This is a genomic window from Levilactobacillus sp. FUA 3915 (assembly GCF_044053135.1).
GTDB classification, from domain to species: domain Bacteria; phylum Bacillota; class Bacilli; order Lactobacillales; family Lactobacillaceae; genus Levilactobacillus; species Levilactobacillus lanxiensis.
In genome coordinates, this window is sequence record NZ_CP168704.1 from 2,249,188 (window position 1) to 2,364,530 (window position 115,343).

General features: G+C 50.6%; 86 protein-coding genes, 15 tRNA genes, 3 rRNA genes, 1 pseudogene and 1 riboswitch (2 of these 106 only partly in view). Of the genes and pseudogenes, 77 read left to right on the top strand and 28 right to left on the bottom strand.

What is annotated here, in order from left to right; all coding sequences use genetic code 11:
* The 6 genes from deoC to ACEPST_RS10475 all read left to right on the top strand — a co-directional run.
* Positions 1–207, top strand: partial view of a deoxyribose-phosphate aldolase gene (gene deoC, locus ACEPST_RS10450; RefSeq protein WP_204121027.1) — the final stretch only. The gene continues 480 nt to the left of window position 1, outside the view; only the last 207 of its 687 coding nucleotides appear in the window; its start codon lies off the left edge, out of view; it ends in the stop codon at positions 205–207.
* A 31-nt stretch (positions 208–238) separates the two neighbouring features.
* Positions 239–1,426 (top strand): phosphopentomutase, encoded by a 1,188-nt coding sequence (locus ACEPST_RS10455; RefSeq protein WP_203646315.1) that lies wholly within the window; start codon positions 239–241, stop codon positions 1,424–1,426.
* 31 nt (positions 1,427–1,457) lie between these two features.
* Positions 1,458–2,165, top strand: coding sequence for a purine-nucleoside phosphorylase (deoD, locus tag ACEPST_RS10460; RefSeq protein WP_203637417.1), 708 nt, complete (start codon positions 1,458–1,460; stop codon positions 2,163–2,165).
* A gap of 440 nt (positions 2,166–2,605) precedes the next feature.
* The gene (locus ACEPST_RS10465) at positions 2,606–3,562 is read left to right on the top strand and encodes a sugar-binding transcriptional regulator (RefSeq protein ID WP_203646317.1); all 957 of its coding nucleotides are present in this window, start codon (positions 2,606–2,608) and stop codon (positions 3,560–3,562) included.
* Between the two features lie 37 nt (positions 3,563–3,599).
* Positions 3,600–4,898, top strand: a complete 1,299-nt coding sequence (locus ACEPST_RS10470) for a pyrimidine-nucleoside phosphorylase (RefSeq protein WP_204121026.1) — start codon at positions 3,600–3,602, stop codon at positions 4,896–4,898.
* A gap of 649 nt (positions 4,899–5,547) precedes the next feature.
* Positions 5,548–7,071: a gamma-glutamylcysteine synthetase gene (locus ACEPST_RS10475; protein WP_204121025.1), complete on the top strand. Its 1,524-nt coding sequence runs from the start codon at positions 5,548–5,550 to the stop codon at positions 7,069–7,071.
* 46 nt (positions 7,072–7,117) lie between these two features.
* Here ACEPST_RS10475 and ACEPST_RS10480 read toward each other — a convergent pair whose 3' ends face one another.
* From ACEPST_RS10480 to gnd, 4 genes are all read right to left on the bottom strand, one after another.
* Positions 7,118–8,440, bottom strand: a complete 1,323-nt coding sequence (locus tag ACEPST_RS10480; RefSeq protein WP_204121024.1) for an APC family permease — start codon at positions 8,438–8,440, stop codon at positions 7,118–7,120.
* A gap of 844 nt (positions 8,441–9,284) precedes the next feature.
* Positions 9,285–10,643 carry a gluconate:H+ symporter gene (locus tag ACEPST_RS10485; RefSeq protein WP_203646322.1) on the bottom strand — a complete coding sequence of 453 codons (1,359 nt, stop codon included), beginning with the start codon at positions 10,641–10,643 and terminating at the stop codon, positions 9,285–9,287.
* A gap of 165 nt (positions 10,644–10,808) precedes the next feature.
* Positions 10,809–12,365, bottom strand: a complete 1,557-nt coding sequence (gntK, locus tag ACEPST_RS10490; RefSeq protein WP_125765101.1) for a gluconokinase — start codon at positions 12,363–12,365, stop codon at positions 10,809–10,811.
* Positions 12,366–12,397: 32 nt separating this feature from the next.
* Positions 12,398–13,303: a phosphogluconate dehydrogenase (NAD(+)-dependent, decarboxylating) gene (gene gnd / locus ACEPST_RS10495; RefSeq protein ID WP_204121023.1), complete on the bottom strand. Its 906-nt coding sequence runs from the start codon at positions 13,301–13,303 to the stop codon at positions 12,398–12,400.
* An 88-nt stretch (positions 13,304–13,391) separates the two neighbouring features.
* On the opposite strand from gnd, the gene ACEPST_RS10500 reads away from it, so the two are divergent.
* The 3 genes from ACEPST_RS10500 to ACEPST_RS10510 all read left to right on the top strand — a co-directional run bounded on the left by ACEPST_RS10500 (position 13,392) and on the right by ACEPST_RS10510 (position 15,773).
* Positions 13,392–13,529 (top strand): hypothetical protein, encoded by a 138-nt coding sequence (locus tag ACEPST_RS10500; protein WP_395425071.1) that lies wholly within the window; start codon positions 13,392–13,394, stop codon positions 13,527–13,529.
* Positions 13,530–13,788: 259 nt separating this feature from the next.
* Positions 13,789–14,613 (top strand): MurR/RpiR family transcriptional regulator, encoded by an 825-nt coding sequence (locus ACEPST_RS10505; RefSeq protein ID WP_203637413.1) that lies wholly within the window; start codon positions 13,789–13,791, stop codon positions 14,611–14,613.
* 404 nt (positions 14,614–15,017) lie between these two features.
* The gene (locus tag ACEPST_RS10510) at positions 15,018–15,773 is read left to right on the top strand and encodes a GH25 family lysozyme (protein WP_204121022.1); all 756 of its coding nucleotides are present in this window, start codon (positions 15,018–15,020) and stop codon (positions 15,771–15,773) included.
* Positions 15,774–15,971: 198 nt separating this feature from the next.
* Here ACEPST_RS10510 and ACEPST_RS10515 read toward each other — a convergent pair whose 3' ends face one another.
* Entirely contained in the window at positions 15,972–16,349 is a 378-nt protein-coding gene (locus ACEPST_RS10515) for a DUF4828 domain-containing protein (RefSeq protein ID WP_203646330.1), read from the bottom strand.
* Between the two features lie 667 nt (positions 16,350–17,016).
* Here ACEPST_RS10515 and ACEPST_RS10520 point away from each other — a divergent pair.
* The 7 genes and pseudogenes from ACEPST_RS10520 to ACEPST_RS10550 form a co-directional block, all read left to right on the top strand.
* Positions 17,017–18,021: a Gfo/Idh/MocA family oxidoreductase gene (locus tag ACEPST_RS10520; RefSeq protein WP_204121021.1), complete on the top strand. Its 1,005-nt coding sequence runs from the start codon at positions 17,017–17,019 to the stop codon at positions 18,019–18,021.
* A 12-nt stretch (positions 18,022–18,033) separates the two neighbouring features.
* Positions 18,034–19,383 carry a DEAD/DEAH box helicase gene (locus ACEPST_RS10525; protein WP_204121020.1) on the top strand — a complete coding sequence of 450 codons (1,350 nt, stop codon included), beginning with the start codon at positions 18,034–18,036 and terminating at the stop codon, positions 19,381–19,383.
* 53 nt (positions 19,384–19,436) lie between these two features.
* Positions 19,437–19,509, top strand: a tRNA-Arg gene (locus tag ACEPST_RS10530).
* A 155-nt stretch (positions 19,510–19,664) separates the two neighbouring features.
* Positions 19,665–19,937, top strand: a complete 273-nt coding sequence (locus ACEPST_RS10535; protein ID WP_204121019.1) for a hypothetical protein — start codon at positions 19,665–19,667, stop codon at positions 19,935–19,937.
* A gap of 409 nt (positions 19,938–20,346) precedes the next feature.
* The gene (locus tag ACEPST_RS10540; RefSeq protein ID WP_203646338.1) at positions 20,347–20,799 is read left to right on the top strand and encodes a universal stress protein; all 453 of its coding nucleotides are present in this window, start codon (positions 20,347–20,349) and stop codon (positions 20,797–20,799) included.
* 160 nt (positions 20,800–20,959) lie between these two features.
* Entirely contained in the window at positions 20,960–22,315 is a 1,356-nt protein-coding gene (locus tag ACEPST_RS10545) for a gluconate:H+ symporter (RefSeq protein WP_125765092.1), read from the top strand.
* Positions 22,316–22,486: 171 nt separating this feature from the next.
* A pseudogene (locus ACEPST_RS10550) lies at positions 22,487–24,029 on the top strand (IS1182 family transposase); the annotation flags it as partial.
* Positions 24,030–24,150: 121 nt separating this feature from the next.
* Here the strand turns inward: ACEPST_RS10550 and ACEPST_RS10555 are convergent.
* Positions 24,151–24,615, bottom strand: coding sequence for a GNAT family N-acetyltransferase (locus ACEPST_RS10555; RefSeq protein ID WP_204122228.1), 465 nt, complete (start codon positions 24,613–24,615; stop codon positions 24,151–24,153).
* A 63-nt stretch (positions 24,616–24,678) separates the two neighbouring features.
* Positions 24,679–25,620, bottom strand: coding sequence for a glycosyltransferase family 2 protein (locus ACEPST_RS10560; protein ID WP_204122227.1), 942 nt, complete (start codon positions 25,618–25,620; stop codon positions 24,679–24,681).
* An 813-nt stretch (positions 25,621–26,433) separates the two neighbouring features.
* On the opposite strand from ACEPST_RS10560, the gene wecB reads away from it, so the two are divergent.
* From wecB to ACEPST_RS10575, 3 genes are all read left to right on the top strand, one after another.
* A complete protein-coding gene (wecB, locus tag ACEPST_RS10565; RefSeq protein ID WP_125765089.1) occupies positions 26,434–27,567 on the top strand; it encodes a non-hydrolyzing UDP-N-acetylglucosamine 2-epimerase in 1,134 nt (377 codons plus the stop codon).
* Positions 27,560–28,417 carry a nuclease-related domain-containing protein gene (locus ACEPST_RS10570; protein ID WP_395390790.1) on the top strand — a complete coding sequence of 286 codons (858 nt, stop codon included), beginning with the start codon at positions 27,560–27,562 and terminating at the stop codon, positions 28,415–28,417. The genes wecB and ACEPST_RS10570 overlap by 8 nt, the downstream gene beginning before the upstream one ends.
* Before the next feature lie 434 nt (positions 28,418–28,851).
* A complete protein-coding gene (locus tag ACEPST_RS10575; RefSeq protein WP_125765087.1) occupies positions 28,852–29,772 on the top strand; it encodes a YihY/virulence factor BrkB family protein in 921 nt (306 codons plus the stop codon).
* A gap of 340 nt (positions 29,773–30,112) precedes the next feature.
* Here ACEPST_RS10575 and ACEPST_RS10580 read toward each other — a convergent pair whose 3' ends face one another.
* Positions 30,113–30,571 carry a flavodoxin gene (locus tag ACEPST_RS10580; RefSeq protein ID WP_204122226.1) on the bottom strand — a complete coding sequence of 153 codons (459 nt, stop codon included), beginning with the start codon at positions 30,569–30,571 and terminating at the stop codon, positions 30,113–30,115.
* A gap of 243 nt (positions 30,572–30,814) precedes the next feature.
* Here ACEPST_RS10580 and recX point away from each other — a divergent pair, with 243 nt between their 5' ends.
* Both recX and ACEPST_RS10590 read left to right on the top strand, forming a co-directional pair.
* On the top strand, positions 30,815–31,615 hold the full coding sequence (gene recX, locus ACEPST_RS10585; RefSeq protein ID WP_204122225.1) for a recombination regulator RecX: 801 nt from the start codon (positions 30,815–30,817) through the stop codon (positions 31,613–31,615).
* Positions 31,616–31,658: 43 nt separating this feature from the next.
* Positions 31,659–32,840, top strand: coding sequence for a serine hydrolase domain-containing protein (locus ACEPST_RS10590; protein ID WP_204122224.1), 1,182 nt, complete (start codon positions 31,659–31,661; stop codon positions 32,838–32,840).
* A 197-nt stretch (positions 32,841–33,037) separates the two neighbouring features.
* Here ACEPST_RS10590 and ACEPST_RS10595 read toward each other — a convergent pair whose 3' ends face one another.
* Positions 33,038–33,160, bottom strand: a complete 123-nt coding sequence (locus ACEPST_RS10595) for a hypothetical protein (protein WP_374706475.1) — start codon at positions 33,158–33,160, stop codon at positions 33,038–33,040.
* Positions 33,161–33,795: 635 nt separating this feature from the next.
* On the opposite strand from ACEPST_RS10595, the gene ACEPST_RS10600 reads away from it, so the two are divergent.
* From ACEPST_RS10600 to ACEPST_RS10620, 5 genes are all read left to right on the top strand, one after another.
* Positions 33,796–34,350 carry a DUF402 domain-containing protein gene (locus ACEPST_RS10600; RefSeq protein ID WP_125765082.1) on the top strand — a complete coding sequence of 185 codons (555 nt, stop codon included), beginning with the start codon at positions 33,796–33,798 and terminating at the stop codon, positions 34,348–34,350.
* Positions 34,351–35,179: 829 nt separating this feature from the next.
* A complete protein-coding gene (locus ACEPST_RS10605) occupies positions 35,180–36,292 on the top strand; it encodes an AI-2E family transporter (RefSeq protein ID WP_204122223.1) in 1,113 nt (370 codons plus the stop codon).
* Positions 36,293–36,445: 153 nt separating this feature from the next.
* Positions 36,446–36,862 carry a glycerol-3-phosphate cytidylyltransferase gene (tagD, locus tag ACEPST_RS10610; protein ID WP_204122222.1) on the top strand — a complete coding sequence of 139 codons (417 nt, stop codon included), beginning with the start codon at positions 36,446–36,448 and terminating at the stop codon, positions 36,860–36,862.
* Between the two features lie 67 nt (positions 36,863–36,929).
* Entirely contained in the window at positions 36,930–37,814 is an 885-nt protein-coding gene (locus ACEPST_RS10615) for a hypothetical protein (protein WP_204122221.1), read from the top strand.
* Positions 37,815–37,828: 14 nt separating this feature from the next.
* Positions 37,829–39,853, top strand: a complete 2,025-nt coding sequence (locus ACEPST_RS10620; RefSeq protein WP_204122220.1) for a CDP-glycerol glycerophosphotransferase family protein — start codon at positions 37,829–37,831, stop codon at positions 39,851–39,853.
* Between the two features lie 507 nt (positions 39,854–40,360).
* Here ACEPST_RS10620 and ACEPST_RS10625 read toward each other — a convergent pair.
* Positions 40,361–41,197 carry an alpha/beta fold hydrolase gene (locus ACEPST_RS10625; RefSeq protein WP_239064556.1) on the bottom strand — a complete coding sequence of 279 codons (837 nt, stop codon included), beginning with the start codon at positions 41,195–41,197 and terminating at the stop codon, positions 40,361–40,363.
* A 429-nt stretch (positions 41,198–41,626) separates the two neighbouring features.
* On the bottom strand, positions 41,627–42,160 hold the full coding sequence (locus ACEPST_RS10630; protein ID WP_239064555.1) for a hypothetical protein: 534 nt from the start codon (positions 42,158–42,160) through the stop codon (positions 41,627–41,629).
* Positions 42,161–42,767: 607 nt separating this feature from the next.
* On the opposite strand from ACEPST_RS10630, the gene ACEPST_RS10635 reads away from it, so the two are divergent.
* The 3 genes from ACEPST_RS10635 (at position 42,768) to ACEPST_RS10645 (ending at position 48,522) form a co-directional block, all read left to right on the top strand.
* The gene (locus ACEPST_RS10635) at positions 42,768–44,345 is read left to right on the top strand and encodes a peptide chain release factor 3 (protein WP_204122218.1); all 1,578 of its coding nucleotides are present in this window, start codon (positions 42,768–42,770) and stop codon (positions 44,343–44,345) included.
* A 755-nt stretch (positions 44,346–45,100) separates the two neighbouring features.
* A complete protein-coding gene (locus ACEPST_RS10640) occupies positions 45,101–47,230 on the top strand; it encodes a lectin-like domain-containing protein (RefSeq protein WP_204122217.1) in 2,130 nt (709 codons plus the stop codon).
* Between the two features lie 176 nt (positions 47,231–47,406).
* Entirely contained in the window at positions 47,407–48,522 is a 1,116-nt protein-coding gene (locus ACEPST_RS10645) for a zinc-ribbon domain-containing protein (RefSeq protein ID WP_204122216.1), read from the top strand.
* 96 nt (positions 48,523–48,618) lie between these two features.
* Here ACEPST_RS10645 and ACEPST_RS10650 read toward each other — a convergent pair whose 3' ends face one another.
* From ACEPST_RS10650 to ACEPST_RS10660, 3 genes are all read right to left on the bottom strand, one after another.
* Positions 48,619–49,515 (bottom strand): IS3 family transposase, encoded by an 897-nt coding sequence (locus tag ACEPST_RS10650; protein WP_395390462.1) that lies wholly within the window; start codon positions 49,513–49,515, stop codon positions 48,619–48,621.
* On the bottom strand, positions 49,512–50,171 hold the full coding sequence (locus ACEPST_RS10655; protein WP_395390461.1) for a helix-turn-helix domain-containing protein: 660 nt from the start codon (positions 50,169–50,171) through the stop codon (positions 49,512–49,514). The genes ACEPST_RS10650 and ACEPST_RS10655 overlap by 4 nt, the downstream gene beginning before the upstream one ends.
* 148 nt (positions 50,172–50,319) lie before the next feature.
* Positions 50,320–51,675, bottom strand: a complete 1,356-nt coding sequence (locus tag ACEPST_RS10660) for an FAD-dependent oxidoreductase (protein ID WP_204122287.1) — start codon at positions 51,673–51,675, stop codon at positions 50,320–50,322.
* 299 nt (positions 51,676–51,974) lie between these two features.
* On the opposite strand from ACEPST_RS10660, the gene ACEPST_RS10665 reads away from it, so the two are divergent.
* On the top strand, positions 51,975–53,411 hold the full coding sequence (locus ACEPST_RS10665) for a C69 family dipeptidase (protein ID WP_204122288.1): 1,437 nt from the start codon (positions 51,975–51,977) through the stop codon (positions 53,409–53,411).
* 536 nt (positions 53,412–53,947) lie between these two features.
* A complete protein-coding gene (locus ACEPST_RS10670) occupies positions 53,948–56,554 on the top strand; it encodes a cation-translocating P-type ATPase (protein WP_395391006.1) in 2,607 nt (868 codons plus the stop codon).
* Positions 56,555–57,069: 515 nt separating this feature from the next.
* On the opposite strand, the gene ACEPST_RS10675 is transcribed toward ACEPST_RS10670, so the two are convergent.
* Positions 57,070–58,170 carry a MucBP domain-containing protein gene (locus ACEPST_RS10675; protein WP_204122268.1) on the bottom strand — a complete coding sequence of 367 codons (1,101 nt, stop codon included), beginning with the start codon at positions 58,168–58,170 and terminating at the stop codon, positions 57,070–57,072.
* Positions 58,171–58,333: 163 nt separating this feature from the next.
* The gene (locus ACEPST_RS10680; protein ID WP_203646381.1) at positions 58,334–60,571 is read right to left on the bottom strand and encodes an ATP-dependent Clp protease ATP-binding subunit; all 2,238 of its coding nucleotides are present in this window, start codon (positions 60,569–60,571) and stop codon (positions 58,334–58,336) included.
* Between the two features lie 1,403 nt (positions 60,572–61,974).
* On the opposite strand from ACEPST_RS10680, the gene ACEPST_RS10685 reads away from it, so the two are divergent.
* The 4 genes from ACEPST_RS10685 (at position 61,975) to ptsP (ending at position 64,560) form a co-directional block, all read left to right on the top strand.
* Positions 61,975–62,166 carry a hypothetical protein gene (locus tag ACEPST_RS10685; RefSeq protein WP_204122269.1) on the top strand — a complete coding sequence of 64 codons (192 nt, stop codon included), beginning with the start codon at positions 61,975–61,977 and terminating at the stop codon, positions 62,164–62,166.
* A 29-nt stretch (positions 62,167–62,195) separates the two neighbouring features.
* Positions 62,196–62,396: a hypothetical protein gene (locus ACEPST_RS10690; protein WP_125765068.1), complete on the top strand. Its 201-nt coding sequence runs from the start codon at positions 62,196–62,198 to the stop codon at positions 62,394–62,396.
* A gap of 167 nt (positions 62,397–62,563) precedes the next feature.
* Positions 62,564–62,830 carry a phosphocarrier protein HPr gene (locus ACEPST_RS10695; RefSeq protein WP_125583687.1) on the top strand — a complete coding sequence of 89 codons (267 nt, stop codon included), beginning with the start codon at positions 62,564–62,566 and terminating at the stop codon, positions 62,828–62,830.
* Complete coding sequence (gene ptsP, locus ACEPST_RS10700) at positions 62,830–64,560, top strand: phosphoenolpyruvate--protein phosphotransferase (RefSeq protein WP_204122270.1); 1,731 nt, start codon at positions 62,830–62,832, stop codon at positions 64,558–64,560. The genes ACEPST_RS10695 and ptsP overlap by 1 nt, the downstream gene beginning before the upstream one ends.
* Here the strand turns inward: ptsP and ACEPST_RS10705 are convergent.
* On the bottom strand, positions 64,557–64,712 hold the full coding sequence (locus tag ACEPST_RS10705) for a hypothetical protein (RefSeq protein WP_395425072.1): 156 nt from the start codon (positions 64,710–64,712) through the stop codon (positions 64,557–64,559). The genes ptsP and ACEPST_RS10705 overlap by 4 nt on opposite strands.
* Before the next feature lie 160 nt (positions 64,713–64,872).
* Here ACEPST_RS10705 and ACEPST_RS10710 point away from each other — a divergent pair, with 160 nt between their 5' ends.
* The 22 genes from ACEPST_RS10710 to ACEPST_RS10815 all read left to right on the top strand — a co-directional run bounded on the left by ACEPST_RS10710 (position 64,873) and on the right by ACEPST_RS10815 (position 78,589).
* Positions 64,873–66,051: a glycosyltransferase family 4 protein gene (locus ACEPST_RS10710; protein ID WP_204122271.1), complete on the top strand. Its 1,179-nt coding sequence runs from the start codon at positions 64,873–64,875 to the stop codon at positions 66,049–66,051.
* A 12-nt stretch (positions 66,052–66,063) separates the two neighbouring features.
* A complete protein-coding gene (locus tag ACEPST_RS10715) occupies positions 66,064–67,086 on the top strand; it encodes a glycosyltransferase family 4 protein (protein ID WP_204122272.1) in 1,023 nt (340 codons plus the stop codon).
* 4 nt (positions 67,087–67,090) lie between these two features.
* Positions 67,091–68,110, top strand: a complete 1,020-nt coding sequence (locus ACEPST_RS10720; protein WP_203646394.1) for a lysylphosphatidylglycerol synthase transmembrane domain-containing protein — start codon at positions 67,091–67,093, stop codon at positions 68,108–68,110.
* A 92-nt stretch (positions 68,111–68,202) separates the two neighbouring features.
* Positions 68,203–68,439 (top strand): YkuJ family protein, encoded by a 237-nt coding sequence (locus ACEPST_RS10725; RefSeq protein ID WP_125574787.1) that lies wholly within the window; start codon positions 68,203–68,205, stop codon positions 68,437–68,439.
* A gap of 228 nt (positions 68,440–68,667) precedes the next feature.
* Complete coding sequence (locus tag ACEPST_RS10730; protein WP_395390801.1) at positions 68,668–70,725, top strand: LTA synthase family protein; 2,058 nt, start codon at positions 68,668–68,670, stop codon at positions 70,723–70,725.
* A 615-nt stretch (positions 70,726–71,340) separates the two neighbouring features.
* A 16S ribosomal RNA gene (locus ACEPST_RS10735) occupies positions 71,341–72,906 on the top strand.
* 82 nt (positions 72,907–72,988) lie between these two features.
* Positions 72,989–73,063: transfer RNA gene (locus ACEPST_RS10740), tRNA-Ile, on the top strand.
* A 22-nt stretch (positions 73,064–73,085) separates the two neighbouring features.
* Positions 73,086–73,158: transfer RNA gene (locus ACEPST_RS10745), tRNA-Ala, on the top strand.
* Positions 73,159–73,329: 171 nt separating this feature from the next.
* Positions 73,330–76,248, top strand: a 23S ribosomal RNA gene (locus tag ACEPST_RS10750).
* Positions 76,249–76,322: 74 nt separating this feature from the next.
* Positions 76,323–76,439: ribosomal RNA gene (gene rrf, locus ACEPST_RS10755) — 5S ribosomal RNA — on the top strand.
* Together the 16S, 23S and 5S rRNA genes with 13 tRNA genes alongside form the textbook arrangement of a ribosomal RNA operon.
* A gap of 6 nt (positions 76,440–76,445) precedes the next feature.
* Positions 76,446–76,518: transfer RNA gene (locus ACEPST_RS10760), tRNA-Asn, on the top strand.
* Positions 76,519–76,527: 9 nt separating this feature from the next.
* A tRNA-Ser gene (locus ACEPST_RS10765) sits at positions 76,528–76,618 on the top strand.
* A 12-nt stretch (positions 76,619–76,630) separates the two neighbouring features.
* Positions 76,631–76,703 (top strand) — tRNA-Glu (locus ACEPST_RS10770).
* Positions 76,704–76,708: 5 nt separating this feature from the next.
* Positions 76,709–76,781: transfer RNA gene (locus tag ACEPST_RS10775), tRNA-Val, on the top strand.
* Positions 76,782–76,806: 25 nt separating this feature from the next.
* A tRNA-Asp gene (locus ACEPST_RS10780) sits at positions 76,807–76,880 on the top strand.
* A gap of 54 nt (positions 76,881–76,934) precedes the next feature.
* Positions 76,935–77,007, top strand: a tRNA-Phe gene (locus ACEPST_RS10785).
* A 5-nt stretch (positions 77,008–77,012) separates the two neighbouring features.
* Positions 77,013–77,095: transfer RNA gene (locus tag ACEPST_RS10790), tRNA-Tyr, on the top strand.
* Between the two features lie 4 nt (positions 77,096–77,099).
* Positions 77,100–77,170 (top strand) — tRNA-Trp (locus tag ACEPST_RS10795).
* A gap of 14 nt (positions 77,171–77,184) precedes the next feature.
* Positions 77,185–77,257, top strand: a tRNA-His gene (locus ACEPST_RS10800).
* Between the two features lie 58 nt (positions 77,258–77,315).
* Positions 77,316–77,386, top strand: a tRNA-Cys gene (locus ACEPST_RS10805).
* A gap of 31 nt (positions 77,387–77,417) precedes the next feature.
* Positions 77,418–77,502: transfer RNA gene (locus ACEPST_RS10810), tRNA-Leu, on the top strand.
* 154 nt (positions 77,503–77,656) lie between these two features.
* The gene (locus ACEPST_RS10815; protein ID WP_204121981.1) at positions 77,657–78,589 is read left to right on the top strand and encodes a C40 family peptidase; all 933 of its coding nucleotides are present in this window, start codon (positions 77,657–77,659) and stop codon (positions 78,587–78,589) included.
* Positions 78,590–78,979: 390 nt separating this feature from the next.
* On the opposite strand, the gene ACEPST_RS10820 is transcribed toward ACEPST_RS10815, so the two are convergent.
* Together ACEPST_RS10820 and ACEPST_RS10825 are read right to left on the bottom strand one after the other, a co-directional pair.
* Entirely contained in the window at positions 78,980–79,552 is a 573-nt protein-coding gene (locus ACEPST_RS10820; RefSeq protein ID WP_203645846.1) for a matrixin family metalloprotease, read from the bottom strand.
* A 390-nt stretch (positions 79,553–79,942) separates the two neighbouring features.
* Positions 79,943–80,266 (bottom strand): heavy metal-binding domain-containing protein, encoded by a 324-nt coding sequence (locus ACEPST_RS10825; RefSeq protein WP_203640171.1) that lies wholly within the window; start codon positions 80,264–80,266, stop codon positions 79,943–79,945.
* 319 nt (positions 80,267–80,585) lie between these two features.
* On the opposite strand from ACEPST_RS10825, the gene ACEPST_RS10830 reads away from it, so the two are divergent.
* Positions 80,586–81,194 carry a hypothetical protein gene (locus ACEPST_RS10830; RefSeq protein WP_204121982.1) on the top strand — a complete coding sequence of 203 codons (609 nt, stop codon included), beginning with the start codon at positions 80,586–80,588 and terminating at the stop codon, positions 81,192–81,194.
* Positions 81,195–81,283: 89 nt separating this feature from the next.
* Here ACEPST_RS10830 and ACEPST_RS10835 read toward each other — a convergent pair whose 3' ends face one another.
* Positions 81,284–81,628 (bottom strand): hypothetical protein, encoded by a 345-nt coding sequence (locus ACEPST_RS10835; RefSeq protein WP_204121983.1) that lies wholly within the window; start codon positions 81,626–81,628, stop codon positions 81,284–81,286.
* Positions 81,629–81,753: 125 nt separating this feature from the next.
* The gene (locus ACEPST_RS10840) at positions 81,754–82,461 is read right to left on the bottom strand and encodes a hypothetical protein (protein WP_204121984.1); all 708 of its coding nucleotides are present in this window, start codon (positions 82,459–82,461) and stop codon (positions 81,754–81,756) included.
* Positions 82,462–82,590: 129 nt separating this feature from the next.
* Positions 82,591–82,710, top strand: a riboswitch (SMK box riboswitch).
* On the opposite strand from ACEPST_RS10840, the gene metK reads away from it, so the two are divergent.
* The 3 genes from metK to ACEPST_RS10855 all read left to right on the top strand — a co-directional run bounded on the left by metK (position 82,708) and on the right by ACEPST_RS10855 (position 85,984).
* Positions 82,708–83,895 (top strand): methionine adenosyltransferase, encoded by a 1,188-nt coding sequence (gene metK, locus ACEPST_RS10845; RefSeq protein WP_204121985.1) that lies wholly within the window; start codon positions 82,708–82,710, stop codon positions 83,893–83,895. (Overlaps the previous riboswitch by 3 nt.)
* A gap of 217 nt (positions 83,896–84,112) precedes the next feature.
* Positions 84,113–85,594 carry an MDR family MFS transporter gene (locus ACEPST_RS10850; protein ID WP_204121986.1) on the top strand — a complete coding sequence of 494 codons (1,482 nt, stop codon included), beginning with the start codon at positions 84,113–84,115 and terminating at the stop codon, positions 85,592–85,594.
* Positions 85,595–85,660: 66 nt separating this feature from the next.
* Positions 85,661–85,984, top strand: a complete 324-nt coding sequence (locus ACEPST_RS10855) for a DUF960 domain-containing protein (protein ID WP_125766184.1) — start codon at positions 85,661–85,663, stop codon at positions 85,982–85,984.
* A 795-nt stretch (positions 85,985–86,779) separates the two neighbouring features.
* On the opposite strand, the gene ACEPST_RS10860 is transcribed toward ACEPST_RS10855, so the two are convergent.
* A complete protein-coding gene (locus ACEPST_RS10860) occupies positions 86,780–87,550 on the bottom strand; it encodes a Cof-type HAD-IIB family hydrolase (protein ID WP_204121987.1) in 771 nt (256 codons plus the stop codon).
* A gap of 153 nt (positions 87,551–87,703) precedes the next feature.
* Here ACEPST_RS10860 and ACEPST_RS10865 point away from each other — a divergent pair, with 153 nt between their 5' ends.
* Complete coding sequence (locus ACEPST_RS10865; RefSeq protein WP_125766186.1) at positions 87,704–88,351, top strand: deoxynucleoside kinase; 648 nt, start codon at positions 87,704–87,706, stop codon at positions 88,349–88,351.
* 427 nt (positions 88,352–88,778) lie between these two features.
* Here ACEPST_RS10865 and pgmB read toward each other — a convergent pair whose 3' ends face one another.
* The 3 genes from pgmB to ACEPST_RS10880 all read right to left on the bottom strand — a co-directional run bounded on the left by pgmB (position 88,779) and on the right by ACEPST_RS10880 (position 93,668).
* Positions 88,779–89,450 (bottom strand): beta-phosphoglucomutase, encoded by a 672-nt coding sequence (gene pgmB / locus ACEPST_RS10870; protein WP_204121988.1) that lies wholly within the window; start codon positions 89,448–89,450, stop codon positions 88,779–88,781.
* Positions 89,451–89,463: 13 nt separating this feature from the next.
* Positions 89,464–92,178 carry a glycoside hydrolase family 65 protein gene (locus tag ACEPST_RS10875; protein ID WP_204121989.1) on the bottom strand — a complete coding sequence of 905 codons (2,715 nt, stop codon included), beginning with the start codon at positions 92,176–92,178 and terminating at the stop codon, positions 89,464–89,466.
* A gap of 530 nt (positions 92,179–92,708) precedes the next feature.
* Complete coding sequence (locus ACEPST_RS10880) at positions 92,709–93,668, bottom strand: 2-hydroxyacid dehydrogenase family protein (protein ID WP_204121990.1); 960 nt, start codon at positions 93,666–93,668, stop codon at positions 92,709–92,711.
* A 150-nt stretch (positions 93,669–93,818) separates the two neighbouring features.
* On the opposite strand from ACEPST_RS10880, the gene ACEPST_RS10885 reads away from it, so the two are divergent.
* Complete coding sequence (locus tag ACEPST_RS10885) at positions 93,819–94,025, top strand: hypothetical protein (protein ID WP_204121991.1); 207 nt, start codon at positions 93,819–93,821, stop codon at positions 94,023–94,025.
* Positions 94,026–95,077: 1,052 nt separating this feature from the next.
* Positions 95,078–95,758, top strand: a complete 681-nt coding sequence (locus tag ACEPST_RS10890; RefSeq protein WP_204121992.1) for a type II CAAX endopeptidase family protein — start codon at positions 95,078–95,080, stop codon at positions 95,756–95,758.
* A gap of 147 nt (positions 95,759–95,905) precedes the next feature.
* Here the strand turns inward: ACEPST_RS10890 and ACEPST_RS10895 are convergent, their stop codons facing one another.
* Positions 95,906–96,385, bottom strand: a complete 480-nt coding sequence (locus ACEPST_RS10895) for a MarR family winged helix-turn-helix transcriptional regulator (protein ID WP_125766193.1) — start codon at positions 96,383–96,385, stop codon at positions 95,906–95,908.
* An 813-nt stretch (positions 96,386–97,198) separates the two neighbouring features.
* Between ACEPST_RS10895 and ACEPST_RS10900 the strand changes: the two genes are divergently transcribed.
* The 11 genes from ACEPST_RS10900 to ACEPST_RS10950 all read left to right on the top strand — a co-directional run bounded on the left by ACEPST_RS10900 (position 97,199) and on the right by ACEPST_RS10950 (position 110,095).
* A complete protein-coding gene (locus tag ACEPST_RS10900) occupies positions 97,199–99,586 on the top strand; it encodes a MucBP domain-containing protein (protein WP_204121993.1) in 2,388 nt (795 codons plus the stop codon).
* 330 nt (positions 99,587–99,916) lie between these two features.
* Positions 99,917–100,420 carry a VanZ family protein gene (locus tag ACEPST_RS10905; protein WP_204121994.1) on the top strand — a complete coding sequence of 168 codons (504 nt, stop codon included), beginning with the start codon at positions 99,917–99,919 and terminating at the stop codon, positions 100,418–100,420.
* A gap of 19 nt (positions 100,421–100,439) precedes the next feature.
* Entirely contained in the window at positions 100,440–100,727 is a 288-nt protein-coding gene (locus ACEPST_RS10910; protein WP_374706469.1) for a heavy metal-binding domain-containing protein, read from the top strand.
* A gap of 52 nt (positions 100,728–100,779) precedes the next feature.
* A tRNA-Leu gene (locus tag ACEPST_RS10915) sits at positions 100,780–100,863 on the top strand.
* A 258-nt stretch (positions 100,864–101,121) separates the two neighbouring features.
* Positions 101,122–102,813, top strand: a complete 1,692-nt coding sequence (gene argS / locus ACEPST_RS10920) for an arginine--tRNA ligase (RefSeq protein WP_204121996.1) — start codon at positions 101,122–101,124, stop codon at positions 102,811–102,813.
* A 609-nt stretch (positions 102,814–103,422) separates the two neighbouring features.
* On the top strand, positions 103,423–104,661 hold the full coding sequence (gene arcA, locus ACEPST_RS10925) for an arginine deiminase (protein WP_125763242.1): 1,239 nt from the start codon (positions 103,423–103,425) through the stop codon (positions 104,659–104,661).
* 37 nt (positions 104,662–104,698) lie between these two features.
* Positions 104,699–105,730, top strand: a complete 1,032-nt coding sequence (argF, locus tag ACEPST_RS10930; protein ID WP_203637196.1) for an ornithine carbamoyltransferase — start codon at positions 104,699–104,701, stop codon at positions 105,728–105,730.
* A gap of 74 nt (positions 105,731–105,804) precedes the next feature.
* Entirely contained in the window at positions 105,805–107,217 is a 1,413-nt protein-coding gene (arcD, locus tag ACEPST_RS10935) for an arginine-ornithine antiporter (protein ID WP_204121997.1), read from the top strand.
* 12 nt (positions 107,218–107,229) lie between these two features.
* The gene (locus ACEPST_RS10940; RefSeq protein ID WP_204121998.1) at positions 107,230–108,336 is read left to right on the top strand and encodes an aminotransferase; all 1,107 of its coding nucleotides are present in this window, start codon (positions 107,230–107,232) and stop codon (positions 108,334–108,336) included.
* Positions 108,337–108,358: 22 nt separating this feature from the next.
* On the top strand, positions 108,359–109,303 hold the full coding sequence (arcC, locus tag ACEPST_RS10945) for a carbamate kinase (RefSeq protein ID WP_125763234.1): 945 nt from the start codon (positions 108,359–108,361) through the stop codon (positions 109,301–109,303).
* A 108-nt stretch (positions 109,304–109,411) separates the two neighbouring features.
* On the top strand, positions 109,412–110,095 hold the full coding sequence (locus ACEPST_RS10950) for a Crp/Fnr family transcriptional regulator (protein ID WP_239064543.1): 684 nt from the start codon (positions 109,412–109,414) through the stop codon (positions 110,093–110,095).
* Positions 110,096–110,193: 98 nt separating this feature from the next.
* On the opposite strand, the gene arcD (ACEPST_RS10955) is transcribed toward ACEPST_RS10950, so the two are convergent.
* Both arcD (ACEPST_RS10955) and ACEPST_RS10960 read right to left on the bottom strand, forming a co-directional pair.
* A complete protein-coding gene (gene arcD / locus ACEPST_RS10955; protein WP_374706470.1) occupies positions 110,194–111,657 on the bottom strand; it encodes an arginine-ornithine antiporter in 1,464 nt (487 codons plus the stop codon).
* 140 nt (positions 111,658–111,797) lie between these two features.
* Positions 111,798–112,511 carry a B3/4 domain-containing protein gene (locus tag ACEPST_RS10960; protein ID WP_125763230.1) on the bottom strand — a complete coding sequence of 238 codons (714 nt, stop codon included), beginning with the start codon at positions 112,509–112,511 and terminating at the stop codon, positions 111,798–111,800.
* A gap of 282 nt (positions 112,512–112,793) precedes the next feature.
* Here ACEPST_RS10960 and argR point away from each other — a divergent pair, with 282 nt between their 5' ends.
* Positions 112,794–113,267: an arginine repressor gene (gene argR / locus ACEPST_RS10965; protein WP_203645883.1), complete on the top strand. Its 474-nt coding sequence runs from the start codon at positions 112,794–112,796 to the stop codon at positions 113,265–113,267.
* A 103-nt stretch (positions 113,268–113,370) separates the two neighbouring features.
* Positions 113,371–115,343, top strand: the 5' portion of a protein-coding gene (locus ACEPST_RS10970; RefSeq protein ID WP_204122001.1) for an ATP-binding cassette domain-containing protein. The gene runs 532 nt beyond the window's last position; the window shows 1,973 of its 2,505 coding nt (coding positions 1–1,973); it begins with the start codon at positions 113,371–113,373; its stop codon lies beyond the right edge, outside the window.

Here is a 115,343-nt window from a genome sequence, read left to right on the forward strand (position 1 = left end):
ACTGGTTTCTCAACTGCCGGTGCCAAGGTTGAAGACGTTAAATTGATGCGCGAAACTGTTGGCGACCGCTTAGGCGTTAAGGCTTCTGGTGGCGTTCACAGCTGGGACGAAGCCGTTGAAATGATCGATGCCGGTGCTAGCCGTTTAGGTGTCAGTGCCACGGTGGCTATCTTGACTGGTGCACCAGCCGAAAAGTCCGGTTACTAGAATTTAATTTGTGAAAGCGGGTAAATAAGGTATGAAGTACAAACGTATTTTTGGCTTAGTAATTGACTCAGTTGGTGCCGGGGCCGCTCCCGATGCCGCTAAATATGACGATGAGGGCGCAGATACGCTGGGCCACATCGGCCAGCATTTCGCCGGTAAATTAGCCTTACCAAACATGGCTAAGATTGGCTTATCTAACTTACGCGACACCCCAATCGAAGGGGTTCCCGTTGCAGATAATCCCAAGGCCTACTACGGTAAGATGCGTGAAATCTCAGCCGGCAAGGATTCCATGGATGGCCACTGGGAAATGATGGGCCTGCCAGTTCGGCAAGCACTGAGCACGTTCCCTAACGGCTTCCCAGCCGACATCATCGACAAATTGGAAGCGTTCTCTGGCCGCAAAGTCATTGGTAATCGGCCAGAATCCGGGACCAAGATCATTGCTGAATTAGGGGAACAACAGATGGCCAAGGGTGACTTGATCGTCTACACCTCTGGCGACTCCGTTTTGCAAATTGCTGCGCATGAAGATGTCATTCCTTTGGCAGAACTCTACAAAATCTGTGAGTACGCGCGTTCATTGGTCAACGGCCCAGAATACTTAGTCGGCCGGATCATTGCGCGGCCATACGTTGGCCCTGACAAGGACCACTTTACCCGGACCGCTAACCGGCGTGACTTCACGTTGGAACCAACTGGCGAAACTGACCTGGACCGTTTGCAAAAAGCTGGTGTCCACGTCGTTGCCGTTGGGAAAACCAACGATATCTTCTCCGGTCATGGGATCGACGAAGGCTACCATAACGAAAGCAACATGGACGGGATGGACCACGTCGACCACGTCATGGCAGAAGACTTTACCGGTTTCTGCTTCATTAACTTAGTTGATTTCGATGCCATGTACGGCCACCGGCGGAACCCAGAAGGTTATGGGCAAGCACTGATGGACTTTGACAAGCGCCTCGGCACTGTCTTAGACAACATGCATGACGATGACCTGCTGATGATCACCGCTGACCACGGGAACGACCCAACCTTTAAGGGCTCCGATCACACCCGTGAACAAGTGCCATTGCTGGTTTACTCACCAAGCATCAAGCAAGGTGGGAGCTTAGGTGTTCGTTCACCGTTCTCTGACTTTGGGGCAACGGTCTTGGATAACTTTGGCGTGGCTGGTAACGGTGAAGGCCACAGTTTCTTGGCAGACTTGAAATAGGTAACCACAACCATTTTAGGAGGAACTAATCATGAGTAACCATATTGAAGCTAAAAAGGGCGACATTGCTGACACTGTTTTACTTCCCGGTGACCCATTACGGGCAAAGTACATTGCTGAAACCTTCTTAGAAAACCCAGTTTGCTACAACAAGGTCCGGAACTGCTTCGGCTACACCGGGACTTACAAGGGCAAGCGTATCTCCGTGCAAGGCACTGGGATGGGGATTCCTTCAATTTCCATTTACGCCAACGAACTGATTAGTGAATACGGCGTAAAGACGTTGTTCCGGGTAGGGACTTCCGGTGGGATGAGCCCAGACGTTCACGTCCGCGACGTGGTCTTGGCTCAATCCGCTTCAACGGATTCTTCCATTATCCAAAACACCTTTGGCCCAGGCATGTACTACACCCCAATCAGTGACTTCGGTCTGTTGGACACCGCTTACCACGTGGCCCAAGACTTGAAGATTCCGGTTCGGGTCGGGAACATCTTGGCTGAAGATCGGTTCTACAACGACGAAATGGATCGGCAAAAGCTGATTGATTACGGTGTGATTGCCACTGAAATGGAATCAACGGCGCTCTTCCTGTTAGCTGCGAAGTACCACGTTCGTGCACTCTCCGTCTTGACCATCAGTAACCACTTGATTACCGGTGAATCAACGACGCCAGAAGAACGGGAAAAGTCCTTCAACGATATGATTAAGGTTGCTTTAGACACAGCCGTTAAAGCGTAATGAAGTGGCGGGTGCGGACTAAAGAGACGCACCCGCCTTTTCTATCAGGTAATGAACCAGAGGGTGAATAACTAAGTGACTGTTAGGACTACCCTGGTGAAGATAGTTTGGACAGTTATGGTAGTTATGAAGTAAACATCATCTGGTTAATTAGAAGAAATATCAGTGCCGGGACCGTGGTGCTTGGAACCGAAGGCTGATAGGAACGGAGCGCCTGTGTCGGTGGTGTTAGGCCGGTGATTTTCCGACCTTACTCCACGGGTCGCGTTTGAAGATTTGCGGTTTTGGCAAAGCTTCGAACCGCCCCTGAAGACCGTACTTTGGCTTCAGGGGGTTGCCCCACAGGCCGGTAGTTCCTATTCAGCCGCAGGTGGAAAGCCCACGGTCCCAGGGCACGGAACATTTAGAATAAATAACCAATAATGAGGAGGAAACGGGGAATGGCAGAGACGACCGAACAGCGATTGGCCCAAGGGTTAACCGTTGCCAAGATGTATTACCAAGCTGATCAGAGTCAAAGTCAGATTGCCCAACAGCTGGGGATTTCCCGGCCGACGGTTTCCCGGCTCCTTCAGTTTGCTAGAGAACAAGGATTAGTGCGGATTCAAATCGTGGACCCCGTGCAGGACGTGCAGACGCTGGAAGACGCGTTGAGCGCAGCCTATCACGTGGAGGTTCACGTGGTTCCCACGCAGTTGACCGCAACCGGTGACATTTTAAACGCGGTGGGGTCGTATGCCGCCCGCTATCTCGAAGATATTGTGCAGGAACACGATGTTATTGGGATTGGCTGGGGCAAGACCATCTACGCTATTGGCTCCAATTTACAACCCGATACCCTGACTGGGGTGGAGGTCATTCAACTTAAGGGGAGTGTGAGTTACTCCACTGAGCACACCTACGCTTACGAAAGCATCGACGCCTTTGCCAATGCTTTTCACGCGGTGCCCCAGTACTTACCACTGCCCGTCATCTTCGACCACCAGCAAACTAAGGAATTGGTGGAGAAGGAACGGCATATTCAGTATCTACTTGAGTTGGGCGAGAAAGCCAATATCGCGATTTATTCCGTCGGGACGGTTCGCAACAATGCGCTGGTCTTTCAGCTAGGGTATCTGCAGGAGCCTGAAAAGGAGTCCTTGCAGGCCCATGCGGTGGGGGATATCTTCTCCCGCTACATTGATGAAAATGGTGAAATCGTTAATCCACAGCTGAATGAACGGACTATTGGCATTAATTTAGAAAGCTTAAAGCAAAAGGAACACTCAATTCTGGTGGCGGCGGGGGATGCTAAAGTTCCCGCCGTGAAAGCGGCCTTACTGGGCGGCTACCCGAATTGCCTCATTATTGATCAACACGCAGCAGCACAACTACTTAAGGACACGCCGAAACAGTAACGACGTTTATCCCAATTAGAAATGGAGTGGCTGAAACATGAGAATGGTAGATATTATTGATAAGAAACGTAACGGTGGCGAATTAACTAAGGAAGAAATCCAAACCTTCGTTGATGGTGTGGTTTCCGGTGAAATTCCAGATTACCAAACCAGTGCCTTCTTAATGGCAACGTACTTCAACGACATGACCGACGCTGAACGCTCAGAGTTGACCATGGCCATGATGAAGTCTGGGGACCATTTGGACTTATCCAGCATCCCTGGCATTAAAGTCGACAAGCACTCGACCGGTGGTGTGGGTGACAAGACCAGTATTCCATTGGCACCAATCGTTGCCGCATTGGGCATTCCCGTTCCAATGATCTCTGGCCGTGGCCTGGGTCACACGGGTGGCACTTTGGATAAATTGGAAGCGATTCCAGGATACAAAGTTGAAATCAGTGAAGACGAATTTAAGAAGCAAGTGAAGGACCAAGGCTTGGCCATTGTTGGGGCTACTGGAAACATTGCCCCCGCTGACAAGAAGATCTACGCACTGCGGGACGTCACCGACACGGTTGACTCCATTCCGTTGATTGCTAGCTCCATCATGAGCAAGAAGATTGCTTCCGGGACCGACGCCTTAGTGATCGACGTTAAGACCGGTGCGGGTGCCTTCATGAAGACCTTGGACGACTCACGTGAATTGGCCAAAGCCTTAGTGGGTATCGGTAAAGGGGTCGGCATGAACTGCATGGCCATCATTTCCGATATGAACCAACCTTTAGGGAACGCCATTGGGAACGCCTTGGAAATCAAGGAATCCATCGACCTCTTAAAGGGCCAAGCACCAGCCGACATTACCGACTTAGTCTTGACCTTAGGTTCTCACATGGTTGTCATGTCTGGGAAGGCTGACGACTTGAAGACGGCCCGGGCAATGTGTGAAAAGACCATCGAAGACGGCTCCGCATTGAAGAAGTTCGGCGACATGATCGAAGCCCAAGGTGGCGACCGGAGTGTCATCGAACATCCAGAAATCATGCCACAAGCCAAGTACAAGATCGACTTGCCAGCCAAGTCTGATGGGGTTGTCAGCAAGGTTGAAGCCGATGAAATGGGTATCGCCGGGATGTTACTCGGTGGTGGCCGGCAAAAGGCTGATGACAAGCTGGACTACGCGGTGGGTATCATGATGAACAAGAAGATTGGTGACGCCGTTAAGACTGGCGACACGCTCTTGACCATCTACAGTAACCGTGAAGATGTTGCTGACATCAAGGACATGCTTTACAAGAATATTGAAATTAGCGATTCAGCGGAACCAATTACGCTGATTCACGAAACGGTTCGGTAGTCAGAACCGTGCTTCATCTCCTCGAGCCAGTCGGCGTTCCTTGCCGGCTGGCTCTTTTTGTCGTTGGGGTCCGCTCCCGGCGGCGGTCTTCGCTACCGCTGCTGTGGGGAACGACTGCGGCCTGAGAAGCGGTCCTTCGTCTCGCCTGGAAACCTCGCCAAGGGCGCGAGTTTCCCAGGTCGTCCCGTGGTGTAAGGCCGAGAAAGACACTCGGCCTAACAACACCGACACAGCTGCGTCCGCGAAACCGCCTCTGGTCGCTAACAACGGCTGAAAGAGCCAGCTGGCAAGGGTGCCGTGTGGCTGGTGGGGGATGTAGGAGTTTCTGCCTATCGTGGTTGGTGGCCTTGGAAATGGTACCAACTTTACGTGGGTGACTGTGAGGAACGTCTACGGCCTGAGAAGCGGCCCTGGCGAGGTTTCAAATCGAGGTGGAAGCCCGCCCCATAGGCTGGAACCGGCCCCACAGCAGGGCTCCTTGAGCCCACCGCCGGGAACGAACGGACAACACGTATTTTCATCATCCCGGTGGATGGGTTACTCACTAAATTTTTTTGAAAAAAGTTAGCCAATATCAGTGACACGGGCCCCATTTTTGTTTACACTTTAGGTTAAATCAGTCATCTTAAGGTTAGGGGATGTTACCGCCATGCTGGACAACTTATTAGCGGTTATTCGCGAAGAAAACTTATCAGAACAGCTTTATCACAGCCTAGTGGGGCTAGAGATTGAAGAGCAGCGAATCGACCAGCATGGCCGGTTGAGCCGTCGCCCACACCCTAGCCAACTTGGGTCCCGGACTTTTCATCCGTATTTTCAAACGGACTTCACCGAAAGTCAGTTGGAGGTCATTACCGACCCCAACCCCAATATCGGGGGTACGTTGGACCAACTCGATACGTTGCAAACGGTAGCGTACCGCTCACTGGAGGGCGACGACCGCATCTGGCCGCTGAGCATGCCGCCGGTGGTGGACGACACGGATCTGCAGTTTATCGCGGATCACTTTGACCGGCCGGCGATTCGCCCATACCGGGAGTATTTGGTCAAAAAGTACGGCCTGCAGCACGGCTGTTTGACCGGCGTTCACGTCAACTACAGCTTGCCGGACCCCGTCATTCATCGCTTGTACAGCCATTACACCACCGAATTCAGTTCGCTGGTTGCCTTTAAAAATGCCTTGTACTTCCGGGTGGCCCAAAACTTTGTGCGCTACCAGTGGTTACTGACCTACCTATTTGGGGCTAGTCCCATCGCGGAAAAGGGGTTCTTTGAGACCGTTCCGGCAGACCTGCAGGAACCCGTCCGCAGTATTCGTAACAGTCCTTACGGCTTCGTCAACTTCCCACAGGAACAGGTGACCTACGCCTCACTGACGGCGCATTTAACGCAATTACAGGACCGAATCGACGAGGGGACCTACTTCTCCGCGCATGAATTCTACGGGCCGGTGCGGCTCAAGGGACGGGCCAACGCGCGTGACTTCTTGACCGGGGGTATCCAATACCTGGAACTCAGAGACTTTGACAACACGCCGTTCACGCCCAACGGGGTCAGTCGCCACGCCATGTACTTCCTGAAGATTTTCATGTTGTACCTGCTGACCCAACCGGAACCAGAAAATCTGGCAGAAACGCTGACGGCCGCGCGGACCAAGAACCAGACGGTCGCGTTGGAGAACCCCCTGACGGCCACGCAATATCAACTGGAAGGGGAGCAGATCTTCCACGAAATGCGGGAGATGGCGCAGTCCTTACAGACGCACATCGAGCAGTGGGATATCATCGACGACCTGGAGGAAGTCCTGACGCATCCCGAGTTAACGCCAGCAGCCAAGTTGTTGGCGCACGTTGAAGACGGCAGCCTGATGAAATTTGGGCAGGCCGTGGCGCGGAAGTGGTATCACGACCGCATCAACACGCCAGCGCTGTTGCCACAGCTTCAGCAGCTGTCTGATCACGCACAACGATTTGTGATGACCGCCTTACAAGCCGGCATCCGCTTCTACCAGGTGCGTGACGAGAACGGTGCCGACCTCCTGATGTTTACCTTTGATGGCATCACTCAGGTGTTGGAGGACCGGGATACCCGCGTGCCCGACGCCGAGGCTCGGTTACGCCAGCTTTTCCCTGATTTACCGGCGTTACCAGCGCCCTTACATTACGAAAACTAACGAAAAATGGCTCACACAAGCGCTAAACTTGTGTGAGCCATTTTGTTTAATTGGTGGTTTTATGCCGTTGGTGCCAGAAGTAAATCGGCAGGCCAATCAGGGTGAGCAACAGGCCGGTGACGGCGAGGCCCGTTTCGGTAATCAGCGTGGTGGCTAGGATGAAAATCCCACCTACCAGCGCAATCAACGGAATTACGGGATAACCCGGGACCCGGTAAGGCCGGTTGAGCTCGGGTTCCGTCCGTCGTAATTTGAAGACGGCGATGAAGATGAGGCAGTTGAAGACCCACATTACGAAGACCAGCATATCCGTTAAGAGATCAAAGCTTCCCATGAACATCATGATTAGGGCGATGACGAACTGCACACTTCCCGCAAAATAAGGCACGTAGGTCCGGCGAGATAGCTGGCGGAAGTATTTGGAAAAGGGCAGGCTGTCCTCTTCGGCCATGGCGAAGGGCACCCGCATCCCCGTCAGTGTGTAGCCGTTGATGGCCCCGTAGACGGAAATCAGGATGCCAATCGTGACCAGCTTCCCACCAAATTGACCGAACAGCCGCATGGACGCGTCGGCCGCAGCGTTTTGGTTACCCGCGATCAGGTCGATGGGTAGCGTCTTCAAGAACACCAGGTTGACCAGCGTGTAGATCAGGGTGATGCCGGCCAGACCAATGATGATGGCCCGCGGCAGGTCGCGCTCGGGATGTTTCATTTCACCGGCGATGTTCCCAATGCTGATCCAGCCGTCATAGGCAAACATCGTCGCCAACAGGCTGGAGCTAAAGGCGCTTCCCCAGTTGAGGTGGTCGCCGGTGCTAATTGGCCAGAGGTGAATGGGGGCGTTAGCCGGTGCAAACAGGCCAATCCCGACGATCACAATAATGGGAATCAATTTAAAAATCAGGGCAATCGACTGGACGGACCCGCCGACCTTGGCGCCTAAAAAGTTCAGGCCAGTGATACTCAGGCCACACAGAATGGCGACCGGTAACTGCCAGGCACTGCTCAGATGGAACAGGGCAACCCATTGCGTCCCGAAAATAATCGAGAGGGCCGCGATGTTGGCGGGGTAATAGACCAGTAATTGGGCCCAACCCATTAAGAAACCGACGGGCTTGCCGTAGGCGTACTCCAGGTAACGCATGGCGCCCCCAGTACGGGGAATCGCAGCGGCGAGTTCGGCGCTCGTCAGACCCGCACAGATGGTCAAAATCCCACCCAAAATCCAAGCAGCCAGCGTCATGTTAGCGGAGTGGTTGGCAGCCACCACGCTAGCGGTCTTGAAGAATACCCCACCACCGATCACGGTTCCCATCACGGTTGCCAGGGCAGTAAACGTGCCGATTTCTCGGCGTAACTCCTTTGCCAAAGTTTTAGACTCCTCTCTTCTCTCAAATGACTGATTTTACCATTATAGCACTTAAATTTAGCGTTGTGTGCGGTTGAAGCAGAGATATGTGAAAGGATGTCACGACGGTGAGAAAGCGATTAGACGAGCAGGGAGGGGGTATTTAAGCAGTTATACTTTTACGGGGATATTTAAGGGGTAAGTCGTTGTGGTGAACAACATGAGTTGGTGAACATGATTTGGGGTGGAATTGGATTGTTAGTAGCTATGTTGGGAGTAAGTGCGGGCTTCTTGTACCGGTAAAATGGCACACATTAACCCAACCACAACACCGGTTGTACGGGCTAAACACGTGTCAGCCGCAGGGATGGTGAAAATCCACCAGTTATGGAAGTGACCAGAGGTGAGCCAAGGTGCCCAGCTGTGTCGGTGGTCTTGGCTGGGGTGCTTTCCCAGCCTAGCCCACGGGACAACCTTTGAGACCGAACCTCAGGCTCAATTTGACTGTCATACAAATTTTTGGGGGTTACATTTATATTTGAACTAGTATAAAATCAACGAACAACAATACCGCTTGTATGGGCTAAACGCATGTCAGCCGCAGGGATGGTGAAAATATGCTCAGCAGTGGGAGTTGCCTAAGCAGTTTTACTGCTTAGGCAACTGCTATCTTTGAGACGCGGTTCTCAGCGGCTCAAAGTAAGTCTGGAGACCGTACTTTGGCTCCAGACGGGCGCCCACCGCGTTCCGGTATATTTTCACCATCCCGGAGGCGAATGAACCAAGCGTTTAGCCCAGACAAAAAGGTCCGCCACCCCAGGGGGCAGCGGACCAAGTGACGCTCGAATTAATTGTCAGAAAAATTCTAGTGGAACGCCATGTTCAGCAACAGAACAATCAGGATACCCACGATGGAAATCACAGTTTCCAGCACGGTCCAAATGCTCAACGTTTGCTTAACAGTCAAATCGAAGTATTCACGGAACATCCAGAACCCGGCATCGTTCACGTGAGAAGCAGCTAAGGAACCAGCACCAATGGCCAGAACCATGAGGGCTGGGTCAACACCGGATTGGGCCATCAATGGGGCAACGATACCAGCAGCGGTCAAAGCAGAAACCGTTGCGGAACCTAAAGCCACACGGAGGACAACGGCGACTAACCAACCTAAGATCAGTGGGGACATGTTAGAGTCGATGAAGAGTTTTGCAACTTCTTTACCAACACCACCATCGATGAGGACTTGCTTGAAGGCCCCACCACCACCGATAACTAACAGCAGCATAGCGATGGACTTAACAGCGTTTTCCAAGGTTGCCATGATGTCTGAGGTCTTACGTTTCCGACCCCAACCCATGGTGAACATTGCAACCATCAGGGAGATTAACATCGCGATGGCTGGGTCACCAATCAAGGCAACGATTTGGTCCAACATGGAGGCGTTCTTGGTAGGCGTTGCCCCACCGTCGACCGTCATCTTGTAGATGGTCGTGATGGCCATCAGGATAACTGGGAAGAGGGAAGTCAGAACGGACAGGCCAAAGCTAGGTGCTTCGGAAGGCTTGAAGGTCTTAACTTCACCCAAGGAAGATAAGTTCCCTTTACGAGCAAAGGCTTCTGGTGCAAATTTCTGAGCTAACTTGGTGAACATTGGCCCGGCAACGATGGCTGCAGGAATCGCAACAACTAAACCGAACAGGAGGACCTTACCATCGTTGGCACCCAAGACTTGCGCAATGGCAACTGGTGCTGGGTGAGGTGGTAAGAACCCGTGGGTAACAGACAAAGCGGCTGCCATGGAAATCCCTAAGTAAAGGATTGGCACATCAGCTTCAACGGCGATGGCAAAGACGATAGGAATTAACAGAACCATCCCAACTTCGAAGAATAGCGCGATACCAAGAATAAATGAAGCAAGCATAATGGCTAATTGGAGGCGCTTCTTACCGAATTTGTCAATCAGTGTCGTGGCAATCACGTAAGCCCCACCGGCGTCGGCAACTAACCGACCCAGCATGGCCCCGAAACCAAAGACCAAGGAGAGTTCGCCAAGTTGGCTCCCAATCCCAGATTCAATCGTCGTGGCGATTGTCGTGAGGTTCATGCCTAACAGAATGGCTGTTAAGACAGAAGTTAAAATCAGGGAAACAAAGGTGTTGATCTTGAAACGAATAATGAGGACCAATAAGAAGATGACCCCGATAAGCAAAGCTAGTAGTTCCATAGGAAGTAAGCCCTTTCATTGAGTGAATTTTGAAAAGCCAACGCATAATCCGTTGGCTTTTCAATGCAAGTACACACATTGTACGTTATAAAATCCAATTTGTATACCATAAAGTTTCAAAAATTTTAAATTTCGTTGGTTAGTTTTCTGAAAAGACTAGACCAATTACTTTTTCTTGGTATCTTGTTGGTGAACGTGAGTCCGTTGGTACTCAGCGATATTCTTGTATTCTGATTGCAATTGCCGACTAAGGCGAATGTAAATCGGAACCAAGGCCCGGTAAGCGTCATACGTTTCTGGGTTAGGGTGGTGCACGTTAGAAACACCGATGAAGTTCTTCACAGCGGAGAGGTCATCGATCATCCCTAAGGCATACATCCCAAGCGTTGCGGCACCCAGGGCAGTCCCTTCAGGACTTTCTGGGATGGTAACGTCTTGTTCAAAAATATCAGCGAGCATTTGCCGCCAGAGAGCTGAACGGGCGAAACCACCGGTAGCTTGAATGCTAGATGGCTTGCCAACAACTTCTTCGAGGGCCAACATCACGGTGTACAGGTTGTAGACAATCCCTTCGAGGGCTGCCCGAACCATGTGGGCCCGTGAATGGGTCCGTGTTAAACCGAAGAAGGAGCCACGTGCGTTAGCGTCCCAGATAGGGGCCCGTTCGCCACCCAAGAATGGATGGAAAATCAGACCATCGGAACCAGCAGGGACCTTCGATGCGATTTCAGTTAAGAGATCGTAGGAGTCGACGTGCATTTGTTCAGCGGTCAACTTTTCTGGAGCAAAGAGTTGGTCACGGACCCAACGGAAGACAATCCCCCCGTTGTTGACTGGTCCACCGACAACCCAGTGATCCTTAGAAAGGTAGTAGCAGAAGACCCGGCCCTTAGGGTCAATCTTCGGCTTATCAGTGACGACCCGAACGGCACCGGACGTCCCGATGGTAACAGCCACAACACCAGGCTTGATGGCGTTAACGCCTAAGTTGGCGAGGGGACCATCGGAAGCACCCATGATAAAGGGAGTTTGTGGGTCCATACCAATAACACCAGCGTAATCAGCTTTCATGCCAGTGATTTGGTCAGTTGTGTCGACCAATTTAGGTAATTGGTCACGGGTAATCCCAGCAACTTCCAAGGCTTGGTCGTCCCAGTCCATCTTAAAGATGTTAAAGAGACCAGTGGCATTGGCAATAGAGTAGTCTTCTTGGAGCACGCCGAATAACTTGTATAAGACGTATTCCTTGATGCCGACGAACCAACGGGCTTGGTTAAACAAGTCCGGTTGGTCATTGCGCAACCAAATTAATTTACTGAGCGGTGTCATAGGGTGAATTGGCGTCCCGGTCTTTTCGTAAAGTTGCTTACCCACACCGTTTTCGCGTAATTCATCTGCATACTTAACTGCCCGGTTATCAGCCCAGGTAATTGCCCGAGTCAGCGGCTTGTGGTCTTCATCTAAGAGAATCAGACTGTGCATGGCAGCGGAGAAGGAGACACCTTGTAACTTGCCGTCCTTCAAATCTGCCTTCCGCATAACAGTGGTTAACCCATCGATCATGGCAGAGAAAATCTCATCTGGATCTTCTTCAGCCATATCGGGCACATCTTGATAGAGGGGATACAGGTTGTTTGAATAACCTTGCATCTTACCCGCAGTATCATACAATACGGTCTTGACACTGGTCGTACCAATATCGACCCCAATCATGTAGTCCATAGAGCTCTTCCTTTCGTGTCGCTAATTAAAAATTATTTGCCAGCCTTGTCCATGGCGTGGCCACCAAAACCGTTACGTAAAGCTGAAACAACTTTACCAGTGAAGGTGTCATCTTGCATAGAACGGTAACGCATCATCAATGACAAAGCGATAACTGGCGTAGGTACTTGGCTGTCCAAACCTTCTTGAACAGTCCATTGGCCTTCACCAGAAGCATGCATGCGACCGGCGATGTTCTTAAGTTCAGGATCCTTGGCGAATTGTTCTTCAGCCAATTCCATGAGCCAGCCCCGGATAACAGAACCATGGCTCCAAACCTTAGCAACGGCTTCGTTGTCGTATTCGAACTTGGAAGCTTCGAGAACTTCGAAACCTTCAGCGATGGCTTGCATTTGGCCGTATTCGATACCATTGTGGACCATCTTCAAGTAGTGACCTGAAGCAGCTGGGCCGGTGTAAAGGTAACCGTCTTTTTCAGCGATGTCGTCGTATAATGGACGGATCGTTTCGAAAGCAGCCTTGTTGTCCCCACCGATCATGAAGTTACCGTGTGAACGTGCACCTTCCATACCACCTGAAGTCCCACAGTCAAAGAAGTCAATGCCTTTGGCCTTCAAGATTTCGTTGTGACGAAGAGAATCCTTGTAGTAAGAGTTCCCACCATCAATCAAGATGTCGCCCTTGCTGAGCAACGTGCTTAATGATTCAATCGTAGAGTCGGTTGGCTTGCCGGCTGGAACCATAACCCAAACAATCTTAGGTGAAGGTAACTTGGAAACCATGTCTTCTAAGCTGTCGGCGCCTTCAGCACCTGCAGCAACTGCCTTGTCGACAAAATCCTTGTTTAAATCAAAACCAACGATTTCGTGGTTGTGATCCATAGCGTTTTCTGCGAGGCTAAGACCCATTTTACCTAAACCAATTAATCCGAGTTTCATGAAATAATCTCCTTTGCATGATGCGAAATTTTTCTGACAACGCTATTATATGTAAAAAAGTTTCACATTTCAAGGCTTTTGATGTAAAATGTTTACAAAAAGTGAAATAAGTTATCGCCACGCGGTGGATTTTAAAATGGTAATCGCTTTATACCGCGGGATTTCGGCTTTTCGCGGCAGTGAAACTTTTTTACCAAAAAATTTTGTGATTCGCAAAATTGCCTAAAAAGTTCAACGTCGCTGTCAGCATACCGGGATGAGACACGGATTGGCAACCGGCAGGGGATGGCGGTTCTTTGTTGGGTGACTGACCTTACTTGTCGGCACAAGTCAACTGGTCAATCATCTGGACGCTGGATACCTAAGTGGGTAACCGGCTTATAGATTAGACCGTCTATTAATAGATAAAACAAGTTTTAAAATAAGGGTATCGAAGAAAGGGGTCGGCGATCATCGCGCGCTCAACCATTGGTAAGATTCGGGGAATGTACGATCAACTATCTCCAACGGAAAAGAAGGTTGCGACACTGGCATTGGACAACGCTAGCGTTGTGAGTGAGATGACCATCAAGGAGTTGGCCAGCGCCACCGGGGTTTCCACGGCCACTATCTCACGATTTGTGAAACGCATGGACTATGCCAACTACCGGGAGTTCACCATGGCCTTGGCCCATTTGGCCATTGAAGACACGCCCCAGATTAGTTCCTTTCCAGAACTGGGCGAGGGGGATTCCCTGTCGACCATTGCGAATAAAACCTTCCACTACACGATTCATTCATTAGAAGCCACGAACGAGGCGCTGAGTGAACACGAACTGGCCCGGGCAGTCCTTAAATTGATTCATGCCAAGTCGGTGACGTTCTTTGGCCTCGGCGGGTCCTCAATCGCCGCATTAGATGGTTTTCACAAATTTTTGCGGACCTCACTGAACGTGGCGTACTATCCGGACTATGATATTCAGCTGATGCAGGCCGCTAAGTTGGGGAAAGATGACGTGGCCATTATCATCTCCCATTCTGGTCGGAATCATGAGACGTTGAAAATCGCTGAAGAGCTAGAGCGCAATGACGTTACGATGATTGCCATCACCAGTTATAGTGGGTCACCATTGGCGCAGGCCGCAGACGTTTCCTTCCTATCATTGACGGATGAAGTGAACTACCGCTCGGAGGGGATGTACTCGTTACTGTCCCAGCTGGCCATCCTCGATAGCCTGTTTATGATGACCGTGTTGCGAATCTCTTCACGAACCGATCAAACGCTGACCAAGGTCCGCGATGTCATCGAACAGACCCGGCATGAAGATTAATTAGGTAAATGTAAAGGGGCCGGGTTAATTTTCCCGGCTCCTTTGGCGTCCACCGGTCAACTAGGGTTAAACGCGGAACTGGCGCCTCCGGGAGAGTGAGAATGGGCTTAGCCGTGGGAATGTTCTTAGCGGCGGTCTGTGCCGGTTAGAACATTGATATCTTTGAGACACCTGGGTGGCTCAAAGTAAGCACGGAGACCGTTCTTTGGCTCCGGGCGTTCGCCCACAGCGTTCCGGGCCATTCTCACGCCCCCGGAGGCGAAAATCAACGATCAAATTAAAACCGGTGACATCACGCCGCGGGTTAGGTTCTGGCGGGTGGCATGGTATAATAAAAGTTAAATTTAGTGGCTACTAGCGCCAGGCAGATGGTGCGACGGCTAAAGGAGAAACGGTGACTGACGGTGAAACGAACTGAGTACAAACCAATTTATGAAAATACGTACCGCCGTCGGCATCATCGGCGTTGGTGGTGGGGCCTTGGACTCCTGCTGGTGGTGATCATCGCCGTTGTCGGTTGGAGTCAGTGGCAGGCCCACCAGAAGCGGCAGCTGGAAAACTACCCAGTACGGGGGATGACGATTAACCAGGACAGTGGCTACCTGGATTTTCAACAACTTTCCAAGCATACCGACTTCGTTTACCTGCAGGCGACATCTGGTGCGACCTATACCGATGACGATTTCAGTGATAACTATTCGCGGTCCCAGGGGGCAGACCTCAAGGTGGGGGTTGCGCACACGTTCAGCTTTACCAGCTCGGCCGCTCGCCAGTACCGGCACTTCCACGAAACGGTCGGTCAAGATACCGGGACCTTACCAATTATGGTGGCGGTCAGTTATTACGGTAAATATAATAGTAGTAATACGGACATGGCGGCGCAGGGGCAGAAGCTCAAAACGCTGGTCAGTCGCCTGAAATGGTACCACCAAGGGGTCATCATTTTTGCCAATAAACAGGTGCTGACCCAATTTGTTCGGCCGGTCTTACCCAGTGAGGACTATTGGATTGCCGGTGGGAAGCTGGCGGGGCACGATTCGCAGGTCAAATTGATCGAATATGATGCGGATGGCAGTGTGACCCAGAACGGTCAGGACCAACCCGTGGCGCGGTCCGTGTTTAACGGGAATCGACGAGTGTGGGCGAAGTTTTCCCCATAAATTTAGGTAAATTAAAAGGACCTGGGGTCAAGTATCCCAGGTCCTTAGTTGGCCGATTTTACATGGCCGAAACGTGGACCCAAAGGCAGTCGGTTCCGCTTAAAACTGATAACCAAACAATCCAAAACCAGGATTATTCGGTTGTCAGCCTTAATGCTCACCGGCTAATCGCCTTTGGGTCCACTCTCTTAGTTATGATTAGGCGTCATCTTTGGTTGGCGAAATAGGTTTCATCATGTAGGTACAATCATCTGCTTCATCAAAAAACGAAATTGGTTGGCGTTCGTTGGCGTGAATGGTTAAGTGATAACCGAATTTATCCTGGAACGTCAATTGCTGTTCATTGAGGTCCTGAACCCGGACTTGAAGCTGGTGATCATCAATCTGCACGTCAAGATTAGGACTAATTTCGAGCCGGTGGCGACGCTGGTTGTGGGGGTCAATGAACTGCCACGTGCCAACGTAAAAGAGTGGCGATGTGCTTGGTTGTGGGTCTTTCTTCTTGCGCAACGAAAAGCCGCCAGTCAATCCGGCAACCAGTGAAATTCCAAATAAGGCAATGTCTCGACCTTTCACCGGTAATCCCTCCCTTGAATTTAAGTTTCTTTCTACAATATAACATTTTTGACCAGGAAACCTGTACTATTTCCCTCGGATTTTAGAAAATTAATCCGAAAGCTATCGCCGGACCACCGGGACTGTTAAAATGGGATTAGCGCTTAACTGGGCAGAGCAAATACCAGCGGCACGCTCAGTAATCACCGAGTGCTGGTCACGGGCTTTCATGCACTGGCATGGTAAACTTGAAGGTAAGCGTGTTTTGTGGTGATTGGACAGGTGTCATCATGACTATTGATTGAGAATCGGCTGATGTCATTTGAAAGAAAAGTTCAGAATAATGTTTGTTCTCGAATCGTGGCCAGTTACAACCAAAATGAAGAAATACTTGGCACGATACCTGTGTTTCAATTACAGAAATGGTATAGTCAGGCATCTGTGTTAGTGACCAGAGGCGGGCCAAACCGGCCAGCTGTGTCGATGGTCTTAGCTGAGTGATTTTCTCAGGTTAGACCATGGGCCGACCTTTGAGACCGTTCCTCAGGCTCAAAGTCGAGGTGGAAGCCTGCTCCATAGGGCTGGAACCGGCCCCACAGCAGGGCGCTTTGAGCCGGCCGCCGGGAACGGCAATTAATCACAATTTAACAAAAATCAAAATAATTCAAACACTTTTGGAGGGATTCGCATGATTCGTATGGGGACGGTAGGGACCAATTGGATTACGCAACAATTCGTAGAGGCGTTGGCGCTGAGCGGCCGGTATGAACTGGCTGGGGTTTATTCCCGGCACCAAGACACCGCCGATGCGTTCGCAGCCAAGAACCAGGCGCAGACCAGTTACACGGATTACGAGGAAATGCTGACGCAGGCCGATTTGGACGCCGTCTACATTGCCTCACCGAACAGCCTGCACTTTGATCAGGCCATGGCCGCGATTGCCCATGATATTTCCATCGTGGTGGAAAAGCCAGCCTTCAGTAATCGCCAGGAAATGGTGGCGGTACAAGCGGCTTTGGCCCAACATCCCGAGGTAAAATTCTTTGAGGCGGCCCGTCACGTGCACACGCCTAATTTCCAGGCGCTGTCGAAGGCCTTACTAGGTTTGCCCACGATTCAAGGGGCGGCGTTGACCTACATGAAATATTCGTCACGTTACGACCTGGTGTTGGACGGTGACGTGCCAAACGTGTTCAGCCGCCAATTTTCTGCTGGTGCGCTACAAGACTTGGGGGTTTATCCCATTTATCTTGCCGTGGCGCTCTTCGGTCAGCCGGAGCACGTCCAATATTACCCAACGTTGATTGCGACCGGGGCCGATGGCAAGGGGCTGGCAGTCCTGCGCTACGTTGGCTTTGACATCACCGTTTCGTTTGGGAAGACCAGCAATTCCTACGCGCCATCCGAAATTTATGGCTTGAAAGAAACGGTCTCACTGGACAGTGCGGGTGAGCTGACGCACGTGTCCGAACGCGATGCATCGGGGAACGTCACGGACCTCAGCCAACCCGCCTTGGCCAACCCGATGTTGCCGGAAGTTAATGATTTTGCCCGGGTGCTCGATGCCCCAGCTGACCCCCAGAACCAAGCGGATTATCGTCGCTGGTTACAGTGGAGCACGACCGTGAACCAGGTGCTTTACAGCTTACGGGTCAGCGCCAACCTGCGTTTCCCAGCTGATGAGAACGACTAGAAAGGAAACAGCATGTTAAAACAATTTGAACAACATTTTAAAGATTTAGGATACGAGGCACCAACCGCGATTCAAACGGCCGTTTATGACAAAATGGTCGGGGACCAAAACGTTTTGGGATTAGCACCCACGGGGTCCGGTAAGACGGTCGCCTTCACGTTGCCCGCACTGGCGAACCTGTTGCCTGGGGATGGGATTCAACTGATTGTCCTGGAACCCTCCCAAGAGTTGGCCATTCAGACCAGCCGGGTCATGCGTGACTGGGCCAAGTTACTCGACTTAAAGGTCGCTGCCTTAACCGGTGGGGCCAACGTAAAACGGCAAACGGAGCGCTTGAAGAAGCGGCCAGAAATTATCGTCGGCACCCCAGGCCGGGTCTTAAACCTGGTCAATGATCGCAAACTCAAGTTACATTTGATTTCCCTGATGATCGTCGATGAAGCCGATGACCTGTTAACGGGGGACACGTTAGACACTGTCCGTGAAATTGCGCAATCAATGCCAGCTGACGTGCAGCTAGGATTCTTCTCCGCCACCGACACGCCAATTTTGCATGAGCTGGACAAGTGGTTCGGTCAAGACGTTGAACGCGTGGACGTGCGGGACCAAGACAACACGCAAGGCGAGGTTCGCCACGGGTTGTTACAGGTCGGTATGAACAAGCGTGACCAAATGTTGAAGCGGCTGCTGGCCATCCCAAATTTCCGAGCACTGGTTTTCTTCAAGCAGTCCAGCACGCTCCGCAAGACGGCAACGCGTTTCTACCATGACCACGTTTCCGCAGCGGGGTTGACCAGTGATCTACGTCAGGTCCAACGGGAAAAGGCCTTACAAGATTTCCGTCAAGGTCGGATTCGGTTGTTGTTGACGACGGATGTTGCGGCGCGGGGATTAGACATTCCCAAGCTGCCAGCCGTCATCAACTATGATTTGCCAGATAAGGTCAACGAATACGTCCACCGGGTCGGTCGGACTGGCCGGATGGGTGAACCGGGTCAGGTGATCAGTTTAGGGGACGATCACGACTTACGTGATTTGAAACGCCTGCTGAAGGAAACGGACTATGAATTGGTTCCCCTCTACTTTAACGGACGGGCCTTAGGGACGGAACGGCCAACCGCGGCCGCCGTGCAAGCCAATGAAACGGCCAAGGCCGAACGACAAGCTACGGCAAAGCCAACCGCCACGGCCAAAGCCAAGGATGGGACCAAGGTTAGCGCCAAGGTGAAAACCAGTGGTGGGGCGAAGCCAACGGTCAAGGCAGAGACGCCTAACCCTAGCAAGAAAAAGAAGCACAAGAACCGGCACACCAAGAATAAAGGGATGCGCAAGAAGTGGCGCGACCACGACGAAGAGAAGTAACGCTTTACAATTACAAAGATCCGTGTGAAAATTAATAACGGATCTTTTAATATGGCCCTATAGCACAACTGGATAGGGCACTCGCCTCCTAAGCGAATGATCCCGGTTCGAGTCCGGGTGGGGCCATCAAAAATGAAGATGAAATAACCAAGGGCGCTCTGGAAACCAATCCGGTGCGCTTTTTGTTTACAGTGAGGGATATGCTAAACTAAAAAGGGGACTAAACGTGGGTCAAGCTATGGGGATGCTGGGTTCTCACGTGAACTTGGAGGAGGGGTCACATGTTCAAACGAGCCATGAAAGAGGCCTGGGGGTTCATTGCACTGGGCGTCGTCTTGGACCTGATATTCGCGCCACTGAGCTTCTTACTGCACCACCATTCAGGCATCAGAATATGGGAACTAGTCGCGGATTGGTGGCAGACGGGCCATTCGTTCGCGACTCTAGGTATCATGGTTGTCACGGCACTGATTGCGTGGAGCTTGCTGGTCGCCATTATTTATTTCTTTTTGTGGTTGAATCACTGGCTACGAAAACGCGACCGGGTTAAGTAACTGAGAGAATTGAGAAAGATAGGCTTGAGTGGGTACTACTGACTGGTGGTATCCATTTTTTGTAGAAAAGGCAGATAGACATAGTACGTTCAGAGGGAAAATTTAGCTGGTGAAAATGGTTGAACCAGTGTGAGTGACCAGAGGCGGATCAAGGTGGCCAGCTGTGTCGCTGGTGTTGGTCGGGGTTCTTTCCCGGCCTACAGCAGGGGGCGACCTTGGAGACGGGGGCTTCGGCTTCAAGGCGAGCTGGAAGCCCGTTCTTTGGCTGGAAGCGTCCCCCACAGCAGACGTAATCCCTGTCAGCCGAAGGCGGTAAAGCACCAACCTAAGTTTCATAGCTTTCGGCTCCCCAATGGAACCGTTTTCCGCTATAATGGACGTAGCTAAGAAAAGTGAGGAGGAGTTTTCAATGGACACTACCGGATCAATGGACCCAAAGAAGTTTACCCGAATTTTAGTTGGGGTGGATGACTCACCGGACGCGCAACTGGCCTTTCGTTACGCGATGAACCGGGCGAAGTTTGACGACGCTGAGTTAGTGATTTGTTCCGTGCTGGAATCTGACAACATGAATATCTACCAAGCTCTCAGCAAGGACTATGTGCACGGGCAACGCAGTGATTTACAAACGCATTTACAAGAATATGAAAAATTGGCGCGCCGGTTTGGCATCACCAAGGTGAAAATTATCATTGGTGAAGGGGACCCCGGGGAAACGATTGTGAAAAAGATTATCCCCGAAGTTGAACCAGACCTGCTAGTTGTGGGGTCACTTTCACAATCTGGTGTGCGGAAATACTTTGGGAGTCAAGCGGCCTACATGGCAAAATATTCTCCAGTTTCCGTAATGATTGTCAGATAGCGTTTTCACGACTGTTTTCACAAATGAACTGTAAATAATATTCAGTTACCCCCTTGCAACTTGAAAATATTTTTCATACAATGGTTCTTATGCGACAAGATAATTCTGGCTGCGGCAGGCTGGTTTTATCAGAATCGAGCATAAGAAAAGAGAGAGAAATATGCAGTTCGTGATTTTATTATTGGGTATTTTACTGTTACTCTTTTTAATCATTCGAGTAAAGTTAAACACCTTCGTTTCATTAATCGCTACGTCTATTTTGGTAGCGCTTGGCTTAGGCATGAACCCCGCAAGTATTGCGGATTCCATCAAAAACGGTATTGGGAGCTCAATGGGCGAACTGATTATCGTTTTTGGGTTTGGCGCGATGATTGGGCGGTTAGTGTCTGACGCTGGGGGTTCTTACCGAATTGCCCGGACGTTGATCAAAATTTTTGGGAAGAAACGTCTCCAAGTTGCCATTGTGGTAGCGTCCTTCCTGATTGGGATTTCCCTGTTATTTGAAGTTGGGTTAGTGCTGGTAACGCCAATCGTCTTTGCGGTTGCGTTGGAAGCCGACGTCCCATTCCTCTATCTGGGGATATCCATGGCGGCCGCGCTGTCTGCGACCCAAGGGTTCTTACCACCACAACCATCTCCAACCGCCGTTGCGACGGCTTTAGGGGCTAACGTGGGGGAAATGTTAATGGTCGGAATCATTGTGGCCATTCCCTGTGTGATCATTGCTGGGCCAGTTTGGACTCGCGTGATCCGTCGGTTTAATCCAGAATTGTTTGTCGTTAAGAAGTCTTTGCCGGCCTTTGGTGAAGTGAAGGAATTTGATTTGGATGAAACGCCAGGCTTCGGTCTGTCCGTCTTCACCTCATTATTCCCAGTTGTCTTCATGATTTTGGCAACGATTTATCAAATGGCGGTCAATGGCGGAACGGCACCGAAGAATCCGCATGGTTTGGACGCGGTCATCACGATGCTGGGGAATCCCGTCATCGCCATGGTCGTCGCCTTACTCTTTGCCATCTGGTCCATGGGTTTCCATCGTGGGCGCTCCATGAAGGAAATCAGTGGCACGCTGGAAGACGCCATCAAGTCAATCGCCATGTTACTGATGGTGATTGCTGGGGGTTCTGCCTTTAAGCAAGTCCTGATTGACGGTGGGGTCGGTAAGGCCGTGCAACAATTGATGATGAACTCCACGTTCTCACCAATCCTGTTGGCTTGGTTGATTACCGTTATCTTACGGATTTCCCTGGGTTCCGCCACGGTTTCCGGGATGACGGCTTCCGGGCTGATCATGCCATTGATGCACTCTCTGGGTGCTGATCCAGTCATGATTGCCTTAGCCATCGGGGCCGGTTCCTTAGCGGCTTCCCACGTGAACGATGCTGGTTTCTGGATGTTCTCCGAGTACTTTGACCTGAGCGTTAAGCAAACGTTCCAAGTCTGGACGACACTGGAAACAGTTATCTCCGTGGTTGGGTTGTTAATGGTGCTCTTAATGAACATGATTATTCACTAATATAAGTTATTGCTATTGATTAAAAGAGGCTGTGACATAAGTCTCCAAAACGAAAACTGGTTGAGAAAAATCTTCGGATTTTCCTCAACCAGTTTTTGGTATAATCAAAATAAAAAAGAGCATCGGTCGCACCCGACACTCCTCGAAACTATCCCCGAAAGGATGTTCAATATGCAAGATTATTATAACATGAACCAAACGACTTTGAGTATCGCTTTAGACTATTTGCCAGAAGAAAATCATCCGGCTCGTTACATTGATACGCTGGTTGAATCTCTAAAGTTAGACTACTCCTATCAGTTTGGTCGTCCTCGAGAATATGATTTAGCTGCCATGCTTAAACTAGTCCTACTTGCTTATACCTATGGAATTTTCAGTAGTCGTCAAATCGAGAAATTTGCCCGTGAAAATAAGCCCGCTGGTTGGCTAATCGCCGACCAGGTTCCTTCATATCGAACTATTTGTCGTTTTCGTATCTCGGATGAATTGGCTAATTTGACGCAGCAAAGTTTAAACAACTTAACGTCATTTTTAAAAGATGCCGGTGTAATTGACGATGTCACATTTATTGATGGGACTAAGATTTTAGCCGATGCCAATAAATATAGCTTTGTGTGGCGGAAGAACACCATCCGTTTTGACAAAATGAATCGGGACCAATTGGTCTCGATTTTGGGCGAACTCCACGAAGCAAAGCTCATCGGTGAAGTCCCAGCTGGTTCTGACCTTACAGTGAGCATGTTGGACGCTGTGATTGGAACAGTTGAGGATAAGTTGGTTACTTTAGATGAAAAAGTTCAGGCAACAAGAAAAATATCACCTAACCCAGCCAAGCAACAGCGACGGCTTCTTAAAACACAGCGCCGAAAATTAGACCAACGGCGGGACAAGATGATTGAACATCAGCAGCAACAAGCAACCTACGGTCAACGAAGCAGCTACTCAAAGACTGATCATGATGCCACTTTCATGAGGGTTAAGGAAGACCCCATGCAAAATGGCCAGCTGAAGCCAGCCTACAATCTTCAAATCGCAACGAGCAATCAATTTATTACCGGATTCGACCTGTTCCAAAACCCAACCGATACACGAACCTTTCCACTATTTTTAGCAAGTTTGGAATCGCAAAATGTGCTTGGTAAAGTCATTGTGGCCGATGCAGGTTATGGCTCAGAAAGTAACTACCGATATTGTGAAGACGAGCTCGATAAACACGTCGTATTAGTTCCTTACGGGACAATGCTCAAAGAAAATAGTCGGAAGTGGCAAAGTGATGATCGAAAGGTAATGAATTGGGATTACTACGAAAAAGATGACTATTTTATTGACCCGAAAGGTGTCAGATTCAACTTTAAAGCTTATCGAAAAAGCACTGACAAGTATGGCTTTACTCGTGGATTTAAAGAATACGAAGCCGAAAAATACAATGAGAATCATGAAGTGATTCCACTGGCTTTGACACCAAAGAAAAGGCTTCGCCGAATTAAAGTGAATGAGGCATGGGAATACTTTAAGGCAAAGGAACGCACCCAGCTTTCAAAGCCAGAAAACAAGGCTATCTACGGACGTCGAAAGATTGATGTAGAGCCAATTTTTGGCAAGATGAAGGCTTATTTGCATTTCAATCGCTACTCGGTCCGTGGTCTAGCGAAGGTCAAAAAAGAAACTGGAATCCTCGTTCTAGCATTGAATATCCTCAAGTTAGTCTCCACCAGGAGAAGACGGCTTGAGAATCAAGAGCATGGAAATAAGGCACGAAACCAAAGTTCGGTTTCGTGCCTTATTTTTGTTCTACAGAGGCTAGTTATGTCACAGCCTCTTTTTTACGCGCATTTTTAACTTTTCATATCCTTTTCCATAAAGTAATTGGTTAGGTGAATGCCATCCCGCTCCACCTGTTGTGCGCGGATAACGCGATAACCTTCGTGTTCAAAGAAGGGGCGGGCGGTGATGGATGCGGCGGTGGTGTACCGGTCAGCGGAAACCGCTTGTTCCAGGGTGGTGATTAGGCCGTGGGCAATGCCTTGGTGTTGGTATTGGGCGTGAACGTATAATCGATCTAAATATCCTGTGGCGGTCATGTCGGCAAAGCCCACCACTTGTCCCGATTGACAGGCAACGCGGGTTGTGTGGGCCGCCAGAGACGTTTGCCAACGCGCTCGAGTTGGGGCATCGTCGGGACCAATCCAAGCGGCTAGCTGTGCCGGCGTGTAGTCTTTCGCATTGACCGTTTGAATGGTTTGTTTGAATAACTGGTGAATTTCCGCGAAATCTGTGGCGCGATATGGACGAATCAGCATGGGGGAGTGACCACCTTTCTGGGATGACAAAAAGGCCCGACAACGTGTGCCGAGCCGCTAAGTCTATTCTTCTTCCCGGACAATGTACTTTGGCCGGTGTTTCGTTTCAAGGTAAATTTTATTGATGTATTGGCCTAAAATGCCGAGGCAGAACAATTGAATCCCACCAATAAACAGCATGATAGCGACCAGGGATGGCCAGCCGGCAACGGCGCCGCCCACGGTTAACGCGCGAACGATGACGAAGATGATCCCAATGATCGACAGGAGAAAGGAAATACTGCCGACCCAGGTAGCCAGGCGCAACGGGGCATTGGAGAAGTCAATGATGCCTTCAATGGAGTAGGCAAACAGTTGGCGTAAGTTCCAGTGCGTGGTGCCGGCCGCACGGGGTTGACTCTCGTAGGTCAGGTAGGTCGTCTTGAACCCGACCCAACTGAAGATTCCCTTGGAGAACCGGTTGAATTCGGGCAATGACGTGACCGTATCCACGAACTGTCGGGTCATTAACCGGTAATCCCGGGCGTTGGGCTCGATGCGAACGTCCGAAATCTTATTGATCACGCGGTAGAAGCTGCTGGACAGAAAGGCCCGTAACTTGCTTTGGCCGCGGCGTTCCTTTTGAATTGTCCCGACACAGTCGTAGTCGTCATTTTCAATGAGGTCGACCATTTGCGGTAATAATTCGGGTGGGTCTTGTAAGTCAACGTCCATCACAGCGACCATGTCCCCAGTGGTGGCTTGTAGCCCAGCTGCGAGGGCTGACTCCTTCCCAAAGTTCCGCGAGAACGACCGATAATGGACCGTTTCGGGATGGTTTTGGTGTAATTCTTTCATTTCCTTAAGGGTGTGGTCACTTGACCCATCATCCACAAAAATGTACTCCGGCTCAACCGTCGGGGTAGGGGTGTTCATTGAATCGATCACCTTGCTAACGGTTCGGTAAAATAAGGGAATAGACTCCTCCTCGTTATAGCAAGGAACGACCAGACTTAACTTTTTCATCGTAGACATTCCTTTCACACAACGTTACTATCTTACCTCAAAAGGCCGGGGCTGACCATGACAATTCGCTTAAAAGTGGGTGACAACGCCGCGACGACCCACCTAAAAGTTAGGTGAACCGCTTACAGATGTGAAGTGAATTGGCTTTAATGGTCAGGGGGACAAATTAAGTGACGTTGAAAACAATTTTTCGGATGCGTAACTTAGTGGGTGATTCGAACTGATTAGCCGAGTTTGAAGAGGGAACTGAAGGGACGCAAGTAGAGATGATGAGTGAGAACTGATGCAATCATCAGCCGTGAGGGCGGGAAAAATGGACTCAGCCGTGGGAGTTCTCTTAGCAACGGGCTGTGTTGCTTAGAGAACTGGTGTCTTTGAAACTCGCTTTTTGAGGTTCAAAGCAAGTCCGAAGACCGCTTTTTGGCTTTGGACGGCCGCCAAAGCGTTCCGGTCCGGTAAGGCGAGGGTTGCCAAACAGAAATGAAAAGGACAGAGAAGTGAGCGAGAACTAGTGGAGCCGGAGACGGTCAGCCACGGAGATCTGTGTCGGTCCTGTTAGACCGGTGTTTTTCCGGCCTTACAGGACGGGACGTCCTTTTAAACTCACGGGTTGGGTGAGGTTGAAAGGCGAGTGTGAAGACCGCTCTTTGGCTTCACGCGTTCCCCACAGACGGTAGTGGCTGACGGTCGCAGGCGGAACCAGCTCTCACTCGCTCAGTGTAGCATTTGGGAGGAAAAACCGGAATTAATAACATGCCCGACACGCTTCTGCTATAATTGACCTAATCAACACCACTTTGGAGGGAAATGTTTGTGACAAAACCGATTAAAGTTATGACGGTGTTTGGTACCCGTCCAGAAGCCATTAAGATGGCCCCAATTATTTTAGCGATGCAGCAGCGGCCGGCAGAATTCACGCCGATTACCGTGGTCACGGCCCAACACCGGGAAATGCTGGATCAAGTGCTTGAAATTTTTAAAATTAAACCTGACTATGATTTAAATATCATGAAGCCCAAGCAAACGCTCAGTGACATTACCACGCGGGTCTTGACCCATCTTGACCACGTCATGACCGAGGCGCAGCCAGATATTGTGCTGGTCCACGGGGACACGACCACGACCTTTGCGGCCAGTGTGAGTGCCTTTTATCACCAGACGTTACTGGGGCACGTGGAGGCTGGGTTGCGGACCTGGGACAAGTATTCTCCCTACCCCGAGGAAATGAACCGGCAGTTGACGGATATTTTAAGTGACCTCTACTTTGCGCCCACGGAATTATCCCGGCAGAACCTGTTGAAGCAGGCTCATCCAGACGACCACATCTATGTGACCGGGAACACCGCCATCGATGCGCTCAAGCAGACGGTGGATGCCAATTACCAGCATGATGTCCTGACGCAGGTCGCCCCGGATCATCGAATGATTTTACTGACGATGCACCGGCGGGAAAATCAAGGCGCACCGATGCATGCCGTCTTTAAGGCCGTTCGGCGGGTCGTCGAAGCCCATCCGGACGTGGAAGTCGTCTATCCGGTCCACTTGAGTCCGGTCGTTCAGGCGGCAGCTCACGAGGAACTGGGCGGCATGGACCGCATCCATCTGATTGATCCCCTGGATGTCGTGGATTTCCATAATATGGCAGCCCGGAGCTACTTTATCATGACGGACTCCGGTGGCGTGCAGGAAGAAGCCCCATCGTTGAACAAGCCGGTCTTAGTTTTGCGGGACACCACGGAACGGCCGGAAGGGGTCACGAACGGGACGTTGAAGTTGGTCGGCACCGATCCAGCTAAGGTCACGGCAGCGATGGAAAACTTGCTATCTGACCAGGCGGCGTACGATCAAATGGCGCAGGCCAAGAACCCATACGGCGATGGTCACGCGTCAGAAAGAATTTTGGCCGCGATTGAAACGACTATCAATGGAGGAAATGCAAATGGCTGAGACGGCTTATGACCGGGCCGAAATAAAGACCACGGAACAGTTGTCAGAAATTATGCGGGATATTCATCAGGCCGCGAAGAAGCACAACGAACGTTTTGATTATAAAATCTTGCGCAACGTGCACTTTGCCAACAAGGTCAAGAATCCCGTGACCCAGGAAATGAACGAGGGTGATTCCTGGCGGGTCATGCAAATTGACAATTTACTGGTGACCTCGTTTGGCGTCATTAATGTGGAAAGTAAGTATTGGCGAGGGATGATTTTTCACGACCTCTCCGAAGAAATTTTTTCGTCTAGTCTGGACGACTTCTCAGCGGTCAATCTCAAGAGCCGTGAGAAGGACCAGGATACTGCGGCGGCACTGACCAATCGCTTGGACCGCTTCTTCCTGCCGAATTTATCGGAAGAAAATGAATCGCTCACGCAGGGCTACACCATGAGCCTGGAACAAGAGGGCCGTGGCCAGCGGTCAATCACCTTGCATACGGGCATTAGCAACCCGGCAACCCAGGTCGAACTCTCATCGAAATTGTTAGTGCGCTACATTAATAGTGAAATTACGATGCATAAGCAATTAGAGAACAAAAACGACCGGATCATCGACTTTGTGAAACCGTTAGTCTATTATAATTATTACGACCGTTATGACCGCACCAATTCGTTGGTCGTGGGGAATAAGACCAAGCTGAATGCTCACGACGCGTATAATTGCACGGCGGTCGCCAACTACGACGACTTAGCCACGTTCATCGAATCTTTCCGCCAGGCCAAGCGCGTGCGCTTCAGCCGCAAGACGCTGGAAAAGATGATTGGCACGCTGAAGTTTGCCGAAGATTACGGTTCGTTCTAATGGCGATGATCTTTAGCTAAAGTGGGACAAACAGGCTATTGCGAGTTAACCGGGAAATTGATAAACTAATAAGTCGCGGTCACAATTACTAGGACTAGTTATGATTAGCAATTGTGATTGGTTTTGTGGACAATCCGGTTGACGATAAATGGATTGCCGGCAGAAAACAATTCAAGACACAAATAGAAGATGCTTGGTCAGCGTCAGTGACCAGAGGCGGGCCAACCTGACCAGCTGTGTCGGTGGTCTTGGTTGGGGTTCTGTCCCAACCTAGAGCACGGGACGACCTTTGAGACCGGTTTTCAGGGCTCAAAGTCGAGCTGGAAGACCGCCCCTCAGGCTGGCAGCGACCCCACAGCAGGGCAGGTTGAGCCCGCCGCCGGGAACGAAGGATACCACCCAATCTATCTGCTAAAAAAGGAGGTTCGAACACCTTGACCATTCAGTGGCGCAAACGGGGCGCGCAACTCAAGCACGTTTACGGAACCATCATGAAGCACTACACGATGGCCAACGTGTCCGATTCCGCCGTCGTTTTGGCCTATTATACGTTGCTGTCGCTGTTCCCAGCCTTGCTGGTGTTAGCCAGTATCTTGCCTTATTTAAATATTCAAACATCGACGGTGCTGGATAGCATTGAGCCGATGGTGCCCGAAAGCATTTTTGACATGCTGGAGCCTATCATTCACTCGTTCCTGAATAATCGAAGCGGGGGCGTGCTGTCCATCGGGGTTATCGTGTCCATTTGGTCATCTTCCCGGGCGGTTGCGGCGTTCCAACGAACCGTGAACCGGGCCTATGGCGTCGCGAAAAATCAAAACGCGTTCGTCAACCGAGTGGTGGCGTTCTTTTGGATGGTCGTGCTGATTGCCTTCCTGTTTGCCCTCATGATTTTCTTTAGTTTTGGACAAATCGTGTTGGAAAAGCTGACACCATTGCTGCACCTGCCACGGGCAATCCTGGCATACGTTAACGCGTTGAAGTGGCCCTTTACGTTTTTCGTGGTCTTTGTCGTGTTGATGATTCTCTTTTATTTCGTGCCCAATGCCAAACTCAAATGGCGGTTCGTCTGGCCCGGGGCCTTGGTCGCCACGGTGGGTTGGTTACTCCTCTCGCAGGCGTTTTCCATCTATGTAAAATACTTCGTGCACAACATTGATAGCTACAAAACGATTGGAACGTTCATCTTCTTAATGTTCTGGTTGGACTTTACCGGATTAATCCTGATGTTTGGCGCCGTGTTGAACGCGGCCATCCAGGAGTTAATCGTGGGGGCCATCGAGGAACAAAAGGCGCTGGCCATCCCCAACCTGTTAAGGTATCGCAAATATCATTTAAAAAATAAAGAGAAATAAGCAAAGAGCCTCCTACCAACAATTTTGTCGGTAGGAGGCTTTATTTGTGCGTTATGAGATGAATATTTGGACGTTGATGGAGATTAAAGCGATGGCCGGCAACTCGTGAAGGTCACGACAACCGCTAAATACTGCCAACGTCAGTGACCAGAGGCGGGCCAAGGTGACCAGCTGTGTCGATGGTCTTAGCTGAGTGATTTTTCTCAGCTTAGAGCATGGGACAACCTTTGAGACCGCACTCCAGGCTCAAAGGTGAGGTGGAAGCCCGTCCTTTGGCTGGAACCGGCCCCACAGCAGGGCACCTTGAGCCCGCCGCCGGGAACGAAAGTACCAATCAGTTTTAGGTATGTTTAGCGTGGTAGGTGTCCACGAGCTGTTGGGCCATGGCGTCGAGCTGGTCGATGGCCGCCTGGTCCGGTGCCAAGTTAATTTTAACGGGAGCTGCACCGCGAATGGCGCCAGTCTTCTGGAAGGTGGCATCAAAGTGATCCACCGTGGTGTTGTAGTATTCGCCATAGAAGGTGTCACCGGAACCAGCCACGCCGTAAATTTTATCGGTCAGGTCGATGGCTTGGAGGTCCTCGTAGAAGTCCATGCCTTCATCGGGGAGGGAGCCCTCGTCGTAGGTGTAGGCACAGACCACACAGATGTCGACATTTTCAAATTCGGCGGCGTCCGTTTGCGAAATCTCAGTCTCGGTGACCTGACATCCCAGGTCTTCCAATTTTTCCGTGACGATGTCCGCAACGTCTTCGTTATTGCCGGTGATGGTGGCAAAGACCACTTGTGCTGTTACCAAAGCGCTCACTCCTTAGTTTTGATTGGCTGGTCAGTCGATTGGGACCGCCAGCAAGTTGTCCCAATTATAGCAGGTCGCCGCGATGGTGACTAGGAATCGTTGTGGCGGCCAATCGTGGGCGGCGCGAAAAGATGATTGACTAACAAATCTGTCGCTCTGCTTCCCACACCCCCCGGTGAACTGGTAAAATAATGCCAAGAACAGCAAAATGTTTCTGAAATTGAGAGAAGGATGTGAGGGTTAATGGCCGTCATTACCATGATTGAGGCCCAAAAGCGTAGCGGCCGTTATAATGTTTATATTGACGGTGCGTACGCGTTTCCGGTGAGTGAAAGTGTGCTGATCGACTTCCGTTTGTTCAAGGGCATGGAAGTTGACCAGGAGTTAAAATCTCAGCTGGTGGATGCCGATAACGTGTCCAAGGCTTACAATCGGGCGCTGGATTATCTGTCGAATCAGCTACGCACGGAAAAAGAAGTGCACGACAAGCTGGTCACCTTGGAGATTCCGGAAGCCACGATTGACGCGACGTTTAAAAAATTACGCGAACTGCATTTACTAGACGATGCTCATTACGCGGCGAGCTACGTGCGGACCATGATGCACACGGGTGACAAGGGTCCCCGCGTGATTCGCCAACATTTACGACAAAAAGGGGTCGGCGAAAAGCTGATCGACGATGCCTTACTCTTGTATACACCAGAGGACCGCTTGACCGTGGGGACGGCCGTGGCCCAGAAGCTGGCGAAACGGTATCATCGCCAAGCCTTCGGTACCCAGCAACAGAAGATTCGCCAGGGGCTGATGAGTCGTGGGTTTAACAACGATGAGATTGGGCAAATGCTGGAATCGCTTGATCTAACGCCAGACGTTGACCAGCAACATGAGCTGTTGGTCAAACAGGGTGAAAAGGTCTGGCACCGTTACCGGACGCTCAGTCCATCGGAACGCAAGTATAAAACCAAACAGGTCTTGTATCGCAAAGGCTTTCAGCTCGACGACATTAGTCAGTGGCTGGCTGATTTAGGGGAATCGGCCGAGTAGTTTTTTGGCAACAACCAAGCAAGTGGAGTAAGGGGATGTTGAGATGCACAAGAAGACTTTAGGGGCCTTGGTGGCATTTGGCATGGTTTTGGGAATTGGGGGTGGCCTCGCGTGGTGGTTCAATGGGCTGGCGGAGACACATCCACAGCCCGCGGCCGTTAGCAGTAGTTCTTCGGTGGTTAAGCCGAAGCCCAAGCCACAACCAAAGAAGCCGGCCAAGAAAAAGACGGCACCCAAGCAGACGGCGGCCACGCGAGAGATCGACGCCATTTTACGGGCGAACCGGTTCGTGGGGACGGCCCTCGTGATGCACGGCGACAAAATCATCTACCAGCAGGGGATGGGTTACGCGGATGCCAGCGAGCAGAAAAAGAACGGCGTCAACAGCGTGTACCAGTTGGCATCCGTCCAGAAGTCGTTTACGGCCGGTCTGATCATGAAATTAGCTGCGGCACAGAAACTCTCGCTGACGGATCCGCTGTCCAAGTACTATCCACAAATCAGGGGGTCCAAGCGTATCACGTTACGTGACATGCTGGACATGAAGAGTGGGCTGACACTGGAAGCCTTTCCGGATACCCTGAATTCGGAAAATGGCATGATCAAATTCATTTTGTCCAACATCATTAGTCAACCGCGAGATATTGGCAAATGGAACTATTCACCGGTCAACTTTATGCTACTGGCGGGAATTATCCAGCAAGTCACTGGGGAAAGCTACCGCCAATACTTCACGGAAAATATTATTGAACCGTGGAACCTAACGCACACGGGGTTCGTGTTCAAGATGGCCCACCGTCGTGCCTTTTCTCAGGGGTATCAAAACAATAACCAGGCGGACGTCGATACCAATTACGACGCCAAGTACCCCGAATCCCGGGCATCCATGTTCTACCAGTTTGGGACGGGCCAGGTCTACATGTCGGCCCACGACCTCTTCGTCGGTGAGCGGAACATGTTACTGGGCAAGTTATATCCGGCCAGCGACGTCAACGTCTTGCTGGCGCCGGGAACGGCCTCGATGTACGGGGGAGGCGCCTACGTTTACCCCGGGTACATCCGAGTTCACGGCCTGGCCTACGGGTACGAGGCCACGGCTCTTGTCAGCAAGGACGGCGAGGACGGCGTAATTCTCCTGAGTAACTACTACCGGGCGAACCAGCTGTCCCAAACGCCAGCTATTCAGATTTGGAATCTCTTAGAGGCGGGGCAATTGAATCATTAAATGAATGTAACCAAAAAGGACCTGGCTACCCAAAATGTGGGAAGTCGGGTCCTTTGACGTCGTGTCGGCAATCGTTAAGACTTAGGCCGACTGCCATACGTTCGCTTGGATTTATAACCAGCGGCGAGAATCTTGCGCATGTCCGCGATGTGGCGTTGCTTCGTGTCCTCGGCTTTGGCGCCAAAGATGTAGCGCGCTCACTCGCGCCGATAGCCCACGGTCAACGACTGAAAGAAGTCAGCTAACTGAGAGTCGTCGGCCAACAGTTCAGCGACTTGCGGAATCATCGGTTCAAAGGTACTTAGGGGAGCTTGAGCCAAAAGTGGTCACCTCATTCGTGTGAGTTGGGTGGTGCTAGTTTCTGATTGGTATTAGTATAGCGTTGTTTGGTGAGAGGGATGGGTTGGCAGCGTATGGGCTGGTGAAAAATATAATCAGAGTCTACCTGACACAACTGGCTGTTTTAGTGAGTGATAAAACAGAATAAAAACCGACGAGAAAACAATATGGCTGGGTTGAACAAGTGTTAGCCGCAGGGCTGGGAAAACTGGGCCGGTCGTGGAAGTGACCAGAGGCGCGCCAAGGTGCCCGGCTGTGTCGATGGTCTTAGCTGAGCGATTTTTCTCAGCTTAGAGCATGGGACAACCTTTGAGACCGATTCTCAGGCTCAAAGTTGAGGTGGAAGCCCGTTTTTCAGGCTGTAACCGGCCCCACAGCAGGGCACCTTGAGCACGCCGCCGGGAACGGAAGCGACCAGGCCCAATTTTCACCAGCCCGGAGGCGGTGCGGTTAGCCCTAATCCAGTTGATTAAGTTAATTTTACTGGGGATGGGCGCAATTCCACAGGTTTTGTTGCGCATAATCGGTCTGAACCTATTCAAGGGGCGCCAAATCTGGTATAATGTTGAGTGAATTTTTATAGTTACCCGTTACTTTTGGAAAGTAGGGTTTATACATGACGCGCGAAGCTAGAGGACCTAAGGAAGGCGACTTCATTACGATCAAAAGCTACAAGCACGACGGAAGTTTGCATCGAACTTGGCGCGACACTATGGTACTCAAAACAAGCGAGAACGCCCTCATCGGCGTCAACGACCACACATTGGTCACTGAAGACGATGGGCGGCGGTGGGTGACACGAGAGCCCGCAATCGTTTATTTTCACAAGCATTACTGGTTCAACATTGTTGCGATGATTCGGGACAACGGGGTGTCGTATTACTGTAATTTGGCTTCCCCGTATGTGATGGACAAAGAAGCGCTCAAATACATTGATTATGATCTCGACGTGAAGGTCTTTCCGGATGGTGAAAAACGCCTGCTCGACGTTGACGAGTACGAGGATTTCAGCCAACGGTGGCATTACGGCGAAGAGACTGACCGCATTTTAAAGGCCAACGTGTTGACCTTAGTCGATTGGATTAATCATCATAAGGGCCCCTTTTCCCAAGCCTATGTCGATCTCTGGTATCAACGGTATCAGGAGCTGCTGCGGCGCTCGAATGATTAGTAAGAGTTGTCTTCCGTACCACCAGGAGCAAGTCCATTCGTGGCTCGCTCCTTTTTTCTAAAATCAGTGTCCTTGGGATACTGGTCAAATTGGTCGTTGTTTTCGCCTCCGGATCGGTGAAAATAGGCCGGAACGCTGTGGGCGCCGTCCGGAGCCGAAAGGCGGTCTCCGGACTTACTTTGAGCCGAAATTCACGTCTCAAAGATAGCAGTTCTCTAAGCGGTAAACCGCTAAGAGAACTCCCACGGCTGAGCCTATTTTCACCGACCCTCCGGCTGGCATGGGCTTAGCCCCGTATCTAAGATGTTTCCGGGATGTTGCGTTTCGTAGCAAATAGGTCTGTAGACACAAGTTGTTTTAAATGAAAACAATTGTATCAATGAGCATAGCAAAAGAACACAATACAGTGTTTTGTTCAGGCACTGGCCATTCGGTTGGCAGCACATGACCGAAGCTATTGACGCCTAGATATAAACAGTAACAACAAAAAGAAAAAGTACATAATAACTGCGGTTTAAACAAGTGTGAGCCGCAGGGCTGGTGAAAATGGGCCAGTCGTGGCAGTGACCAGAGGCGCGCCAAGGTGCCCGGCTGTGTCGATGAACTAGGCTGGCGTTCTTTGCCAGCCTAGTTCATGGGACAACCTTTGAGACTGCACCTCAGGCTCAAAGTTGAGGTGGAAGCCCGCTTTACAGGCTGGAACCGGCCCCACAGCAGGGTACCTTGAGCGCGCCGCCGGGAACGAACGCGACGAGGCCCATTTTCACCAGCCCGGAGGCGTTGTCAGAACACTAGTTTAAAATCGTAATGTTAGGGAGGGGCAACCGGGATGAAATGGGTCGCGAATTCAAAAATCATGTTTTGGTCCTTAGAACTGTTAATCGTGGCGGCACTGATTTGGGTCTGCACACAGATTAGCTTCTTGTTTTCACCAATTGGTATTTTTCTATCAACCATCTTTGCGCCACTACTTTTATCGGGGATTCTCTTTTACCTATTGAACCCTCTGGTTAAAATCCTGGAAAAGGTCCGGTGGAAGAAATTTCACATTAACCGGACCGGGGCCGTGGCACTAGTATTTCTGCTCCTGGTCCTGATTCTGGTTGCGGGTGGCATGTGGTTGATTCCACGGCTCGTGACGCAGGTCACCACCCTGGTCAGCAACATTCCTGACTTTGCCAAGTCGACCGAGGGGGTTCTGCGTAAGCTGATTGATCAGCCGGCGTTTAAGAACATCGATTTCTCAAAATACCTGAGTCAATTACAGTCGGCCCTCTCCAAATACGCTCAGAGCTTCATGAGCGGCCTTACCAGCGGGATTGGCTCCGTTATTGGAACAGTGACCACGGTGACCGTAACGGCCGTTACAGTGCCTGTCATGCTGTTCTACATGCTGAAGGATGGCGACAAACTGATGCCGGCCATTCGCAAGTGGTTGCCGACCAAGCATGGCGACCAGACGGCGGAGCTTTTGAGCCGGATGAACACGACGATTGCCCGTTATGTGGGCGGTCAGATCATTGAATGCGTCTTCGTTGGGAGCTTCACGGCCATTGGGTACTTCTTCGTGGGTGAAAAATATGCGTTGTTGCTGGGATTCTTCGCCGGTCTGTGCAATTTGATTCCTTACGTGGGCCCGTACATTGGGATTTTACCAGCGTTGATCGTGGCATTTACCAGCAGTACCAGCTTGGTGATCTACGTGATCATCGTGGTGGTCGTCGTCCAACAGATCGATGGCAACCTGGTTTACCCCAACATTATTGGCAAGAGTTTACAAATTCATCCGTTGACTATCATTATTATTTTGTTGGCCGCAGGAAATATTGCCGGACTGCTGGGCATGATCTTGGCCATCCCATTCTATGCCGTGGTTAAGACGATTGTTCAGTATCTTTACAGTATTTGGCGCCTGGAGCATTCCGAGCGCAAAGCCCTTTAGTGGGGTAAATTTTCTCAAGAAAAGCGTAACGTTTGTGGTTTGAAGTTGACGTCACCGCTGAATATGCTACTATTTAGATTGTTATTGGAATTTTTTAGCGACCCCCTCAGGGATTATCGAGGGAAATTAACCAGATAAAGTAGGAGAATCTACATGAAAAAAGTAATTACGTACGGAACGTTTGATCTGTTGCACAAGGGTCACATTCGGTTATTAAAGCGGGCTGCGGCCTTAGGCGATGACTTAACGGTTTGCGTGTCCTCCGACGAATTTAACGCCGAAAAGGGCAAGCGGGCTTACACGTCATACGAAGACCGGAAGTACATCTTGGAAGCCATTAAGTACGTGGACCACGTGATTCCTGAAACCACTTGGGACCAAAAGATTCGCGACGTTCAAGAAAATGACATCGATATCTTCGTCATGGGTGACGACTGGAAAGGTAAGTTTGACTTTTTGAAGGACTACTGTGAAGTTATTTACTTACCACGGACGGAAGGCATCTCCACGACTAAAATTAAGCACGACTTAGGCCTTTCAGACGAAGAAGACTGGCAGGAAAAAGAGTAGTGTTGGTGATAATCCTTAGTCGTTGACTAGGGATTTTTTCTTAGAGAGCGTAGACGGAGGCAAACGAATGCAACGGATTATTTTTCTAGTGACGTCCTTAAACGGGATGCACAAACCAAACTTCTCACAGCAGTTGTTACAGGCTGTGCGGAAAGGGCTGCCGGTCAGTGTCCTGGTCGCACTAGTTGATTTTGAAGCGACTTGGCAGGTCCGGGATTACCTGAATCGCTTGGCCCAAAAGAACCCCGATGTGCAAAACGTGAATTTGATCACGTTAGCCGACCTGTATCAGGATGAACAGGGGTTGAAGCTGACCAGTGGAGAACGCAACGAGCCGGTACTGACGGACTTTGACGAACGACTCTTTGCCGACAATGAAGAACAAGTGAAACGTTACTTAGACGCGGGTCATTTGGTGGCGGAATTACGCCAATTGAACGACGAAACGCCAATGGTCTTGCGGCAATATCAAGCAGACCAACTGAAACAAATCGATACTTATGGGTTGGACGGTAACGTTGTGGGCATCGAAAAGATCGCCGATGAGGTTGCCCAGACCAGTTACATTTTAAACGCCAAGGGAGAAGCTGTCCTGCGGTTCGTCCGGCATGAACGGCCAGTTGATCAGGTCTTTAATCTGAGCAACTCGTCAGCGATGTTAGCCACGGAATTTGCGGATGCCAAGCAAAACGCGGCAACCGCCAACATGACCAAGCGGCAACGCAGTAAGGCCGAGGCCGCAACGATTGACCACACCTCAATCGTGTCGACCACCGAAACCTATTATGGGGTTCTGGCGTACTCAAACTACCGGCGATTTGATAATTTGTACACCTTTTATCAAGCCGTGTTGAGTCACCTGTTAACGCCGGACACCCAGCTATACGTGGACTTGGCCGTTAACGCCGAGTTATCCCCACAGATGCCGAACCAGCTGATTTTTAATTACTAAGGAGTTTTTCCATCGTGCGTGCGATTTTATCTGGATTACATCATAAAAAGAATTTACAAGAACTGGAACTTGAATTGATCGACGTGCCGGAACCTTTCGATGATCTGGCGGTAACCTTCTTGGAAAAGAATACCCAGGCGTCCGTCACCGTACCCATCAGCAAGGTGGTCAGCGCCGAGGTCGTGCAGATCCGGGTGGACGCCAATGCACTGCAATTTGCTGCAGAGGGCCAAAGCGAGTTTAGCTGGGAACTGTACTTAAACATTCGCCAGCAAAATACGCGGGGCCTGGTCCAGGTCGAAAGTGAATACCTGAGTGACCGGCACCAATTTACCCTGACCAGCTATTACCAAGTGAATAGTGATGCCGAGGGGATGGCGCTGTTTAACATGCACACCCAACAGGCTGAGACTGAATTCACGATTAGTGCGATTAACTTGCAGGACGATCAGTTGCAGGTTATCGGGCAAAGCCGAATCAACGGGCAGCCCATCGAGAACCAACGCCTGGTCTTAAAGAATGAGCAACAGGACAGTTCTGCGGAATGGCCAATTGCCCATATGAGCCTGCACGGGCTGTTCACGGCGTCAATTCCGTTGACGGACCTGGCCCAGGATTCCAAGCAACAGCTGTTCATTCGCTCAACGGTGGCCGGGCAAGACCTGGAACAACGGGTCGTTTTGGCCAAATCGTTGGCCGGTCAAGTGACCCAGGCGGTGACGCCAGGGCATCGCTTAGTTGTCGTTGAAAAACGCTTTGACAACGGGATTCGCGTGCGGGAAATGGCGGCGCCAACGTTGCCGCAACGCGTGGCGAATGCCTCCAGCAAAGTCGGTGGCGTCACCAAGTTGTTCTCTATGTTAATGGACAAGGTCAACCTGGCTTACATGCGCCGGTTATTCAAGCGCGGTCACCGGGCATTCGACCAACCAACCATCATCTTCGAAAGCTTTGGTGGGCGGCAGGTCAGTGACTCACCATACGCCATTTACCGGTTGTTCGTGCAACTCTATCCAGGCTTCAACTTTGTCTGGTCGATCGACCGGGAACAGAAGAAGTTCTGTAAGGAAAATGGGATTCCCTTTGTCATTCGGCGGACTTCCAAGTGGGTGCGGACGTTAGAAAAGGCCAGCTTCTGGATCAGTAACGCGCGGTTCCCCTCATGGGTGCGCAAGCCAAACTACGTGACCTACATCCAAACCTGGCACGGGACGCCGCTGAAGAAGTTGGGCCTGGACATTGAAAACGTCTCGATGCCCGGCACGACGACGGCCAAGTACCATGCCAACTTCGTTCGTGAAGCCAACCGCTGGGATGCGTTGGTCTCACCTAACGATTACTCGACGCGGATTTTCCGGTCAGCCTTTGGGTTTAACAATCAAATCTTAAAGGTCGGTTATCCACGGAACGATGAACTGATCAACAGTACCCCCGAGGACGTAACCGCTTTGAAGGAACGGCTGGGGATTCCACTGGATAAGAAGGTCGTGCTCTACGCGCCAACTTACCGGGATAACCAGTTCGCTGAGAAGGGGAAGTACACCTTCGAGCTGCCATTCTCCCTGGATGACTTCCGCAAGCGCTTCGGCCAGGATGCCGTTCTGGTTCTGCGGATGCACTATTTGATTTCAAATGCCCTGGATATCAGTGGTTACGAGGGTGTTGTCTTTGACCTTTCCAACCACCCAGACATCTCCGAGTTGTACCTGATCTCAGATATGTTGATTACCGATTACTCGTCTGTCTTCTTTGACTTCGCTTACCTCAAGCGGCCAATCCTGTTCTACCCGTACGATTACCACATGTACAAGGACGAACTGCGGGGCTTCTACCTCGACTACGAAAAGGATTTGCCGGGTGAAATTGCCCATAATGAGCATCAGCTGTTGGACTTAGTTTCTGACAAACTGAAGACGCCGGATATGAGTGGCAACCAGAAGTTTATGGACTTCTACCGGCAGTTCTGTGCGATTGATGATGGGCTCAGTTCCCTGAAAATCGTCAACTACGTCGTCCAACAAATCGAAAAGAACGTCTAGCTTTGGCGGGTTAAACTTGTCGTTGTCCGCGCCTCCGGGCTGGTGAAAACTGGGCCTGGTCGCGGTGGTTTTCGTTCCCGGCGGCGAGCTCAAGACGCCCTGCTGTGGGGCCGGTTCCAGACTGAGAAGCGGTCTTCCACCTCAACTTTGAGCCTGAGAAGCGGTCTCAAAGGTTGTCCCATGGGCTAAGCCGAGTGAGAAACCTCGGCTAAGACCATCGACACAGCTGGTCATCTTGGCTCGCCTCTGGTCACTAACAACGACCTAGTTGGGCCCAGTTTTCCCAGTCCTGCGGCTGACACGGGTTTAACTCACCAGCTGGCGGTTCTTTGACGATAGTTGTGGCTACTGGTATCGTGTGGTTATGACTGAGTGGCCAGTTTAGCTGGTTGTGAATTTTAAAAGTGAAACAAATAAAGCTGAATGCACTCACCAATTATGGTTGAGGGCATTCAGCTTTTTAGTTTGGTCGAAATTTTTTTGTTGAGGTGCTAGCTAAGCCATTGTTTAACGTAAGAATTGGTTGGCCTTTTTGACAAATTCTTCGTTGAATTGGAAGACACCGGCGTGGCCTGCGTCTGGGTAGATGACGAGTTCGCTATTTTTGAAGGCCTTAGCCAGATTGTAGCTGTTTGGCTTGGTGGGGACCATAGCATCGTGATCACCGTTGGCAACTAGTACCGGCAAGTCCAATTTGGAGAAATCAATGGCTGACTCGGTGCTCCATTTGTTGATGGCTTTTAGTTGGGTTCGGTAGGCGCTCCAGCCGATTGACCGGTCGCGGCCGGTTTGCCGGGCCTTGATGCGCTTTAGGAACTTGGCAGCTTGTTGCTTGCCGTTGGCCGTCCGGGTGAAGAAGAGGTAGGTTTTCACATCCTTGAAGGTGAAAATGGCTTTGGCCAGGGAACGGTCAGAAATTTTGGTCACATCGCCAATGCCTTGCCCACCTCGAGGGCCAGTTCCCGTTAACAGGGCCCGCCGAATCAAAGTTGGTTCCTGGTTGATGACTTCTTGCGCCACGAAGCCACCCATTGAGAAGCCAAATAGGTCGACTTGCTTGAGACCAAGGGCATGGATAAATTCGCGAATTTCCTGAGCCATACCTTGGATGGTCAGGGCAGCTTTGCCGCCGGAACCGCCAACGCCTTGATAGTCGGGGAGAATCAGTTGATGTTCCTTGGCCAGGCCATCCACGACGGTCGGATCCCAGTTGTCGAGATTACCTGACAGGTGAATCAAGCCAATGACCGGGACGGTGGCAGGTGTGCCGATTTCACGGTAAGCAAAGGTTTTCTTTTCCGGTGTGACGAGTGTTTTCGTTGGTGTGTCAATGTATGAAGTCATGATGAGCAGGTCCCCCGTTTGGTTTAGTAACAGATTTTCGATTAAGGTGAGTGTACCGCATGTGGTAACAAAAATCAATGATTGTTACTTTTGGAATTGAATGAATCAAAAAAGCTGGATGCCGTCACCGCGTTAGGTGAGGGCATTCAGCTTAAAGTTATGTTGGCAAATAGATCAGTGAATCCTGAAGATTAGAGTCAGTTGGCACGAAAAGTTACATGGCTACGGACTAAGACGATAGAAGCCGAGAGGGTGGTCAAAAATAGACTCAGCCGTGGGATTTAAGTAGCGGTTCGCTACTTAAATGGCGACTTTGAAACTCGCTTCTCAGAGGTTCAAAACGAGCGCAGAGACCGTTCTTTGGCTCTGGGCGTCCTGCCCACCGCGTTCCGGTCTATTTTTGACCACCCGGTAGGCGCTGACATCGCCTTATTTGCCGTAGCTGGTGGCTTGGTGGTAGGCGTGGGCGGTTAAACGATTGGCCTGCTCCGCCGTGATACCCGTGCTGTCAAAGTAGTGTTGCAAAATAATCCGGTACTGGCGGTGAACCAACTTTAAATCAGGCCGCTTCGTGTGAACCAACTGTTGTTGGGCACTTTGAGCTGCTTTTTTCGCAGACTTGGATTGCTTTAAATTTTTAACCAGGTAGGTCACGTTCTTACTGGCCTTCTTGGATTGCGGACTAACCGGTTGATTGGCTGTTCGGCTGCTGGCCAACGACTGTTTCATGTTAGCGGTCAGGCTGGTGACCTCGTAATATTGATTTTTCTTTAATTGCACGTGGTCGTAGCTCAAGAACAACAGATTGTTCAGGAGGAGGGCAATCACGGCCAGTCCGGCCCCGCAGAGAATCACGGACATGGTCGGCCGCAGTGGTTGGTGTTTGTTGCGTGCGACTAATAAGCCGACCAAACCTCCCAGAACCACCAGGGCTCCCACGGCAAAGACAATTTTAATAAGCATGGCTTCAGTAGACGCCGACATAGTTTCACCCGTTTCTAAATAAGTTCATTCTAAAATTAGTTGCGAACGGTTAAACAAGCCGTCCGTTAAAACATTAAAGGCATATCTACTATGATACCACATGCTAAGGGGGAGTTAAGTTAAAGCGCGACTATTTTAGGCGATAAGTTATCGGGTGCGGACGTATTTGTCACGATAGACGTTCCTGATGGCGAGTGGTTAAGTGAATTGCTCGTATTGTGGATGTTGGTTGGAATCATAGGCTAGGCTGTGATTTGGACAGGGGGAAAGGATGTTATGATCAGTCTGAGTGACCAGAGGTGGGCCAAGATGGCCAGCTGTGTCGATGCTCTTGGCTGAGTGATTTTCTCAGCTTAGAGCATGGGACGACCTTTGAGACCGATCTTAGGGCTCAAAGGCGAGGTGGAAGACCGCTCCTCAGGCTGGAGCCGGTCCCCATAGCAGGACATCTTGAGCCCACCGCCGGGAACGCAGCCGACTAACAAACCGTGAATTGTCGGCCTAAATGTGTTAAAATTACTAGCTGTGACGTTTAATTTAAAAAACGATAACTTAAAATATAAAATAACTTTTGTGAGGAAAACTAATGAGTGAAAAAACTTTAGCGTCAGCGGTTGATAAGCGCCGGACGTTTGCCATCATCTCTCACCCCGATGCCGGGAAGACGACGATTACTGAACAGTTACTGCTGTTTGGGGGCGTCGTGCGTGAGGCCGGTACCGTTAAGGCCCGGAAGAGTGGCAACTTTGCCAAGTCCGACTGGATGGAAATTGAACAAAAGCGGGGGATTTCCGTAACGAGCTCCGTCATGCAATTTGATTACCAAGGCAAGCGGATCAACATTTTGGATACCCCTGGGCATGAGGATTTCTCCGAAGATACCTACCGGACCCTGATGGCCGTCGACTCCGCCGTCATGGTGATCGACTCTGCCAAAGGGATCGAACCCCAAACCAAGAAGCTGTTCCAAATTTGTAAAATGCGGGGCATTCCCATCTTTACCTTTATGAACAAGCTTGACCGGGATGGCCGGGATCCAATGGACCTCATCGCCGAACTGGAAGATGTCTTGGGCATCGAAGGTTACCCGATGAACTGGCCAATTGGGATGGGGAAGGAACTCAAAGGGTTATACGACCGGTATCACAACCGCGTTGCCCTGTTCCGGCCCGAAGACGAAGCGCACCAATACCTGCCGTTACAGCCTAATGGTGAGTTGGTTGAACACAATGACTTGGAAGAGGACGGCTGGTACCAAGATGCCCGTGATAACATGGAGCTGATCGGTGAAGCCGGGAACCAATTTGACGAAGCTAAAATCGCCAGTGGGGACCAAACGCCCGTGTTCTTCGGGTCTGCCTTAGCCGATTTTGGGGTTAAAACATTCTTGGAAACCTATCTGGAATACGCGCCAAAACCTGCCAGTCACCATACTGAACAGGATACCGACGTGGCCCCAACCGACTCCGAATTTTCTGGCTTTGTCTTCAAAATTCAAGCCAACATGAACCCGCATCACCGGGACCGAATCGCCTTCGTACGAATCTGCTCGGGTGAATTTGACCGAGGGATGGACGTCATTCAGGAACGGACCGGGAAAAAATTACGGCTGTCCAACGTGACCGAGTTCATGGCTGATACGCGTGAGAACGTGGAAACAGCCGTGGCTGGGGACATTATCGGGCTGTACGATACCGGGAACTTCCAAATCGGTGACGCCATTTACACCGGGAAGAACAAGATTAAATTTGAAAAGCTGCCACAATTTACGCCAGAATTATTCGTCCGTGTATCTGCGAAGAACGTGATGAAGCAAAAGTCCTTCCATAAGGGAATCAATCAACTGGTGCAAGAAGGGGCCGTTCAACTGTACACGTCTTACTCCACTGGGGATTACATCCTGGGTGCCGTGGGTCAGCTGCAGTTTGAAGTCTTCCAATTCCGGATGCAAAATGAATATAATTCTGAAGTTATCATGGAACCTATGGGCAAGAAGACTGCTCGCTGGATCAACCCTGACCAATTAGACGAACGGATGTCTTCATCCCGGAACCTGCTGGTCAAGGACAACCATGGCGAGCCGTTGTTCTTGTTTGAAAACCACTTCGCTGAACGTTGGTTTAAGGACAAGTACCCTGACGTCGAACTGACTTCTAAGCTCTAAACTAGTCGTTGAACTGTGCCTCCGGGCTGGTGAAAAATGGGCCGTGACGCTGTGGGCGCCCGTCCGAAGCCTGAGGGGCGGTCTTCGGACTTACTTTGAGCCGAAGAACACGTCTCAAAGATAGCAGTTGCCTAAGCGGGGAACCCGCTAAGGCAACTCCCACGGCTGAGCCCATTTTCACCAGCCCTGCGGCTGACGCGGGTTTAGCCCGTTGGGTAGTGGTCGACGGTGACCTTGTGTCGTTTAAGTTTAAATATTAGTAAGTCCCAGCCATTTCATAGTTTGAGGTGGTTGGGATTTTTGTATACCACCCCATCTAAGACCATCGACACAGCCGAGCACCTTGGCTCGTCTCTGGTCACTTCCACGACCTGCCCAGTTTTCCCAGCTCTGCGGCTACCACGGGTTTAGCCTGTTGGTTAGTGGTCACTAGTGGCTTAGGGCATTTAATTTAAATACAAATGAAGCTCAGCCATTTCGATTGTGAAGTGGGTGAGCTTTTTTTTGCACTTTTAACGGGTCAGTTCACAGCTGGTTATCCAGAATGTTGTGCTAATTGGTCTAGTCTAAAACCGCCACGATTCCTAGTAATTCAACATCCTCACGACGATCCCGTCATTTTTCGAAGGTTTCCCTTCGGATTTTGCGTGTAAGCCCCGTCATAAATTCAGTTCTGTTACACTATAAACGAAATAATAATCTTGAAAATTGATGGTGCCCCATAATCGTTTGGGGGATGGAGAGGAGCGATTGCGATGAAGTTTAGAAGTTGGTTAGGATTTTTCTTAGGGCTGAGTTTGCTCGGCGTGGGTGGGGTTACCGGTTGTGCCGACGCGGATTACGACCAGGCTTTGAAGACGGCACCGCAGGGGATTTCGCTTGATAACATTTTTACACCGGGGACGACGAGTAATAATCAGGCGTCCGTGGTGAGCGCAACGAATCCGAATGTGTCGGGGACGCAGGCGGCTAAGATCAATAACGGTAAGAAGCAATTTGGCGCGCTCTGGTCAACGACGGACAACGTGTTTGATTTGACGCGCAATCAGTCCGCGTCCATGTGGCTGTACTTTGGGAACACCGGCAAGAAGGCCGCCGACGGGATGGCCTTTGTGCTCCAGAACGATGACAAGGGTTTAGCGGCCACCCCAACGTTTGGGAAGAATATTTCCGGCGAAACGTTGGGCGTGTGGGGTGTGGATACCGATAAGAAGCAGACCACGCCGGACAAGCTCGCAGCGACGGCGATTCAAAATAGTTGGGCGCTGGAGTTCGATACGCATCTAAACACGTCCACGAATTACGGCAACACCGGGGATGCGGATTCCTTTGACGTGGGGATTGCGGGCCCGCACATTGCCAACAACTATCCCGCAGCGGTGGACAGCTACCAAATGGTGCGGACGTCCACGTTGATTCCCATCTACAGTGTCGGCTACTACGCGACCCAGGACCACGCCGGTGTGTTGAAGGGGGATTACACCCTGTTGTCCAACGGCTCGTGGCACCATTTAACGTTGGATTGGCAGGCCAAGTCGCAGCAGATGACCTACACCTTTAATGACAAAGACCCGGTTACGGGGAAGGGCCAGAGCGGTGTCAGCGAGTCGGCCAAACTCGACCTGACCGAGATCGACCCCAAGGGGACGGGGCAGGTGCGATGGGGCTTCACCGGCGCGACGGGGGATAGTTACGAAAATAACCTGGTCGTGATGGAAGAAGTGCCCGGGCTGGTCGATGCGCAGGCAACGGCGACCCTGACGGACACGACGACCGGCAAAGAGATTGGTGACGGCGACGTGATGAAGGGGCAGGATAGCTTTAAGTTAGACTACCAATTGGACTACCTGACCGGCAAGCAGTCCTGGCAAGACGTGCAGGCCCATCTACAAGTACCGGAATACCTGGACGTGACGGCCGGGAAAATCACTTACGCCGACGGCACGTCAACGGTGGTGGATGTTAGCCAATTAACGGAGAACCAGTTAACGGTCAAATTGACTCAGGCCCTGTCGGCTAGCAATCGGACGGCGCACATTACTTTGACGGGGAAGGCAGCCAATTTAACGGCACCAGTTACCGTGGACGCGACAGCGAGTGGATTTAGTGCCGTCAACGGGGTGGTGACGGCGGAGACCCCGGTCTTTACGCTGAACCCCACGCTGGAACTGATGGCGGCATCCCTGTCCGGCAGTAGCGGTCAAGTGGAACCCGGGGAAGATGCGACCATGAAGGGTCTGGTTGTGGTACCGGAAGGCGTCGACCTGGCGAACCGGGACATGACGATTCATTCAACACTTAATGGCAAGGCCCGAGCCGACTTTAAGATTCCGGACGGCACGGACCCGTCCAGTGGGCGGTTTGATGTGACCGTGGCGGCCGCGGACCTGCAGAGCGGCAAGAATACGCTGGTGACCACGGTCGAAGATCCTTACGGCAACGTGTCTAACGCCGTGACTTATACAATCACCGTCAACCGGCAGCTGGTCTTCAACACGGTTGCCGAGAAAAGTTCATTTGAGAACACGACCCTGACCGGGACTCAGCAGAAGGTCAAACGGACCCTGGATTGGCAAGTTGAAATTTTAGATACGCGGGAAGCCGGTGCCAAGTGGGCCTTACAAGTGACGAGCACGGACTTCACGCGAGCAGACGGTCAGAAGTTGGCGGGTACCCTGAGCTACTACGACGGGGATGACCGCACGCCTATCAGTGACACGCCGATTGCGGTGAGCCAGGGAGAGGCAACGGGCAACGATGACCTGACGAACGTGATCGATGACTGGGACGATGACAATGGGTTACTGCTTGAAGTGAACTCGGCGGCCTTACAAGGGAAGTACAGTGGGACGGTTACCTGGTCATTGAATAACGTGCCCGAATAGTGAAGGACCCACATCTAGCGTGACGACAGCAGTCGTGGCGCTTATTTTTATGGCGGGAAATCCCTTAACTTAGCAAAATATCCCGGTCGAAAAATAAAAGGTGGCTAAACCAGCTAGACGTGGTCTATACTGGAAAGGCACCATGATTTCTTACATATAAAAGGGGTAGATGTTAGATGGAAAATACGCAGACTTTACAGTTTTGCCCGAAGTGCGGTCGGGAAAATGTCGAGCACGGCAAATTCTGTCCGCAATGTGGGCAATCACTCACCCAAGCGGCGCAACCGGTTGGCGCCAAGCAGGCGACCCAATCACAGGCCCCCGTGACGCCTCAGTCACGCACGGCGCATGATGAGTCAACGACGGGACAACAGGCGGTCCACACGGCAACTGCGCATCACAACGGTAATCGGAATTTGATTTTGAACCGGGAGAACCTGGAGCATGTCGGGTTGTGGATTCGCAATAACCTAGTGACGACTGGCATCGGTGTGTTCCTCCTGTTCCTGCTCTTCACGTTTGCGGCGGCTCACGTTGCCTGGTGGACGATTTTGCTATTATTGGTCTTGATTTACCTGATTGCCGGCAGTTACGGGACCGATGCCACCAGCTTCGAACGAAAGGTCAACCGGTACTACCGCGACCAGGATTATCGGTCAAATGTGAACCAGAATTTAAAGGCCAAGCAGAGTGATCTGCAGGCTAAGACAGCTTCGGCCCTTAAGCAAGCCATGCCGCAACAAGCAACGTCAACGGCTGCCACGGACCAACCCACCGCTGGTCCAACGGCTCAAGCAGCCACGACCGCGCCAGTTGCCAAGGGTCACCTGGGCATGGGCGTGACCGAGGTCATGGTGGTCTTGGGCGCCTTGGCTGCTCTGGGCGCCGTTTACGTGGGTCCTTACCTGCAAGCCTCCGCCTCGTTCCTTGACTCCTCAGCCGGGTTAACTCTGGCCAATTTGCTCAAGCTAGGAAATTCGGCTTCGGAATTTTTCGGTCAGGACTCTAGTGCCGGGGTGTGGCTCGTGGCCTTAACCGCTGCGCCAATCGTCGCGCTGGTCTTGGGGATTCTGCCTAGCCGCACGACCCGAATCATCAATGTGTTCGTGGCCGTTGCAGTCGATCTGATCTTTGGGACGGTCTTCGGGGCCATTTACAATGGTATCGGTGGCGGCTATTCTGGGACGTTTGGCGATGCGGGCTTCGGTCCTAGCGCCTGGGTCTCTCTGGGTGGCTGTGCCGTACTGACCATCTTTGCCCTGATTTCGGCGTTTAAGCCGCGGAAACCTTAATCAATGAGAAAGTAAAAACGTTTCGCCAATCGATTAGGATTTGTACTAGTCCCTGTCAAGTTGACGGATGAAATACTATAATTTTTGTAGATGTGTTTAAGCGGCTTCACCGCGGTACTCAACCGCGGTGGAGCCGTTTCTTTGTGCTGTACGGTCAATATAGTTGAAGTAGTGAATACCTTCCTCAATAAGCTTAATTAGCTCCTCCTTGGTTTTAGGCATTGGGTGGCTGTCTAGCCAGTTTAACTTGAATTCATTCCACCAACGTTCCATTGGGGCATTGTCATAAGGCGTTCCCGGTCGGGACATGCTCCGAACGACTTTGTGTTCGGTCATTAGATTATTAAAATCTTTGGAAGTGTAAGCCGAACCACGATCGGTATGAACCATTGGATGAACTTCTCCAGCTTTGCTAAAGGCTCGCTCAAAGACTTCAACCATTGCGTCACTGGTCTCAGTAACACTCAGATTGTAGGATAAAAGATATCTGCCATATAGATCTAGTACACCACACAAACGAGCCTTGTACTCGCCATTGATACCGTAACGAACTTCGGTGGCGTCCGACAACCACACTTCATTTGGATTATCTGCCATATTAAACCGTTGATTTAATACGTTGTCTCGTATTTCTTGTTCGGCTTGTTTTACTCGATGGTGTTTCTTCAGTCTGCTTTGACACTTGAGATGCAGGAGAGTCATAATCCGCTTAACGCGCTTAAGCGAGACGTAAAAATCAAGATCTGAATCATGATCTAGATAAATCTTCAATTTTCCTGCGCCGATTCTCTGACGATGTGCATTGAAGTACATGAGTATCTTTTGCTTAAGCTGCGCTTCTTGTTGCTCCCAAGGGGTTTCTTCACGATGAAGCCATTGATTAAATGCTTGGCGAGATAGACCCACTTTGCGAAGAATAATGGTTTGGGCGCCATGAATCTGTGGACTGAGTTCCTGGATTGTCTGGAATATTAATTTATGTTGGGCGTTCACTCCTTGTTCTGTAGTTCCCGGATTTTTTTTGCGAAGAGCTCCATTACCTCCTGTTCTTTGAGCTGGGCCTTTAGTTGACGATTCTCTAGTTTTAAACGTTCAACTTCAGTCATTTCTTCAACTGGTTTAGTACGTCCACGGCCATCCTTTAATGCTGTGTACCCACCATCTTTGGACTTGAGAACCCAGGCTCTTACCTGTTGGTAAGAGACGTTGAAGTGTTCGGATGCCTGGGAGTACGAATGCTTTCCAGCTGTGACATACTCCACAATTTTAATTCGTTCTTCGAATGTTGTTTTACGACTCATAATGCGGACCTGCCTTCTTGACGGGGTAGCCATCAATGATTTATTGGTCCCATTATACTGGAATTTCTTAATCCAGTCGCGAAGTTGCTTGTCGCTTCTCAATCCAAAACGATTGCTGATTTCAACTAAACTACCTTTACCATTTAGATAGGCTTCCACGGCTTGCTGCTTGGTCTTTGCACTATAACGTGTCCAGATATGGCGTTCTTCTAGGCCGTCGAGGCCATCACGCTTGTAAAGTTCTCGCCACAAACGAATAGTAGAGCCATAAATACCATATTGCTCAAGGTATTTGCTTCTGTTCAACTTGGTCTGTGATAGACCAGTCAAAATATCCAGTTTCTCCATAGCTGTAAATCTTGTCCTAGGCATAGAAAAATCCCCTTAAAGTTAACAGATGAATTATAGTTTTTCATCTGTCAACCTTAAGGGGACTATAGCAAGGATTGGCGAAACGTTTTTTGCTTCCACAACTTTTTTAAAGGGGGATGCGGGGTTATTTAGTGGTTTCTAAGCTGGCTACCTGGGCCTGAGCGGCTTGGGCCAGGATGTTCAGGTAGTTGAATGGCCGGTCAAAGTTGGGTTGGAACAGCATGTCGACCATGGCCAGGTCATCAATCGTGTTTTCGTTTTGGATGCAGACGGACAGGGTGTTCGCTGATTGTGAGACGTCGTACTTGCTCATCAGGGCGCCACCGAGAATCCGTTTGCTATCTGGGTCGTAAACCAGGGACATCAGCACGGGTTCCGTCGTTGGCATGAATTCTGGCCGGTAGTTATCCTTAACGATGACTTGTTCGGCGTTGATGCCCTGTTGCTTGGCGGCGGCTAAGGTCAACCCGGTAGAAACGATGGTCCGACCGTAAAGGGCTAAGCCAGAGGAAGATTGTGTCCCCATGTACTTAACGGTGGGGGTAACCAGGTTCTTGCCGACTAAGATACCTTGACGAACCGCGTTGGTTGCCAGGGGGATGTAGGCGTTTTGGTGCGTGGGGTTATAGTGAACTGCTGCACTATCACCGGCAGCAAAAATATCTGGATTGGATGACCGCATGTAAGCATCCGTGATAATCGCACCGTTTTGGGCCATGTCAACTTGACCCTTGAGCAGGGCGGTGTTGGGCCGGAAGCCGATGCAGAGGATGGCTAAATTGGTGTCATAGCTGCCTTTGTCGGTCTTGATGGTCACACCGTCGCCGGTATCCGTAAAGCTTTGGACCGTTTCACCCAAGGCTAACTGCACGTGGTTGTCGCGGTAGTCCTGTTCGATGACGTCGGTAAATTCTTGGTCAAAGTACTTAGGCATCACGCGGTCCATAGCATCAATCAGGGTAACGTCGTGGCCGGTGGTGGAGTAGGCTTCGGCCAGTTCAGCACCAATGTAGCCGGCACCGATGACCGTGATGTGCTTGGCGTGCTTCGCCTCTTCGATCAAGGTTTGGGCGTGGTTCCAGTTCTTACAAAGCTTCACATGGTCGCCGTCGATCCCCTCAATCTTAGGGATGATGGGCCATGAACCAGACGTCATAACCAGCTTGTCATAGCTTTCAGTGGTTTGGGCATGAGTCGCCAGGTCTTCAACCGTGACCGTCTTTTGGTCAGCGTCGATGGCTAAAACGTTGTGGCCCATCTGCACGTTAGCGCCTAAGCTCTTTAATTCTTCGGGGCTGGAGTAGAACAGGCCTTGGGGGTCCGCTACCTTGCCGCCGAGGTACAGGGCAATCCCGCAGGATAAGAAGGAAATATTATCATTCTTTTCGTAAACGGTGACGTCTGCATCGGGGTGTTCTGCTAAAATTTGCTTAATGGCAAAGGTTCCTGCATGTGTACAACCAACAACTGTGACTTTCATGGTGGTGCCTCCCAAAACAAGATTTTTTGAAGGGTATTTCACAAACGCGTTCATGTGAAATCCTTTTCAATTGATTACAACTCTATTTTAGACAACTTATCAGTAATGTCAACACTTTTCTGAAAGTGTTACCATTTTGTTGACAACGGGGATTGAACCCGAAACTAGTCTTGCTTAGCGAAAAGCGGTAAACTAAAGAGCGTAGATTTACCTGTAAGTCCAGTGGCGAACACGGGTGGCAAACCCACGCCGTGTCGGCCACTCACGGACAGGACTTATTTGAAGGAGTGACTAATTTAATGTCAAAAGTAGCCAAGCATCTCTCAGCCTGCACCTCCGTTTTGGTGGGTAAAGCCGCCACGGTCGATGGGTCCACGCTGATTGCTAGAAATGACGATACCTTTTTACCTTTAACCCCGCAACGGTTCTACGTCCATCCCGCAGAGCATGATCAACCTAAGCGGACCTGGGTCTCCAACCAAAACGGCTTCACGGCACCAATTCCTAGCGACGGTTACCGCTACATGGCAACGCCTAACGTCGAAGTCGACAAGGAAGGGGTCTACGCCGAAAGTGGGTTCAACGAAAAGAACGTGGCGATGAGTGCCACCGAAAGTGTTTACGGCAATCCGGCCGCGTTAGCTTTCGATCCACTGGTGGCCAATGGTCTGGCCGAGGATTCCCTGCAAACCATGGTGCTCCCTTACATCAACTCCGCGCGCGATGGGGTGCGTTACCTGGGCAACCTGATCAAGGAATATGGCTCACCAGAAGGTAACGGCGTGCTCTTCTCCGATCACGACGAAGTTTGGTACATGGAAATCGTCACGGGACACCACTGGGTTGCTCAACGGATTCCGGACGATGCCTACGCAGTGACCGCGAACCAAGTGGCCATTCAACAGGTGACCTTCGATGATCCAGATAACTTCATGTACTCCGATGGGATTCAAGAATTTGTCACGACCAACCATTTGAACCCAGACCAAGATGGCTGGAACTTCCGGCACATCTTTGGAACGAGCACCGAAAAAGACCGGCATTACAACACGCCACGGGTTTGGTTCGGCCAACACGTATTGAATCCTGAAATCGAACAGGATCCCCAATCCAGTGATCTGCCTTTCATCTGCCGGACCAGCCACAAGATCAGTGTGGAAGACGTGGAATACATTTTGAGTTCCCACTACAATGAAACCCAATACGATCCACTGGGCCCTGGCGACGGTGCGGATAAGCTGAAATTCCGGCCAATTGCCATGAACCGGACGCAAAATTCTCATGTGCTCCAGTTACGGAACGATGTACCGGCCGACCGCTCAGCCATTTTCTGGTTGAACTTTGGGGTGCCAGCCTTCAGTCCTTATGTGCCATTCTTTGCCAACGCGACCGATACGGATCCATCATACAGCCAGACGCCGATCCACTTGGATGACGTCAGTGCTTACTGGATGTACCGCAAGATGTCCATGATTGTGGAATCGCATTACGTTCAGTTCATTGAACAGGATACAGACTACGTGACGGCTGCCAAGCAAGACTTACGGACCCACGTGGCCACGGCCTTGGCCGGCGCTAACGACCTGACTGGTGATGCCTTGACCGCCTACCTGACGGACCAAAACCACCAGGTTGTCGCCGACATGCGGGAAGTCACGACGCAGTTGACCAATGACTTGATTGAAAAGGGGCTGACGCTGTCGCACCTGACCTTCAACATGGACAAGAACCTGTAAGACGGTTCAGAACGTGCGCTTGTCAGTCGTTCCCGGCGGCGGGCTCAAGACGGCCTGCTGTGGGGCCGGTTCCAGCCTGATTCTCAGGCTTCCACCTCAACTTTGAGCCACAAACCGGTCTCAAAGGTTGTCCCATGGGCTAAACTGAGAAAATCGCTCAGTTAAGACCATCGACACAGCTGGTCGTCTTGGCCCGCCTCTGGTCACTGACATAGGCGTGTCTGTCTCGTCACAGGTTCTGTCGGTCAGCCTGATTTTGTCTCACAGGTTTAGCTAGACTGTTTTAAAAATAACTATCTATAGAGAGTCTCTTCCTGGACAATTCGTCTGGGGAGAGGCTCTCTATTTATTTGTCCGCAGACTGGGAATCAGGTGAGTAACAGTTACTGAATGTGGCCTTAAAACAAGTCTACAGTATAAAACGTCAAGACTCTATAAATCTTCACATTTCTCTCAAAGTCTACACAAATCTTTTCGTCATAATAAGATTATAGTAATCGATGCGATGATTCATTTAGTTAACGGAGGATTTCATGATGAAGAGAAAAGAGATGAAAAAAATCAACTTAACGGCGCAGCAGGGGTTAACGGCGAAACAGGCCCAAGACCAACTGGCTGCGACCGGGGCAAACGAATTAATTGCCGCAAAGAAACCTGCGCTGTGGCAACAGGTGGCTCGCCACCTGAGCGACGTTTCCTCACTTGTGCTATTATTTGCCGTCGGCTTAGCCAGTTACATGGCGCTCTTTCAGGGCGGCGGTTGGACGAAGACGATTGTGATTGGGTCCATTCTGGTGATCAACGTGATCATCGGGCTGTACCAGGAAGCCTCGGCGGAAAAGGCGTTGGCGGCGTTACAGTCCATGAGCCTGCCCACGACGACGGTCCGGCGTGACGACATCGCCCAGACGATTCAGGCCAAAGACGTGGTGCCAGGGGACTTGGTCCTGCTAAAAGCCGGTGACCAGGTGCCAGCCGATGGCGTCGTGCTCCAGAGCACCAATTTAGCCGTAGACGAAGCCGTCTTAACCGGTGAAAGTGTGCCGGTCACGAAGGAAAAACTCGTGGACCCAGATGGCGCAACGGAAGCGCAACAAGTCTTTTCCGGAACCGCCGTCACGGCGGGAACGGCCATCGTTCAAGTCGTGACGACGGGGATGGCCACGGAACTGGGCCAAATTGCAGGGCTGTTGAACAAGACCAAGAAGCGGGCAACGCCACTGCAGGGCCGGCTGAACAAGCTGTCCGCGTGGCTGACGACCTTTGCCGTTTTAGGCGGCATGGTCATCTTTGCCCTCAGCATTTGGATGCAAAATCAGGGGCTGGCTGACAGCCTGATGATTGGGATTTCCCTGGCTGTGGCGGCCGTGCCAGAAACGCTGCCGATCATCGTGACCATTAGTTTGGCGCACGGTGTCAAGCGGATGGCCAAGCGTAACGCCATCATGCGCCGGGTGAATGCGGTGGAAACGATTGGTGGCGTCGACGTGATTGCCTCCGACAAGACGGGGACACTGACGCAAAATCAGATGACGATTACCCGTTACTGGACGCCCAACACGAAGAACGCCATGGCGGCGGACACGTTAACGCCGGCTGGTGAAAAGATGATGCGTTACCTGGGCCTGGCAACCAACGCCGAGATTCAAGAGGTCGCCGGTCAGGAACAGACGATGGGTGATCCCACGGAGCTGGCGATTGTACGCTGGTTAAAGGGGCACGACAAGAGCCGGCAACAGTTTGAAAAGCAAGCACCACGGCTGGCGGAAGATCCCTTTGACTCCACGAAAAAGACGATGGCGACGGTCCACCGGTTAGCGGATGGCCAACAGCTGGTCATCGTGAAGGGTGCCTTCGACCGGTTACCGGTGGCTTGGCAACCACAAGCCCTCGCCCAAGCCAAGGCCGTTCACGACCAATTTGGCCAGCAGGCCTTACGGGTCCTGTCGGTGGGCTACAAGGTGATGCCAGCGACGTCAACGCACGACTGGACGGAACTGACGAAGGACTTAACGTTTGCGGGGCTGGTGGGTATCATTGACCCGCCACGGCCAGAAGTGATTCCGGCTATTCGGGAAGCCAAACGTGCGGGGATCAAGCCGGTGATGATCACTGGGGACCACATGGTGACAGCCGAAGCCATTGCTAAGGAAATCGGCTTGCTGACACCGGGCCAACTGGTGATGTCAGGCGACGAGCTCCGGACGCTGACAGACGACGAGCTCGCCGCGCAGATTCAAGATATTGCGGTCTATGCGCGGGTATCGCCGACGGACAAGATTCGGATCGTTCAGGCGTGGCAAAATGCCGGCAAGACCGTGGCCATGACTGGGGATGGGGTCAACGATGCCCCCGCTCTGAAGGCCGCCGATGTCGGCATCGCCATGGGGATTACCGGCACGAAAGTCTCTAAGGGGGCCGCCGACATGGTCCTCACGGATGACAACTTTGCTACGATTATCTCCGCGGTCCGGGAAGGCCGGACGGTCTACCAGAACATTTTGAAGGCCGTCGAATTCCTGGTGGGCGTCAACTTTGCTCAAATCTTCCTGATGGTGGGCGCTGTCCTGATGGGCTGGGGCGCGCCGCTCTTGGCGGAACAACTCCTGCTGATCAACGTGTTAGCCGATGGCATTCCTGGGTTCTACATTTCCCGCGAACCGGGCGAAAAGGAAGCCATGGAACAGCCACCGGTGGCCAACGACGAAAGTCTCTTTGCGAGAGGCTTAGGCAGTCGCTTGGCAACCCGGGCGGTCACGTTTACCTTCCTGACGCTAGGCATCTACGCGATTGGCCGGTTCGGTCTCTCCGCGGGTCAAGCTACAATGGGGATGACGATGGTCTTCCTGGTGTTGGCAGTTGGTTCGATGGTCGACATTTACGCCATCAAGGACCGGCAACCACTGACGCGGCAAAGCCTCATGCGTAATCCCGTGCTAAACGGGGCGATGCTCCTGGCCATCGCGTTGGTGATTGCCATCGCGACGATTCCGGGCCTGCAAGGCATGTTCGGCCTGGTAAGCTTACCGGCCGTCGCCTGGTTGATCGTGATCCCAGGCATGTTTATCCCAACGATTGTGTTAGAAATTGCCAAACGTTGGCAACGCCGGTCCACGAACACGTGGATCGCAGAAATTGACTAGGGCAACACCGTAACTGAATGGGTCGCGCCAAGACGCTCACGCTACCGATAACTAACGATTACTTGGAGGAGTAAACGAGACGTTTGGAAGTTCGTGGAGGTCATGGTAAGACACATTCGGCAAGTAAGCTAAAGTCAAAGCATACGCCGCAACGTATGAATCGGTTGGATACAAAAATAACGGTCACCTCTTCGATAGAAATGAAGAGGTGACCGTTATTTGTTTGGTTTTATATAGTTTAACGTTTAGTAATTGTGATGGTCATCTATTAACCAGAGAGCAGGAACACATGAATGGGTGTGATCAGTGTCAGTGACCAGAGGCGGATCAACCTGCCCAGCTGTGTCGATGGCCTTAGCTGAGGTTTCCCACTCAGCTTAGCCCATGGGACGACCTTTGAGACCGATTCTCAGGCTCAAAGTCGAGGTGGAAGCCTGAGAATCAGGCTGGAACCGACCCCACAGCAGGGCAGGTTGAATCCGCCGCCGGGAACGAAACGAAATCACAACCCAGTTTTAAGCATAAGCGACGAGAGCGAGGCGGACGTAGCGCGCATTAATGTAAGCGTCCGGCCCAATCTGGTACCAGACCAGCTGTTGGTCATCCACGACGCGGCCACGAATATCCAGCGCCTCTCCATGGTCGAGCTGGCCAGCCGTTTCGCCATAAGGTTCGTGGTAAATGGACACGGCCTTGCCCGGCACGTAGTCGACCGTGCCGATCCGTTCAAAGGGTTCGGGATGCCACCGGTCGGGCTCGGGTAAGCCGAGGTCGATGAACTGGTGCTCCCGCCGCACGGTTTCCTTGGCCGACAACCATTGCTCACCACCGAGGTTATACCAAACGTCGCCGTTGGTCAGGGTGATGATCATGAACAAGCGCCACAGCGAATCCGTGGGGAACTGATACCTATAAGTCTGACCGTTGGGGCCATCAAAAACCTGATGGTCGGCCTGCAGGAAGACAAACTGGTGTACCCGCTGGACCATTTGCCAGGAATCCCGCCGGTAGTAGTAAACGACCTGCCCAGGGTGCTGGCTAAAGGTACCACGTTGTTGGCCCTGAGCCTGAAAGATGTGGTAGTTTTCAACGGAAGGTGGCGTCAACGAGAAGGCCGTGCCCAATCTCCCGCGAAGAATTCCGGGGAGTTCCAGTAACCGGCCGGTATCGTAATCGACCAGGTAGCTAATGATGGGTTGTCCCCAGTGCCGGACGTAGACCAGGGTAGTCAGTCCGTATTCTGAAATGTAGTCCTGGGTAAAGCCGTGCACGTCGCGCAGGGCGTACCCCGCAATTTTAGGAAAGCGAAAGTTGACCGGTTGGTTGAGCACGCCGGTGAGAACCAAGGCAGGCTGCAGCGGCTGATTTTGGTCATCCACTAATCGGACCACCAGGGTTGCCGCTACCTGAGAAGCCTTCGCAACCGGCTGGGGTGTGGCTGGTGGTGTCGGTGAGACGGGTGTTGGGGCTAAGGGCAGGGACGTGGCACGGGGTTCGGGTGCTTCTTGCGGAACCGGCGCGGGTTCAGGGCGCCGCCGCGTTTGGGCGTGGCGTGGTCGCCGTTTAGGGGCCCGCGTTGGTTCAATCACCCGTCGTAACCAGTCAAAAAAAGCCATGTCCTTTCACCTCCTGAAGTTTCCATTAAAATATTAGTCTATAGCTTACAGTATACCGCATTCTGCGGGTGCATTGCAGGTCCTTTTGCAAAACGCTTCCAGAGATTGATTAGGTAACAAAAAACGACGCCCCGCAAGTTGCGAGGCGCCGTTAAAAATGAAGTTACTTTTTATCCGTCGTTGGTTCGGCTGCTGCCGGTTGGGCAGTGTCCGTGTCAGCGGCTAAGACAATCTTGCCATCTTCAATTTTGGCCACGAGGTTCTTAACGTCCGCGTGATCCAGGTAGAAGTCCGCAATCCGGTCTTCGATCTCTTCTTGAATGACTCGCCGTAATGGCCGCGCGCCCATTGCTGGGTTGTAGCCCTTCGTCACGAGTTGTTCTTCGACGGGTGTCGTGACGTGGATGTGAAGGCCTTGGCCCGCAAGCATCTGGTTGACGTCACCAATCATTAAGTCAACAATGTGCATCAAGTTTTCCTTGCTGAGAGAGTTGAATTCAATGATGTCGTCGAATCGGTTCAAGAATTCTGGCTTGAAGTAAGCGGTCAGATTGCCCAGAACGGAGTGGGTCTTGCCCTCGGCGGCGGCACCGAAACCAACGTTGGCTTCAGCATCGCCGGTCCCGGCGTTACTGGTCATGATGATCAACGTATCCTTGAAGGAAACGGTCCGACCTTGAGAATCGGTCAACCGGCCGTCGTCAAGAATTTGTAAGAACATGTTCATGACGTCGGGGTGGGCCTTCTCAATTTCGTCCAGTAAGATCAAGGTGTACGGGTGCCGACGAACTTGTTCCGTCAGCTGACCGGCTTCTTCATAGCCGACATAGCCAGGTGGGGACCCGATCAATTTCGAAATGGAATGTGGTTCCATGTACTCAGACATGTCGAAGCGAATCATGGCCTCCTGGGAGCCGAAGAGTTCGTTAGCTAATTGCTTAGCTAATTCCGTCTTTCCAACACCAGTCGGACCAACGAAGAGGAAGGACCCGATTGGCCGGCCCGTGCCGTTCAACCCGATACGGTTCCGGCGGATAGCCCGCGCAACCTTGTCGACGGCTTCGTTTTGACCAATGACGTGCTTTTCCAAATCAGGGGAGAGGCTTTGCAGTTGATGTTGTTCCTTGGCTGCTAACTCACCCACGGGGATGGACGTCTTCTCTTCGACGATGTCCTGCATGTCCTTGACGGTAACCGTGGCCGACTGATTTTGATCAGCGGTCTTGGCGTTTTCCTTGGACTTCTCTAACTTCGTGACTTGATCACGGTAGTAGGCGGCCTTTTCGTAGTCTTCCTGCTTCAAGGCAGCCTGCTTCTGTTCCTCGGAACTCTTGATTTTTTCATCAATTGCCTTAGGATCAGCCACGTTGATCGTTAAGTTCTTCCGTGAACCGGCTTCATCCAATAGGTCAATGGCCTTGTCCGGTAAGAACCGGTCTTGGATGTAACGGTCAGACAGGCGAACGGCAGCCTCAATGGCGTCGTCCGTGTAGTGTACGTGGTGGTAATCTTCGTACTTCTTTTGGATGCCTTGTAAAATCTTGACGGCTTCATCGGCACTCGGCTCGTCAACCGTAACGGGTTGGAACCGGCGGGCGAGGGCTTGGTCCTTTTCAATATCTCTGTATTCATTTAAAGTCGTGGCCCCGATGAGTTGGAAGTCACCCCGAGCTAAGGCTGGCTTCAACACGTTACCAGCGTCCATGCCACCCTCAGCATTGCCGGCACCCATGATTTCATGGATTTCGTCAATAAAGAGGATGATGTCCGGATTACTCTGAACTTCCTTCATCAATTGTTGCATCCGTTGTTCAAATTGGCCCCGGATCCCAGTTCCTTGAACCAGGGAAACCACGTCCAATCGAATAATTTGTTTGTTGGCTAATTTTTGGGGAACGTTGCCTTCAACAATCCGTTCCGCAAGGCCTTCAATGACGGCCGTCTTCCCAACACCGGCTTCCCCAATTAAAACGGGGTTGTTCTTGGTCCGGCGATTGAGAATTTCGATGACTTGAGCCGTCTCTTTGTCACGCCCAATAACGGGGTCAACCTTGCCATCCTTAGCTAGTTTGGTCAGGTTCAGGCCATACTGACTGAGTAGGCCATTGCCGTTTCCTTGGTTACCAGCAGGTTGGGTTGGTTGACCAGGTTGCTGCGCACCGGATTGCCGGTAGTCAGCTTGGTCGTTGTTGCCGCCTTGCATTGCCCGGAAAATATCATCCAGGTTACCAAAGCCGAATGGATCTTGTGCCATACGGCCACCTCCATTTCCAGAATCGTTTTGTTGCTGCTTCAGCAGTTGATAACAATTTTGGCATAGGTCAACTTGTTGCCGCTGCCCATTTACACTCATGTAAAGGTGAATCGTTGCTTCATTGCGGTGGCAATTTTGACATAGCATCTTGTCGTCTCCTTTCTTGCCTGGAATTCTCGTGGGAAACCCACGCAGGTCTGTGTGAGAAAAGTTTTGACCTTTCTTGACCATTGACCACATTATACCGCGTTCGACCTGCCGTGCAAGTAATTTGTTTCGCGACAAAATCAGCGGTAGCGGTGGCATTTCCAGCGAACAATTTTATTTTAGCACTCTCGGTAGTAGAATGCTAAAATCGACTCCTGATTTTTCCTATTTTTCCCAAACCGTGGTGAAATTTGGTGCTGGCTTTTCGTTCCCGGCGGCGAATTCAAGGTGCCCGGCTATGGGGTCGGTTACAGCCGAAGGGCGGGCTTCCACCTCAACTTTGAGCCATAGGGCGGTCTCAAAGGTTGCCCCATGGGCTAGGCTGAGAAAGGACCTCAGCCAAGGCCATCGACACAGCCGGGCACCTTGATTCGCCTCTGGTCACTGACAGGGTGTACCAAAGTTAATGGTCGGTGGGTATATGTACATTCCCGGCGGTGAGCTCAAGCCAGTCTGTTGTGGGGAATATCCAGCCTGAGGGGCGGTCTTCCGCCTCGCCTATGAGCCCGGTGTTCTAGGTCGGGAAATGCACCCAACCAAGAACACCGACACAGCTGCCTGGCTTGGCTCACCTCTGGTCACTGACATTGAGCACAAAATTTTACTGCCGGTGGTGGTTACGATGTTCTATGTATACGCAGCCATGGAGCAAGTTAGTTGGGAGAGTGTCATGCGTTACTGGCTAGTTACTAAGATGCACAAGCTAAAGAAGGTGGCTAAGTGTTTTGTGGTAAGCCGTTAGTTCCATTGCTCAATGGCCGTTGAACTATTATAGGAGGGGCGACGGTTTGTTTGATTCTAAATTAGAGATGCGCGATAATTTACTTACTGCATGTCAATACAGAACTAAAGTGTTGAAATATCCTAAGTATCTGTCACAATAGTTGAAGCAAACCTATCGTGGTGATTGTAAAAGGTTAGCCATGATTGAGGTAATGTTTCAACGTGAGTGACCAGAGGCGGGTCAAGTTGACCAGCTGTGTCGATGGTCTTAACTGAGTGAACTTCTCAGTTTAGAGCATGGGACGACTTTGAAGACACGTGGTTTTCGTGGCTTCAAAGCGAGGTGGAAGACCGCTTTCCAGGCTGGAACCGGGCCCCACAGCAGGGCAGCTTGAACCCGCCGCCGGGAACGGTCAGCACACTGAAGCATAAGTGACCAGAGACAGGCCAAGTTGACCAATCTTTTGGCAAGGTGACCAACGTTGTCTGGTGCAACGACCACGGTTATACTGGAATTCGTCCCAGAAAGTATTGTCTCGTGGTTAACACTGAGCGAAGATTTGGTGTACTGTTTCATGAGTGGACCAACTTAGCCGCAGGACCCAGGGATGGAGCCAGCTGTGTCGATGGTGTTAACGACCGTTCTTTGGTCGTTTACAGCATGGGACGACTTTGAAGACACGTGGTCTTCGTGGCTTCAAAGCGAGGTGGAAGACCGCCTCTCAGGCTGGAACCGGGCCCCACAGCAGGTGGAATTCCTGGCAGCCGGTGGCGGCATGCAACCACTGTATTTCATAGATGATTCAATGTAAGCGAACTGTTGTTAAGGAGGAAAAAACTTTTGGCAAAAGATTTTACCGCGCTAATGAACCAACTAAAAGATCAGGAACTAGACGAATTTGAAGTCACCCCCGAAGAATTTCCCGCCTTTCAAAAAGCCTTCATGGCCTTTGAAACCCGGAAGCGGGTGATTGGCCAGGCCCACAAGGGTGGCAAATTAATCTACCGTTACGATGATGGTGGCAAAAAAGACGACGAATAGTGATTATTTGATGTAAGCGGTTCATGAATGCTTGTAATTTGCCTGCTAGATTGATATTCTTAGTAGGTAGGCGTGACTCACAAAATGGTTGTTTGGCCAATGCGCAAGGTCAGGGTGAGTCGTGTTTGGAAAGAAATCAACCTAAGCTTAAAGGAGATCGATCAATTATGGAAAAACGCGAATTTCGTGTCACTGCAGAAACTGGTATCCACGCACGTCCCGCAACTTTATTAGTTCAGGCTGCTAGCAAGTTCAACTCTGAAGTTAGCTTGCAGTACCAAGACAAGTCCGTTAACTTGAAGTCCATCATGGGCGTTATGTCCTTAGGTGTTGGCCAAAACGCCAGCATCACCATCACGACTGACGGTGACGACGAAGCCGATGCCATGAACGCAGTGGCTGAAACGTTGAAAAAAGAGGGTTTATCTGACTAATGAGAGCGATGCTCAAGGGAATTGCCGCCAGTGATGGGGTGGCTTGCGGCCGGGTCTACCGGTTCGTTGAGCCAGATCTCACCGTTAAAAAGCGGACAATCACTAATCTTGATTACGAATTAAATCGATTCCATCAGGCCCTTGAAGCAGCCGTCTCAGAAGTCGAGACGATTGAAACGCGTGCAACTAAAAGCCTGGGCGCTGATGGCGCCCAGGTTTTTAGTGCGCATAGGGAGATGCTCCAAGACCCGGAAGTGATTGCGGCGACGGAAACCAAGATTAAAGTCGAACACCTCAACGCAGAAGTCGCGTTCGCAACCGTGATGAACGACTTTGCCCAGAGCTTTCTGGCGACGGATAATACGCTGATCAAAGAACGGACGTCTGACGTTCATGATGTGGTCAAACGGGTGACGGCCCATTTACTCGGCGTGACCTTGCCTAATTTGGCGTTGCTGAAGGAACCAGTCGTCGTAGTCACCCACGATTTGAATCCCAGTGATACGGTCTCGGCGGCGTCCAAGTACATCTTGGGCTTCGTCACGGATCTGGGCGGCCGGACGTCTCACTCGTCGATTCTGGCGCGCTCACTGAACATTCCCGCGGTTGTGGGAACCCAGACGGGAACCCAGACGTTGATGGATGGCGATTCAGTCATCGTCAACGGATCGACTGGGAGCGTTGTGACTGATCCTGACCAAGCAGAATTGGACACGGCCAAGCAGGCCATGCTGGACCGTATCGCCAATATGAAGCGGTTGGCCACGTTGCGCAATCACACCACGACGAGTCGCGATGGGGTGGGCGTGACGTTGGCCGCCAACATGGGAACCGCCAGTGACATTCCGAACGTTTTGCAAAACGGGGCGGAGGCCGTGGGGCTGATGCGGACCGAATTCTTGTATATGGATTCGGAACAGCTCCCCACAGAAGACGAACAGTTTGCCACGTATCGGCAGGTGTTAGAAAAGTTAGCACCGCGTCCCGTGGTCATTCGGACCCTGGACATTGGTGGCGACAAGCCGTTGCCTTATCTGCACCAGAAGCAGGAAGCCAATCCGTTTCTGGGCGCGCGGGCGATTCGCCAGAGCCTGGCCCATCAAAACATTTTTCGCAGTCAGCTGCGGGCGTTGCTTCGGGCATCGGCCTATGGCAACCTGCGGATTATGTTCCCGATGATTGCGACGTTGGATGAATTTCGTCAGGCTAAGGCCATTTACGATGACGAGCGGTCGAAACTCACCACGGCGCGGGTGCCCCTGGGAAAAATCAAAGTGGGCATGATGGTCGAGGTGCCAGCGGCTGCCTTGTTGGCGGACCGCTTCGCCCATGAAGTTGACTTCATGAGCATTGGGACCAATGACTTGATTGGCTACACGATGGCGGCCGATCGGACCAACCAGGATGTTTCCTACCTGTACCAGCCTTACCACCCCGCAATTTTGCGGTTGGTGCAACGGATCATTACGGCCGGCCACACAGCGGGGATTCCCGTGGCCATGTGTGGCGAAATGGCGGGTGACCCGATTGCGGTTCCTCTGTTATTGGGGATGGGCCTCGATGAGTTCTCTATGGGCGCCGGGTCGATTCTAAAGACGCGTCAGCTGATTAGTCAACTCAACGCGAAGGACCTGCAAGGACTGGTGGAAAGCGCGGTGAATTCGGCCGACACGAGTCAAGATGTGATTACCATGGTGCAGGCCGCAGTTCCAGACCTGACCCAGGCTTAAACTGAACGTAAACGATGAGCACTCGTGACCGACAGTCGTCGGTTGACGGGTGCTTTTTTAATGTGACCATTGCGGTAAAAATCGGCTAGCGGTCGCGAGTTGTCGCGGTGAACCCGCAATAAATTTTCAGCAACCCCCGTTGTTGTTTGCAATCACCTAGGCAAACCCATATAATTGTGATGATTGTACAATATGAAGGCTGCTGGGTGCCGGTCTGGACCGGTCGAATTCGTTCGTGACGAATGGGTTGGGACTGGTGAACGGGACCCGGGGTTATTTAAGACAAAACACAAGACGCAAGGGGGATTGGCAATGAACATCGGCATATTTACGGATACCTATTTCCCTCAAGTGAGTGGGGTCGCGACGTCCATCAAGACGTTGCGGGATCAGTTGGAAAAACAGGGTAACCAGGTCTACATCTTCACGACGACCGACCCGCACGTTGAGAAGAACGTGTATGAACGCAATGTTTTTCGTTTCTCAAGCATTCCGTTCGTCTCCTTCACTGACCGCCGAATCGCAGTACGGGGGCTGTTTCAGGCCTACCAAATTGCCAAGGAGTTAAATTTAGACGTGGTCCACACCCAGACGGAATTTTCCATGGGCTGGATCGGTAAGTTTGTGGCGCGGAACCTAGAGATTCCGTGTCTGCACACCTACCACACGATGTATGAGGATTATTTACACTACGTGGCGAACGGGAAGATCCTGAAGCCCGTGCACGTCAAACAGGGGACGCTGGCCTTTTGTTATCACTTAACTGGCGTGGTGGCCCCCAGCGACCGGGTGTTGACCACCTTAACCGATTATGGGGTCAAGACACCGATTCGGGTCATCCCGACCGGGGTCAACCTGCACCAGTATGAACAGCCGGATACCGCTAATTTACGGCGGCAGTTGGGGTATGACCCCGACACCCCAGTGATCTTATCGCTGAGTCGGTTGGCCTATGAGAAGAACATCAAGGCCAGTATCGCGGCCCTGCCACGTGTTTTAGCACAGGTGCCGAATGCCCAGCTGTTGATTGTGGGTGATGGGCCAGCCAAAGAGGATCTCGAGGCGCAGGCCAAGGATGCCGGGCTGGACGACCACATTACCTTTACCGGTGAGATCAACAACGATGAAGTGTTCCGTTACTACCATATGGCGAACGTCTTCCTGTCCTCCTCGGATTCTGAATCCCAGGGGCTGACGTACATTGAAGCGCTGGCGGCGGGCACCAAGATTGTGGTCATGACGAGTCCGTATACCGATGAACTATTGTCGAGTCGGACGCTCGGGGTGACATTTACCACCGAAGACGAATTAGTTGAGAATGTGGTTGATTACCTGCTTCATGGGGATGACGAGCAGGACCCAGACTTGCTAGCACGGAAGTTAGCGGAAATTTCTGCGGATACTTTTGGGCAGCACATCCTGGAATTCTATCAGGATGCTCAGGCAAGCTACGAGCAATCTCACGAGGATACCCCGGACTTTAGCGATTAGAGGAGTTATTGGATGTTAAAAATCAACATGTTTTCTGCGGCTGATTCTGTGAAGGGTCAGGGTGTGGGGAGTGCTTACAACGAACTCATGAATCTGTTGGCGACACGGTTGGACCAGGAGTTTGACGTGTCCGTGAACAGTTATCGGCGGGTCGACCTGACCCATTACCACACGATTAATTTTTCCTATTACTTATCAACGTTTATGCCGCATCGTGGCCGGAAGATTGGCTACGTTCATTTTCTGCCGGAAACTCTGGAGGGGAGTTTGAAGATTCCCCAACCATTCCGGTCCATTTTTTATAAATACGTGATTGCCTTCTATAAGCGGATGGATCACATCGTGGTGGTGAACCCGACGTTCATTCCCAAGCTAGTGGCAGCTGGAATTCCGGCCGAAAAAGTTACGTATATTCCCAACTTTGTGAGCCGCAAGGAATTCTATCCGGTCGATGCCGAGAAGAAACGGGCCTTGCGCCAGCAGTACCATTATCAGGCGGAGCGCTTTACGATCTTGGGGATTGGCCAGATTCAGGAGCGCAAGGGTCTATTTGACTTTATCAAATTAGCCCGGAACAATCCGGACCTGCAGTTCATCTGGGCCGGGGGCTTCTCCTTTGGACGGATGACCGATGGCTATGCGGCGCTCAAGAAGGTCGTAGATGATCCACCGGCTAATCTGAGCTTCCCAGGTATCGTTGACCGGGATAAACTGGTTGACTACTATAACCTGGCGGACCTTTTCTTACTGCCATCGTTTAACGAACTCTTCCCCATGTCTGTGCTGGAGGCCTTTAGTACCGGGACCCCGGTCTTATTGCGGGATCTCGACCTGTACCAGGCCATTATCGCGGGGGACTATCAGCCAGCGGCCGATTACGACGCGATGAACGACCAATTACACCAGCTACCTCAGGACCCAGCAGCGCTGGAACACTGGCATCAACGGAGTCTAGCGGCAGCTGACCGTTACTCCGAGGAACATCTGGCGCAGATTTGGCGAGAGTTCTATACGCAGCAAGCAAAAGAGGGGTAACTGAATGTCACGACGAAATAAATGGGTCTTAGCCTTGATGTTACTCCTGGGGATCGCTATTTTTGCTTTTTCTCTCCGTGACATTAAATTTTCAGTTTTAATCAATGATTTTGTAAATATCAACTTCTGGTGGTTCGGGGTCGCCATCTTATGTATGGTGATCTACCTGGGGCTGGAAGCGTGGATCGTCAAGGTGTTCATCTCCGATCGTATCGAAGGCTTTACCTTTAAGGATGCCCTCCGGATTCCCATGGTGGAACAACTGTTTAACGGCATTACGCCATTCTCATCCGGGGGTCAACCGGCCCAACTGATTGCGCTGATGCAAACGGGGGTCGATGCCGGGAAGGCCAGCTCGGTCCTCCTGATGAAATTCGTGGTCTACCAGTCCATGATTGTCATCAACTTTTTGTTTGCCCTGGTCATCGGGTTTCACGACATTCAGGACAAACTTCACGCGCTGGCTTGGCTGGTCGTGTTTGGCTTCTCCATTCACCTGGCCGTCATCGTGGGGCTCCTCATGGTGATGTTCTGGCACGCGTTCACGAAGAAGGCGGTCGGTGTGATTATGAAACCCATGGGGTGGTTCATGAAGGCCGAACGCTTCGAACGGATGTCAGCCAACGTGAACGGGAAGATCGATTCCTTTTACGCCGAAAGTGTCCGCATCAGTGGGCAGTGGAAGCTCATGTTGCGCGTTTTTGTGATTACCTTCTTCCAGCTGATGTTCTACTATTTAATCCCGTACTTTATCATGCTAGCGCTGGGTTACACGACGGCGAATATCGTCATGGTCACGAGTCTCCACATTTTAATTGTCATGGTGATCTCCCTATTTCCCATTCCAGGAGGGTCTGGCGGTGCCGAATACAGCTTTGAAATGATTTTCCGTAGTTACATCTCGTCGAATAGTAAATTGGTGCTGGCCATGATTCTATGGCGGCTCCTGACCTACTACCTGGGGATGCTAGCCGGTCTGGTGGCGATGGTGATTCGCCCAGATAAGGTGCGCGAAGAGAACTGATTTGTGAAAACTCTGAGTTTTTCGCGATTAGGGCGTGCCATAGTGGCTTAAGTTTGGTAAAATCATAGTGAAAGCTAGAAAGGGGACCAACCATGGAAGAATCTCAACTGATTGGCATCATCAATCGTTTAAAAGCGATGCAGGAGGATGCTACCGACGAGCCACAACCCCGTCGTTTTGAAAAAGAAGGCGTGGAACAAGCAACGGTCGTATTTAACCAATTGACCCACACGTACACGTTAACCGAACACAATCCGGAAACGACTTTTGAATTTGATAACATTGATTTAGTAGCTATCGAATTGTTTGATTTATTGACGGATAATTAATAACAAAACTATGGTGAACATAGTTTTGTTTTTTTTAAATAAAAATATGGTGGCGGTTACACGGCTGACGACCGACTGGTTGGTCCCAGAACGGTGCGCGAATCCCGTTAAGTTGTGACGGAAACATGAGCAAAACTTGAATTTTTTCAAAGGTTCCTTAATCAGATTGAAACCCCGCTAGTATTCGTTATACTGTAGTGATGTTAACTATTTTGTGGAGGCTGTCTCATGGCGAATTTTTTTAAACGAAAGATGAACTGGATAAACACCCGCATGGGCTTTTTCCTGTTGACCATCGTTCTATTTTGGGTAAAGACTTACATTGCCTATCAAACCGAGTTCACGCTGGGGGCAAAGGGGAGTGTTCAACAGTTTCTGCTGTTCATTAACCCCGTTCCAGCGGCGCTACTGATTTTCGGCATTGCCCTGTATTTCCGGGGACGGTTAGCCTATTGGCTAATGATGATCATTAATGTCCTGGAATCGACCTGGATATTTGCGAACGTGCTGTATTACCGAGAATTCTCAGACTTCCTCTCCTTCGGAATCATGAAGGGGTCGAGCGATGTTGGGAACAACTTGGGGAAGAGTATGGCACAGATTACCCATCTGTATGATTTCTTTGTGTATATCGATATTATCGTTTTAATCGGGTTGCTGGTGACCCACGTCATTCGGATCGACCCGCGGCCGTTCAAACGGCGGTACGCGTTATCAATCACGGTACTGTCGTTTGGGCTGATGTTTGCCGAATTTGGCATGGCCAATGCGGACCGTTCTGGCCTGCTGACGCGGACATTTGACAACAACTACATCGTCAAGTACCTGGGGCTGAATGAATATGCGGCCTTTAACGGGTACCAGACGCAGAAGGAAAGTGCCACCCGGGCGAGCGCCAATGCCAGTGACATGAAGAGTGTGCTGAAATACCTGAAGCAAAACCGCGTGAGTCCCAACGTGTCGTATTACGGCAAGGAAAAGGGCAAGAACGTGTTTGTGATTCACTTGGAGAGTTTCCAACAGTTTCTGCTCGACTATAAGGTCGATGGGAAGGAAGTTACCCCCACGCTGAATAAGTTCTACCATAATCAGAATACCCTCTCATTTGATAACTTCTATAATCAAGTGGCGCAGGGGAAGACCTCTGATGCTGAAATGATGCTGGAAAACTCGTTGTTTGGGTTACCACAGGGGTCGGCGATGACCACCTATGGGACGCAAAACACGTTCCAGGCGGCACCGGCTATCCTGAGTCAAGAGGCGGGGTACAGTACGGCAGCATTCCATGGGGATGTGCCAAGCTTCTGGAACCGGGACAACACGTACAAGTCCTGGGGTTACCAGTATTTCTTCAGTTCTAGCTACTATACGGAGAAGCCTGGGTACTCTGTCGGCTATGGGTTAAAGGATAAGATCTTCTTTGAACAGTCCGCGAAGTACATCGAACAGTTACCACAACCGTTCTATGCCAAGCTGATCACGCTGACTAACCACTACCCATACGAGTTAGATAAGAAGAACACGGATTTCCCGGCAACCAAAACAGGGGATAAGACCGTGGACCCCTACGTTCAGACGGCACACTATTTGGACCAGTCATTTGCTGAGTTCCTGACGTATCTGAAGAAGGTCGGTCTGTATAAGAATAGTGTCATCGTTGCCTATGGGGATCACTATGGGATTTCTAATAATCACCGGCCAGCGATTGCCCAGTTACTGGGGAAGAGTAAGGTCACAAACTTTGACTTGACCCAGTTCCAGAAGGTGCCATTCATGATTCACGCCACGGGACTCAAGGGGGGCATCAACCACACGTATGGTGGGGAAATCGATGTCTTACCGACCTTGCTGGATCTGCTCGGGGTGAAGAACACCGATACGATCCAATTTGGGCAAGACCTGTTAGCGAAGAATCGTAACCAGACCGTCGCCTTTAGAAATGGGAACTTCATTTCACCGAAGTATGCCAAGATAGGGGGGACTGTCTACGATACTAAGACGGGGAAAGTCCTCACATTGACGGCAGCACAGAAGAAAGTCGTCGATCAGATGCAGAACCACGTGACGACGGAGCTTTCTTTATCCGACCGGGTCATCTATGGCGACCTCTTGCGTTTCTATACACCAAAGAACTTTACCAAGGTCAACAAGACAGACTTTACCTATAAGTACAAACCAGCAATGGCTAAACTTGCTGAGGCGGAAAAACAGGAGAAGACGAGTGCCTTGGCTAAGAACAAGGGTAAGACAACTACGTACAAGACAGACGCACCAGAATTGAAATAAGCTTCAATGAAGAGTTTCGACTACTCCTAGTGAGTGGTTGGAACTCTTTTTCTGTTTAAGAGGGTTGTGGCTAGACCGATTCGATTGATAACGGTGCGACGTGGCCGAGAGCTTTAGGTGAAGTGGTGGGGATGCGTAGCCGGGAATGAAAATAATTTCAGTAAATATTCATTTTGCCCTTGACCAATGGCGTGGATATTGGTAAACTATTTTTTGTTGTCAGAAACGCAAACAAGCGTTGCATCGGCAAGGATGAAACGAGATTCAAGTAATTGAAAAAAAGGCTTGACGGTCTTGGCAATTCTTGATATAGTAGTAATCGTTGTTGAGAATATTTATTCAATTAGTTGCAGTAAACATCAATATTTATTCAAAAAGATGTTTAAAAACTTGTTGACATGATTTTGACAGCATGATATACTTTAAAAGTTGTCACGGAGCACTTGCTTCTTATGATAACTTGGTAGACCTTTGAAAACTGAACATTGTTTCGACAAACCAAATATGTGTAGGGCGGTTTGATACTTGGTATCAAACCCAAACAATATTTGCGAAGTCAATTCGCTTTTATAACAAAAAGTAACAACAATCGATGAGCTATTCAAGCATCATCTTTAAGATGAGAGTTTGATCCTGGCTCAGGACGAACGCTGGCGGCATGCCTAATACATGCAAGTCGAACGAGCTTCCGTTGAATGACGTGCTTGCACTGATTTTAACATTGAAGCGAGTGGCGAACTGGTGAGTAACACGTGGGAAATCTGCCCAGAAGCAGGGGATAACACTTGGAAACAGGTGCTAATACCGTATAACAACAAGAACCGCATGGTTCTTGTTTGAAAGGTGGCTTCGGCTATCACTTCTGGATGATCCCGCGGCGTATTAGTTAGTTGGTGAGGTAAAGGCCCACCAAGACAATGATACGTAGCCGACCTGAGAGGGTAATCGGCCACATTGGGACTGAGACACGGCCCAAACTCCTACGGGAGGCAGCAGTAGGGAATCTTCCACAATGGACGAAAGTCTGATGGAGCAATGCCGCGTGAGTGAAGAAGGGTTTCGGCTCGTAAAACTCTGTTGTTAAAGAAGAACACTTCTGAGAGTAACTGTTCAGAAGTTGACGGTATTTAACCAGAAAGCCACGGCTAACTACGTGCCAGCAGCCGCGGTAATACGTAGGTGGCAAGCGTTGTCCGGATTTATTGGGCGTAAAGCGAGCGCAGGCGGTTTCTTAAGTCTGATGTGAAAGCCTTCGGCTTAACCGGAGAAGTGCATCGGAAACTGGGTAACTTGAGTGCAGAAGAGGACAGTGGAACTCCATGTGTAGCGGTGGAATGCGTAGATATATGGAAGAACACCAGTGGCGAAGGCGGCTGTCTAGTCTGTAACTGACGCTGAGGCTCGAAAGCATGGGTAGCGAACAGGATTAGATACCCTGGTAGTCCATGCCGTAAACGATGAGTGCTAGGTGTTGGAGGGTTTCCGCCCTTCAGTGCCGCAGCTAACGCATTAAGCACTCCGCCTGGGGAGTACGACCGCAAGGTTGAAACTCAAAGGAATTGACGGGGGCCCGCACAAGCGGTGGAGCATGTGGTTTAATTCGAAGCTACGCGAAGAACCTTACCAGGTCTTGACATACTATGCAAATCCTAGAGATAGGACGTTCCCTTCGGGGACATGGATACAGGTGGTGCATGGTTGTCGTCAGCTCGTGTCGTGAGATGTTGGGTTAAGTCCCGCAACGAGCGCAACCCTTATTATCAGTTGCCAGCATTAAGTTGGGCACTCTGGTGAGACTGCCGGTGACAAACCGGAGGAAGGTGGGGATGACGTCAAATCATCATGCCCCTTATGACCTGGGCTACACACGTGCTACAATGGACGGTACAACGAGTTGCGAAGTCGTGAGGCTAAGCTAATCTCTTAAAGCCGTTCTCAGTTCGGATTGTAGGCTGCAACTCGCCTACATGAAGTTGGAATCGCTAGTAATCGCGGATCAGCATGCCGCGGTGAATACGTTCCCGGGCCTTGTACACACCGCCCGTCACACCATGAGAGTTTGTAACACCCAAAGCCGGTGAGATAACCTTCGGGAGTCAGCCGTCTAAGGTGGGACAGATGATTAGGGTGAAGTCGTAACAAGGTAGCCGTAGGAGAACCTGCGGCTGGATCACCTCCTTTCTAAGGAATATACGGAGGCTACACATACTTTGTCGAAACAATGGTCAGTTTTGAGAGGCTTACCTCTCTACTGAATGATTTTGGGCGTATAGCTCAGCTGGTTTAGAGCGCACGCCTGATAAGCGTGAGGTCGATGGTTCGAGTCCATTTATGCCCATTGACCGCAAGGTCATCATTTTGGGGAATTAGCTCAGATGGGAGAGCACCTGCTTTGCAAGCAGGGGGTCAGCGGTTCGATCCCGCTATTCTCCATTGATGCGAAAGCATCAAGGAATTTGTTCTTTGAAAACTAGATATTATCAAATATTTTCTAATAATTATTTTTATTAATAATTAAACCGAGAACACTGCGAATTTTTTTGAGTTTTTAATTAGTTTTTATCGCTAATACTCAATTAATCAACGATTACGAAGTAATCGTTAGGTTAAGTTATGAAGGGCGCATGGTGGATGCCTTGGTACTAGGAGCCGATGAAGGACGGGACTAACACCGATATGCTTCGGGGAGCTGTACGTAAGCTTTGATCCGGAGATTTCCGAATGGGGAAACCCAGTAGTTTTAACCGACTATTACAATTCAGGGAATACATACTTGAATTGAGGCAGACGTGGGGAACTGAAACATCTAAGTACCCACAGGAATAGAAAGAAAAATCGATTCCCTAAGTAGCGGCGAGCGAACGGGGAATAGCCCAAACCAACAAGCTTGCTTGTTGGGGTTGTAGGACTGAACATTTGAGTTACCAAAGTCAATGATAATCGAAACGTCTGGGAAGGCGTGGCATAGCGGGTGATACCCCCGTAGATGAAATCGTTGACCCTCAGTTCAGGATCCTGAGTACGGCCACACACGTGAAACGTGGTCGGAAACCGGGAGGACCATCTCCCAAGGCTAAATACTCCCTAGTGACCGATAGTGAACCAGTACCGTGAGGGAAAGGTGAAAAGCACCGCGGAAGCGGAGTGAAATAGTTCCTGAAACCATGTGCCTACAATTAGTTAGAGCCCGTTAATGGGTGATAGCGTGCCTTTTGTAGAATGAACCGGCGAGTTACGTTAATTTGCAAGGTTAAGGTGTAAAGACCGGAGCCGTAGCGAAAGCGAGTCTGAAACGGGCGTTTCAGTAAATTGATGTAGACCCGAAACCAGGTGACCTATCCATGTCCAGGTTGAAGGTGCGGTAAAGCGCACTGGAGGACCGAACCCGTGTATGTTGAAAAATGCTGGGATGAGGTGTGGATAGCGGTGAAATTCCAAACGAACTTGGAGATAGCTGGTTCTCTCCGAAATAGCTTTAGGGTTAGCCTCGGAATTAAGAATCGTGGAGGTAGAGCCACTGTTTGGACTAGGGGCCCGTCATGGGTTACTGAATTCAGATAAACTCCGAATGCCACTGATTTATATCCGGGAGTCAGACGATGAGTGATAAGATCCACCGTCGAAAGGGGAACAGCCCAGACCATCAATTAAGGTCCCTAAATACATGCTGAGTGGAAAAGGATGTGGAGTTGCATAGACAGCTAGGATGTTGGCTCAGAAGCAGCTACCATTTAAAGAGTGCGTAATAGCTCACTAGCCGAGTGATCCTGCGCCGAAAATTTACCGGGGCTAAGCATGTTACCGAAATTATGGATGTGACCATTAGGTCACGTGATAGGAGAGCGTTCTAAGGGCAATGAAGCTAGATCGTAAGGACTAGTGGAGCGCTTAGAAGTGAGAATGCCGGTATGAGTAGCGAAAGATTAGTGAGAATCTGATCCACCGAATGACTAAGGTTTCCTGGGGAAGGCTCGTCCTCCCAGGGTTAGTCGGGACCTAAGCCGAGGCTGAGAAGCGTAGGCGATGGATAACAGGTTGATATTCCTGTACTAGTTAATTATGTTTGAACGATGGAGGGACGCAGCAGGCTATGGTATGCGCACGATTGGAAATGTGCGTTCAAGCGTCAAGTCTGGTGATGAGTTAAATGCTTATTGCTAAGGACAAGGCGTTACGAGGACCGAATTTTAGTAGGGAAGTGCCAGATGTCACACTGCCGAGAAAAGCTTCTAGTTAGTAATTAATTACCCGTACCGCAAACCGACACAGGTAGTCGAGGAGAGTATCCTAAGGTGAGCGAGTGAACTCTTGTTAAGGAACTCGGCAAAATGACCCCGTAACTTCGGGAGAAGGGGTGCTACACGCAAGTGTAGCCGCAGTGAAAAGGCCCAGGCGACTGTTTATCAAAAACACAGGTTTCTGCAAAATCGTAAGATGACGTATAGGGGCTGACGCCTGCCCGGTGCTGGAAGGTTAAGTGGATGAGTTAGCTTCGGCGAAGCCCAGAAATGAAGCCCCAGTAAACGGCGGCCGTAACTATAACGGTCCTAAGGTAGCGAAATTCCTTGTCGGGTAAGTTCCGACCCGCACGAAAGGCGTAACGATCTGGGCACTGTCTCAACAAGAGACTCGGTGAAATTATATTACCTGTGAAGATGCAGGTTACCCGCGACAGGACGGAAAGACCCCATGGAGCTTTACTGTAGCTTGATATTGGGTGTTGACACAGCTTGTACAGGATAGGTCGGAGCCGTAGAACTCGGAACGCTAGTTTCGAGTGAGGCGCTGGTGGGATACGACCCTCGCTGTGTGAACACTCTAACCCGCACCACTTATCGTGGTGGGAGACAGTGTCAGGTAGGCAGTTTGACTGGGGCGGTCGCCTCCTAAAAAGTAACGGAGGCGCCCAAAGGTTCTCTCAGAATGGTTGGAAATCATTCATTGAGTGTAAAGGCAGAAGAGAGCTTGACTGCGAGACAGACAGGTCGAGCAGGGACGAAAGTCGGGCTTAGTGATCCGGTGGTACCGTATGGAAGGGCCATCGCTCAACGGATAAAAGCTACCCTGGGGATAACAGGCTTATCTCCCCCAAGAGTCCACATCGACGGGGAGGTTTGGCACCTCGATGTCGGCTCATCGCATCCTGGGGCTGTAGTCGGTCCCAAGGGTTGGGCTGTTCGCCCATTAAAGCGGTACGCGAGCTGGGTTCAGAACGTCGTGAGACAGTTCGGTCCCTATCCGTCGCGGGCGTAGGAAATTTGAGAGGAGCTGTCCTTAGTACGAGAGGACCGGGATGGACATACCTCTGGTGTACCAGTTGTGCCGCCAGGCGCATCGCTGGGTAGCTATGTATGGATGAGATAAACGCTGAAAGCATCTAAGTGTGAAACTCGCCTCAAGATGAGATTTCCCATTCCTATATGGAAGTAAGACCCCTGAGAGATGATCAGGTAGATAGGCTGGAAGTGGCAGCGTTGTGAGACGTGAAGCGGACCAGTACTAATCGGTCGAGGACTTAACCAAGTTGAAAAACGTGGTGTTCTCAATAGAAAATAATTTGATGATATCTAGTTTTGAGAGAAGAAGTTCTTTCATAGTGTAGTGGCGATAGCCTGAAGGATACACCCGTTCCCATGCCGAACACGGAAGTTAAGCTTCAGCACGCCGATAGTAGTTGGGGGATCGCCCCCTGCGAGGATAGGACGTTGCTACGCGATTATTCCGGCATAGCTCAGTTGGTAGAGCACCTGACTGTTAATCAGGTTGTCGACGGTTCGAGCCCGCCTGCCGGAGCTTTATAATGGAGAGTTGTCCGAGTGGCTGAAGGAGCAGCATTGGAAATGCTGTAAACGGGTACTAACCTGTTTCGAGGGTTCGAATCCCTCACTCTCCGTTTAAATAGTATGACCCGTTGGTCAAGTGGTTTAAGACACCGCCCTTTCACGGCGGTAACATGGGTTCGAATCCCGTACGGGTCATTTTTGGAGGATTAGCTCAGTTGGGAGAGCGTCTGCCTTACAAGCAGAGGGTCACAGGTTCGAGCCCTGTATCCTCCATTAGATAGCATAACACTTTAATTATGGTCCGTTGGTCCAGTTGGTTAGGACGCCTCCCTGTCACGGAGGAGATCACGAGTTCGAGTCTCGTACGGACCGTTGTTATGTTATTAACAATTTAATACACAGCAAACATATATTACATGATGGTATGGCTCGGTAGCTCAGTTGGTAGAGCAATGGATTGAAGCTCCATGTGTCGGCGGTTCGATTCCGTCCCGCGCCATTCATGGTGGGGTAGCGAAGTCTGGCTAAACGCGGCGGACTGTAAATCCGCTCCTTCGGGTTCGGTGGTTCGAATCCACTCCCCACCATCATAGGGATATAGTTCAATGGTAGAACAACGGTCTCCAAAACCGTCGATGTGGGTTCAACTCCTACTATCCCTGTTTGTAATGTAATGGCGGTATTGGTGAAGTGGTTAACACACCGGATTGTGGTTCCGGCACGCGTGGGTTCGATTCCCACATACCGCCCTAGATTGGGGCATCTTGATTTATTCAGCTGGTCCAATCAGATTGGATAGGCGATTATGGTGGTATAGCCAAGTGGTAAGGCAGAGGTCTGCAAAACCTTCATCGTCGGTTCAAATCCGATTACCACCTTTGACTGGGTGTATCCAATCAGCATTTTTTTGCCGGAGTGGCGGAACTGGCAGACGCGCTGGACTCAAAATCCAGTGACCGTTGAGGTCGTGTGGGTTCGAACCCCACCTCCGGTATAAGAAGATTCATCTCGGGAGTCATCGCATTAGGCGATGGCTTTTTTTGTGCAGTTTTTAAGGTGTTTTACAAGGCATTCTCTGTTTGTTCCCACTTTTGATTGGCAATATCCTTAAACCTGAAGTCAAAATTCAGATGTTAGGGATGTTAGTTGTGCAAAAAAGATGGTGGCAAGTGGCCTTGGTCCTTGCAGGATGTTTCGTTGGCTGGCAGTTGGCTCAGGTGGGTGCTCAGGCGAGTTACAACTCTATGTTCGCCCGGGAAGGGTACTTCTCAACGCATGAGCGATTAGATGCGACCAAGACCTATGACCGGAAGATTAGCCGCTACAAGTCCGTTTACGTGACGCAAACAGCTAAGGGGAAAATTCGTAATGCGAGCTTGATGTTCTATGCTAAACCACAAGGTCAGCATTTTACGCATTATGCGAGTCACTGGATCAATGTCCGGACCTTACGCAATGGGAAACTTTATGCGTACAATGATCAGACTGTTTATGGCAACTACTTGGTTGCCTACCATGAGTTTGGTCGGGGACATGGGACGACAATCTATGCCGGTAAGCGGCCGGTGAAGCTGCATTACTCCAAGAAGGGTAATCTGCTCTTTACCTATCAGAAACAGACGCTGACAGTTCATTTAAATTCGGGTCAGGTAAATCTAAATGGCAAAGCAACGAGCGCTAAGGCTAACCGGACGTTTAAACGGGCTGTACCCACTAAGGGGAAGCGAACTAGTCGTCTGATTGCGGATGCTAAGCGTTATCTCGGGGTACCTTACCGGTATGCTGGTCGTGATGCCTTCGGTGGCTTAGATTGTGCCTCATTCGTTGATCAGGTCTATCTGGATGTTGAGCACCGTGATATTGGTGGCATGACTGGCGTGCAGCAGAAGTTAGGCAAGCACGTCGCCGTTCGGCATGCTAAGAAGGGTGATCTGTTGTTCTGGCAGATTGCTGGGCAGAAATATACGTATCACGTTGCCATGGCGATTGGGAAGGGCAAACTGATTGAAGAGGCTGGCAAGTCCGTACATGTCTCGAAGATTGCGAACCGGCACCCACAGTTTGCAATTCATATGAAGTAATTAGAGAAACCACGTCCGTGTCTGTTGGACGTGGTTTTTGCTGTTTGAAGGCAGACGGTGAATAAGCGTCAGTTCAGGGTTACATATAGATAGACAATTCTTATGCCGGAGGTGGGTTTCGAACCCACATGACCACTGGGGGTTAGATTAAATACCTTATCCGCAGGGGGTAATTAAACTATTGGTGAGTGTGAAGCAGATAAACGAAATAAGCGGGCTAAGATTGCGTGTTGGCAATCTTGGCTCGCTTTTCGTCTGCGGATTAAGCTGGGAGCGTAGGGCGCTTAGACGGGCGCCTAGTGCCCAAATTTTAGGCAAAAGAAAAACCCTAGCTGGACCGGCGGCTAGGGTTTTGCAGGTATTCGTCAATGTTGAGATAGTTGCGAATGATTAATCGTTGTAAGCGTCTTGTAAACCGACCTTGTCTTGGTGGTCGATGGAGGCGTAACGATCGGAAGCGTACATCACGCTGGCCTTGCTAGCAGAGTGACTTAAGCCAAGTGCATGGCCAATTTCGTGGGTAGCCACGTTCGTCCGTTGGTTCTTGGTGTAACCGTACTTGGTTAATAGGCTACGGTTCAAAGTGGACTTAGCGGAAACGATTTTGTTATCGTCGTTACCCTTGTTTAAGTAAGAGTAGTTGGTGTAACCGGCTAACTTGCCGCTCTTAGTGCTTAAGGATTGGGAAGAGGTCAAGGTGATGTCGGCCTTTTCGTCGCCCTTAGCGGCTTTTAATTGAACAACGCCAACTTTGTTCCAACGCTTAACGGCGTTCTTCCAAACACTCTTGTAGTAAGAAGACGTGTTGCTCGTTTTGTATGTAATAGTGGTTTGGTCCCAACTGCCCCAAGAAGGTGTTGGTTCGCTGGTAGCTGCGGCGAAGATGGTTGAGCTGCAAGTGGCTAAGGTAACAACCAGAGTGGCGATGACTAAGACGGTCCATTTAACAATTTTCTTTAACATTTTGAATACCTGCTTTCTTTTAAATCCGAATGATTTGCATTTCAATTGCTTACTATCTTATTGACTATGGTTAGTATAGAACGAGAACGAAAAGAGTTGGACGGACACATCTGGTGGGGTGGACAGTTTCTAGGGGACAATATTGTTGATGTGGCTAGGACTTGTACCATTTAGGCGATTGTGTGGGGATAAATGGTTACACAATGGGCTTTGTGGCCACAAAGCCCACTGCGATTTGGTTGGTCATTGACCGAATTGCGCGCAAAAAAAGAGCCCGGTAGAAGCAATCGTTTTCAACGACTGTTCTACCGGGCTTTGTTGGATATCTCAACAAAAATATGGAAGTGTAACGAACATTGCGTACAAGATAACCGTTATACTAGTCAGAAATCACAAATATTTGACCGCCGTGCCGTATGCGGCGACTGATTGCATATCGGTGCCAATGGACCCAGAATCAAACCGCATCATGACCACAGCATCTGCCCCCATGTTGGCGGCATTTTGCTTTAACCGATCAACCGCGACGTTCCGTGCTTCGTCCAACATCTTCGTGTAGTCCTTGATTTCACCACCGACCACGTTCTTCAGGGATGCCCCAATGTTACGAATCACGTTCTTGGACTGCGTGGTTAACCCAAAGACTTCGCCGATGACCTGGTACTCCTGGCCAGGGATGCGTTCCGTTGTTGTAACTAAAATATCTGCCATGATAAATTCCTCCTCTGTGACTGCTCTCACTATACCTAGCGGGGGACGAAAAGGCAAGGTCGATTGCTTGGATGATCTAGATTGTGGTTTGTGAGAATCAACAACTAGGTCCGGGTAAACGTGAAATAGTTAAAAACGACTGGACTCACTGGTACGACTAGTGTTTAGACTGTTTTTTATTAAATGACAAGTCAAATTTCGAAGGATTTAGCTGAAATTACGGCTTATTAATAATAAAGACTGTTAATCTGGAAACGCACGTGTTACATTAATAGGCGTGGAAGGCCTGTAACTAAAGGTACCACCAGGAGGAACAATAGTTATGGAAATGTTCAAGACGGAAGATGAGTCACAGGCGTACCAAGAAGTACGTGACCTCGTTAATTCCGAATTATATCGGTCGTTGGAAGGCGATGAACGTGATGCGGTTGAACATTTCTTTGAAATACAGCACGCTTACCATGCAATTTCCAGGCAAGTCGAAAAAACCTTGCATGTTTCCCTAGCCTTTTATCAACAGAATCACCTGTTCTATATTGATATCAGCGACCTAACCCACTACCGCATGGATTTCCTGAGCACGACGGGGCGGTTCCTCCGAGACGCGGTCGATGCGACCTACCAGTTAGAAATTTGGGACCGTGAGTCTCACAGAAAGCACGCCTATTCTGGCGACGAACTGACGCGGATGGATTGCGAAGACCTTAAAAAGGGGACCGTCGTGGAGACGTTGACGTATGGTCGCTTGGATTGCCGGATTCGGCGGACATTTTCACTGCAAAACGGCCACCTCTTCTGGGACAAGGAACAGTTCTACGTGGCGGGCAAGCCGGTTGAGCTGACCGATGGCCTCATGACGTTGCAGAAACGCTTGGAAGAGGAAACGGTTTGGTTTAGTCAAAAATTATTCAGAATTCGCGACTTTACCTGAGTATCAGAGCTCTGGAGAAACTTCCAGGCGCTTACATAGTAGTAGAAAGGCAACAAAAAATGCCCAATCACAAGTTGTGGTTGGACAGGTTAATTGGCGGTCGAGTGTAGTGACAAACGATTGGTGAGTGCTTGCTGTGTCGCCGTGATTTGGCCCCGTAAGAGGTCCTTATGGGCGACGGCAATCACATTGTTCAGGCCCCGGAGATGCGTGGTGACGGCTAGGATGTGGTCGTCAACCAGGTAGATGGGCTCCGGCGCAATCGTGAGGTCCCAATGGTGTTCTGCGTGCACGGTAGTTTGGGGCAGTCCCAAAGCCACCGCTAAGTTTTGACAAAAGTGATCAATCAGAGCTGCATCCACGATTCGGTTGCCAGTGAGGGCGGGTTGAAACTTGCCACTCAGGATGTCGCCAATCACTTTGATTTCCGTCATTTTGGTTCCTCCATTACTAGATGATGCCTCATTCTAGCACGGTTTAATCGGCAAACGGTAGTGTGTTTGCTTGGGTTTAGCGAAACTTTAAAACTCTGTGGCTAAACAGTCAAGCTAACAAATAGTTAACGAAGAATCAAAATGCCGGCGAGCAACTGACATAGTCCCGAGAAGACCAGCCGGTAACGTACGCTGAGGCGGGGCTGCAGCCACCAATGGGCAGCCACGATGAGGATGAGGGGGATTAGGCGCCAGGTGAAGCCGAGAACCACTAGTGAGAGCACAAAAATTACCGGTGTAATCAGGGTCAACCGCCAATCCCGTTCGCCCGTTAAATAATAAGGTTCGAAGAAGGTCAGGTAACTGGCCATCAGGGGAATCAGCGGGGTTAAGAATTGGACGGCGAGGTAGTGGTTACGCAGGAAGAAGAGCAAGACGGGCACCCCGTAGCCGGCCAAGACACTGAAGACAATCAGGCCGTATGTCGATTGCAGGCCCAACTGGGGGATGCAGGCAAGGACTAGGAAGACGCACAACAAGAGAGCGAAGGCCTGGACCAAGTGATCGTTGGGTGCCGCTAAGATGCCGAGAGTTGCCGCGGCGACCACCAGAATCGGGCCGATGTGTGACTGAAAGTGGCGTTTCAATAATAGGAAGATACCCGCAGCAACTAGGATACCGTAGCCGGCAAGATAGAGCTTAACGTCCGTGCCCAAAGGCGTGCCCGTGCTGGTGGTCGCGCCGGCTAACCACCAAAGAATATTTTGACAAATTGTGAAGCAGAACAGCTGTTGGACCGTTCGGTTTTTGAAGAAGGCCATGAGAGTGGTCATGGAATCGCTCCGTTTCGACTGGTTATAGTATTGCCTTTTATCTTAGTGATAAATGGGCCGTTGGTCAACGATTGTTTACGGATTTTTTGGCGGCTTCCTTTTAAGTCGGCCGGATTTGTGTTAAAATTCTTGAGTTATGAGTCAATTCCCGATAGGATTCACGGACCTTGTGAAGCTGCCTTGTAACCGAATGGCGTCGAGATTATCGGTCAACTCGCCGTCAACACTATCTAGGGGGAATATCCATTGCAAGAAAGACATTTATTTACTTCGGAATCCGTTTCTGAGGGTCATCCCGACAAAATCGCCGATCAAATCAGTGACGCTATCTTAGATGCGATGCTGCAACAAGATCCAGATTCACGGGTTGCCTGCGAAACGTCCGTCACGACTGGCCTCGTCCTGGTCTTTGGTGAAATCTCAACCAAGGCCTACGTTGATATCCAAAAGGTGGTTCGCCAAACCATCAAGGAAATCGGCTACACGGACGGTCAATACGGGTTTGACGGCGATAACTGTGCCGTCCTCGTGGCCATCGATGAACAATCACCTGACATTGCGCAAGGGGTCGATGACTCTTTGGAAACGCGTGAAGGTGACGAAGATCCATTAGACAAGATTGGTGCCGGTGACCAGGGGTTAATGTTCGGCTATGCCGTTAACGAAACCCCTGAATTAATGCCTTTACCAATTGAACTGAGTCATGCGTTGATGCGGCGGATTGCCATGCTGCGGAAGACCAACGTCATTGACTACCTGCGGCCAGATGCCAAGGCTGAAGTGACGGTTGAATACGATGATAACGAACGCCCATTGCGGGTCGACACCGTTGTGCTGAGTACCCAACACGATCCTGACGTGACCTTGGATCAGATTCGCCAAGACGTTATCGACCAAGTCATCAAGCCAGTGATTCCAGCTGAGTTGTTGGATGACAAGACGAAGTACTTCATCAACCCAACCGGTCGTTTCGTTATCGGGGGTCCTCAAGGCGATGCCGGGTTGACGGGTCGGAAGATCATCGTTGATACCTATGGTGGGGCTGCTCATCATGGTGGTGGGGCTTTCTCTGGGAAGGATGCCACCAAGGTTGACCGTTCAGCTAGTTACGCTGCACGGTACATTGCCAAGAACATCGTGGCTGCTGACTTAGCGACTAAGTGTGAAGTCCAGATTGCCTACGCCATTGGGGTAGCGGAACCCGTTTCCGTTTACATCAACACGTTTGGCACCGGGACCGTCGCTGAAAGCAAGTTGAACGCTGCGGTGCGTGACTTGTTTGACCTGCGTCCAGCCGGTATCATTCAGATGCTTGACTTGAAGCGGCCAATCTACAAGCAAACCGCTGCGTACGGTCACTTTGGTCGGACGGACATTGACTTGCCATGGGAACACCTTGACAAGGTCGACGCCTTGAAGGCTGCCGTTAAATAAACCACTGAAGGGTCTAGGATAACTTCCTAGGCTCTTTTTTTGCGCAAATTTATGGGTGGCCAGTACCTGAGCTTTTTCGTTATTTTGAGTCGTGCCCCTTGTATTTTCAAGACGAACCCGCGATAATTGGTGTATTACTGAAAAATCAGAAATTGGGCAGTAGCAGCAATTGGCTACGTAAAACCGTTGGTGGTGGGGCCAGCGTTAGGAGGAAATTATGAATAAGAAACAAACGAACGTTGCCGTTGTGACGGGGGCTGTCTTCGTGGCAACCTTCATGTCCGCCATTGAGGGGACCATCGTCTCCACCGCAATGCCCACCATTGTCGGTGATCTACACGGGGTAGCCCTGATGAACTGGGTCTTCTCGATTTTCCTGTTGACCAGTGCACTGGCGACGCCCATCTATGGCAAATTGGCCGATACGGTTGGCCGAAAATTGGTGTTCCTGGTCGGCCTGTTTATCTTTGTCCTGGGCTCAACGCTGTCGGGGATGTCCCACAGCATGGAAACGCTGATTGCCTGGCGCGCCTTACAGGGTATCGGGGCCGGGGCGATTATGCCCGTCTCCTTTACGATTCTAGCCGATATCTATCCCGTCGAACAACGGGCCCGGGTGATGGGCTTAAACGGCTCAGCGTGGGGCATAGCGGCCGTGGTAGCACCCCTGTTGGGTGGGTTCATCGTTGACCAGTTGAGTTGGCACTGGATTTTCTTCATTAACATCCCAATCGGTATCATCACCATGGGACTTATTTGGTTCTACTTAAATGAATCGACCGAACGCAAGGCCTTCTCAATGGATTGGTTTGGCTCACTCTGGCTGTCCGTTGGCTTGTTAGCGATGATGCTGACGTTCCAGCTGTTAGGTGAGGGTGAAATCAACGTTCTGTGGGTCATCACCGGTTTTGTGGTAGCTGTCGTGGCCTTCTGGTTGTTTATTCGCCAGGAAAAACGCACGGCCGACCCACTGATTCCCATGACACTGTTTGCCAATCGGACCTTTGTCATCCAAAACCTGATTGCGGCCCTGTTGAGTGGCTTTATCATGGGCTTTGAAGTGTATCTGCCAACCTGGACCCAAGGGCTGTTAGGCCTGTTGGCGTCCCAAGCCGGGTTTGCCATCACACCCAGTTCACTGATGTGGATTGTGGGGTCATTTATTGCGGGTAAACTCTTATTGAACCGTTCCCCATATAACATTGTTAATATTGCGTTGACGCTGGTCCTGATTGGGGCGGTCACCATGGCCCTGATTCCAGCCAGCACGCCATTCTGGTGTTTCTTCGTGATTGCCGCCATCTGTGGGACCGGCTTTGGGATTACCATTACCACCACGACCGTCACGGTGCAAAGTAAAGTGGCCGTCGACGAAGTGGGGGTCGCAACCTCATTTAACACGCTGTCTCGGACGCTGGGTCAGACCATCATGGTTTCCGTCTTCGGGATCATCATGAACCTGGAAATGGCGCGTGGGGTGGCGAGTCATCCCGGCACGACCATGGGGATGATGAACAAGTTAATTAACCCGCAAACGGCCAAGGAGTTGCCAGCGCACCTACTGCCAACGCTTCATGGTATCTTGTACCAAGGCCTCCACGTAATCTTTATCGCGGGTGCCATTCTGATTCTCGTGTCCTTTGCCGTGAACTTTTTCGACCGCAAAGATACGGAACAGGTCACCGGTCACCAGGGGTAATTAGTCCCGTTTTTAATTAATTTACGGTATAATAATGCTAAACGACCAAAAAGTGGAGGCGATAAGATGTTTGAAAGTAATCACGCGCGGTATGCCAGTTATGGCACAGTTGCGGCCTTGCCAGGCGATATGATCGACGCTGTCTGGCAGATTATTGATCACGACCTCCAGGGGTTGTTTCCGTTAGATAATCTGTTAACGTTTAGACTGCACAATAATCAGGGCAACACGACCTTTGAGTACGTCCAAACGGATGATGACGATGTCACGTTGCGGGCGGGGTTCGACACGCAGTTTGGCTATACGCCGGAGTTGCCGGAGACGGTTCTGGCTTACGATGACGGCGACAGCCAAATCATTCTGTTACCATCCGAAACAAACGAACATTAGGTTAAACTAGTCGTTGTCAGCGCCTCCGGGCTGGTGAAAATGGGCCGTGGCGCTGTGGGCGCACGCCCGGAGCCGTAAGGCGGTCTCCGGGCTTACTTTGAGCCGAAGTTCACGTCTCAAAGATATCAGTTACCTAAGCGGGGAACCCGCTAAGGTAACTCCCACGGCTGAGCCCATTTTCACCAGCCCTGCGGCTGACACGGGTTTGGCCCGCTTAATGTTCGTTCGGTATTCGTTGGATTTCGCCATTTAGTTGGTGAATTGGTAAAAAATGTTATAAATGTATATCGAATTTTCATTGAATCTGCGGTGTTTGTACGCAGATTCTTTTTGTTGCCCAGTGAAATTGGCTTAGTCGCGTCCGTTCCCGGCGGCGAGCTCAAGGTGCCCTGCTGTGGGGCCGGTTCCAGCCGAAGGGCGGGCTTCCGCCTCAACTTTGAGCCAAAAAGCGGTCTCAAAGGTTGTCCTGTGAACTAGGCTGGAAAAGAACTCCAGCCAAGGTCACCGACACAGCCGGGCACCTTGGCTCGCCTCTGGTCACTCCCACGACCGTCCCGGTTTTCCCAGCCCTGCGGCTGACACGGGTTTAGCCCGCGTAATGTTCGTTGATTTTTCGTTGGTTCCGTCAGTTAGTTGGCGGCTTGGTTGGACTGTCATAAATGTCTATCGAATTTTCATTGAATCTGTGGTATTTGTACACAGATTCTTTTTTTTGCTCTTGAAGAGGGAAAATGACGAACAAAAACACCAGCACATGTCGGTTGGCCGACGGTGCTGGTGAGGAGTTAAATCGTATTATTGAATTAAACCAAAGTGACGTAGGCCGTGGACGATGCCGTCCGTGGTGTTGCTGGTGGTGACGTAGGCCGCCTTGGCCTTTGCTTCGGGGACGCCGTTGCCCATGGAGATGGGGACGTCGACCTCGTCGAACATTTGCAGGTCGTTGTAGCCGTCGCCAAACGCGTACGTTTTAACGCCCTGTAAGCCAGCCTCGGTGATCAGTTGTTGAATCCCGGATTGCTTGCTGACACCGTGGACCATGGTGTCTAGGCAGCGGGGATTGTTCCGAACCAGGTCGAGCTGGTTGGCAAATTTTTCTTGATACGCCTGATCCTTATCGCGGTTAAAGACGTTAATGAAGTTAATGTCTTGGTGTTGGTACCAATCGGCGTCGACGACTGGATTCAGTCGTAACAACTGAAAGTTTTCAACCGTGTCCGCGTTGGCCTGGCTCAACCGAAAGCCTTGGTTGGTGTAGTAGGCCAGGGGGTCACCCTGAGATTTGGCAAATTCTGTGATGGCCGTTAATGTCGGCTGGTCAATGACCGAAGCCGTCAAACGCTTGCCTTCGAATTGGACGTAACTCCCGTTGGCACCAACGACGGAATCAATTCCGGTGGCGTCCAACACATATTGAATCTCAAAAATGTTTCTTCCTGTCGCAATAACTGGTAAAATATGATGTTGTTGCATTTCGTGAATGGCAGCGATACTTGCCGGCAAAACATTCTTGTGATCGTCAAATAACGTGCTATCCAAGTCAAAAAAGACGATTGCTTGATACATATTTAGCCTCCTAAATGCTGATTCTCTACGGTTCTATTATACAGCAAGAGCCAAAGTTAGCGAAATGAGGGAAATTTTTTTGCCGCATAAATGTAGTAGTCGCCATTTTTATGTTACACTATATCTTGTATTTTTAATTAAAGAGGGGCTATCATGGTGATAATTACAGCTGGAATGATCGGTGTCGGTAAAACGACCCTTACTGGAAAGATTGCGTCGCACTTGGAAACTCAAGCATTTTTTGAACCGGTTGGTGATAACCCGGTTTTACCACTTTACTACCGGGATCCAAAGCAATACGGATTTTTATTGCAAATTTACTTTTTAAACAAACGGTTTAGCATGATTAAGCGGGCCCTAGCCGACGATAACAACGTCCTGGACCGTTCCATCTACGAAGATGCCCTGTTTACGCGGGAAAACAATGCGGAAGGCAACATCACGGATACTGAGCTCGAAGTTTACTTAAACTTGCTCGACAACATGATGAATGAACTGAGCGAATTGCCAAAGAAGGCCCCAGATCTGTTGGTCTACGCCGACGCTGACTTCGATACGATTTTACACCGGATCAAGAAGCGTGGTCGTGACTACGAACAATTCGATGACAACCCAGAGTTGGAATCTTATTACAAGAAGATGTGGACCGCTTACCAAGGCTGGTTCGCCGACTACGATGTTAGTCCTAAGATCAAAATTGACTTACAAAAATATGACTTGGACGTTCCGGGCAATACGGAATTAGTTCTGGGCCAAATCGATGACGCCTTGAAGGAAATTCGGAGCGACGCCACGGTTTAATGATTAATTGAACGCAATGCCAACTCGTTAGGAGTGGGCGTTGTGTTTTTTTTCGTCGTAAAATTGCGGGTAATAAAAAATCCAATCATCCGTAATGAAAGGGGATGATTGGATCTGAGTTTCTAGTATTAACGTATCACTAGTTATTTTACTGATTGCCAGAGTTCTTAGCAACAAAAACAACCAAGTCTCAAATGTATCTAGGACTAGTGAAAGAGAACTGGCAAGGTCAGTGTGAGTGACCAGAGGCGGATCAACCTGACCAGCTGTGTCGGTGGTCTAAACTGAGTGATTTGCTCAGTTTAGACCATGGGACAACCTTTGAGACCGTTTCTCAGGCTCAAAGTTGAGGTGGAAGACCGAACTTTGTCTGGAACCGGCCCCACAGCAGGGCAGGTTGAATCCGCCGCCGGGAACGGCAGTGACTTTAGCCCAGCTTCTTTTCAATGTTGGCTAAGGTGACTTCTGCCGTGTCCGCGAAGACCATGTCAGCGGCACCCAATTCAGTTGAATCACCAATACCCAGTGAAACTTCGCCGGCAGCGTTGATGGCTTGGACCCCAGCAGCGGCGTCTTCAACCCCGATACACTGGTTGGCTGGCAAGTTCAGTAATTCCGCACCCTTGGTGTAGATTTCTGGGTCTGGCTTGCCGTGGATCAAGCTGGCTGGGTCAACGATCTTAGGGAAGTAGTCGGCCAGTTCCAATTTGCCCAAGACACGAGGGGCGTTCTTGGAGGCAGAGGCTAAGGAAAGTTGGTAGCCCTTAGCGCGTAAGTCATCCAGGAAGGCCTTCATGCCGGGCAAAATGTTAGCGGGCGTCATCTTGTCCACTTCGGCCACGTAGTTCGTGTTCTTTTGGGCGGCCAATTTTTCCTTTTCGGCTTCGGTGTAGTCATTTTCCTTGCCACCGGCCTTTAAAATCATTTCCAGGGAATCCATCCGGCTAATGCCCTTTAAGCCGTTGCCCAGTTCTTCGCTCCAAGCAACGCCCAGTGAGTCGGCGAGTTGGTGCCAAGCGGTCCCGTGCAAGATGGAGGTGTCGGTGATGACACCATCGAGGTCAAAGACGAATCCTTTAATATCAGCAAACTTTGTCATGAAAAAACACTCCTTAATCGGTTATGGTTTGTGAAACGTTAGGTTTTAGTGAAACAGTTTGTTGCCCAATTTGAATGGTAGCGGCGTGGTCGGCTTGCACCGTGACGTGATGGTGATCGATGTCAAAGGTGTAGCGCGTGCCACGTAACAGGTGTTGGAACTTAACGGCTTGCCAGGCCTCGGGGAGGTGCGGGTTGACCGTTAAATGGTCGCCCAAGGCATCGACCCCGGCATAGTAGCGCGTGGACATCAGGGTTACGGCGCCCATGACCCCGAGGTGAATGCCCTCGGCCGTGGTGCCGCCCTGAATGTCGTAGTAGTCGGAGAACAGGGCCTGCGAGAACAGTTGCCAGGATTGGTCCATGTTGCCGGCCATAGCTGTCAGCGCCGCGTAAACGATGCGTGACAGCGTGGAACCGTGAGTGGTCCGGTCGAGGTAGAATTGCAGGTTCTTCTGCAGAGCCTGTTGGGGCAACTCGTAACCTAGTTGCTTGAGTAACCCCAGCACTTGCGGGGCATCCAAGTTGTAAAAGGCCATGAGTGCGTCGGCTTGCTTGGCGACCTGATAGGCGTCAGGCGTCTTGCCCTCGGCCTTTAAAATGCGGTCCATCCGCGAGATATCCCCGTACTTAGCCCGGTACTTGGTAAAGTCGAGCTTCGGCAGTTTGAAGTATCCCTCGAACTGGCCGATGATGCCCTCCGAGTTGATATCCAACTTAAGGTGGTGGCTCACATCGTTAAATTGTTGCCGAACAGCCGCGGTGACGCCCGTCTTGGCATCCACTTTTTTCAGCGTGGCGGCTGGTAAGTCTTGCCGTAACTGGTCGAGTTGGTTAAATAACCAGGTCACCATTAAATTGGTGTAGGCATTATTTGCTAGTCCGGTCGTATCGGCATTGGGATAGTTCTCATGGAATTCATCGGGACCCATCACGCGGTCGATGGTGTAGCGGTGGTCGGCGTTATCCAACTTAGTTTTGCTGAGCCAGAATTGCGCAATTTCTTGTAGCATTTCCAGCCCATATTTCGCCAGGAAATCCGTGTCACCCGTGATGCGGTGATACATGATGACATTGTACGCGATGGCCAGGGACACGTGCCGTTGCAGCGACGAGTAGTCCGGGTCCCAGGTGTTGGTCAACGGGTTAAGGTGGGTGACTTGCGATTGCTCGTCGCCGACCTCACCGGATTGCCACGGGTACATGGCGCCAGCATAGCCCGCGTCCTTGGCGTTTTGCTTAGCGGCTGGTAGCCGACGGTAGCGGTACATCAGTAGTTGCCGTGCCAGTTGCGGGTCGTGTAAAGCAAAGACGGGGAGGTCGAACATCTCATCCCAGAAAACGTGGCCGCGGTAGGCTTCACCGTCGAGACCCCGGGCGTTGATCGATGCATCGATTTGACCGGAGCGAATGGCCTGGACCGCCGAGAAGAGGTGGTAGAGGTTGACCCGTGTCAATTTTTGCGACGTGATATCGCCAGTGATCTGGAAGTCGGCGTCCGCCCAGCGCTTTTGCCAGTAAGCCGTGCTGCTAGCCAGGGTATCGGCGAAGCTAGCCTGTTGCAGGTCAGTCGTCGCCGCCTGGAGCACGTCGCCGGTGGTTTCTCGGCTGGTGAACAGCACGATATTTTTCTCAAAGGTATAGGTCTGTTGCGGTTGCACGTCGACCGATCGCATTTGCCGAACCTGTTGCTCGGCGTTGGGCCGGCCGTCGCTTGGCGTGGCTAGCGCCTGACCGGGACCCGTGAGGTGCGATCCCAGGGCGAGGTCAACGTGACTAGCCCGCGTCTGGGCCTCAAGGAAAATGCTGTCGGGCTGTTGGCTGGTGCCGGTCACGCGCAGGTGGTGCTGATCAAAGGCGTTGTAGCGCGACACGTTGCCGTTGACGACGCTGCCATCGATGGTGGAGTAGACCTGCAGGCTGCCCGCAAAGTTTAACGGGGTGATGCTGTAGCGAATCGCCAGGCGGTGCCAGTCCTTAAAGTTGGCGAGCTTGGTCGTCTTGATTTGCAGGCTGTGACCGGTGGACAGCTGAACCAGCATGGTGGTCGTCAGCGTCCCGGTGTGGAGGTCCAGGCTCCGGTAGATGTCCTGGATATCCGCGGCCTTAATTTGAAACGGATTCTGGTGGTCGACGCCAAAGGAGAGGGCCTGCGCATTGGGTAGGTTGACCAAATCTTCATTGGTGACGGCGCGACCGTTTAAATTGGTTGTTAGCTGGTCATACAACCCGGCCGTGTACATGCCAGGATAGTTGTCGGCATCGGCGTGGGCTTCGGTATAGGCACCCCGCAGGCCAACAAACCCGTTACCGACCGTCAACATGGCCTCTTGGCCGTAGTTGCGTTTGCCTTGGTACTGGCCATAGTAGTCCAGATGCCAGCTGAGGTAGTCGCGCTTGGCCTGTAGGGCGGCGGCCAATCCCTGTTGGGCAATCGCTTGATTGCTGACAACGGGGATGTTCAGCATGTTGGTAATGGCCAGGCCAATATCAATGCGCTGATGGTTGATGCCAACGACGGTGTCGGAGAAGGGGTAACTCAGGGCGTTATCCACGACCGCGGCGTCCACGTCGAGTCCCGCCAGCTTGAGGCGCAGGTTCTCCAGGTTTTCCCCAATAGTCTGGTCCGAGTTGTAGGCAATAATAAACTGCCGCTCACCAGCAGCGTCCGTCGGGTGGTAGCTCACTTCCAAGGAGTCATCTAAAACGTGCAATGTAATCATTTTCAAAGCTAGATCGTCATCCTTTCTGCTAAATGATAGCGTATTCTTCACTCTCAATCTTAGGCTAACGCTGCGCAATTAGCAATTATTTCCGTCAAAAAATACGAAATTTGTTAGTCCGTAGAACGCCTAAATGGCGCCATTGCAACCGATTGCAGTGATTGGGCGTAGTTGGGTCGACGCACGGTCAAACCGATAAAAATAGCCAAAAAACCGACTACCCAGAAATTCCAGGTAGCCGGTTGGTTTTTGAATGCAATTAATGATGTGTGCGGTCGGTCAGTTTCGTCATAAATTCAATGTTAATTAAAGACTGAAACCATCCTTAACTTAATTGAATAGGCAAATAGCTATCTGCCTAACGAGCCAAATACATGTGAGCTACAAGACTGGCAAAAATGATCCAGTTGTAGAAGTGACCAGAGGCGAGCCAAGGCGACCAGCTGTCCCGTGGAAGCCTGTTTCACAGGCTGGAACCGGCCCCACAGCAGGGCACCTTGAGCTCGCCGGCGGGAACGGATGCTCCAGGGGCATTTTTAGTTGACGATGTACAGGGGGTCTTCGCCCTTGTCAACGCGAACTGCATTCTTGGCAACGATAGAAGCCATGGCGTCCCGTGCTTCAACCGTGGCGTTCCCCACGTGAGGGGTCAGGATAACGTTCTTCAGGCCCTTGAAGCCGTCGTCAACGTTAGGTTCTGCTTCGTAAACGTCCAAGGCAGCGCCAGCTAATTCGCCGGTTTGTAAGGCTTCCAGCAGGGCAGCTTCGTCAATGACGGGACCCCGAGCGGCGTTGATCAGGTAAGCAGACTTCTTCATCTTCTTAAATTGTTGTGCGCCGATCATGTGATGCGTTTGGTCATTTAATGGGCAATGTAAGGTGAGAACATCGCTCTTTTCCAAGACTTCATCCAAGGTGGCGTAGGTGGCGTTCAAACTACCCTCCGTAGCGGCATCTAGGGGATGACGTTGCGTGTAGATAATCTTCATGTCAAAGGCGGCCATCCGCTTGGCAACGGCTTGGCCAATTTGGCCCATGCCGACGATCCCTAAGGTCTTGCCGGCCAGTTCGTGGCCCAGGAAGAAGAGTGGGGACCATCCATCGAAGCCCTCGTTGCGCATCAGTTTGTCACCCTCGACCATCCGGTGAGCCAACGTAATAATCAAGCCAGTCGTGACTTCAGCGGTCGAAACCGTGGAAACCTTGGGCGTGTTGGTGACGGGGATGTTCTTGGAACGGGCGTAGGCGGCGTCAATGTTGTTGAAGCCGGCCCCGTAGTTGGCAATAATCTTTAACTGAGGATCGGCATCGATAACGTCCTTGTCTACCTGAGTAGAAAGGGGCGTGATCAAATAATCCTTACCGACAATCCGCTTTAACAACTCGTCCTTCGTGATTAATCCACTGCCAGAATAGCTTTCAACGTCAAGTCCGGCATCGTTTAAAATGTCCAAAGCTGACTGGGGAATTGGTGCAGTTACTAAAACACTGGTCATGAGTGTCACTCCTTCAGTAAAATTTCATTTCACACGTCCATTGTAATCGTTTTCATAGAAGAAAGCATCCTCTGCTGAAATTTTTTTCGAAAAACGCCGCCAAACGTGGTAAGCTGTGAAAAGTAACTGGACCTGAAAGGGGAAGCGACTGTGAAAGTTTTAGCAATTATGTTGATCACCATCCTGACCGCCGGACTAGTGGGCGGCACCATCTGGTTAATGTTGACGCTGGCACTGGCCGCCTGGCTGGAGGTGCTGATTGGCGCTGTGGGACTGATTGTGGCGACGGTGATTAACTTGGCCATCTTCTGGTTTCTTTGGCCCCACCCAGCCCCCAGCGAAGACGACGAGGACTAACTAGTTTGTACCCTGGGACTGGGTGAAAATGAGCGCTGTCACGTTGGCGTGTAAGAGCGTTCCCGGCGGCGGATTCAAAGTACCCGGCTATGGGGCCGGTTCCAGCCAAAAGGCGGGCTTCCACCTCAACTTTGAGCCTGAGGTACGGTCTCAAAGGTTGTCCCGTGGGCTAGGCTGGGAAAATACCCCAGCCAAGGCCACCGACACAGCCGGGAACTTTGATCCGCCTCTGGTCACTAACACGGTCCGTGCTGGTGCCTTTTCACCAGTTCTGCGGCTGACACTGGTTAGCTCCAGTCGGTATGCCGCTGGTCTTCGATGGAAGGTAGGGGTGGGAGCCGTTCTGGATATTTGGTTATTTTTCTTCCTAATTGTGTTGCGTAATACTCAGGTACATTAGTGAGTGGACGAATCGACACTAGTTTAAGTTGGTTGTTGTAAGTATGAGTGACTAACTAGATTACCACAAAACATATGTAGAAAGAATCAGACAAGTAAAGGTCGATTGACCAAATTTCAGCTGTGTCAGCCGATAGGGTGGGAGAAATGGGTTCAGCCGTGGGATTTTCTGAGAGTTTCTCTCAGAAAATGGCGACTTTGAGACTCGTTTCTCAGAGGCTCAAAGCGAGTCAGAAGACCGCCTTTAGGCTTCTGGCGTCCTGCCCACCGCGTTCCGACCCATTTCTCCCACCCGGCAAGGCGAGTCAGAGCCGAGAAATTTGGTCAAAAAAAAGACCATTACGATAAGTCGCAATGGCCAAAGAGTAAGGTTACAACATAATTGGGGGATTATGTTGTAAAAAATTTCATCTACTTTGGGGGAGTAAAATGAAATCTGTCTGTTGAATGAGGACAGAAGCCTCACGCGTAAGTAAGGTAAATCCAAACTTACCCGCAACTCTATAGTAGCGCATTCCTCAGAAAATTGCCATTAAAATATAAATATTTTGCTAAATTGATTGGCTAACGGTTGCGGACAACGCTTTGTGGTAGGCCACTGCCGATTACCCAGTTAGTTAGGCGAATCAACAAAAGTGAGAGGATGGTTTTACGTGTCAGAAAAAACGTTAAAAGTGGGTAGTTTCACGGTCTGGCTGTGGGTGATCCTACTCGTCATTATTTTAAATATCGTACAATTGCCGTTGGCTTTCTTGGGTAACGGAACGATAGCTGTACGCCTGTTGTGGTCGGTCGTTTACCTGGTTGGGTTCGCGGCGGTCATCATCTTGGGCCTATGGGTCTACCACCGGGTTCATCCGGTTAAATATCAGCGATTGGTGGCGAAGGATTGGTGGTTGATGGTACGGGGCTACGTCTTCGTGATTGTCGCTCAGGTGTTCTTGGGATTACTCAACAACCTGTTCTATCATCAAACGAGTACGGCCAATAACCAGGCAATCGCGTCCTTCATGAATCAGGGTCCCTGGACATTGATTCTGCTGAGTTTGACGGCGGTTCTGGCGAGTCCCATCATTGAAGAGGTAACCTTCCGGGGCCTGCTGGTCGATGGCTGTTTCCCGGCCAACATGTTTTGGGTGCCTATCGTGGTCAGTGGGGTGGCCTTTTCCATCGTGCATATGAGCAGTAACCCCATTAGCTGGCTGATCTACGCGGTCATGGGCGGCACGTTTGCCTACGTTTATAAGCGGACCGGTAAGCTGCAGAGTACGATCATCCTGCACGGGTTCAACAACCTGATTGCCGTGGGCGCCATGTTGCTGTCCTTACATTAGATTGCGTAAGCTAACGTAAAATTAAAGCTGTTCCCGTTGCGAAGCTACTGGCTTCGTCGACGGGAACGGCTTTTTAGTACGGTGGGCGGCGTTCTTCAGAGATAGAAAAAATCCGGTCAACCTCGTGGGAGGATGATCCGGATTCTGTTAAGCTTGTTTATCGACTTGTTTAGCAATCTTGCGTTCTTGGCTGACCGTATCGAGTTGACTCTTAACGGTGACCAGTTCGCTCATCATGCTATCAATTTCGTCGTTGCTCATACCCAACAACGTTTGGCATTGGCCGATACGTGCATAAACTTCGTCACGTTTTTCTTCGGCCATTTCGGTCAGGTGGATGAGGACTTGACGTTCGTCAGTCCGACTCCGAACCCGTTCGACCCAGCCCTGCTTTTCCAATCGCTTGAGGAGGGGCGTTAACGTCCCACTATCCAGCTCGAGGCGCTCACCTAGTTGGTGGACGGTGAGCGGTGCATCTTCCCACAACACCAGCATCGCGATGTATTGCGGATAAGTTAAACCAAAGGGTGCCAAAGCGCTTTGGTAAAAATGGTTGAACTTCTTGCTGGCAGCATAAATGGAGAAACACAGCTGTTCATCCAGTAGAATTGGGGTAACTTTCGGCATGGCACAGGCCTCCTTTCAATTACTTTCCAGAGTATTGTATACAATTAAATTGCCGCGTGCAAGTAATCGACCTCTCATTTAAGTCAATTGTTGGTATTATCAACCAGAGAAAGTTAGATAACTTGCCCCAGGTTGACAATAACGTAACGCCTAAACAATTATATAGCATATCTACTGGTAAGTTCAATGATTATTGATGAAATAAGTTTTTGCTATTAGTAAATTAGAGCCCAGACAACCAGTTGGTACCAGGTCTTTCTGCCGTCACCAGTAACCAACACGTTCATGCAGAACTGTTTATTTTAAAATCGGGACACTGATTTCGTCATGGTGACGAATCGGAAAAAGTGACACGTTTCTTAAATGAAAAACTAAGTTAGTTAGTCGAAAAAACTCTATCGCTAAGTATAGCAGAGAATCTGTAAAAGAAAAGTAAAATTAGTGAAATTACTAAATGTAAGCGTGATTAGCTGGGGATGATGAGACGATAAATAATCACAATGTAAAATGGTTATCAGCTGATAGTTTGATTGAATATAACGGCTAGTTTATGCTGAGAATGAAACGCGATAATATTGGTTTTTCCCCTATACGATTTACCTTGATATTTACGTAGGATACGTTACAATGTGGGTGTAGAGTTATTTATCCACATTGGCGAATATGTGAGGAAATGGTTTGGCACCTTTCTCAAAGCAATGGGGTAGATAACCAGAACAGTTTGCGGATTCTGTTCGGGGATTCATGTCTAAGATGTGCTTACTAGGGAAGGGCAACTGCTGAGAGGCAGAAACTACAAGGAGGTAGCGAACCATGAAACACGCAGTGATCGGTGAAGCTAAGGAACATTACAAGGCTTATAAGGCAGGCAAACAGTGGGTTTACGCATGTATCACGGTTGTTGCTGTCGGTTTGGGCTTGGCGGGGGCCAACGTTGGTACGGCGCAAGCAGCAACAACTCCAGACGCTGAACCAGCTGCGAGTCAAGTGGTTGAGACACCAACGGCGGCAACGCCAGCGGATGACGTGACGACTCCTGAGAAGCAAAACGAGGAACCAGCGGGTGACAAGCCAGTTGTTCAAGAACCGGTGGATAAAGATACTGTCGAAAATGAAAGCGATTCCAACAATGATGTAAATACGCCCAAGACTGACGTGAAGGATGACGTCAAGGCGGATGAAGAAACTAATGGGCAATCGGAACAGGAGAAACCTGCTACTGGGGAGCAGGAGGTTAAGACACCTGGGACAACGGTGACTGATCCGGTAACGACTGAACCAGATAAGGTTGTGAAGACGGATGACACGCATGTTGCTATCACCCCAAACGATTCCATTGAGCCTGCGACACCGCCAGTACAAAAAAAGATGTTCAGGATGGCTCGGGCGGCGGTTGCACCGGTAATCACTCGTTGGCCTAATACCTTGCCGATTGTTCACGTTGACTATACCGCGGAATGGTGGGACAACGTTAACGGGAAAAACGCTGCTGAATGGATGCCAGATGCGAACTTGCGGCAAGCAATTGAGGGGTCAATTAATCAAGCATACAGTCTATATGGAGACTATTTAGTAACTGACGAAAACTTATGGACGTTTGCTGGATTTGATGGTAATGATTATTACAGCCATGGTGTCGATATTTATAACAGTCAAATTAAAGGACCTATTGAGACTCTTGAAGGATTGCAGTACTTTACGAACCTGAGACAAATTGAATTGAGCGATGCAGTTCCGCTGTCAGGAATGATTGATTTCTCATTCGCCCCTAATTTAAATAACTTCAGAATCTATAACGAGAGCCACACGCCTGCAGGTTGGAATGTGTCAGCAGATTATGTTCTGTCGCACTTCTTTAGCAAAAATCAGAACCTACAATACCTTTGGTTGAATAATCTTAACCTTACGGGAAGTTTCCCGGACACGTCTAACAACCCAAACCTCTATTACATTAGTTTGGATGACAACCAGCTCACAGGGAGTATACCTGATTTAAGTAACTTACGTGATTTAATGGAAGTCAATGTTGATAACAATCAGATGAGTGGTCAATTGCCGGATATGACTAATTGGACGATTGATGCTTTACATGCAGGAGGCAATCGTTTTAGCGGGGAATTACCAGATATTAGTACGTTGGGCGCCTTGGACTATTCCAATAATATGATTTCTACTGGGATTACGCCGGGGTCTTATACTGGATTCGTCGTAAGTAGTGGACAAAGCTTGGTTAACAAACACTACACATTAACCAACGGAAATAATAGTTTCGATCCCACCCAAGGAACCTTCTCTAAATTTGTCAACTTCTCAACGGGTGAAACTGACAATAACGTTCAGCTAGAACCCGGAACCTTTAAGAACGGCAACATCGTTGTGTACTCCACTGAAGGTACTGAGGGAGTTACAGATCACAATGCTTGGGCGGCGGATAAGGTTGATGCCTCTGACTGGTTTACCATTAAGGCCAATCCTGACAATCCAATGGGATTCTTGTTGGTTGCTAAGCCTGGTGTTAAGACTGGAAATTACGTGATTAAGGTCGTTACAAACGGTGGCAGTAGCCGGGACTCAAGTGCCTGGATTGATTTCTCCGTAACCAATAACATGACGAATACGGTAACGCCAGTAACACCTAATACACCGGAACCAGATGCTAAGACCGGGACAATTACGGTTGTCAGTGTTAGTGATAAGGGTAAAGTGCTTAAGACCCAAACGATTGCAGGCAACATCGGGGACACCTTCAACATCGACGCCCCAAGTATCGCCGGCTACAAGGTCACTGGCAACGCGACCGCCACCGGGACCTACACGGCGGACGGACAGACGATTACCTTCACCTACACTAGTGAGGGCACCGTCAAAAATGGTGGGGATGCCGCCACGATTGATGACACGACGCCTGTCGACAAGGCAACGGCCAAGACCACCAAGGGTGGCGCAGCCGATACCTTGACGGGGACCAAGAAGGCGCAACAGCAAGCCGCCAATCAGAAGCAAGCACCCGTGACGACGCTCAAGGCCAGCGGACAAGCGACTACGGTTACCCCAACCGCAACGCCAGTCACTGACAAGCAAGCCAACAAGACCGTCTTACCACAAACGAATGAAACTAATGGAAACTACGTCTTAGCCGGCATTGCCACCTTGATTGGGGCACTGGGTCTCGCCGGGCTCAAGTTAAGAAAACGGGGGTAAGCCTCTATAGTCAAAAATGGTATCGTTTTCAAACGAAAGCACTGGTCGATTGGCCGGTGCTTTTGTTATTCAGGCGCAACGAATTACCCAGTGGTAAGTTAGATAAACGGTTAAACGGCTGTGAAATAGGCCTGAGTAACGCCACTAACAGTTAACTGTGATATTTTAGACTTGTTCCTAATCCTGATGGGGACGGTAATATAAGGCCACCGGCGGTAGGATTGACCGTTGGTGGTTTTGTTTCGGCCAAATTTTGACACGAAATGGGGGATACCCATTGTTCCCGCCGCAATGACCCGGTATACTGGGATTATTGAGGAGGCCTGGTCGATGGGACGTTGGATACCCTACATAGTTGTGAGTCTCATTTGGCTGGGCCTTAGTTGGCACGCCGTGGCGCAGCACCACTACCGGCGGCTGTTTTGGTGGCTGGGGTGTTGGGGCCTAACGACGCTGACCTGGACCCCCGTGGCGTTTTCATTTGGCAGCGACACAGTGGGCCAGGTCACCACGCACTGGATTGCTGGGGGCATCTGGGTTCTCCGGCCGTTCGAGCGGGCCAGCATGGACACGTCCTTTTGGCTAAATATCGTCATGACGATTCCCCAGGGGATGTTGTTAGGCCTGAACTGGCCGCGCTTACGTTGGCCGCAGTGGCTGCTGGCAGGTTTGGCGACTGGATTGACCCTGGAAACGGGGCAGGCCATAGGCAATTGGCTGGTGAGCCTGGGCCGGTGGGTCGACATCAATGACGTGCTGACCAACTGTCTAGGTGTCGTGTTAGGCGCCGGACTCATGTGGTGGGTGCGTCAACGCACTCAGGTTAGAAAATAAGGGGGAGATAAAAGTGTTTATGACAACTGGTGGGCTCAACCGGGCGCACGCGATTCAAGGAATCTTAACGGCGACCACGAGCACCATGCTCCGGTCGGAAAAACCGGATGAATTTTCATTGTTTGATAAATTATTCGATGAGGCCAAGCAAAAATTAATGCAGCAGGCACAGGACACGGATGCCGATGGGCTGATCGAGGTTCGCTTCAATACCGAGGTCGTCCGCATGAACGTGGCGCCGAAGTTTTTAGTCGTTCACGCCTATGGAACTGCCGTAAAATTTCCAAAATCAAAAAAAGTTGAATAAAGGGGTTCCCTTTTATACAACTTTAGTGTAATATATTATTTGTTGTTGAGTTGCCCCGATGGCGGAACTGGCAGACGCGCAGCGTTCAGGTCGCTGTTTGAGTGATCAAGTACAGGTTCGAATCCTGCTCGGGGCATCATGGATAACTTTTAAAAAGCAGTTCGCGAAAGCGAGCTGCTTTTTTTTCGTCTACAAGCCTAATTCGGCCCCCTAGAGTCCAGTTCACTGGTTATTAGCATAATTATACGGCCCCCGGTAGAAGCGCGCTGAGGCACAACTAGCAGGCATTTAGCATAGGTGATTTGCGACACAACACCTTTGACGCCCTAGGGAATTAGTGTACACTGAGATTAATCATCTTGATAATTTTTGAACTACAGGGAGGAATTTTCGTATGGACTATAAACAGAAGGTTATTACGGCATTGGCGAACGCTTTAGACGGCCAATTGTCGGCGGAAGAGATTGCGTTGAAGCTTGAAAAGCCCAAGACGTCTGATCTTGGGGACATGGCGTTCCCCACGTTTGCACTAGCTAAGCTCCTGCACCGGGCACCGCAACAGATTGCCCAAGATTTGGCCGAAAAGATTGATTCAAGTGACTTTGAACGTGTCGTGGTTGCCGGTCCATACTTGAATTTCTTCTTTGATAAGGGTCAATACAGTGCCGCAACGCTGGAAAATGTGTTGAACGCCGGCGCTGCTTACGGCCAAAACGAAGATGGTAACGGTGGGAAGGTGCCAATCGACATGTCCTCACCAAACATTGCCAAGCCAATGTCCATGGGGCATTTACGGTCGACTGTAATTGGGAACTCGATTGCTGAGATTCTGACCAAGAACGGCTATGCACCTATCAAGGACAATCACTTAGGTGACTGGGGGACCCAATTTGGGAAACTCATCACGGCCTACAAGCTGTGGGGGAACGAGGCCGACGTTAAGGCTGACCCCATTAATAAATTAGTTGAATATTATGTTCGCTTCCATAAAGAGGACGTGGACAAGCCCGAACTGGACGATGAAGCCCGGGAATGGTTCAGAAAGCTGGAAAATGGCGACCCTGAAGCCCATCGTCTCTGGAAATGGTTCCGGGAAGCTTCCTTGGAAGAGTTCAACGACGTTTACAAGAAGTTGGGTGTGACGTTTGATACCTACAACGGGGAAGCCTTCTACAACGATAAGCTGGAAGAAGTCGTTCAAATTCTCAAGGACAAGCACCTGTTGGTTGAGTCACAGGGTGCCCAAGTCGTTGACCTCAGCAAGTACAACCTGAACCCAGCGCTGATCCTGAAGAGTGATGGGGCATCCCTATACATCACCCGGGATATTGCGACCGCGCTGTATCGTGACCGCGAATATGCACCAGCCAAGAACTTATACGTTGTTGGCTCGGAACAAACGTATTACTTCAAGCAGTTAAAGGCCGTTCTATTAGAAATGGGCCTGAAGTCAGCGCCGAACCTGCAACACGTGCCATTTGGGCTGATCACCGTTGATGGGAAGAAGTTGTCTACCCGTTCCGGCCGAATCATTCTGTTAGCCAAGGTCTTGGAAGAATCCGTTGAGCTGGCTGAAAAGGAAATCAACGAGAAGAACCCTGATCTGGCAAACAAGTCGGCGGTCGCCCAACAAGTTGGGGTCGGCGCCATCGTCTTTGGTGATCTGAAGAACGAACGGACCAACAACATTGACTTCGTTCTGGCAGACCAACTGAAGTTCGAAGGGGAAACCGGTCCTTACGTGCAATACGCCCATGCCCGGGCCGAAAGCATTCTGCGGAAAGCTAAGGCAACTACGATCACGGCGGATGCCAACCAGGTCACCGATCCCGAAGCTTGGGATACGATCAAGGCCCTGGCAGACTTCCCAGCCATGGTCAAGATGGCCTGTGACGAGTTAGAGCCTTCCGTCATTGCCAAGTACGCCATTCGCTTATCCAAGACCTTCAACAAGTACTACGCGCACTCCAAGATTCTCGCGGATGATGCCGGCTTACCAGCTCGGTTGGCTTTGGTTAAGTCTGTTTCAATCGTCGTCAAGGAAAGTCTGCGCTTGTTGGGTGTCAAGGCACCAGACGAGATGTAGGCCGTCCCTAATAGTAGAATTAACTTAGCAAAGAGCGTTCAAGTCCTCGTGACTTGAACGCTCTTTTACTAGTCGTAGGGGCTGACCAACGCTGAGAAAGGGGCTTGTGATTAAATTACTAGCAACCGGGGCACCGCGGCCGGTCTGGGACGTTTTACCTGAATAATACTCAGTTTATACATTATCTTTACAATGAAAAAGCCAAGGCCATTTTACAGGGAAAACGGACGGAAATTCCCGGAATCAGGAAAACCATGGAAGAGGCAACGCGGCTGTGAACGACTCGCAAATATTTAGAAAGCCTTTAACAGCAACGTTATAAATCTAAAAAGATCGTCTTTTCCCCAATGACGTTGTCCCTGAAAAGTGATGCAAATAAATGATCTGCAAAAAAATGTAAGAAAAAGTCAAATTAATTTTATGTAAAAAAGTCTATTTTTACTAATTTTTACCAGTCAAAATGAATGAATAATGTATATTTTGGGCTGAATATACATTTCACTCTTAAAATGTGAAATTCTTCGCATTTTGAATGCTAGCCATTTAATGTTAGCGGTTTCATTTCGAGATTATACTCTGTCTTGTAGTTAAGCAAGGGAGGAAATAATGATGACAACACCTATCCATGTAACATCTGAAATCGGTAAACTGAAAACGGTTATGCTGAAGCGTCCGGACGTTGAAGTAGAAAACTTCACGCCAGATATGATGTCACGGTTACTGTTTGATGACATTCCATATTTACCAATCGCCCAACAAGAACACGACAACTTCGCTAAGGTTCTTCGCGAAAACGGGACTGAAGTTCTGTACTTAGAAAAATTATCCGCCGAAGCCTTAGACGATGGTGGCGAAGAAGTTAAATTAAATTTCTTGCAACAGATGTTAACTGAAAGCGGCTACATGGCCGGCACGATTCATGATGTCCTGAAGGAATACTTACTTTCCCTCGACACGCAAGCAATGGTTAACAAGATCATGGGCGGGGTTCGTAAAGACGAACTGGACTTCACACCTAGTGACCTGGTTAGTGCCGCTGAAGACAGCGACTACCCATTCTTCATGGACCCAATGCCTAACCTGTACTTCACTCGTGACCCAGCGGCTTCAATCGGGGATGGTTTAAGCATTAACCACATGACGTTCGCTGCTCGCCAACGCGAATCACTCTTTATGGAAACCATCATCAAGTACCATCACCGGTTTGCTAACAAGGGCTTGAACGTCTGGCGCGACCGGAACCACACCACCCGTATTGAAGGTGGGGACGAACTGGTTCTGTCCGATCACGTGATGGCCATCGGAGTTTCACAACGGACTTCTGCCAATGCCATTGAAGACATTGCCCGGAACCTGTTCAAGGACAGCAACTTTGATACTGTCATTGCTATCCGGATTCCACATAACCACGCAATGATGCATTTGGACACGGTGTTCACCATGATCAACACCGACCAATTCACGGTTCACCCAGGTATCTTAGGCGAAGGCGGTCACATCGACACCTGGACCATCACACCTGGTAAGGGCACTGAAGACTTACACCTCGAACACAAGACGGACTTGAAGCAAGTTCTGAAAGACGCCTTAGGTTTGGATGACTTAGACTTAATCCCAACTGGTAATGGTGACCCAATCGTCGCTGGCCGTGAACAATGGAATGATGGCTCTAACACCTTAGCCATTGCGCCTGGTGTCGTGGTTACCTACAACCGGAACTATGTTTCTAACGAATTACTTCGTAAGCATGGCTTAAAGGTTATTGACATTCTCTCAAGTGAATTATCCCGCGGTCGTGGGGGTCCTCGTTGCATGAGTATGCCATTGGTACGTGAAGACTTAAAGTAAACAATTAATTTTTAAAATTAGAGGAGATTGATTAATCATGGCACAAGATTTCAAGCAAAATGTCTTTCAAGGTCGCAGCGTTTTAGCTGAAAAGGACTTTACCGCAGAAGAACTCGAATACTTGATCGACTTCGGTTTACATTTGAAGGCTTTGAAGAAGGCCGGCGTTCCTCACCACTACTTGGAAGGCAAGAACATCGCCTTACTCTTTGAAAAGTCCTCAACTCGGACCCGTTCAGCATTCACCACTGCTGCTATCGACTTAGGTGCTCACCCAGAATACTTGGGCCAAAACGACATCCAATTAGGTAAGAAGGAATCAACTTCTGACACTGCCAAGGTCTTAGGCGGCATGTTCGATGGGATCGAATTCCGTGGGTTCAAGCAAAGCGATGCTGAAATCTTAGCTCGCGACTCAGGTGTGCCAGTTTGGAACGGTTTAACCGACGAATGGCACCCAACCCAAATGCTGGCTGACTTCATGACTGTTAAGGAAAACTTCGGTACCTTAAAGGGCTTGACCTTAACCTTCATGGGTGATGGCCGAAACAACGTTGCCAACTCTCTGCTGGTTACTGGTGCTATCTTAGGTGTCAACGTGCACATCGTTGCCCCTAAGGAACTGTTCCCAACTAAGGAAACCCAAGACTTGGCTCAAGGCTTTGCTAAGAAGTCTGGCGCTAAGCTGCTGGTTACCGACGACTTGGATGAAGGTTTAGCAGGTTCCAACGTGGTTTACACCGACGTTTGGGTATCCATGGGCGAAAGCAACTGGGAAGAACGGGTCAAGTTATTGAAGCCATACCAAGTTAACATGGCTGCTCTTAAGAAGACTGGTACCCCAGATGACCAACTCATCTTCCTGCACTGCTTACCAGCATTCCACAACACCGAAACCCAATACGGTCAAGATGTTGAAAAGAAGTACGGCATTACTGAAATGGAAGTTACTGAAGAAGTCTTCACTAGTAAGTATGGGCGTCAATTCGAAGAAGCTGAAAACCGGATGCACTCCATCAAAGCGATGATGGCCGCAACTTTAGGTAACTTGTTTATTCCTAAAGCTTAACGAGTGATTAAAGACGGGCTAATCAGAGCGATTAGTCCGTTTTTTATTGCAAACACGAGGAAAAGAGTGAGAATATGGATGAAAATAAAGGATTATCTCTGGGCGCGTTAACGGCGGCCGTCGTCACTAGTTCAATCGGTTCAGGGGTCTTTACCTTGACCAGTTCACTGGCTGGCGGTGCTGCACCTGGCCCCGTTCTGTTAGCGTGGTTAGTGGTTGGATTCGGGATTTTAATGTTAGCGTTGTCACTAAACAACTTATTGTTAAAGAAGCCCGACGCTGAAGGAATCCATGCCTATGCGCAAGAGGGATTCGGTAACTTTGCCGGGTTCGTGAGTGGCTGGGGTTACTGGCTGAGTGCTTGGTTGGGGAACGTGGCCTTTGCCACCGTCCTCATGAGTTCGTTGGGGTACTTCCTGCCAATGTTCAAGGGTGGCCAAAATGTGGCTTCCGTGATCTTGGCCAGTGTGGTTTCCTGGGCGCTGACGTTCATCGTTAACCGCGGGGTTGAATCCGCTGCGGCCGTGAACACGATTATTACGATTTGCAAATTGATTCCACTGTTTGCCTTCATCGTTGTCGGCATCTTCGTCTTCAAGGGTGGCATGTTCACAGCTCACTTCTGGACGAACGTGACCTCTGGCGTTGCCGGTGGTAGCGATATCTGGACCCAATTCAAGTCTTGCTTGATGATTATGATGTGGGTCTTCGTTGGGGTTGAAGGGGCAAGTATGCTGTCTTCTCGTGCCAAGAGCAAGAACGATGCCGGCCGAGCAACCATCATCGGGATCATTTCCTTACTGGTCATCTACGTTTTGGCTTCCGTCTTACCTTATGGTTACCTGTCACAAAACGAATTAGCTAAAATCAACCAACCTGCCATGCTCTACATTTTCCAAGACATGGTCGGCAAATGGGGTGGCGCCTTCATCAGTGTTGGCTTAATCATTGCCATCTTAGGGGCATGGTTATCCTGGACGATGTTGCCAGCCGATACCACCATGTTAATGGCTGAAGAAAAACTCTTGCCTAGTTACTTTGGTAAGAAGAATAAAAACGGTGCACCAACGTTCTCATTGGTGCTGACTGCTGCCTTAATTCAAGTCTTCCTGTTAGTGCTGTTATTCTCTGAAGAAGCTTACAACTTCGCACTTTCCCTGTGTACCGCCGCTATCGTGGTGTGCTACATTTTCGTGGGGATGTACCAAGTGAAATTCTCTGCCCAAAATAAAGATACGAAACAGATGTGGATCGGGATCTTTGCCTTAGCCTTCCAAGTTATTGCCATTACCTTAGCTGGGTTACACTTCCTGTTACTCTGCTGTATCGGTTACATTCCAGGCCTGTACTTCTACTACCGTGCCAAGAAAGAATTCGATATTGATGATGGGAAGCTGACCAAAGCTGAAATCATCTACTCGACCTTAATTGTCATCGGTGCAATCGCTGGGGTCGTCCTGGTTGCAATGGGACTCATCACGATTTAGGAGGAACGGCATATGGACATCGATGGATTTGGTGTTGAGGAATGGTTGAACGTTCACGAACGCGAGGCGACCTATGATTTGGCCCAGAGCACGATCACGTCGTTTTCAATGAATGAACTGGTCAAACTGACCAAAGATAACACCTATGATGAATTAGACCAACAAAAAATGAATTACGGCTGGATCGAAGGCTCACCGACCTTTAAAAAAGAGGTCAGTAAGCTGTATGATCACGTTGATGCCGCTAACATCCTGCAAACGAATGGGGCCACTGGGGCGAACTTGTTGGCGTTGTACGCCTTGATCAAACCGGGCGACCACGTCATCAGTGTTTACCCAAGTTACCAACAACTGTACGATATTCCGCGGTCACTGGGTGCGGACGTCAGCTTCTGGAAGTTACAGGAAAGTGAAAACTGGTATCCGGACATTGAAGAGCTGAAACGCTTGATTCGCCCTGACACCAAGATGATCTGTATCAACAACGCCAACAACCCGACCGGGACGATTCTGAACCGGGACTTCATGGAACAAGTTGTTGCCATTGCCCGTGAAGTGGGCGCCTACGTGCTGGTGGATGAAGTTTACCTGCCATTCGATGAAAGCGTTGACTTCGCGCCAATCGCGGACCTCTATGAAAAGGGGATTTCCACCAATTCGTTGTCAAAGACCTATTCGATGCCGGGTATCCGGGTCGGCTGGACGGCCACCAATGCCGAACTAGCCGAAACGTTCCGCAAGTACCGGGACTACACCATGATCTGTGCCGGGGTCTTCAGTGATCAGGCGGCTTGCCTGGTGCTCCAGAACCGCGACAAGGTGTTGGCTCGGAACCGTGAAATCGTTCAGAACAACCTGAAGATTTTCAAGGATTGGGTTGCCAAGACGCCTAATGTGAGTTGTGTCTTCCCGAATGGGGTCTCAACCTCATTTGTTAAGCTCGAGACCAAGACGTCTAGCCTGGAATTTTGTCAAAACTTACTCCGAGATACCGGTGTGCTGCTGGTTCCTGGGGAAGCCTTCGATGTTCCAGGACACGCCCGCTTAGGGTACTGTGCCCCAACGGAAACGCTGAAGAAGGGCTTGGCTGTTTTAGCGGATTACTTGAATAAAGATTAAACAAAGACGAGGAGAATTGATTATGACAAAGCGTAAAATTGTTGTCGCACTTGGCGGTAACGCCATCTTATCAAAGGATGCTTCTTCGGAAGCCCAACAAGCTGCTCTGCGGACGACCGCAAAGTACTTGGTGAAGTTCGTTGAACAAGGGGATGACTTGATCATCTCCCACGGGAACGGTCCCCAAGTTGGGAACTTGTTGCTGCAACAGGCTGCTGGTAGTACCGAAAAGAACCCAGCAATGCCACTGGATACGGCCGTTGCCATGACGCAAGGGAGCATCGGCTACTGGATGCAAAACGCGTTGGACGAAGAACTGGCCGCAGCCGGAATCACCAAGGATGTTGCCACGGTGGTTACCCAGGTTGAGGTTGACCCCAAGGATGGCGCCTTCACGTCACCAACTAAGCCAATCGGCCCCTTCTACAACCAAGCCGAAGCTGAAAAGTTACAAAAGGATCACCCAGAATACACCTACGTTGAAGATGCAGGCCGGGGTTACCGTCGCGTTGTGCCATCACCAAAGCCAATTGGTGTGAACGAATACCGGGTCGTGGACACCTTAGTTGGCGCCGGCGTCATTCCTATCTCCGTTGGGGGTGGTGGCGTGCCCGTTGTCCGCGAAGGCAATCGCCTCGTCGGTCGCGAAGCCGTTATCGACAAAGACTTTGCTTCAGAAAAATTAGCTGAATTGGTTCATGCCGACCTGCTGATCATCCTGACGGCCGTTGACAACATTTACGTGAACTTCAACAAGCCAGATCAAAAGAAGCTGGAACATGTCAGCATCCAAGAACTGGAAGACTACGAAAAGGATAACCAATTTGCCAAGGGGAGCATGCTACCTAAGGTCCAAGCCGCTGTCGACTTTGTTAAGAACAGTAGCCATGGCCAAGCGGTTGTGACCTCACTGGAAAATATCGGTGAATTCCTCGAAAACGGTCAAGGCACCATTATTTCTAAATAGTTAGCGCACATCGGTGGTCAAACTAGTAATTTTTTGATCATCGGTGCTGGTAATCCTCTCAAATTACGTTATGATGAAATAAGTCATAATGCGTTTGGGAGGATTATTTTGATTATACGAAAGAATGAATATCCACAATATTTACAGCTTTTGAAAAAAAATCCCGAGTTTAAAGATTTTACCAGTGAAGAGTTTGCGGTGATCCAGGCAAAAATGCGGGTTCGCAGCTATCCCAAGGGTCAGTTGTTGTTCAATCAGGCCGATCCGCGCGCAAACTTTTATTTTTTGGCGAAAGGCTTGTTGAAGACTGAGCGAACCGATGAATCCGGGAATGAGTTTTTCTACGAATTCATCAATGAAACGAAGGGCTTTCCCTATCGGGGGATGTTCCACGACCATGACTATTCCTATTCGGTCACGGGCATGACGGCCACCGAAATCATTTCGATTCCCATGGCAGACTTCGAAAGCCTGCTGTTGAAGAATAAGAAAATGATGCGAAACGTCATCCTGGAAATGGGCCAGATCATCAATGAAAACGAAAATCAGCTGCAGTTGATGGTGAACTCCAGTGCCAGCAGTCGCGTGCGTAATGGGCTTAAAATTTTAGGTCAATCCATCGGCAAGCCCGGGGATGATGGCGCACGGTTGATTCCGTATCCCATTACGTTGATCGAACTCTCCCAAATTTCTGGGACCACCCGCGAGACCGCCAGCCAGGTAGTCAAAGAACTGGTTGCCGGCGGGCAGATTACCTATGAGCGCAAGTATTTCACCTTATTGAACAATTAAAGCCATTATTGGCAACACAATTGTTGCTAGCAAAAAGCGCTGCCACATCAACCTTTAAACGGTTAATGTGACAGCGCTTTGTTTTATATTCGATTAGACTAGAGGCGAAGAGAGCCATTGAAGAGGCTGATCAAGGCCAATACGGCACAGCCCAGGATGATGGCCATCCCGGCCCATTCCTTGTGGGAGAGCATCTTGCCGCCCTGGGTGCGGTGTTTACGCGCCATCAGGAAGAGGATGCTCCCGGGAATATAGGCGATGGAACAGAAGATTAGGTATTTGATTCCGGAGAAGTAGACGGCCGTGCTTTCGAAGAGCAGGGCGCCAATCCCAATCCATAGCTGTAACTTACTGCCGGCTTCCTGCCGGTGATGCCAGGAAAACTTGATTTGGTAGGCCGCCACCAGGATGTAGCAGATGGTGATGGCGACGGTACACATCGAGTAGGCAATTTGGTAAGCGCGGTCCGTGAAGATTAAGGTTAAGAGGAAGAATTGAATCAGGGCACTACTGGTAATCAAGGAAATAGTCGCGGTGCCGTTTTTATTCTTGCGACTGAAGATTTTGGGTAAGAGTTCTTGTTGGGACATTAAGCGAATCGTTTCTGCGGGGAGCATGGTCCAGGATAACCAGGAGCCCAGAGTTGAAATAATCAGGCCTAAGCTGATCATCGCGCCACCCCAGGAGCCAACCATGTCCCTGAAAATGTAAACCATGGCGGGTTGCTTCATAGCGGCCAACGTTTGCCGGTCGAAGTAACCGTATGGGAGAACCGAAGCTAGGATGTAAATGACCACTAGGCCACATAGCCCAATCAACGTGGCCTTACCAGCATCGGATTTCTTGTTCGCCCGAGAGGAGAGCATCGTGGCGCCTTCGATTCCGACGAAGACCCACATCATGATGATGAAGCAGCTCTTGATCTGCGACCCGATGGAACTGGGGGCGATGGCGCCCTGCACGTTGGACTGCACGTTACCCCAGAAGTTAACCGTGAAGATTTGGCCTTTGAACAGGATAATGGCAATCACAATGAAGACGAATAGAGGGATCAACTTGCAGACGGTAATCAGGGAGTTAATGACGGCGGCACTTTCAATCCCGTGATTGACCAGCAGCGTCAGTAACCAGAGGATAATACTGGTGACAATGACGGATGGTATCTTATTGCTGCTGTTGAACAGGGGGATGAAGTAGCCGACCGCGTTCATCATCACGGTGGCAAAGGCCACGTTACCCATCCAGGCAGAAATCCAGTAGCCCCAGCCACTAACGAAGCCCGTGTATTTACCAAACCCCTCCTCGGCGTAAGAGAAGATGCCTTCGAGGTCGGGGCGTTTAGTAACAAGGTTGTTGAGTGAGAGGGCCAGCATCAGGGTTCCAAAACCCACGATTCCCCAGGCAATGAGGGCGGGTCCAGGTGAAGCAGCGACCGCCAAGTCAGAAGTTAGGGCGAAGATTCCCCCACCAATTGAAGAGGAGATAACGGTTGAGATTAGTGCAGTGAGGCCTAGTCCGTGACTCGGCCTGGCAGGGGATTCAGGTTCTGACAGCGTTGACATTTTCATAATAGAAACGATCCTTTCAGCCCGACGAGATGCTCGCCAGACTCCTATGGGGAATAAAGACACTTACGATAAATAATGCGCTTACATTTTTGTTGAAACAGGTGCCGGATTGGCTGTCGGTCGTTGTGGACAGTCTAGTCGGCGAACGTGATGGTTGGGTGTTCCTTGGTGACTAACGTATAGGTCGTGTCCAACCCGAGGTAGTCCTTCAGCCGTTGTTGCAGGGCTTGGACGGCTTGGGCGTGATCTTCTTGCCGCTCAGGATTAACATTTTCCATGTAGAACAAGAGATTCTTGGAATCCTCGGTGGCTTCGACCCGGGCACTATCGCGCCAAGCCCAGCAACGTGAAATAACATCATGGGCGTCATGGTAGATGACTTCGCCGGGCAGGGCCGTTTCAACCTCATCCTCACCGATTGGCCGGAAGGGTTCGCCGCCTTGAGCGACCGTCAAGTGGATGTCGCCTTGAATCTGGTCCATATCCTCCGCCGCAACGGGGAAGGCCCATTCGAGCGAAACGGAATTATAGATGTCTACAACCGGATTGATGTTGCCAACGCCCTTACCGTTCTTGGCCCGCTTCAACAGGCTTTCAACGGCACAGCGCGCACCCTTTTTCGTCTTGAATTGTTGAAAGGCGTTACGCCAGTCTTGGATGACGGCATTCTTACTGATGGGATCATTGGGAACCCAATGGTTGGCAGCCGTTTCATTGGCGGTCGATAAGAGTGTTGCCGGAACTTGACCGGTATCGTGGTTATCGACGTTGTGCGCCGTTAAAAAAGCAATTTTAACTTCGGGAAAGATTTCCCAAAACGAGTCGTCAACAATAAATTTTTGTGACATCCTGAATGCCTCCTAAACATGAATAAATTACACTTCTAAGTATACAGTTTTTACCCCGTCGTACCAGTGATTTTAGCGATTTTCTTCAAAATTTAATTTTTAATTTCTTCTACTATATTTCATTAAAAATGTTATTTTAAAATGGGGTCGTTTGGGTGGTAAATAATTTTGCGTTCGTCAGCGATTTTTGCTACAATGTGGCTAATCATTATGCATAAAAACCGGTAGTTTATACATTCATTTCTAGTGTAAGGTAACGTTTATACAATGGGGGCGGATTTAGTGAAAAAGAGCATGCGACAGGCACACATTGAACGATTAATTAATCAGTATCCAATTGGGACGCAAGAAGAACTAATGACCCGTTTGGAAGAGGTGGGCATTCAAGCCACTCAAACCACTATTTCCCGAGATATTCGGGAGATGCAGATCGTTAAATCACAGGATGGTCATGGTCATTTGCGCTACACCATTTTTAAGGCCGGCAATCGGAGTGAGGAAGAGCACCTGCGAGAAACCATCAACGAGGTGGTTGTCGGCATCACGCGGGTAGAATTTGTGAACGTGATCAAGACGCAACCCAGCAATGGGAATCTGCTGGCCGCCATTTTTGACGACCTCGACCTGCCGGAAATTACGGGGACCTTGGCGGGGCACGATACCATTTTCATTATTAGTCCGACTGAGGACGTGGCAAAAAAATTGCATGAGCAGATTTTAAAGGACGTCAATCCGGACATCATTAGTCATTTGTGAGAGTGAGGGTTGTGTGAAAGCAATTGGTAAGTGGCTGAACAAACGAAATCCCGATGATAATGGTATAGTGAAATCAGAGTCCATTTTCAGAAAGGAGTTTTCCATGCCAACTAATTTACCCACACATATTAAGGTCCGCGGCGCCAAGGTCAACAATCTTAAGGACCTAGACGTCGATATTCCTTTGAACCAATTCGTCGCCATCACCGGGCGGAGTGGGTCCGGCAAGTCATCCCTGGCGATGGGGGTGCTCTACGCGGAAGGGGCCCGGCGCTACTTGAATGCGCTCTCGACCTTTACGCGGCGCCGCATCAATCAGATGGGGAAGGCCGCGGTCGAATCCGTGGAGTACCTGCCTTCGGCGTTAGCGTTGCGGCAACGGCCGCAGGTGCCCGGGGTCCGTTCGACCGTCGGCACCATGTCCGAGAGCCTCAATATTTTACGGTTAGTCTTTTCTCGGTTGGGGTCGCCGGTTTGTCCCAACGGCCATCAGGTGCCATCGACACTGGCGGTTGCGGAAAATGATGGTTACGTGACCTGTCCGACCTGTGGCGTCACGTTCCGAGCCCCCGGTGCGGAAGATTTTGCGTTTAACTCCGGTGGCGCTTGTCCCACCTGCGAGGGCCTCGGTGAGGTCCGGCAACTGGATGCGTCCCTGATTATTGGCAACGAGGATCAGACGCTGCAAGAGGGGGCTGTGGCTTCCTGGCATCTGCCCGGCCGGAACTTTATGCCCATCGTGGCCAACGCCATTGGCATTCCCATCGATGTGCCCTACAAGGACCTGAGCGACGCGGATAAACAGCGCGTGCTCCACGGGAAAAAGCAGTTTGTGGCCATCGACATCCCCAGCAGCAAGGGGAAAATCTTCCACATGGACAAGGCCGTTTATGAAAACGCCTTTGCTGCTGTGGAGGACAGTATGGCCACCAGCAAGAATGAACGGACGATTGCCAAATTAAATAAATTTTACACGTTCGATACCTGTCCAACCTGTCATGGCACCCGGCTGAATCCGGCACTACTCAAGCAGAAATTAGTCGGCAAGAGTATCGCGGAGGTGTGTGATCTGCCCGTCAATGAGCTGCGGCAATTTGCTGGCACCATTGTGGACTGGTTGCCCGCTAAGATGCAGGGCATTGGCCAGAACTTGGTCGACGAATTACTGTTGAGCCTGCAACCAATGGTGGATTTGGGCTTGGATTACCTGACACTGAGTCGGCCCGGCGCTACCTTGTCGACCGGGGAGCTCCAACGGATTCAACTGGGACGCACGCTGCGGAGTGCCACGACCGGCGTGCTCTACGTGCTGGACGAACCCTCCGTGGGGTTGCATCCCGCCAACGTCACCGGATTGATCAAAGCCTTCCGGGGCTTGGTGGCCCAAGGCAACTCCGTGGTCGTGGTTGACCATGACACGCGGATCATTGGCGCAGCCGATTACGTGATTGAAATCGGCCCCGGCGCCGGCAAAACGGGCGGGACCGTCGTCGACCAGGGGACCGTGGCCGAAGTCGCCCACAGTCAGCAGTCACTGATTGCGCCATTTCTAAACGGGACCGCACAACTACGCGAACGGCCACAGCTCGATGACCAGGTACTTTGGCAAAAGGGTAGCCTGAGCCTCGAGGTGCAACACCGGTTTAACATTGACGATGTTGCCGTGAAATTTCCGAAGAACCGCATGACCACGGTCACGGGGATGAGTGGGGCCGGCAAGACGACGCTGGTGCTCGACAGTCTGATTCCCGCCATTGAGGCGGACGTGGACCATCGCACGTTGCCCAAGCACGTCACTCAGTTAGACCGTGCGGGCATTCGCCACGTGGTCAAGGTGGATTCCGTTCCCGTTGGCAAGAATGTCCGGTCGACGGTGGCCACCTATACCGATATCTTGGACCGGTTGCGGAAACTGTTCGCGGCGACGCCAGCGGCGAAAGAACTGGGCTATACCAACAGTCGCTTCTCGTATAACGTTAAGGCGGGGGCCTGTCCCACGTGTAACGGGACCGGTCAGATTTCCCTCGACGTCCAGTATTTGCCAGACATCACGGAGGTTTGTCCCCAGTGCCACGG

Bases quoted from the DNA above. Each gene is read 5' to 3' on its own strand.
- ACEPST_RS10905 (WP_204121994.1), top strand. From the start codon at position 99,917: ATGGGACGTTGGATACCCTACATAGTTGTGAGTCTCATTTGGCTGGGC.
- ACEPST_RS10830 (WP_204121982.1), top strand. From the start codon at position 80,586: ATGGAAATGTTCAAGACGGAAGATGAGTCACAGGCGTACCAAGAAGTA.
- arcD (WP_374706470.1), bottom strand. From the start codon at position 111,657: ATGTCAACGCTGTCAGAACCTGAATCCCCTGCCAGGCCGAGTCACGGA.
- ACEPST_RS10960 (WP_125763230.1), bottom strand. From the start codon at position 112,511: ATGTCACAAAAATTTATTGTTGACGACTCGTTTTGGGAAATCTTTCCC.
- ACEPST_RS10710 (WP_204122271.1), top strand. From the start codon at position 64,873: ATGAACATCGGCATATTTACGGATACCTATTTCCCTCAAGTGAGTGGG.
- ACEPST_RS10535 (WP_204121019.1), top strand. From the start codon at position 19,665: ATGTTCAAACGAGCCATGAAAGAGGCCTGGGGGTTCATTGCACTGGGC.
- ACEPST_RS10675 (WP_204122268.1), bottom strand. From the start codon at position 58,170: ATGGCTTTTTTTGACTGGTTACGACGGGTGATTGAACCAACGCGGGCC.
- ACEPST_RS10865 (WP_125766186.1), top strand. From the start codon at position 87,704: ATGGTGATAATTACAGCTGGAATGATCGGTGTCGGTAAAACGACCCTT.
- ACEPST_RS10600 (WP_125765082.1), top strand. From the start codon at position 33,796: ATGACGCGCGAAGCTAGAGGACCTAAGGAAGGCGACTTCATTACGATC.
- ACEPST_RS10475 (WP_204121025.1), top strand. From the start codon at position 5,548: ATGCTGGACAACTTATTAGCGGTTATTCGCGAAGAAAACTTATCAGAA.
- ACEPST_RS10715 (WP_204122272.1), top strand. From the start codon at position 66,064: ATGTTAAAAATCAACATGTTTTCTGCGGCTGATTCTGTGAAGGGTCAG.
- ACEPST_RS10910 (WP_374706469.1), top strand. From the start codon at position 100,440: ATGACAACTGGTGGGCTCAACCGGGCGCACGCGATTCAAGGAATCTTA.
- ACEPST_RS10860 (WP_204121987.1), bottom strand. From the start codon at position 87,550: ATGTATCAAGCAATCGTCTTTTTTGACTTGGATAGCACGTTATTTGAC.
- ACEPST_RS10605 (WP_204122223.1), top strand. From the start codon at position 35,180: ATGAAATGGGTCGCGAATTCAAAAATCATGTTTTGGTCCTTAGAACTG.
- ACEPST_RS10555 (WP_204122228.1), bottom strand. From the start codon at position 24,615: ATGCTGATTCGTCCATATCGCGCCACAGATTTCGCGGAAATTCACCAG.
- ACEPST_RS10630 (WP_239064555.1), bottom strand. From the start codon at position 42,160: ATGCTTATTAAAATTGTCTTTGCCGTGGGAGCCCTGGTGGTTCTGGGA.
- ACEPST_RS10455 (WP_203646315.1), top strand. From the start codon at position 239: ATGAAGTACAAACGTATTTTTGGCTTAGTAATTGACTCAGTTGGTGCC.
- ACEPST_RS10590 (WP_204122224.1), top strand. From the start codon at position 31,659: ATGCACAAGAAGACTTTAGGGGCCTTGGTGGCATTTGGCATGGTTTTG.
- ACEPST_RS10485 (WP_203646322.1), bottom strand. From the start codon at position 10,643: ATGGAACTACTAGCTTTGCTTATCGGGGTCATCTTCTTATTGGTCCTC.
- ACEPST_RS10670 (WP_395391006.1), top strand. From the start codon at position 53,948: ATGAAGAGAAAAGAGATGAAAAAAATCAACTTAACGGCGCAGCAGGGG.
- ACEPST_RS10725 (WP_125574787.1), top strand. From the start codon at position 68,203: ATGGAAGAATCTCAACTGATTGGCATCATCAATCGTTTAAAAGCGATG.
- gntK (WP_125765101.1), bottom strand. From the start codon at position 12,365: ATGGACTACATGATTGGGGTCGATATTGGTACGACCAGTGTCAAGACC.
- ACEPST_RS10500 (WP_395425071.1), top strand. From the start codon at position 13,392: ATGTTTACAAAAAGTGAAATAAGTTATCGCCACGCGGTGGATTTTAAA.
- pgmB (WP_204121988.1), bottom strand. From the start codon at position 89,450: ATGACAAAGTTTGCTGATATTAAAGGATTCGTCTTTGACCTCGATGGT.
- arcA (WP_125763242.1), top strand. From the start codon at position 103,423: ATGACAACACCTATCCATGTAACATCTGAAATCGGTAAACTGAAAACG.
- ACEPST_RS10545 (WP_125765092.1), top strand. From the start codon at position 20,960: ATGCAGTTCGTGATTTTATTATTGGGTATTTTACTGTTACTCTTTTTA.
- ACEPST_RS10640 (WP_204122217.1), top strand. From the start codon at position 45,101: ATGAAGTTTAGAAGTTGGTTAGGATTTTTCTTAGGGCTGAGTTTGCTC.
- ACEPST_RS10880 (WP_204121990.1), bottom strand. From the start codon at position 93,668: ATGACCAGTGTTTTAGTAACTGCACCAATTCCCCAGTCAGCTTTGGAC.
- ACEPST_RS10520 (WP_204121021.1), top strand. From the start codon at position 17,017: ATGATTCGTATGGGGACGGTAGGGACCAATTGGATTACGCAACAATTC.
- ACEPST_RS10900 (WP_204121993.1), top strand. From the start codon at position 97,199: ATGAAACACGCAGTGATCGGTGAAGCTAAGGAACATTACAAGGCTTAT.
- ACEPST_RS10820 (WP_203645846.1), bottom strand. From the start codon at position 79,552: ATGTTAAAGAAAATTGTTAAATGGACCGTCTTAGTCATCGCCACTCTG.
- recX (WP_204122225.1), top strand. From the start codon at position 30,815: ATGGCCGTCATTACCATGATTGAGGCCCAAAAGCGTAGCGGCCGTTAT.
- ACEPST_RS10720 (WP_203646394.1), top strand. From the start codon at position 67,091: ATGTCACGACGAAATAAATGGGTCTTAGCCTTGATGTTACTCCTGGGG.
- arcC (WP_125763234.1), top strand. From the start codon at position 108,359: ATGACAAAGCGTAAAATTGTTGTCGCACTTGGCGGTAACGCCATCTTA.
- ACEPST_RS10895 (WP_125766193.1), bottom strand. From the start codon at position 96,385: ATGCCGAAAGTTACCCCAATTCTACTGGATGAACAGCTGTGTTTCTCC.
- gnd (WP_204121023.1), bottom strand. From the start codon at position 13,303: ATGAAACTCGGATTAATTGGTTTAGGTAAAATGGGTCTTAGCCTCGCA.
- ACEPST_RS10655 (WP_395390461.1), bottom strand. From the start codon at position 50,171: ATGGAGAAACTGGATATTTTGACTGGTCTATCACAGACCAAGTTGAAC.
- ACEPST_RS10665 (WP_204122288.1), top strand. From the start codon at position 51,975: ATGTCAAAAGTAGCCAAGCATCTCTCAGCCTGCACCTCCGTTTTGGTG.
- tagD (WP_204122222.1), top strand. From the start codon at position 36,446: ATGAAAAAAGTAATTACGTACGGAACGTTTGATCTGTTGCACAAGGGT.
- ACEPST_RS10570 (WP_395390790.1), top strand. From the start codon at position 27,560: ATGGCTGAGACGGCTTATGACCGGGCCGAAATAAAGACCACGGAACAG.
- ACEPST_RS10625 (WP_239064556.1), bottom strand. From the start codon at position 41,197: ATGACTTCATACATTGACACACCAACGAAAACACTCGTCACACCGGAA.
- ACEPST_RS10680 (WP_203646381.1), bottom strand. From the start codon at position 60,571: ATGCTATGTCAAAATTGCCACCGCAATGAAGCAACGATTCACCTTTAC.
- ACEPST_RS10525 (WP_204121020.1), top strand. From the start codon at position 18,034: ATGTTAAAACAATTTGAACAACATTTTAAAGATTTAGGATACGAGGCA.
- ACEPST_RS10505 (WP_203637413.1), top strand. From the start codon at position 13,789: ATGTACGATCAACTATCTCCAACGGAAAAGAAGGTTGCGACACTGGCA.
- ACEPST_RS10940 (WP_204121998.1), top strand. From the start codon at position 107,230: ATGGACATCGATGGATTTGGTGTTGAGGAATGGTTGAACGTTCACGAA.
- deoD (WP_203637417.1), top strand. From the start codon at position 1,458: ATGAGTAACCATATTGAAGCTAAAAAGGGCGACATTGCTGACACTGTT.
- argF (WP_203637196.1), top strand. From the start codon at position 104,699: ATGGCACAAGATTTCAAGCAAAATGTCTTTCAAGGTCGCAGCGTTTTA.
- ACEPST_RS10540 (WP_203646338.1), top strand. From the start codon at position 20,347: ATGGACACTACCGGATCAATGGACCCAAAGAAGTTTACCCGAATTTTA.
- ACEPST_RS10660 (WP_204122287.1), bottom strand. From the start codon at position 51,675: ATGAAAGTCACAGTTGTTGGTTGTACACATGCAGGAACCTTTGCCATT.
- ACEPST_RS10695 (WP_125583687.1), top strand. From the start codon at position 62,564: ATGGAAAAACGCGAATTTCGTGTCACTGCAGAAACTGGTATCCACGCA.
- ACEPST_RS10465 (WP_203646317.1), top strand. From the start codon at position 2,606: ATGGCAGAGACGACCGAACAGCGATTGGCCCAAGGGTTAACCGTTGCC.
- ACEPST_RS10730 (WP_395390801.1), top strand. From the start codon at position 68,668: ATGGCGAATTTTTTTAAACGAAAGATGAACTGGATAAACACCCGCATG.
- ACEPST_RS10840 (WP_204121984.1), bottom strand. From the start codon at position 82,461: ATGACCACTCTCATGGCCTTCTTCAAAAACCGAACGGTCCAACAGCTG.
- ACEPST_RS10470 (WP_204121026.1), top strand. From the start codon at position 3,600: ATGAGAATGGTAGATATTATTGATAAGAAACGTAACGGTGGCGAATTA.
- ACEPST_RS10835 (WP_204121983.1), bottom strand. From the start codon at position 81,628: ATGACGGAAATCAAAGTGATTGGCGACATCCTGAGTGGCAAGTTTCAA.
- ACEPST_RS10850 (WP_204121986.1), top strand. From the start codon at position 84,113: ATGAATAAGAAACAAACGAACGTTGCCGTTGTGACGGGGGCTGTCTTC.
- ptsP (WP_204122270.1), top strand. From the start codon at position 62,830: ATGAGAGCGATGCTCAAGGGAATTGCCGCCAGTGATGGGGTGGCTTGC.
- arcD (WP_204121997.1), top strand. From the start codon at position 105,805: ATGGATGAAAATAAAGGATTATCTCTGGGCGCGTTAACGGCGGCCGTC.
- ACEPST_RS10855 (WP_125766184.1), top strand. From the start codon at position 85,661: ATGTTTGAAAGTAATCACGCGCGGTATGCCAGTTATGGCACAGTTGCG.
- ACEPST_RS10615 (WP_204122221.1), top strand. From the start codon at position 36,930: ATGCAACGGATTATTTTTCTAGTGACGTCCTTAAACGGGATGCACAAA.
- ACEPST_RS10635 (WP_204122218.1), top strand. From the start codon at position 42,768: ATGAGTGAAAAAACTTTAGCGTCAGCGGTTGATAAGCGCCGGACGTTT.
- ACEPST_RS10645 (WP_204122216.1), top strand. From the start codon at position 47,407: ATGGAAAATACGCAGACTTTACAGTTTTGCCCGAAGTGCGGTCGGGAA.
- argS (WP_204121996.1), top strand. From the start codon at position 101,122: ATGGACTATAAACAGAAGGTTATTACGGCATTGGCGAACGCTTTAGAC.
- ACEPST_RS10560 (WP_204122227.1), bottom strand. From the start codon at position 25,620: ATGAAAAAGTTAAGTCTGGTCGTTCCTTGCTATAACGAGGAGGAGTCT.